Source organism: Nocardioides marmoriginsengisoli (genome assembly GCF_003725695.1).
In the GTDB taxonomy this organism is placed as follows: Bacteria; Actinomycetota; Actinomycetes; order Propionibacteriales; family Nocardioidaceae; genus Marmoricola; species Marmoricola marmoriginsengisoli.
The window spans coordinates 55,543-167,538 of sequence record NZ_RJSE01000001.1; the positions used below are offsets into that span (position 1 = coordinate 55,543).

Sequence of the window (111,996 nt, forward strand, 5' to 3'; positions counted from 1 at the left end):
GTCTGAGTGGATCGCGTGGCGTACGACGGTGAGCCCCTGCTGGGGCATGTCGCCGTGGCCGAGGCGTCCCCGCTTCGCCGGCTCGCGATGATCAGCCTGCACACCTCCCCGCTCGACCAGCCCGGCACCGGTGACGCCGGCGGGATGAACGTCTACGTGACCGAGGTTGCCCAGCGGCTCGCCCAGCGCGGCATCGAGGTCGACATCTTCACCCGGGCGACGAACTCGCAGCTGCCGGCTCTGGTGCCGCTGTCCCCGGGGGTCAACGTCCGGCACATCGTGTCCGGCCCGTTCGAGGGCCTGGCCAAGGACGAGCTCCCCGGCCAGCTCTGCGTCTTCGCCCGCGAGGTGCTCCGCACCGAGGCCCAGTTCGACGTCGGCCACTACGACGTGGTGCACAGCCACTACTGGCTCTCCGGGCAGGTCGGCGCGCTCGCCCGCGACCGCTGGGGGGTGCCGCTGGTGCACTCGATGCACACGATGGCCAAGGTGAAGAACGACCTGCTGGCCGAGGGTGACACCCCCGAGCCGCACGCGCGGGTGATCGGCGAGGAGCAGGTGGTCGCCGCGGCCGACATGCTGATCGCGAACACCGTCGACGAGGCCAAGGACCTGATCAACGCGTACGACGCCGACCCCGGCCGGGTCGAGGTGGTGCACCCCGGCGTCGACCTGCACGCGTTCCGGCCGACCTCGCAGGCGGCTGCCCGGGCCCGCCTCGGACTGCGCCAGGACGCCGAGGTGCTCCTCTTCGTCGGCCGGATCCAGCCGCTCAAGGCACCCGACGTGCTGCTCCGCGCGGCCGCCGAGCTGCTGCGTACCGACCCCGCGCTGCGGGACCGCCTGGTCGTCGCCGTCGTCGGCGGTCCTTCGGGCTCCGGTCTCGAGCACCCGACCGCCCTGGCCGACCTGGCCGGCTCGCTCGGGATCGACGACGTGGTCCGGTTCGTCCCGCCGGTGCGCCGCGACGAGCTCGTCGACTGGTACGCCGCCGCGACGCTGGTCTGCGTGCCGTCGTACAACGAGAGCTTCGGACTGGTGGCCGTCGAGGCCCAGGCCGTCGGGACGCCGGTGGTCGCTGCTGCTGTCGGCGGCCTCACCACGGCGGTCGCCGACGGGCGGTCCGGCTTCCTGGTGGACGGTCACGACCCGGCCGACTACGCCCGCGTGTTCGCCTCGATCATCGAGGCCCCCCAGCTGCGGGCGGCCCTCTCGGTCGGCGCGGTCGCCCAGGCCGCCGACTTCAGCTGGGACCGCACCGCCGACGCGACCCTGGCGGTCTACCGCCGGGCGGTCGCGCTGATGGCCTCCGAGACCGTGCGATGACCGATCCGGGCGCGGTGCTCCGCCAGGTCCTGACCGACGGCGAGCTCGACTGGCAGGAGCTGACCGAGGGCACCTTCGACGTGGTCCTGCCCGGGGAGCGGAAGCTCAAGACGCCGGTGCGGATCGAGGTCGGCCCGCACGCGCTCAGCGTGCACGCCTTCGTCTGCCGGAAGCCCGACGAGAACTTCGAGGGCGTCTACCGCTGGATGCTGGAGCGGAACATGAAGATGTTCGGCGTCGCGTTCGCGCTCGACGCGCTCGGCGACATCTTCCTGGACGCGCGACTGCCGCTCTCGGTGGTCACGCCCGAGGAGATCGACCGGCTGCTCGGCTCGGTGCTGACCTACGCCGACGAGTCGTTCAACGTCCTGCTCGAGCTCGGCTTCGCCTCCGCGATCCGCAAGGAGTGGTCGTGGCGGATCGCGAACGGGGAGTCGACTGCCAACCTGGACGCGTTCCGGGGGTGGCTCGAGGTCGAGCCCGCGGAGACGGGCACGCCGTCGCAGGAACCGTCGGCCCGCGACTGACGAGGTTGTCCGGATACCGCGGGAGGACGTCCGAAATCCGCGTGCGCCGGCCGCCGCTGCTCGCCTAGGTTCGTGACGTGACCACGCTGCCGCGCGCCGACGAACCCACCACCGCCCCGCCGACGTGGCAGCCGCCGGCGGCCATCGGGGTGACGCTGGTGCTCTGGGCTTCGGCGTTCGTGGCGATCCGGCACCTCGGCCACGACGTCAGCCCGGGAGCGCTCTCGCTCGGCCGGTTGCTGATCGCCGCGCTGGCCCTGTCGGTGCTGCTGGTGCGGGCGCCCCGGCACCGGTTCACCCGCCACGAGCTGCTGCTCCTGCTCGGCTGCGGGATCGCCTGGTTCGGGATCTACAACCTGGCGCTCAACGCCAGCGAGCAGCGGATCGATGCCGCGACCGCCGCGATGGTGGTCCAGGTCGGCCCGATCCTGATCGCCTTCCTGGCCGCGCTCTTCCTGGGCGAGCGGCTGACCGGGTGGCTGCTGCTCGGGATGGCGATCGCCTTCGGCGGCGTGGTGATCATCGGCAGCGCGATGCGCGGCGACGGCGGGTCCGACCTGGACGGCGTCCTGCTCGCGCTGCTGGCCGCCGCCACGTACGCGATCGGCGTGGTCTGCCAGAAGGTGCTGCTGCGCCGGCTCTCCGGGCTCGAGGTCACCTGCTACGCCTGCTGGATCGGAGTCGTCGTCTGCCTGCCCTGGACCGGCGACTTCATCGACGTGGTCCGGCACGGGGACGCCGGCACCCTGCTCTGGATCGGCTACCTCGGTCTGTTCCCGACGGCCCTGGCGTTCAGCACCTGGGCCTTCGCGCTCCGCTACACCGATGCCGGCAAGCAGGCGCTGACCACGTTCCTGGTGCCGGCCATCGCGGCCGTGATGGCGTGGGTGCTGCTCGACGAGGTGCCGCCGGCGCTGGCCTTCGTCGGCGGGGTCGTCTGCGTCGTCGGCGTCCTGGTCACGCGCCGGAAGCCGCGTCCGGTTCAGGCCTGACGCTAGCCGGCCAGGACGTCCGCGCAGCCGGCGTCGAGCTTCAGGGTCGCCAGGTCGTCGCCGCGGGTCTCGCCGCGGTTGACGATGACGATCGGGATCCCGCGCTGGTACGCCTGCTTCACGAACCGGCGGCCGCTGAACACGTGCAGCGACGAGCCGAGCACGACCAGTGCCTCGGCGTCGGCGACCAGGGCGGTGCAAGCGTGCACCCGGGCCGGCGGGACGTTCTCGCCGAAGAAGACCACGTCCGGCTTCAGCGGGCCGCCGCAGCGCGCGCAGTCGGCGAGCACGAAGCTGGCGGTGGCGTCGAGCGCGACGTCCCCGTCGGGGAGGATCTCGAGGCCGTCTGCGGTGAAGTCCGGGTTCAGCGCGCCGAGCCGCTGCTGGAGGTCGGCCCGCGCGGTGACGTCCTCGCAGTCCAGGCAGATCACCCGGTCCAGCCGGCCGTGCAGGTCGACGACGTCGCGGCTGCCGGCGGTGGTGTGCAGGCCGTCGACGTTCTGGGTGATCAGCCCGCTCAGCCGGCCGGCGGACTCCAGGTCGGCCAGCGCGGTGTGGGTGAGGTTCGGGGCCGCGGCGCCCATCGTCGACCAGCCGAGGAAGGCCCGCGCCCAGTACCGCCGACGAGCCGGTACGCCGGACCGGAACTGCTGCCCGGTCATCGGTGCCCGGACGGGAGCGCCGGGGCCGCGGTAGTCCGGGATCCCGGAGTCGGTGGAGACGCCGGCTCCGGTGAGGACCAGCCAGCGGCGATCGCCGAGGACGTCGTCCAGCGCGGTCGGCGCCGAGGTGGAGAGGGTCACGCGGTCAAGTATCGCCGGGGGAGCAACCCGATCCGAGGGACCGGGCTAGAGGTCCAACTTGTAGCCCCACCCCCGGCAGGGACCGGAGCTACAGGTCCAGCTTGTAGCCCAACCCGCGCACCGTGGTCAGGTACTTCGGCTCGGCGGGGCTGGGCTCGATCTTCGCGCGCAGCCGCTTGACGTGCACGTCGAGCGTCTTGGTGTCGCCGACGTAGTCCGAGCCCCAGACCCGGTCGATCAGCTGGCCGCGGGTCAGCACCCGGCCGGGGTTGCGCAGGAACATCTCCAGGAGCTCGAACTCCTTGAGCGGAAGGCGGACGTCCTCGCCCTCGATGGTGACGACGTGCCGCTCGGTGTCCATCCGGACCGGGCCGGCCTCCAGCGTCTGCGGCGCCAGGTCGGGCTCGGCACCGCGGCGCAGCACCGCCCGGATCCGGGCGACGAGCTCGCGCGGCGAGTACGGCTTGGTGATGTAGTCGTCGGCGCCGAGCTCGAGCCCGACGACCTTGTCGACCTCGTCGTCCTTGGCGCTGACCATGATCACCGGGACGTTCGAGGTCTGCCGGATCTGCCGGCACACCTCGGTGCCGGGGATGCCGGGGAGCATCAGGTCGAGCAGCACGATGTCCGCGCCGGCCCGGTCGAACTCGGCCAGGGCCGTCGGCCCGTCGGCCGCGATCGCGACCTCGAAGCCCTCCTTGCGGAGCATGTAGGCGAGCGCGTCGCTGTAGCTCTCCTCGTCCTCGACGACGAGTACTCGGGTCATGACGTTGCCTCCGCTGTGGTTGTCCCCGGGCTGGGGTCGATGCTGGTCGTGGGGGTCTTGCGCGGCAGGGTCAGGGTGAACGTCGATCCCTGGCCCTCGACGGACCAGACCCGCACGTCGCCGCCGTGCGAGGCCGCGACGTGCTTGACGATCGACAGCCCCAGGCCGGTGCCGCCGGTGGAACGGTGCCGGGCCGGGTCGACCCGGTAGAACCGCTCGAAGATGCGGTCGATCTCGTTGGCCGGGATCCCGATGCCCTGATCGGTGACGGTGAGGTCGACGGTGGTCTCGCCGGGTCGCGCGCTGACCACGACGGACGAGCCCTCGGGGGAGTACGCCACGGCATTGGCGACGAGGTTGCCGATCGCGACCGCCACCTGCTCGCGGTTGCCGAGCAGCGTGAGGCCGCGCTCGCCGTTGTGCACCAGCGAGATGCCCTTGGCGCCGGCGTCGGTCGAGTTCTCGTCGATGGCGCGGCTGATGATCGCGTCCACCTCGACCGCGACCGGCTCGTCCAGCGGGTCGTCGCCCTGGAGCCGGGAGAGCTCGATGATCTGCTGCACCAGCCGGGCCAGTCGCTCGCTCTCGGTGTGCATCCGGGCGGCGAAGCGCTGCACCGCCTCCGGGTCGTCCTTGGCGTCGACGACGGCGTCGGAGAGCAGCCGGATCGCGCCGACCGGGGTCTTCAGCTCGTGGCTGACGTTGGCGACGAAGTCGCGGCGGATCGACTCGACCCGGCGCTCGCGGGTCCGGTCCTCGACCAGCGCCAGCACCAGCGTGGAGCTGAGCGGGGCCACCCGGGCGGTCACGTGCCGCGGCGGAATCCCCGGTGCGCGCTGCATCACGACCTCGGTCTCGCGGATCTGGCCGTCCCGTCGTACCTGCTGGACGAGCTCCTCGAGCTCCCGTACGGCGATCCGGCGCTCGCGCACCAGTCCCATCGCGATCGCCGGCGCCGACGCCTTGAGCACCTCGTCGCTCGCGTCGACCACGAGCGCGCTGCTGCGGAGGACCGACAGCACGGCCGCGACCCCTGGCGGAAGGGTCGGGTGGGTCGTCACCTTCGGGCGCGTCTGCGCCTCGCTGATCCGCCAGGCGAGGCCGACGCCGAGGCCGAGAGCCGCACCCAGGAGGGCGAACAGCAAGGCCTGGCTGGTGGGGTTCACACAGCCGATCGTACGCAGGGTTTCACCCAGTGTTTGGCCGTGCGCTGTGGCTTTCAGGGACTGTTCGCCCCCCGTTCACACATCGTCTCCCGTTGTTCACCAACCCGCTTTAGGCTCTGATTCATGCGCGATGCCTATGCAGACCAGCTCGACTCGATTCGGGACGACCTGCTCACGATGACCCGCCTGGTCGGGAACGCCGTCTCCCACGCCACCCGAGCCCTGCTCGACGGTGACGCCGGGGTGGCCGAGCAGGTGATCTCCGAGGACGCCGCGATCGATGCCCTCCGGGTGACGATCGAGAACCGCAGCTTCGAGCTGCTGTCGCTGCAGAACCCCGTGGCCGGTGACCTGCGGATGCTGGTCGCCTCGCTGCGGATGGTCAGCGAGTTCGAGCGGATGGGTGACCTCGCGGTGCACGTCGCGAAGATCGCCCGGCTGCGGATCCCCGACGTCGCGGTCCCTGACGAGGTGGTCCCGACGATCGCCCGGATGGCGGCCGTCGCCGAGGTGATGATCGCCAAGGTCGGTCACGTGATCGCGGACTCCGACGTCGCCGCGGCCGAGGAGCTCGAGCAGGTCGACGAGGAGATGGACAAGCTCCGCCGGTCCTCGTTCCGCGAGCTGCTCGGCTCGGACTGGAAGCACGGCGTCGAGCCGGCCGTCGACATCGCCCTGCTCGGCCGCTACTACGAGCGAATCGCGGACCACGCGGTCTCGATCGCCCGCCGCGTGGTCTTCCTCGTCACCGGCGAGCAGCCGACGTACATCGACTGAGCGAGGCCAACACGAGCTTGCTCGTGGTTGTGCCGAGCGAGGGAGTTTGTTGAGCGTAGCGATCACATCGACTGAGCGAGGCCAACGCGAGCTTGCTCGTGGTTGTGCCGAGCGAGGGAGTTGTTGAGCGCAGCGAGGCGTGCTGAGTCCTACTTGCCCTGGTTCGCCACCGCGGCAGCAGCAGCGGCCGCCGCCTCCGGGTCCAGGTAGCGCCCACCGGGGACGGTCGGGTGCATCGCGTCGTCGAGCTCGTAGACCAGCGGCATCCCGGTCGGGATGTTCAGTCCGGCGATGTCCTCGTCCGAGATCCCGTCCAGGTGCTTCACGATCGCGCGCAGGCTGTTGCCGTGCGCGGCGATCAGGACGACCTTGCCCGCCTGCAGGTCCGGAACGACCTCGCCGTCCCAGTACGGCAGCAGGCGCGCGATGACGTCCTTGAGGCACTCGGTGCGCGGCAGGTCGTCGCCGAGGTCGGCGTACCGGGGGTCGTCGACCTGGGAGAACTCGTCGGCGTCGTCGAGCGGCGGCGGCGGGACGTCGAAGGACCGGCGCCAGAGCATGAACTGCTCCTCGCCGTACTGGTCCTTGACCTGCTTCTTGTCCTTGCCCTGCAGCGCGCCGTAGTGGCGCTCGTTGAGGCGCCAGGAGCGGCGTACCGGGATCCAGTGCCGGTCGGCGGCGTCCAGCGCCAGGTGGGCGGTGGTGATCGCCCGGCGTTGCAGCGAGGTGTGCAGCACGTCGGGCAGCAGCCCCGCCTCGACGAGCAGCTCGCCGCCGCGGACGGCCTCGGCGCGACCCTTCTCGGTCAGCGCCACGTCGACCCAGCCGGTGAAGAGGTTCTTCGCGTTCCAGTCGCTCTCGCCGTGGCGGAGCAGGATCAGCGTCGCCATCACTCGGCGTCGGTCGAGGCGTCCGACTCGGCGGACTCCGACGTCTTGTCGTCCTTGGCCGGCGCCGGCAGCGGTACGTCGGCGTAGTCGCCCGAGGCGTCGACCACCGGGACGGTGAGCGTGACGGACGGGCCGGCGGAGAACGTGAAGACCAGCTTGACGTACTTGCCGGGCGTGATCGCGTCCGCGGCACCGGCGATGGTCAGCTTCGCCGGCGGCACCGTCTCGCCGGGCGCGCCCAGGTTGTTGTGGCCGTTGGCCGGGACCTCGAGGGTCTCGCCGCCGCCGGTCTCGCTGGTGATGCCCTCACCGGTGACCGGTCCGACCTGGACGACGTCGTCGGTCTTGTTGACCAGGGTGCCGGCGAAGGTGCCGGAGCCGTCGGTGCCGCTGACGATCACGGCGTTCAGGACGAAGACGTCCCCGGAGTGGTCGTTCACCCCGACCGCTGCCTGGTACACCTGGTCGGTCTGCGCACCGAAGCCGCACGCTCCGAGCAGGGGGACGAGCAGCACGGCGCCGATCGCGAGACGACGCCGGGTGGTGCTCTTCAGGACGGGGGGCTTCACGAGAACTCGGTCCTCTCGGAGGGCGTGCAAAACAAGGGGTGATGCGCGCAGCAGCCTACCGTCTCACTGACGCAGCCCGACGGTGAGCCCGGCCACGACGAGACCGGCGACCGCGGCGGCCGTGATGACGATCGTGACCAGCAGCAACCGGGGTGCGCCGATCCGCAGCGCGATCCGCAGCGGCAGGGTGCGGGCTCCGGACTTGTTGTCCGCGACCAGGTCTCCCAGCGTGGTCACGAAATGCACGCAGAACCCGACGGCGGCAGCCGCCCCGGTCACCGCCCAGGTGGGTGCCTGGTCGCTGCCGCTGCCCGACCAGGTGCCGTAGGACAGGAACGCCGGGATCAGCGCGAAGGTCAGCGTCCAGCCGACGAACGAGAACGCCGTCCGGTGCAGCCAGCGGTTGTGGATCCAGCCGATCGGGAGCGTCGCCAGCAGGGCGATCGCACTCTCGACGCCGTTGTACGCCGACAGCGGTACGGCGAGCAGCACCAGCACGATCATCCAGTAGCCCGCGCTGGCCGCCGGGACCTGACCTCCGGCGATCGGCTTGCCGGGAGTCTGGGCCCGGTAGTCGTGCTGCTGGTCGCAGAGGTCGTTGGAGATCCCCAGCGAGAGCTGGACGACGAGGACGGCCGCGGCCGCCATCAGGAGCTCCCGGGCCGGGCGCCCGTCGGCGGCGGCGAGGATCCCGACCACGGCAGCTGCGCACACCGCCTGCTTCGGGTGGGTCGTGCGCACCGCGTTCCTCAGTCGCTGTCCCGGGCCCGCCGAGGAAACCGCGTCATTCATGGGACGAAAACTATCCATACCGACCGGCTCGCGGGGAGCCCGACGCGGCGCGAACGGCTTCGGTCCTGTTCCGCGGACGCATACGTTCGAGGTCCCTGTCAAGCCCTCATTAGCGCTCTGACCTGCACAAACGCGAAATCGACTCGCGGTTCGGCGTGTTAGACTGGTCACCTTGAAAGGGGTTAACTGCAGATGACTTTCACCGTCGGCGAAACGGTTGTTTATCCAAATCACGGGGCCGCCATCATCGAGGACATCGAGATGCGCACCATCAAGGGCGAGGAGCGGGAGTACCTGGTACTCCGGATCGTGGCCCAGCAGGACCTGGTGGTCCGGGTCCCCGCCTGCAACCTCGACCTGGTCGGGGTTCGGGACGTGGTCGACAAGGAAGGACTGGACCGGGTCTTCGACGTGCTGCGCGCGATCGTCCCGGATGAGCCGACCAACTGGTCTCGGCGCTACAAGGCCAACTTGGAGAAGTTGCACTCCGGTGACGTGATGAAGGTGTCGGAGGTCGTCCGCGACCTGTGGCGTCGTGAGCGTGACCGCGGGCTGTCGGCCGGCGAGAAGCGGATGCTCGCCAAGGCTCGTCAGATCCTGGTCTCCGAGCTCGCCCTGGCTGAGCACACCAACGAGGACAAGGCGGAAGCCATCCTCGACGAGGTGCTCGCTTCCTAGAGGTCTCACCAGAACGCCCCCGGTCCAGCGACCGGGGGCGTTCTGCTTTCCGGCGGGCGCCGCCGGCACGCTCACGACGCTCGGCCTAGGGTGGGCGGGTGGACGAGGACGACGTGCCGGCCCTGGGCTGGGTTCCGCTCGAGGGGCGGGGGTCGCTGCCGTTCCTGCTGGTGCACGGGGAGTCGCTGGTCGCGGCAGCCTCGTGGGCTGTCGGCGAGGCGGGGGTCCAGCTCTTCGACGCCTCGGTCGACTTCGCGACGGTGCGCGCCTCCGGGCGACCGCTGCTGCTGCACGACCCCCTCTGCCCGCTGCTGCCGGCCGACTTCCTGGCCCGGGCCGTCGAGCTCGGCGCCGAGACCGGGCGGACGGTGGTCGGCTACCGGCCGGTCACCGACACCGTGAAGCGCCGGGACGGCGACCTGCTCGGCGCCACCGTCGACCGGGACGGGCTGCGGGCGGTGACGTCCCCGGTGGTGATCCCGCCGGCGGTGCTGGCCGAGCTCGACTCCCTCGATGCCGCGGACCTGCCGGAGCTGGTCGCGCGGCTGGCGTCGTACGGGGAGCTGGAGTGGCTCGAGGCTCCGGCGATCGGACGGCGGATCGGCTCGAAGGACGACCTGCTCGTGCTGGAGGGGCTCAGCCGCTCGCTGGCGTGAGCAGCTGACCGGCGAGCGCGAGGTCCTCGGCGAAGGTCACCTTCAGGTTGGTCGTCTCGCCGTCGACCGCGCGCACCGCGATCGTCGAGTAGCGCTCCAGGCAGGCGGCCGTGTCGGTGCCGCCGAACCCTTCCTCGGCAGCGGCGTCGTACGCGGCGAGCAGGGCCGGCGCGTCGAAGGCCTGCGGGGTCTGCACGGCGACCAGGTTCGCGGGCGCGAGGGCGCCGTCGCGGGTGCTGAGCCGGCCGGTCCCGACGGCGGGCACCGCAGCGCCGTGCTCGGCCGCGACGCCGATCACCGACCGGAACAGGTCGGCCGACGCCAGCGGCCGGGCGGCGTCGTGGATCGCCACCACGGCGACCTCGCCGGCCTGGATCCCGGGTCGCAGGGCGTGCAGCGCGCGGGCCTCGGAGTCGTGCCGCTCGGCGCCGCCGTCGACCAGCCAGACCTCCGGCTGGGACGCCTGTCCCGGCGATGCTCCGAGGTACGGGGCGAGGGCGGCGGTGACGTCGTCCCGGTCCTCGGGGCGCACCACCACGACGATCCGGTGGACGTTCTCCAGGGTGAGCGCAGTGCGCAGGCTGTGCGCGAGGACGGGCACCCCGTCCAGGGGGAGCAGGACCTTGTTGACCTCGGCACCGACCCGCCTTCCCGACCCGGCGGCGAGCAGCACGATCGCGATGCGCGGGCTCACAGGTGCGGGCGGATCAGCCTGATCAGCACGCCCGAGACCAGCTCGTCGCGCTCGAGCGGCAGCATGTGCCCCGCCTCCGGTACGACGGTCAGGACGGCTCCGTCGACGGCGTCGGCGATCCGCTGGCCGTGCGACGGCGGGGTCAGCACGTCGCGGGTGCCGACCAGCACGTGGGTGGGCACGCCGTCGAGCACCTTCAGGGCGTCGGTGCGCTCGTGCAGCATGCAGTTCTCGTAGAAGCCGACCATCGTCGCGGCGGGCGAGTTGATGATTCCCTCGACGGTCAGGGCGGCGTCGACCAGGCGCATCGGCTTGCCGAACAGGAACCGCCGGACGATCTGGCGCTCGATGATCGGCGCCCGGCGGCGGGCCTTCTGGGTCAGGGTGCGCGACCGGAAGGCGAGGATCCGCGGGATCTGCGCCTTGGCGAACGGCCCCATCTCCGGCAGGCCGAGGGTGACGGTGTCGAGCCGGCCGGACGAGGTGGCCACGAAGGCGGCGCCGACGACGCGCTGGTACACCTCGGGGCGCTGCTCGGCCAGCGCCATCATCGTCATGCCGCCGATCGAGTGCCCGGCGAGGACCAGGGCGCCCGGGCCGGCGTACGCGTCGATCACGTCGCCCATGTCGCGGCCGAGGTTCTCGATGGTGCAGTCGGCCTTCGGGGCGGCGTCGGACTGGCCGTGGCCGCGGTGGTCCCAGGTGACGATCCGGATCCGGTGCCCGAACTCCCGCTGCAGGTCGCGCACCTGGTAGTGCCAGTCGGCCTGGTTGAGCGTCCAGCAGTGCGCCAGGAGCACCGTGAGCGGCGCGTCCTCGGGCCCGTAGGTGCGCACGTCCAGGCGCAAGCCGTCGAAAGTCCTCATAGGATCCGAGTCTGCCTGCTCCGGCGCCTTTCGGGGAGCATTGTGAAGTATCTGACACACCGTGTCTCGGATACTTCTGGCCGTCCCTCGGGCCGCGCGGCGGCTACCGGGTGATCAGCGCGGTGGCGACGGCGGCGATCCCCTCGCCGCGGCCGGTGAGACCCAGGCCGTCGGTCGTGGTCGCCGACAGCGAGACCGAGATCCCGTGGGCCTCCGCGAGCGCCGCCTCGGCCTCGGCCCGGCGCGAACCCATCCGGGGACGGTTGCCGATCAGCTGCACCGCGACGTTCGAGACCTGCCACCCCGCCGCCCGGACCCGGACCAGGGTCTCGGCGAGGAGCGCGTTCCCCGCGGCGCCGGCCCACTCCGGCTCGGAGGTCCCGAAGTTGCTGCCGAGGTCGCCGAGGCCGGCCGCGGAGAGAAGTGCGTCGCAGACGGCGTGCAGGACCACGTCGCCGTCGGAGTGGCCTTCGGGACCCGAGGTCTCCGCCGGCCAATCCAGTCCGGCGATCCGCATCGAACGCCCTTCGACGAGGCGGTGTACGTCGGTGCCGATACCAATCCGGAGGTCCACGGAGATGATCATGCCCGGTCCTTGCGTCGATGGGCGACGATAGAGCCGTGAAGAGCACGCGACGGTCCCTGGCGCTGGCCGGGATCCTGACCGGAATCGCGGGCCTGGTGACCAGCCAGGCCACGGTCTGGATCGTCCAGGCGCGCAACGGGCCGGTCGAGGCGGTGGCGGCCCTGGTGCGGGACTACACCCCGGACGACCTGGCCCACTGGCTGATCGAGCGGGTCGGTCATGCCGACAAGCCGCTCCTGCTCAGCGGCACCGCGGCGATCCTGCTCGCGCTCTGCGCGTGGGCCGGCGTCGAGGCGCGGACCCGGCCGCTGCTCCCCGACCTGCTCTACTTCGTCCTCGCCGCACTGGGGCTGGGGGCGGTGCTCCGTCTCGACGACTCCACCGTCGGGTCGAGCTTCGCCGTGATGGTCGGCCTGGTGACCTGGATCGTGGTGCACCGGGTCCTTACGGCTCCGCTGGTCGCCGATGGCGAGCCGTCGCTGAGCGACGAGGCCAGGCGGACCTTCCTGCGGCGGGTGGGCGGCACCGCCGCGGCCGTCGCCGCGGCCGGGGTGGTCGGCGGCTTCAGCAGCCGGAGCCGGCGCCGGGTCGAGCAGGCGCGAGACCTCCTCCGGCTGCCGGTCCATCGGGGGGCCGTGCCGGCCGGTGCCGGCGTCGGGGTCTCCGGGGTCGCGTCCTGGCGGACCTCCAACGACCGCTTCTACCTGATCGACACGGCGTTCTCGAAGCCGACGATCACGCCGAGCGAGTGGCGGTTGCGGATCCACGGCATGGTCGAGCGGGAGCTGAACCTCACCTACAACGACCTGGTCGACCGGATGCTGCCGCCGGACCGGGGCGGCCGCGGCAAGCTCCTTGAGGACTGGATCACCCTGTGCTGCGTCTCCAACGAGGTCGGCGGCGACCTGATCGGCAACGCCTTCTGGTCCGGCGTGAAGATCAGCGACGTCCTCGCCGAGGCCGGGGTGAAGCCCGGCGCGAACGCGGTGCTGCAGACCTCCGACGACGGCTGGACCTGCGGCACTCCGCTGGAGGCGCTGACCGGCGACCGGAACGCGATGCTCGCCCTGGCGATGAACGGCAAGCCGCTGCCGATCGAGCACGGCTTTCCGGTGCGGATGGTCGTCCCGGGGCTGTACGGCTTCGTGTCCGCCACCAAGTGGCTGGTCGACCTGGAGGTCACCACGTTCGACGAGGTCGACGCCTACTGGACCCAGCGCGGCTGGGCGGAGAAGGGCCCGGTGCTGGCCCAGTCCCGGATAGACGTCCCGCGGGAGGGCGCGAAGACCGCCACCGGCCGGGTGTCGATCGGCGGGAGCGCCTGGGCCCAGCACCTCGGGATCCGCGAGGTCGAGTACCAGCTGGACGGCGGCGCCTGGCAGCGCGCCCGCCTCGGGGCCGCCCCGGACACCGATACCTGGGTGCAGTGGGCCGGCGACATCGACGTCGACGAGGGCCGGCACACCCTGGTGGTGCGGGCCACCGACAAGTCCGGCTACACCCAGACCTCGGTGCGCACCGACGTCATCCCGAGCGGCGCCACCGGGTGGCACACGATCGAGTTCGAGTCACGCTGACGCGTGGCGTCACCAGTTGCGGACGCCGCGCGGGCGCGTCGGCAGCGGGTGCGCCGCGTCGTGCACCACATAGGCCATCCCGTCGGACCCGCGCAGCCAGGCCCGCTCGAACTGGGCCCTGTCGTAGGTGCGCCGGACGCTTGCGTTCGTGGGCGCGGCCGGGTCGTTGACGATCGGGTTGCCGGCCGCGGTGAAGCCGGTGAGCACCAGCAGGTGGCCGGGGGTCGAGGAGATCGGAGCGCCGGCCAGACCGCCGCGGGCGAACCTGATCGAGAGCGTCAGCGGGATGCCGGCCCGGACGAACCGCTCGGCCATCCGCAGGTTCGCCAACCTGGTCACGAAGGCGTTGCCGGTCCGGGTCGCCGCGTACGCGGTGTTGAACGGCCAGTTGCCGGTGCCCTCGTAGGCGTGGTCGTAGGTCAGCCGAGCCAGGTGGTTGACGAACCGGTCGGCGTACCGGCGCGGCACCCAGGTGTACGTCGAGGCCGCCGGCAACCGCTTGAAGTAGCCGAGCACCATCGCCAGCGAGGTCGGTGAGCACCAGGCCTCGCCCCCGCCGCCGTACTGCGGCGCCTGGCCGCGGTGGGTCATCTGCGAGTAGCGCGGCACCGCCAGGCTGATCGCGGTCCGGCGCAGCGGCAGCGAGGTCGGCGGGACCGAGGTCGCCGGAGTCGAGGTCACCGCGCCGACCGCGGTGAGTACCGGACCGGACCTGCCCGGGGTGCGCATCAGCCGCACGGTCAGCCGGTACGACGACAGCGCCCGGCCGGTCGCGACCACGGTGTCGGTGGCGACCCGGGCCACCTTGTCGGACTGGCTGCCGGCGCTCGACCGCTTCAGGATCGCGTCGCCGGTGCTCCACCGGCCGAGGTCCTTGGCCGTGCTGACCTTGCCGGCGCCGTCGCGCACCTGCACCAGCACCTGGACCCAGGAGCCCGGCGGCGTGGTCGCGGTCCAGGACGGCACCAGCCGGGTGAAGGTGCGCGCCGGCGTCGTCCAGGCCGAGGACCAGGAGCCGTACTCGTAGGTCCGGCCGGCCCAGGTGCGGGTGGCCGTGCCGTTGCCGAGGCGGACCGCGCCGGAGCCGATGGCGGTGCCGGTCCGGGTGCCGCGCGCGAAGTCGGCGTCGCTGGTGGTCGCGGCGAAGCTGCTCGGGACGGGTGCCGTCGCCGTCAGCCGGGCGGTGTCCGCCGGTTGCGGCGCGAGCCGGTGCACGGCCACGCCGAGCGGGACGAGCACGAGGGCGGTCGTGACCAGGAGGACGACGACGCGCGGATGGCTGATCGCCCGAGCGAGCCGGGCGCGTGGATCGGGGAAGCGCACCTAGGAACCGTAACCCCATCTGTCACATAAGTGATCAATTTTCACATCGCCTTCGAGACAATAGACTCCTCCGGTGACCCTCAGGCTCTATGACACCGCCACTGGCGCGGTCCGCGACTTCGTGCCCCTGCACGCGGGCAAGGCCGGTATCTACGTCTGCGGTCTGACCGTGCAGAGCGAGCCGCACGTCGGGCACGTCCGCTCGGCGGTGAACTTCGACGTGCTGCGCCGCTGGCTCGGTGCCTCCGGGTACGACGTCACCTTCATCCGGAACATCACCGACATCGACGACAAGATCCTCACCAAGGCGGCCGAGCAGGGCCGGCCCTGGTACAACCTCGCCTACGACATGAAGCGCGAGCTCGACCGGGCCTACGACGACCTGCACGTGCTGCCGCCGACGTACGAGCCGGCCGCGACCGGGCACGTGCCCGAGATGATCGAGCTGATCGAGAAGCTGATCGGGCTCGGCCACGCCTACCCGGCGCCGGACGGTTCCGGCGACGTCTACTTCGACGTCCGGTCGTGGGCCGCGTACGGCGAGCTGACCCACCAGGGCATCGACGACATGGAGGCCGCCGAGGACGCCGACCCGCGCGGCAAGCGCGACCCCCGGGACTTCGCGCTCTGGAAGGGCTGGAAGCAGGCCACCGAGCCGGAGACCGCGTCCTGGCCGGCGCCGTGGGGCCGGGGCCGCCCGGGCTGGCACATCGAGTGCTCGGCGATGGCCGGCAAGTACCTCGGCAGCGCCTTCGACATCCACGGCGGCGGCGTCGACCTGCGGTTCCCGCACCACGAGAACGAGCAGGCCCAGTCCCGGGCCGCCGGTGGCGACTTCGCGTCGTACTGGCTGCACAACGCCTGGATCACCACGTCCGGCGAGAAGATGAGCAAGTCGCTCGGCAACTCGCTGCTGGTGCCCGAGGTGCTCAAGAAGGTCCGCGGCATCGAGCTGCGCTACTACATGGTGGCGGCGCACTACCGCTCGCACGTGGAGTTCTCCTTCGAGGCGCTGGAGGACGCGGCGATCGCGTTCCGACGCATCGAGAACTTCCTTGAGCGCGCGGAGCTGGCCGGGGTCGAGGCGGTCGACGCCGAGCTGCCGGAGGTGTTCCGGAACGCGATGGACGACGACCTCGGCACCCCGGCCGCGGTCGGGGCGATCTTCGACACCGTCCGGCTGGGGAACCGCCTCCTCGGGGCCGACGACCTCGAGGATCCGCAGGACGTCGCCGACCTCGCCGGGGCCGTCGGCGCGGTGCGCGGGATGCTCGCGGTTTTGGGTCTGGACCCGGCTGATCCACACTGGACGCAGGACGGGGGCGGTTCCTCGGAGCGGTTGACCCACGCCGTCGACGTCCTGGTACGCGGGCTGCTCGACCAGCGACAGACCGCACGCGCGGCGAAGGACTTCGCCGCCGCCGACCTGATCCGCGACCAGATCGCGGCGGCCGGCATCGAGATCGAGGACACCCCGGCAGGCCCGCGGTGGACCATGGAGAGTAGTAGCTGATGGCAGGGAACAGCTCCCGCAAGGGCGCGATCAAGAAGACCGGCAAGGGCAACCCGACGGCCGGTTCCGGCGGCCGGGTCAAGCGCGGCCTCGAGGGCCGCGGGCCGACCCCGAAGGCGAAGGACCGCCCCAACCACAAGGTCTACAAGGCGAACGAGCGCGCCGCCCGCGCCGACGCCAAGCGTCCCAAGCGGCGGGCGAAGCCGGGCGAGGCCGAGTGGATCGCCGGCCGGAACTCGGTCGTCGAGGCGCTCCGCGCCAAGATGCCGGTGGTGGCGGTGTACGTCGCCGAGGGCGCCGAGCGCGACGCCCGGCTGCGGGAGACCTTCCAGCTCACCTCGGACCTCGGGGTCTCGCTGATGGAGGTGCCCCGGGTCGAGCTCGACCGGATGACCGGCGGCGCGGTGCACCAGGGTCTGGCCGCCCGGGTGCCGGCGTACGAGTACGCGCACCCCGACGACTTCCTGGAGATCGCCGCCGAGCGCGGCGAGAAGCCGCTGATCGTCGCGCTCGACTCGGTGACCGACCCGCGCAACCTGGGTGCCGTGGTGCGGTCCGCCTCGGGCTTCGGCGCGCACGGCGTGCTGATCCCCGAGCGTCGCGCGGCCGGGATGACCCCGTCCGCGTGGAAGACCTCGGCCGGTGCCGCCGCCCGGATCCCGGTCGCCCAGGCGGTCAACCTGGTCCGGCAGCTGAAGGCCTACCAGGACGCCGGCTGCATGGTGATCGGTCTGGCCGCGGACGGCGAGGTGGCTCTTCCCGATCTCGACCTGGCCGACGGTCCGCTGGTGATCGTGGTCGGCTCCGAGGGCGACGGGCTCGGCCGGCTGGTCTCGGAGACCTGCGACCAGCTGGTCTCGGTGCCGATGAGCTCCTCGCTGGAGTCGCTGAACGCCGGCGTCGCCGCCTCGATCGCCTTGTACGACGTCGCCCAGAAGCGCCTCGGCTGAACGACTCCCGGAGCGGTAGAACCCATTGACTCGACTGATCTGAGAGACTTGGTCCATGCGAGTCACCGCCAAGTCCGACTATGCCCTCCGTGCGCTGATCGAGATCGCCCGTCGTGACGACGGTGCGCCGGTCAGCGCCGAGGAGCTCGGGCGACTGCAGGACATCCCGCACGGGTTCCTGCAGGCGATTCTCGCCGACCTTCGGCGCTCCGGCCTGGTGATCGCCCAGCGCGGCCAGTCGGGCGGCTGGCGGTTGAACAAGGACGCGGGGGACATCTCGGTCGCCGACGTGATCCGGGCGGTCGACGGCCCGCTGGTCTCGGTCTACGGGCTCCGTCCCGAGGCGGTGAACTACAACGAGTCGGCGGCCGTCCTGCAGCACGTCTGGATCGCCGGCCGGCATGCCCTGCGCGATGTCTTCGAGCAGGTCTCGGTGCGCCAGCTGGCGGACGGCAAGCTGCCCAAGGTGGTCACCAACCGGACCGCGGACGAGGACGCCTGGACCTCGCACTAGGGCACCGCTAGACCCGGACCTCCCAGATCCGGGCGCGGGGAGCGACGCCGCCCTCGCCGACGACGAGCAGCGGTTCGCCGCGCTCGATCTCGGGCAGCTCGGGGAGCTCCGACCCGTCCCGGGAGAGGCTGATCAGCAAGGTCTCGTCGGGGTGCTCGCGGAGGAACGCGACCCGGTCGGCGTCGACGTGCACCCAGCGGAGGCCGCCGCGCCGGAGCGCCGGGTGCTCCCGGCGCAGGTGCGCGAGCTCGGCGTAGACCTCGCGGGTGCGGGTCCTGAACGCCAGCGGCTCGTCCCAGGGCATCGTCCGCCGGGAGTCCTCGCCGTCGACGCCCTCCAGGCCGAGCTCGTCGCCGGCGAAGATCATCGGCACGCCGGGCAGGGCGAACTGCAGCACCGCGGCCAGGTGGTGCAGTGCGGCCGAGCCGGTCGTCGTACGGATCCGGGGGGAGTCGTGCGAGCCGAGGATGTTCCAGCTGGTCGCGGTGGCGCCCCAGCCGAAGCTCGCGGTGAAGGAGCTCATCGCGGTCACCATCGCGGTGCCGTCGCGGCGGGGCACGTCCACCGGGAGCCCGAAGCTGGGCACCGGACGCCGCGGGTCGCGCAGCCACTCCCAGATCGGGAACGAGAACCCGTAGTAGTTCATCGTGCCGTGCCAGCCGTCGCCGTCCAGGTCGCCGGTCGCGTCGTGTCCGTGCTCGGCGAGGACCAGGGCGTCCGGCCGTGCCGCCTCGGCGGTCCGGCGGATCTCCCGGGCGACGTCGTGGGCGATGTCGACGGCGCCGTGCCGGCCGGTCATGTTCGCCACGTCGATGCGCCAGCCGTCCAGGCCGAAGTCGAGCCACCGGGCGACCACCGCCCGGAACCGCTCGCCGAGCTCGGCGCAGGTGTGGTCGAGCTTGGGCAGGGTGCCGTGCCCCTTCCAGCCTTCGTGGCTGCCGTCGGCGGCGAAGTAGTAGAAGCCGCGCTCGGTGCTCGCCGGGTCGGTGACGGCTCGGCGGAACCACTCGTGGGTGTCGCCGGTGTGGTTGCTGGTCAGGTCGCCGAGCACCCGCAGCCCGCGGTCGTGGGCCGCGTCGATCAGGCGCCGGTACGCCGCGTCCCCGCCGAGCAGCGGGTCGACGCTGTCGAAGGTGCTGGCGTTGTAGCGGTGGTTGCTCTCGCCGGGGAAGACCGGGGTCAGGTAGATCGTGTCCACGCCCAGGGCGAGCACGTGGTCCAGGTGCTCGACGATGCCGTCGAGGTCACCGCCGTAGAACTGCAGCGGCGTGTGCGGCCCCTGGTGGATCGGGGGGTCTCCCCACTGCGCGGGCACCGCCCACTCCGGGATCGGGTGCTGGTCGGCCTGCGCGGAGCGCGCGAACCGGTCCGGGAAGATCTGGTAGACGACGGCCTCGCGACCCCAGGCCGGCGGGCGGTCGTACGCGCTGAGGGTGAAGTCGTGCGCGTCGGTGACGTCGTGGTCGAAGATCCCCGCCTGGTTGAGCCAGCGGAACGAGTCCTCGGCCACCAGCATGAAGCGGTACCGCTGCACCGGCTGGTGGATCCGTACGTCGGCCGTCCACCAGATCGTGTCGCCCTCGGCGGCCGCGGGCGTGCACGCGGTGAAGAACGGTTCGCCGTCCTCGACCGTGCGCAGCCAGACCGCCGTCAGCGGGCGGTGGACGCTGGAGCGGACCCGGACCCGCACGGGGCTGCCGAGCGGCGCGGACTCGGCGACGTACAGCTCGGAGCCGTCGTGGTGCGGTTCGTGCAGCAGCGGGTCCACGTGACCATCCTTCCTGATGCCGCCGGAGTTCTCCCGGCAACAACGGGACGGGCCGGCGTCGGTACGATGACGCCGTCGGCTTCTCGGTCGGCGCGCCGATGTAGCTCAGTTGGTAGAGCGCCTCTCTTGTAAAGAGGATGTCGCGGGTTCGACTCCTGTCATCGGCTCGGTCCTCGGGTTCCTGAGCCGGTACGCCGGTCCCGGCGTGCACAGGCGCGCCGAGTTGCCGCTTGTTCCACAGTCGGCTGCCTATTTGAGCCGATCTGCGCCGGTTGTCGTCCGCCACCCAGGGATGTTCGCAGGGTCTATCACGGCAGAACGATGCGCATCTAGGAACTCTGGACGGTCATTGTGCGCCGAATCCGGGTCGAAAGGGACCAAATTTCCTGGGAAACGCCCTGGTGTACAACGCTGCGACGGTTGATGTTCCCTCGGTTCTTCAGGCAACGGCGGCAACTGGAGTGCGGAGCGGATGGCTCAGACCAAGAACCAGCAGCGGGCGGCGGACGCCGTCGCCGCATGGATGGCGCACCTGGAGTGGAACAACACCCAGCTGGTGGCCGCGACCAACGCCGATCCCGGCACGATCGGCGACTTCCTGAACGGGAAGCGCTGGCCGAAGATCGGCACGCAGGGCCGGATCGAGCGAGCTCTCGGCTGGCCCGCGGGCACCCTCCGGACGATCGCGGCCGGAGGCCCGGCGCCGGATCCGGCAGCGACTGTCGGTGGTCAGGGCAAGGATCAAGATCCGTACGACGATGCCGTGCGGTTCCGCCGGCCCGACGGGCTCACGGACCTGCAGTGGCAGCGGATCAAGTCCGAGGCGCAGGGATTCATCGAATGGCAGATCGAGAAGACGGTTCGCGGCAGCTGAGCTACGACCCGCGCGCGGACATCGCGCGCCGGCACCCGGACTGGATCGTGGGCACCGGTGACCTCGGCGGGCTGATCCCCGAGGTCCTCTGCCCGGTCCGGCGGGTGATCCTGCTGGAGCGGTCGCTCAGCCCGGTGGTCCGCCGCTGCTCGCTGGCGCACGCGATCGCGCACATCGACCTCGACCACACCCACCCGGTGACGGGGCACTACGAGAACCGCGAGGAGGCGGCCGCCAACGTCCTGGCGGCCCGCCGGCTGATCCCGTTGCGGGACTATGCCGCCGCGCTGACCTGGACCCGGGAGCCGGCGGAGGTCGCCGCCGAGCTGGTCGTCGACGCGGCGACCCTGCGGGTCCGGGAGTCCGGGCTGACCACGGCCGACCGCCGGACCATCCGCGGCCTGCTCCGGCGCTGCGTTCGCGAACCCGCCTGAGGTCGCCGTCGAGGTCAGCGGATCCGCTCGACCTCGAACTGCAGCCGCGGGTGCGCGTAGGTCTCCTGGGACTCCACCAGCAGCAGCTCGCGGGACTCGGCGCGGAGGGTGTTCTCGAGCAGGTCGAAGACGCTCGACGCCGTCCGGGCGAGCGCCGTCGCCGGGTCGCTGGTCAGCAGCTGCGCGGCGAACAGCGCGGCCGTCACGTCGCCGGACCCGTTGGCCTTCATCGGCAGGCGCGGGGTCCGCAGTTGCCAGGCTCCGGTGCCGTCGACGACGAGCAGGCCGATCGTGTCGGCCGCGGCGGTGTCGGTGCTGACGCTGGTGACCAGGACGGTCTCCGGGCCGAGGGAGCGGGCCGCGTCCGCGGCGCTCAGCACCTGCTCCAGGCTCGGGGCGTCGTCGCCGGCGAGACCGGGGCGGCCGGTGAGCTCGCCGAGCTCGAACTGGTTCGGCGTGATCAGGTCGGCGACCGGCACCACCTGGTCGCGGATCAGCGGCGGGATCGCCGGGTCGACGAAGCAGCCGCTGGTGGCGTTGCCCATCACCGGGTCGCAGGCGTACCGGGCCGAGGGGTTGGCCCGCTTCACCTTCTGCACCGCCTCCAGGATCACCCCGGCGATCTCCGGGCTGCCCTGGTAGCCGGAGAGCACCAGGTCGACGTCGGCCAGCACGCCGCGGTCCTCGATGCCGGCGATCACCGCGGCCACGTCGGTCCCGGCCAGGACCGGCCCGCGCCAGGCGCCGTACCCGGTGTGGTTGGAGAACTGGACGGTGAAGACCGGCATCACCTCGTGGCCGAGGCGTTGCAGCGGGAAGACCGCGGCGCTGTTGCCGACGTGGCCGAAGGCGACCGCGGACTGGATCGAGAGGATGCGCATCCCCCGATCCTCCCACCGGGACCTTCGGGCACATTTGCGAGACCCCGTGGTCCGCTCTCGACGGCCAAACTAGAACTTGTTACATTTATGCGGCCCGGGGTGACCGGGCTCACCGTCGCGGATGAATGAGGGAACCATGGCTAAGAAGCGGTCCAGCGAAGCCGACTACGTCGTCGTCGGATCCGGCAGCTCGGGCAGTGCACTCGCCGGCCGGCTGGCCGAGGCGGGCCACAGCGTGATCCTCCTCGAGGCGGGCAAGAGCGACGAGAAGTTCCTGGTGAAGAAGCCCGGGATGATCGGCCCGATGCACGCCGTGCCGCAGATCAAGAAGACCGTCGACTGGGGCTTCTACTCGGTGCCGCAGAAGCACATCCTCGACCGCAAGATGCCGGTCCCGCGCGGCAAGGTCGTCGGTGGCTCCAGCTCGGTCAACGGCATGGTCTACGTGCGCGGCAACCGCGCCAACTACGACTCCTGGGCCGCCGAGGGCAACGAGGGCTGGGACGCCGACTCGGTCAACGACGCCTACAAGCGGATGGAGAGCTACGACGGCGGCGAGGACGCGTACCGCGGTCGCACCGGCCCGATCCGCATCTCCAAGAACAAGGCCCCGCAGGAGGGCACGCACCAGTTCATCAACGCGGTCTCGAACGCGCTCGACGTCCCGATCAACGACGACTACAACGGAGCGTCGCAGGAGGGCATCTCCTACATGCAGCAGAACGCCGTGGACGGTCTGCGCTACAGCGCGTCCCGCGGCTACGTGCACAACCTCGCGCCGGCCACGCTGGAGCTGCAGTCCGAGGTGATGGTCGACAAGGTCGTCATCGAGAACGGTCGCGCCACCGGCGTGAACGTGACGGACAAGAACGGCTCCAAGCGGACCATCCGTGCCGGCAAGGAGGTCATCCTCTCGGCCGGGTTCGTGGGCTCGGCCCAGATCCTGATGCTCTCGGGCGTCGGCCACGCGCAGCACCTCAAGGACCACGGCATCCAGGTCGTCTCCGACCTCCCGGTCGGCGACAACCTCCACGACCACATGTTCCACGCGATGACGTTCCACACCACGTCGACCAAGATGAAGGGCAGCCCGGCGTTCTTCGCCAAGGGCATCGCCAAGGAGGTCCTGCGCCCGGGGACGACGTTCCTGGCGAACTCGGTCTTCGAGTCCGTCGGCTTCGTGAAGACCTCGCACTCGGTCAACGGCGTGCCGGACCTGCAGCTGCACATGCTGCCGTGGTCCTACGTCTCGCCGAACCAGGACGAGCCGATCATGCACGACGTCGACCCGCGGACGGCGATGACCGTGCTGGTCTCGCTGATCTACCCGCGCAGCCGCGGCACGCTCCGGCTGGCGAACACCGACCCGACGTCGACGCCGCTGATCGACTACAACTACCTCGCCGAGACCAGTGACCTGGACACCCTCCTCGAGGGTTCGGAGATGACCCGCGCGATCATGGCCGACCCGGCCTTCGGCGGGCACGTCAAGGAGGAGATCCACCCGGGCATCGCGCTCCAGGGCAGCGACCTGCGCAACGAGATCCTCAACCGGGCGACCTCGATCTACCACGGCGTCGGCACCTGCCGGATGGGCGTGGACGAGCTCTCCGTCGTCTCCCCGGACCTCAAGGTCCGCGGTGTCGAGGGGCTGCGCGTCGCGGATGCCTCGATCATGCCGAGCATCACCGGCGGCAACACCAACGCCCCCGCGATCATGATCGGCGAGAAGGCCGCGAGCATCATCCTGGGTCGTTAGGCGACCAGCAGGGAGCGCTTGCTCAACCCCATCCAGTAGCCGTCGATCACCTGGTCGCCGGGGGCCTCGGGGTCGAGGGCGGCACCGAGGGTGACGAAGAGCGGCGTGTAGTGCTCGACGGTGGGGTGCGCGTAAGGCATCCCCGGAGCCTTGGTCCGGTACGACGCCAGCTCGTTCACGTCCCCGCGGGACAGCGCCTCGGCGGCCCAGTGGTCGAAGTCGACCGACCAGCCGGGCGCGGCAGCGTCGATGCTGAAGTCGCGCAGGAATGGCAGCCCGTGGGTCAGGAAGCCGGAGCCGATCACGAGCACGCCCTCGTCGCGGAGCTCGCGCAGCCGGCTGCCGAGGGTCAGCAGCTTGTAGGGGTCGTGGGTCGGCAACGACATCTGCAGCACCGGGATGTCGGCCTCGGGGTACATGATCGTCAGCGGCACCCAGGCGCCGTGGTCGAGCCCGCGGCTGGCGTGCTGGTGGACCGGCTCGGTGTCGGGCATCATCGCGGCGATCCGCTGGGCGAGGGCGCTCGCGTCCGGGGTGTCGTAGCGCATCCGGTAGTACTTCGCGTCGAAGCCGCCGAAGTCGTAGACCAGCTCGGTGCCGGGACCGGAGGCGCTCAGCGAGAGCGGCGCCGACTCCCAGTGCGCGCTGACGATCAGGATCGCCTTCGGGCGCGCCATCGTCGAGGCCAGGTCGCGCAGCTGCCCGGACCACACCGGGTCGTCGAGCAGCGGCGGTGCACCGTGGCCGATGTAGAGGGCAGGCATCCGGGTACTGGTCTCGCTCATGCGATCCAGAGTAGTTCAGGATTCAACTAAAATCAAGAGGCAGGTCCTGCGTCAGGGCAGGCTCCAGTCGACCGGTTCGCCGCCCTGGGCGACGAGCAGGTCGTTGACCGTGCTGAACGGCCGCGACCCGAAGAAGCCGTTGCGGGCCGACAGCGGGCTCGGGTGCACGGACTCGACGCACGGCACCTCGCCCAGCCGGGGGCGGAGCTTGCGGGCGTCGGCTCCCCAGAGGATCGCGGCGAGCGGACCGCCACGGGCGGCCAGCACGTCGATGGCACGCTCGGTCAGCGGCTCCCAGCCCTTGCCGCGATGGGCGTTCGAGACGTTCGGCGCCGTGGTCAGGGTCCTGTTCAGCAGCATCACGCCGGCGTCGGCCCAGGCGGACAGGTCGCCGTTGGTCGGCGGCGCGACACCCAGGTCGGAGATCAGCTCCTTGTAGATGTTGACCAGGCTCGGCGGCAACGGCCGGACCTCGGGCGCCACCGAGAAGCTCAACCCGACCGGGTGGCCCGGGTTCGGGTACGGGTCCTGGCCGACGATCAGCACCTTCACCTCGGCGAGCGGCCGCTGGAACGCCCGCAGGATCAGGTCGCCGGCCGGCTGATAGCCCCGGCCCGCGGCGACCTCCGCGCGCAGGAAGGTCCCCATCCGGGTGAGGTCCTCCTCGACCGGTGCCAGCGCCTCGGCCCAGTCGGCGGCCATCAGCCCGCGGGCGGCCAGGTCGGCGAGCGCGCTCATCGCCAGGGCTACTTCTTCTCGAGCAGGAACGCGAGCTTGTCGGCGACCGCGGCGTGGTACTCGTCGTACGGGTGGAAGGCGAGGGCCTTGCCCGGGATGTTGGCCTGGCCGTTGACCCAGGGCGAGTCCGAGCAGACGTCGTGGCCCTTCGACGCCGTGTACATGTCGACGTAGTCGACCCGGGTACGGCGGGCAGCACGCTCCATCGCGTCGTTGACGTCCTTGAGCGCCTTCCGGATCCGGTCGAGCGCCTCGTCGGGCAGCGGCATCTGCTCGGGGCAGCCGCCGGTGTCGGGCATCATCCGCGGGTAGCCGATCAGCACGATCCGCGCGTCCGGCGCCTTCTTGCGGATCTTGGTCAGGTCGCCGGCGACCTCGCTACCGATCGTCCTGACGGCACCGTCGATGAAGCCGTCGGGCTTGGAGAGGTACTTGGTGCAGGCCGCGGTGATCTTCCCCTGGTACGGCAGGCAGGTGTAGAGCAGGTAGAAGGAGAGGCCGGTGTCGTTGAGCCCGATGCCGAGGGTCACCAGCTTGGTGTCCTCGTTGACCGCGTCGAGCTGCGGCGGGTTCGAGCCGCGCTTGTTCGCCGGGTACTGGGTCGTCTCGAGCGCGGCCGAGGTCGCGCCGGCGCAGGCGACGTTCTTGAAGTCGGCGATCGAGAGCCGCTCGGCCAGCAGGTTCGGGTAGTCGTCGTTCGAGCGCAGGCAGGCGGCGTGGGTGACCGGGCTGTCGCCGGCGACCGCCGTGTAGGAGTCGCCCAGGGCGACGTAGCTGTCGATGTCGCCCGGCCGGGTGTCCGGGTTCTTCTTCGCGCAGCCGGAGGCGACCAGCGCCAGGACGACGAGCAGGGCGGCGCCGGCGCGGACGGTGGTGCGGCGCGTCCGGTGGCGTGGGAGGTCAGTCATCGGATCCATGGCACCTCATTATTGCCGGGGGGTGGTCAGCGGGAGCGGACCTGGTCCGCGATCGCGGCCGCGACGGCCGCCTGCTCCGCGGCGCGCGGGTGGTAGGCCTTCGACTTGCCCTTGACCGACTTGAACCCGTTGACCCAGGGGTCGTCCGAGCAGGCGGAGTGGTTCGCGGAGATCGCGGCGACGTTGACGTACGCCGAGCCGGTCTGCTGCGCGGCCGACCGGAGGGTGTCGTTGACGGCCTTGAGGACCAGGGTCGCGGCGTCCAGCTGGGCCGCGGAGACCTTCGGGAGCTTGGCGCAGCTGTCCCCGGTCGCGACGATCTGCGGGTAGCCGACCAGCACGATGTAGGCCTTGGGCGCCTTGTCCTGCAACGTGCGGACCGCTGAGGTGAGGTCCTCGCCGTACAGCTTGAGCTGGGTCTGCACCGGCTTCGGCAGCACCTCGTCGGGCCCGCACGGCAGCTCCAGGCACATCCGGAACATCACGTTGATCAGGTCGCGGTCGGTGATGCCGATGCCGAGGGTCACCAGGTCGGTGTCGCTGGTGACCGCGTCGATCTGGGCCGGCAGCTCCTTCTTGGTGGCGGCCGCCTTGTACTTGTGCGCCAGCGCGCGGGTGCCGGCGCCGGTGCAGGAGACGTCGGTGACGGTGTTCGCGCCGATCGCCTTCGCCACCTGGACGGGGTAGTTGTTCGCGGTCCGCAGGCAGTTCGCGTCGGTGACCTTGCCCAGGTACGGCCCGGCGGCGAAACCGTCGCCCAGGGCGACGTAGTTGCTGATCGAGGTCTTGGGCTCCTCCCGGTCACCGCCGCCGCCGAAACCGCCGGCACCGCAGCCGGAGAGGATCAGCAGGGCAACCAGGAGCGGCAGGCCGGCGGCCCGGCGGACGCGGCGGCTCATCGCTTCTGGGCCAGGTCGCGCGAGGAGCTCGAGGAGAACCGGCGCTCGCGGTTGGAACCGATCGCCGAACGATCCGGAGCGACGTCGGAGGCCTTCTTCGCTGCTGCCTTCTTCACGGGTGCCTTTCGGGGAGCGGCCTTCTTGGCGGGGGACTTCTTGGCGGTCGCCTTCTTGGCGGCCTTCTTCGCGGGCTTCGTCGCCTTGGCGCCGGGGGTCCGCTGGGCCGGGACCCGGTCGTCCGGCGTGGAGTACTGGGTGATCCACTCGTCCATCACCACCCAGGTGGTGTGCCGGGCGGCACGGCCGGTCAGCATGCCGAGGTGGCCGCCGGGGACGATCTCGAAACGGACCTCGTGGGCGTTCGCCAGCAGCGGCACGATCGCCTTCACGGCGGGGATCGGCGCGATCCCGTCCGTGTTGCCGGCGAACACCAGCACCGGTGCCTTGACGGCGGCCAGGTCGATCTGGTGCCCGGACAGGTTCACCTTCCCGGTGTTCAGCTGGTTGTGCTTGAGCATCCGGTGGTAGAGCTGCCCGAACGTCCGGCCCGGGTAGGCGATCATGTTCGCGGTGAAGCGGTCGACGGCCTCGATCTGGGCCAGCCACTCGGCGTCGTCGAGGTGCTGGAGCGTGGCGATCGGCTTGGTCAGGATCTTGGTGCCGCTGCTGAGCTGGAAGGCGCGGCGGACCAGCGGCTTCGGCGCGCCGCCCATCGCCCGGTAGACCCGGGTGACGATGCCGCCGTCGGTCAGCTTGAGGATCGGGCGCAACGGCGCCACCAGGGGCACCTCGCGGACGTCGAACGGGGAGCCGACGATCGTGAGCGAGGCGATCGGCAGCTTGTTGTCCGACGCGGCGGCGAGCGCGGCGAAGATGCCGCCGAGGGACCAGCCGATCACGTGCACCGGACGGCCGCCCGCGTGCGCGCTGACCTCCTTGATCGCCTCCGGAACGACCTCGTCGACCCAGTGCTCCATGCCGAGGTTGCGGTCCTTGAACGAGATCTCGCCGTACTCGACCAGGTACGTCGGCCGGCCGGCCTTGACGAAGTGCTCCACCAGCGAGCAGTCCCGGCGCAGGTCGAAGCAGATCGCCGGTGCCGCGAGCGGGGTGACCAGGAGGATCGGGTCCCCGGTCGACTTGACCTGCTTCTGCGGCCGGTAGTGGTAGACCTCGCGCAGCGGCCCGTCGTCGATCAGCGTTCGGGGCATCGGACGCAAGTCGGCCAGCCCGCCGTAGAACACCTTGTGGGCGACGTTGCTGGCGGCGGAGGCGACCTGGTCCGGCTTCGGGATCAGATCCATGGACGAAAATTACCAACAATGCCCTCATTCCGAGGTACGTCCGGTGAATGGGACTCGGAAGGAGGCGTCGTACGGACCATGGACACGGTGCCGTCGGGAGCGATAGGACGAACCCATGAAACTGAGCCGGCTCGTCGGTGGGGCGGTGGTGGCGGTCGGCGTCGTCGCGGCGCGGGACCTCACCCAGAAGAAGCACGCCCTGACCCGCAACTTCCCCGTGATCGCCCACGCGCGCTACCTGCTGGAGACGATCGGGCCGGAGCTGCGCCAGTACATCGTGACCAGCAACGAGGAGGAGCGGCCCTTCACCCGCGACCAGCGCACCTGGATCTACGCCTCCTCCAAGGAGGAGAACAACTACTTCGGCTTCGGCACCGACGTCGACGTCGAGCACACCCAGGGGCACGCGTACATCAAGCACCGCACCTTCGCCAGCCAGCTGCCCGACGACCACGACAAGACCGGACGGCTACCGAGCGCGAAGATCCTCGGCGGGCCGCGCGGGCGGGCCAAGGCGTTCCGGCCCGAGTCGGTCGTGAACATCTCGGCGATGAGCTTCGGCTCGATGTCGAGCGCGGCGATCACCGCGCTCAACAAGGGCGCGGCGGCGGCCGGGTGCATGCACAACACCGGCGAGGGCGGGCTGTCGCCGTACCACCGCAACGGCGGCGACATCGTGCTGCAGATCGGTACGGCGTACTTCGGCTGCCGGGACGAGCACGGCAACTTCGACCTGGCCCGGCTCCAGGACGTGGTCGCCTCGGCACCGGTCAAGGCGATCGAGATCAAGCTCAGCCAGGGCGCCAAGCCCGGTCTGGGCGGCCTGCTGCCGGCGGCGAAGGTGACCCGCGAGATCGCCGAGATCCGCGGGATCCCCGAGGGCAAGGACTGCGCCAGCCCGTCGCGGCACACAGCGTTCGGCGACGTCGACAGCATGCTGGACTTCGTCGAGCGGATCGCGGACGCGACCGGGCTGCCGGTCGGGATCAAGTCCGCGGTCGGCGAGATGGCGTTCTGGCACGAGCTGGCCAGGCTGATGTCGCCGGGGGACCGCGGCGTCGACTTCGTCACCGTCGACGGCGGCGAGGGCGGCACCGGCGCGTCGCCGCTGATCTTCGCGGACTCGATCGCGGTGCCGTACCGGATGGGGTTCTCCCGGGTCTACGGCACCTTCGCCGAGCTCGGCCTCACCGACCGGCTGACCTTCATCGGATCGGCGAAGCTCGGCCTGCCCGACAACGCGGTGGTGGCGTTCGCGCTCGGCGCGGACCTGGTCAACGTGGCCCGCGAGGCGATGCTCGCGATCGGCTGCATCCAGTCCCAGAAGTGCCACACCGACAAGTGCCCGACCGGGGTGGCGACCCAGAACCCGTGGCTGGTGCACGGCCTCGACCCGACCCTGAAGTCGGAGCGGTGCGCGCACTACATCACCACGCTGCGCAAGGAGCTGATGAAGGTCTCGGCCGCCGTCGGTGTCGCGCACCCGGGGCTGATCACCGCCGACGACGTCGACATCTTCTGCGGCGACTACGAGGCCCGGTCGCTGGCGGCGGTCTACGGGTACAAGGACGGCTGGGGCGAGCTCGGCGCCGACCTGGCCGACGAGATCATCCGGGTGATGCACCCGCAGGCGACCTTCGACGAGCCGGTGCCCTAGCGGTCACAGGCCGAGCGCCTGCTCCAGCGCCTCGAGCTCCTCGCCGGCGTGCACGGCGATCTTCTGCAGCGACGGGATCGAGTCCCGGCAGCCGGTGAAGCCGATGTTGAACTCGCCGTCGTACGAGACCGCGGTGATGTTCAGGGCCTGCCCGTTGAAGAGCAGCGAGACCGGGTAGATCTCCTCGAGCCGGGACCCGTCCAGGTAGCGGGGCTCGTTCGGCCCGGGGACGTTCGAGATCACCACGTTCGAGGCCGGCCGCCCGCGCCCGCCGAAGCCGAGGATCGCCTGGCTGAGGAACGGTCCCATCAGCATCGCCGTGTAGGCGTCCATCGCGAGCCCGCCGACCTGGGGCAGCCGCTCCTTGCCGAGCCGGGTGGACTCCTGGATCGCCTTGATCCGCACCACCGGGTCGTAGATGTCGGTGCCGAGGCTGGAGTAGAGGAAGGTGATCGCGTTGCCGACGCCGGGGGCGTCGCCCGGCCGCACCGAGACCGGGACGTTGGCGATCAGCGGGTCGTCGGGCAGCCGGCCGGCGTCGACCAGGTAGCGGCGCAGCGCTCCGCCGCAGATCCCCAGGAAGACGTCGTTGAGGCTGCCGTCGATCGCGGCCGAGACCGCCTTGAGCCGGTCGACCGCGTAGTGCTGGGTCGCGAACCGGCGCGGGGTGTGGATCCGTCCGTTGAAGATCGTCTTCGGCGCGCGGAACGGTACGGCGCGGCCGACCTCGTTGCTGCCGACCAGGCTCTCGCCGTACGTACGTCCGAGCGAGCCGACGACCGCGGAACCGGCGCTCGCGATCGACCGGACCGACACCGACTCCCGGGGCGCCGGCTCGGCCGCGGGCTCCCGGGCGGGCAGGCCGGACTGGTCCGGGCCGTGGGTGCCGACCGCCCACGGCGGCAGCATGTCGCGGGCCGCCGGATCGGCCGAGAGGATCCGCTTGAGCAGCCGGATGCCGCCGACGCCGTCGATCTGGGAGTGGTGCACCTTCATGTACATCGACCACTGGTCTCCGGGCTGGTCGGGATCCTTGATGCCCTCGATGATGTGGCACTCCCAGAGCGGGTAGCGGCGGTCCATCTTCCAGGAGTGCAGCCGCGAGACCAGGACGCCGAGCTCGCGCTGGGAGCCCGGGCGCGGGAGGGCGGAGTGCCGGAAGTGGTAGTCGAGGTCGATCTCCTCGGGCGCCAGCTCCTTCCAGCTGGGCACCGGGGCCGACTTGAGCAGGTAGTTGAACGGCGGCTGGTACTCGCGGACCTCGCGCCACCGGGCCACCAGGTCGCGGACGAAGTCGGGCCGGTCCTCGGGGACGGCGAAGGTGGCCAGCATTGCGACCTGCATCGGGGTGCGGTGCGACTCGGCGTACAACCAGGCCGAGTCGTTGACCTTCAGCACTCTGCGGCTCATTTCCGCAGACTAGGGCCGGCGACGTCCCGGCGACCAGGTTTCGGCGGGTCGAGGCTCAGGAGCGCTTGGCGGGCTTGACCTGCTTCTCGTGCCCGGGGCGCGCAGCGGCCAGGTCGGCGAGGAAGTTGTTCGCCCAGTTGGCGACGTCGTTCTCGACGATCGTCTTGCGCATCGCCCGCATCCGCTTGGCGAGCTCCTTCTCCTCGGCGCGGTACGCCTCGAGCATCTGGGCCTTCATGCCGTTGATGTCGTAGGGGTTGACCAGGTAGGCCTGCTTCAGCTCGGCCGCGGCGCCGGCGAACTCGGAGAGCACCAGGGCGCCGTCGTCGTCGTACCGGCAGGCGACGTACTCCTTGGCGACCAGGTTCATCCCGTCCCGGAACGGGGTGACCACCATGATGTCGCTGGCGACGTACAGGGCTGCCATCTCCTCCCGCGGGAAGGAGGCGTTCAGGTAGGAGATCGCCGGGCGCCCGAGCCGTCCGAGGTCGCCGTTGATGTGGCCGACCAGCCGGTCGATGTCGTCGCGCAGGATCCGGTACTGGTCCACGCGCTCGCGCGACGGGCTGGCCACCTGGACGAAGGTGGCGTCCTCGACGGTGAAGTGGCCGTCGTGGATCAGCTCGCTGAAGGCGCGGAGGCGGGCGTAGATGCCCTTGGTGTAGTCGAGCCGGTCGATGCCCAGGAAGATCCGGCGGGGGTTGCCCAGGTCCTCGCGGATCTGCTTCGCCCGCGCCTGCACCGGCTCGGACCGGGCCAGCTCGGTGAACCCGGCGGTGTCGATCGAGATCGGGAATGCCTTGGCGGTCACCATCCGGCCGTCGGGGAGGTAGACCGAGTCGCGGTGGGTCTTGTGGCCGACCCGTTCGCGGACCAGCCGGATGAAGTTCTGCGCGGCGCCGGGGAGCTGGAAGCCGACCAGGTCGGCGCCGAGCAGGCCCTGGAGCAGCTCGCGCCGCCAGGGCAGCTGGCTGAACAGCTCGGCCGGCGGGAACGGGATGTGCAGGAAGAACCCGATCCGCAGGTCGGGGCGGAGGTCGCGCAGCAGCGCGGGCACCAGCTGGAGCTGGTAGTCCTGGATCCAGACCATCGCGTGCTCCGCGGCGACCGCCGCCGCGGCCTCGGCGAAGCGGCGGTTGACCGCGACGTACGAGTCCCACCACTCCCGGTGGAACTCGGGCTTGGCGACCAGGTCGTGGTACAGCGGCCAGAGGGTGGCGTTGGAGAAGCCCTCGTAGTACTCCTCGTACTCCTCGGCGGACATGCTGACCGGGACCAGCGTCATCCCCTCGTTCTCGAACGGCGCGAGGTCCTCGCCGACGTCGCCGGGCCAGCCGATCCAGGCGCCCTCCTGGGTGTTCATCACCGGGCTGAGCGCGCTGACCAGGCCGCCGGGGGAGCGGCGCCAGGTCGTGGAACCGTCCGCCTCGACCACCCGGTCGACGGGCAGGCGGTTGGCGACGATCACCAGATCGGCGCGCTGGACCGCGTTTCCGCGGCGGCGACCGGATCCCATCACGCCTCCACCCTAGGGGCCGCGCACGCGTTCTCAGCAGGTGGGACTCGCCCGGAGCGATCGAATGACATCCGTGTCGTTTGTCGCCTAGGATGAGGAACGTCCACCTGCAGCATCCCGAGGAGTCACCCACGATGGTCGCGAGTGAAGCGCTCAGCTCCGGGCAGCCCGCCGATTCCGGCAGCCTGTCCGAGCGCGATCAGGGGATCCTCGACTTCGAGCGCCAGTGGTGGAAGTTCGCCGGTGCGAAGGAAGCCGCCGTCCGGGAGAAGTTCGACATGAGCTCGACGCGGTACTACCAGGTGCTCAACGCCCTGATCGACCGTCCCGAGGCCCTCGCGCACGACCCGCTGCTGGTACGCCGCCTCCGTCGGCTCCGCGCGGCCCGACAGCGTCAGCGCTCGGCCCGTCGCCTCGGCTTCGAGCTGTAGGTCGTGTTCGGGAACCGTCGGCTCCGCGATCAGGGCGGCTTCGTGCTGCCGACGCGGCTGATGGTCTTCAGCGTCTCGGTGATCGCCCTTGCGGGACTGGTCTTCGTGGCGACCCAGGGCGACGACGACTCCCCGGCCAAGGCGAACCCGGCCGCGAACACCTCGAGCGCGCCGCTGGAGCCGGGCGGGACCGACCCGTCCACCCCGGTGATCACCCCGACCACGACACCGAAGCCGCCGCCGGTGGTCAAGCGCGGCAGGACGAACGTCGTGATCTTCAACAACACCAACGTCAAGGGGCTCGCCGGCAAGACCGCGACCCGCGCGTCGAAGGTCGGCTGGAACATCCTGACGACCGACAACTGGCAGGGGAACGTCGACACCAGCACGGTCTACTACGGGCCGAAGCTGAAGGCGGCCGCGCAGCTGCTCGCCGACGACCTGGGGATCAACCGGATCAAGGCATCCTTCGCCCCGATGAACCCGAAGAACCTGACGGTCATCCTCACCGACGACTACCGCTGAACCTCTGATTGAGTAGTCCCCATGGAGTTCAGCTCCGCTGACGGTGCCGAGCAGTACGCCGCCGTGGTCCGCGCGGGCCGGCGGCTGCTGGTCGCGCTCGACTTCGACGGGACCCTCTCGCCGATCGTCGACGACCCCGCGGTCGCGCACATCCACCCGGATGCCGGCGAGGTGCTGGACCGGCTCGCTGCCGAGGTCCGGTCGATCGCGGTGGTGACCGGGCGCCCGGCCCGGCAGGTGCTCGCGCTGGGCGGCCTGGACGAGGTCGGCGACGCGATCGCGGAGCACGGCCGGGAGCTGGTCGTCCTCGGTCAGTACGGCAACGAGCGGTGGACCTCGGCGCACCGCCGGGTGGTCTCGCCGAAGCCTCCGCCGGCGATCTCCGGCCTGATCCTCGCCCTGCCGCACCTGCTCCGCCGGGCCGGGGCGCCCGAGGCCTGGATCGAGGAGAAGGGCCTCGCGGTCGCGGTGCACACCCGGCGGCTGGCCGATCCCGCCGCTGCGTTCGAGCGGCTGCTCCCGGTGCTCACCGAGGCTGCTCGGGAACGCGGACTGAGCGTGGAGCCGGGCCGGCTGGTCGTCGAGATCCGCGCCTCCGGCATGGACAAGGGCCGGGCCCTGCACGCGCTGGTGTCGGAGTTCGAGGCCGGAGCGGTGGTCTTCGTCGGCGACGACCTCGGTGACGTCCCCGCATTCGAGGCGGTGCTGGAGCTGCGCGCGACCGGTCTGCCGACGCTGCTGGTCTGCTCGGGCTCGGACGAGGAGTCGGCGCTGAGGGCGCTGGCCGACGTCGAGGTGGCCGGCCCGGACGGGGTGATGGCGTTCCTCGCCGAGCTCGCGGAGGACGTCCGGATCCGGCACGCGTGACCAACATCTGAGACAGGTGTCTCAGAGTTCGGAATCGATGTGCGCTCGACGAAGCGGCTGCCTACGCTGGTGCACAGCTCATCGAGAGGGACTGAGGGAACGGCCCGTTGAAGTCCCGGCAACCGCCGCGCAAGCCTCCGATCGCCCGCCAGGGTTTCGGATCTGCGCGGTGCGGTGCCAAATCCGTCCTTGGTCGAGATCCGGCCTCGGGAAGATGAGAAGGAGGCCTCCTTTGAGCAACGTAACCGAGACGTCTGCCGGCACCGTCCTTCGCGACGGCGCGTTCGGCAACGCCACCGGCCTGATCTGTCGCGAGTGCGGCACCACCCAGGAGCTCGGGCCGCACTACGCGTGTCTGGAGTGCTTCGGTCCGCTCGAGATCGCCTACGACTTCCCGGCGGTCACCCGCGAGCAGATCGAGGCCGGTCCCGCGAACATCTGGCGCTACAAGGCGCTGCTCCCGGTCCCCGACGACATCGAGTCCTCGCCGAACACCGAGCCCGGCTTCACCCGGCTGCTCGAGGCGCACAACCTGGGGCGCGAGCTCGGTGTCGACAAGCTCTGGGTCAAGGACGACTCGACCAACCCGACCAACTCCTTCAAGGACCGGGTGGTCGCCTGTGCGCTGAGCGCCGCGGTCGAGTTCGGCTCGAAGGTCTTCGCCTGTCCCTCCACCGGCAACCTGGCCAACGCGGTCGCCGCGGCCGGCGCCCGGGCCGGGATCAAGACCGTGGTCTTCATCCCCAGCAACCTGGAGACCCCGAAGCAGGTCAACTCCGCGATCTTCACCGAGTCGCTGGTCGCCGTCGAGGGCAACTACGACGACGTCAACAAGCTCGCCTCCGAGATCGCCGGCGAGGAGGACGGCTGGGCGTTCGTCAACGTGAACGTCCGCCCCTTCTACGCCGAGGGTTCCAAGACGCTGGGCTACGAGATCGCCGAGCAGCTCGGCTGGCGGCTGCCCGACCAGGTCGTCATCCCGGTCGCGTCCGGCTCGCAGCTGACCAAGGTCGACAAGTCTTTCCAGGAGCTGATCAAGCTCGGCCTGGTCGAGGACAAGCCCTACAAGATCTACGGTGCCCAGGCCGAGGGCTGCGGTCCGGTCGCGACCGCCTTCAAGGCCGGCGTCGACGCGATCCGCCCGGTCAAGCCGGACACCATCGCGAAGTCGCTGGCGATCGGCAACCCGGCCGACGGGATCTACGTGCTCGACATCGCCCGCCGTACCGGGGGAGCGGTCGAGGAGGTCACCGACGACCAGATCCGCGACGGGATCGTGCTGCTCGCCCGGACCGAGGGCATCTTCACCGAGACCGCCGGCGGCACCACCGTCGCCGTGCTGAAGAAGCTCGTCGAGACCGGCCAGCTCGACACCTCGCTCGAGACCGTCGTGATCAACACCGGCCACGGCCTCAAGACCCTGGACGCGATCTCCGACCGGGTCGGTCCGGTCGCCACCATCGCCCCGACGTACGACGCGTTCGCCGCGGCGGACATCGTCTGACAGCCCGACCCAGCACCGAGGAGAACCATGAGCGTGTCCGTCCGCATCCCCACCATCCTGCGCACCTACACCGGTGGCGACTCCGAGGTCACTGCCGAGGGCGGTGACCTGAGCGCGGTCCTGGACAACCTTGAGGCCAACTACCCCGGCATCAAGGCGCGGATCCTGGACGACGGCGGCGACATCCGCCGCTTCGTGAACGTGTACGTCGGCAACGAGGACGTCCGCTTCCTCGACAGCCTCGGCACCGCGACGCCGGCCGGTGTCCAGGTCTCGATCATCCCGGCCGTCGCCGGAGGCTGACGTGAAGCCCGTCGCCCTCCTCGCCGGAGCGGCCCTCGGGCTGCTCTCCGCGGAGCCGGTACGACGGCTCGGCGGCCGGCGCGGCGTGATCGGCGCCGGTGCCGGGCTGGTGACGGCAGCGGTGATCTATCCGGCCGCCCGCCGGGACCGGGGGCCGTCGGGTGCGCTCGCCGTCGAGGCGGGCGTGGTGCTGGCCACGACGGCGCTGGCCGCGGTCGCTGCCGGTGGTTCGCCGGCGACCGGGCGGCGGCTGCTGGCCCTGGGCTGGGCGACGCACGCGATCTTCGACTACGCCCAGGGGCCGAGCGCGGACTCGCGGCTGCCGGCCTGGTACCCGGACCTGTGCGCCGGCTACGACGTCGCGTTCGCGGCGCGGATCGCCGGTTGACGCGACGACAGGCCCGACCCGCACTGGCCGGACCTGTCGACGACCGTCTGCCTCAGCAGACAACGATCAGGTGGAACCCGCGGTCGGCCTGTGCGCTGCCGTCCGCCGTCCTGGTGGTCAGGAAGACCGCGTTGGCGTTGCCGGACCGGTCGGCGACGTTGGCCTGCCCGGTCGTCGAGCTGGCTCCCGGCGTACCCACCGTGGCGCTGAAGGCGCACGCCCGGATGTCCCGGTGGAAGTCGACGTAGTAGGTGCCGGTTCCGCCCTTGCTCACCGTGACGCCACCGCTCTGGTCGACGACGGCGGCGTTGCTCTCCACGGTGGCGAAGTAGACGCCGACGTCGTCGTGGGAGAGCGAGCCGTTCTTGACGTCCGCGCCGGTCAGCGACCCGTCCTTGACGTCCGCGCTCCCCAGCGATCCGTCCCTGACGTCGGTACCGGTCAGCGCGTTGTTGCGCACGTCGATGCTCTGGATGGTGTTGTTCTTGATCTTCGCGCTGGTGATCAGCCCGCCGGCGACGGCGGTGCCGCCACCGAACAGGATCAGCGCGACGGTGGCGACCACCACGGTCATGACCGTCGAGCGCGGCTTGAGTGACTTCTTCATGGTGCTTCCTCCTCGTGGGGGCGTCGCGAGAGGCCCGAGACGCGTTTGCCGAGTAGAGGGAGTCCGGCGTCGGGTTGATACGTCATTGCCGGGATTCGGTTCGAGGTGGGTCTAGGGTCCGACCATGAGTCGGGACCGGGTCTTCCACCTGGCGACCTTCTGCGTCGCCGCCTTCGCGATCGTGCTCCAGCTGGCGCTCGTCATCGACGGGTACGCCGTCATCGACGACACCACCCGGCCGGACACCGGCACCGCGCTGATCAGGTTCTGCTCCTACCTGACGATCTGGAGCAACGTGCTGGTCGCCTGGTCGACGCTGACCCTGGCGCTGGGTCGCGACCGCGACACGGTCTGGTGGCGGGCGCTCCGGCTCGACGCCGTGGTGATCTGCTTCGGCGGCGGGATCGTGCACTTCTTCCTGCTCCGGCCGCACCTGGACCACCTCTTCGGCTGGAGCATCGTCGCCGACCGGCTGCTGCACCTGGTGGTGCCGATCCTGGTCCTGATCGGGTGGCTGCTGTTCGGGCCCCGCGGGCGCGCCCGCACCCGGGACATCGGCCCGTTCCTGGTGGTCCCGGTCTTCTGGCTGGTCTACACGCTGATCCGCGGCGAGATCGTCGACTGGTACCCGTACCCGTTCATCGACGTGATCAAGCACGGCTACGCCCAGGTGCTCGCGACCTGCGTCGGGATCTCGGTGCTGATGCTCGGGCTGGCGTGGCTCGCCGTACGGGCGGACGCGGCGCTCACCAAGAAGGCGGCGCTCACCAAGAAGTGAGTCGTGCGGCCAGGTACCGCCGCTCGGCCTCGTTGTCGACCAGCGCGAGGGCCTGCGCCAGCTGGTCCTTCGCCTCCTCGGTCCGGCCGGCGCGGTGCAGCAGCTCCGCCCGTACGCCGGGCAGCCGGTGCCCGGGCAGCTCCAGCCCGTCGAGCAGCGCCAGCGCCGCCAGCGGGCCATCGGTCTCGGCCACGGCGACGGCCCGGTTCAGCCGGACGACGGGGGAGCCGGTCAGGTCCTCGAGCTCCCGGTAGTAGCCGGCGATGCGCAGCCAGGCCGTTCCCTCGGAGGTGACGGCGACCGTGTGCTCGGAGGCGATCAGGGCCTCCAGCAGCCACCGGGTCGGGGTGGCGTCGACCAGCGGGGTGAGCAGGTCCAGCGCCTCGCCGCTCTCGTCGAAGTGCCAGCGACCGCGATCCTGGTCGGGCAGCAGGACCAGGTCCTCGCCCACCACCCGGGCGTCGCGGCGGGCGTGCTGGAGCAGCATCAGCGCCAGCAGGGCGTCGAGGTCCGCATGGCCCGGGGCGACGTCGCGCAGCACCCGGACCAGCCGGATCGCCTCGCCGGCGAGCTCGGGCCGGTGCACGTCGGCGCCGCTACCGGGGGCGTAGCCGGCGGTGAAGGCCAGGTAGGCGATCGACGCGGCCGAGGAGATCCGCTGGTCGAGCTCGCGGTGCCCCGGGACCGTGAAGGTCTCGCCGGCCACCCGGTGGCGCGCTCTGGTCAGCCGGGCCGCCATCGTCGGCGTACTGACCAGGAAGAGCCGGGCGATGTCGGCGGTCGAGACGCCGAGGACCATCCGCAGGGTCAGTGCCGCGGCTGCCTCGGGCGCCAGGCTCGGGTGCGCGCAGAGCAGCACCAGCCGCAACCGCTCGTCGAGGAGCTCCTCACCGGTGTCGGCCATCACTCGCTGGGCCTCCTCGGTGAGCTCGGCCTCGACGCCGAGCAGCGGCATCCGCCGGGCGAGGACGGCGTCCGAGCGCAGCCGGTCCACGATCCGCCGGCGCGCAGCGGTCAGCAGCCAGGCGGGCGGATTGCCGGGGACGCCGTCGTTCGGCCAGGTCCGGCTGGCCGCCTCGAAGGCGTCCGCGAGCCCGTCCTCGGCGAGGTCCAGGCGCCGGTACTGGGCGACCAGCAGCGCCAGCAGCCGCCCCCACTCCGCCCGCCACACCTCTTCCACCTCGTTGAGTAGGCCGTTCTTGTCGGTCGAGTGGGCCGCTTCTGTCATCGGAGTACCCCGGCCGAGCGACGGAAAGGGACCACTCGACGGGCAGGAAGGGCCCACTCGACGGACATGGGTCAGCTGTGGTCGACGGTGGGGCGGACCTCGACGCTCGCGCCACCGTCGGCGAGGACACCGCAGACCTTCAGGAGGTCGTCGAGGTTGTCGGTGATCACGGTGTAGTAGCCGCCGAGCTGCTCCGCCGACTCGGCGTACGGGCCGTCGGTCACGGAGACGTTGTCGAGGGAGCCGGTGACGGTCTTGGCGGCGCTGCTCGGCTGGAGCTCGTTGCCTCCGGTCACCTGGTGTCCGCGCGCCTCGAGCAGCTCGGTGAACTTGCGGTGCCGCTCGAACATCTCCGCCTGCTGCTCGGCGCTGGCGTTGGCCCAGACGCTCTCGTCGCCGGGCAGGAGAACGATGTACTCGGTCATGGTGGTTCCTCTCGGTTGTTCGGAGTCTGACACCGGGATGACGGGCGGGACAGATCGGAATCGACAGCTGCCGGGGAATTTCCGGGAATACGGGCTCCGGGCGCCGTACCGGCGCGTTAGTTTCGACCATGCCCTCCCCGCAGCAGGCTCACCGACGACCGACCTGGCGGCGCGCCGCGGGACGGGTCGGGGTCGCCGCCCTCGGGCTCCTGGTCTGCTCGCCGGTCCTGGTCTCCGTCGCGGCGCCGCCGAGCAGCCACCTGGTGATCGGCACGCCGCGTGCGGACGTGCTGGACCGCAGCGCCGCGAAGCGCTGGGTGGACATGCGGGGTCTCGCCGGAGGGGACTCGCTCACCGGCAGCAGGTTCGCCGACATCCTCCGGGGTGGCGCCGGGGCCGACCGGATCATCGGCGGACCCGGGGCCGACGTCGCGATCGGCGGGACCGGCAACGACCTCTTCGTGCTGCGTCCCGGGGATCTGCGGATGGTGCCCGGACGATCCGGTCGGGGCATCGACCGGATCACCGACTTCGCCGGCGCCGGTACCGCCAGGGGTTCGCAGGACAGGATCGTGCTGCACGGCTTCGGCCGCGGTGCTCGGCTGGTCTACGCCCCGGCGAACCGTGGCCGTGCACCGCGCAAGCAGCTCTACCTGGTGGTCGACCGTTCGGGCGTGATCCGAGGGCGGGTCAGCGTGACCGTGAAGGGCAAGCCGGTACGACGCCTCAACGCCGCCGACGTGGTGGTGCGCGACGTACCGCCGACGAACCGGCCACCGGCGTTCGGGACCGGAGACCGGACAGGGAGCGTCACCCAGGCGGTGCCGGCCGGCGGCAAGCGCACCAGCACCGGGTCGATCCCGTTCAGCGACCCGGACTCCGGCCAGGCGCACACCGTTGCGGTGGCGCCGCGGACGAACGGAGCGGTCGGTTCGCTCACCGCGCAGATCAGCGCAGGTGCTGCAGGCTGGTCCTACCAGGTCGACAACGAAGCGGTCCGTCACCTCGGCTCCGGTGCGACGGCGACCGAGGTGTTCCGGCTGACGCTCGCCGACAGCGGCGCCCCGGCACGGAGCACCACCGCGGACGTGACCATCACCCAGCACGGGGTGAACGACGCCCCGGTGCCGTCGGGGGCCCTCGCCGACCAGGGCGCGGCGGCGCGCGGTACGACGACGTGGGCACTGCCCGCCGGCACCTTCACCGATCCCGACGACGGGGACACGGTGACGTTGTCCGCGACCGGTCCGGGCGGCGCGGCGCTGCCCTCCTGGCTCACCTTCACTCCGGGCACCCGGACGTTCAGCGCGCAGCCGAAGGACGGTGACGTGGGCGACCGCGCGGTCGTGGTGACCGCGACCGACGGGCACGGCGGAACGACGTCGTCGTCGTTCGAGCTGACCGTCACGGCAGCCGCCAACGAGGCTCCGGTGCTCTCGGGCGCCGGCCTGACCGGTTCGGTCACCCAGGTCACCGCGACCGGCCAGACCCGGACCGACAGCGGGACCGTCGGATTCACCGATGCCGACACCCTGCAGACGCACACGGTGTCGGTGACCCCGGTGGGCTCGCCGGTCGGCGACCTCCTCGCCCAGGTCGACACCGATGTCGCGGGCACCGGAACGATCGGATGGTCGTACTCGGTCGACAACGAGGAGCTCCGCCACCTCGGCAAGGACGCGGACGCCACGGAATCGTTCATCCTCACCCTGTCCGACGGTACGACGACGGCGCAGAAGACCGTCGTGGTCACCCAGCACGGGATCAACGACGCACCGACCTCGACGTACCCGATCGCGACGAAGACGACCGTCGCCGCGACCACCGGAACCTGGACGCTTCCCTTCGACCAGTTCGAGGACGTCGACGACGGAGACGTGCTCACCTGGTCGGCGGTGAAGGCCGGGACGAGTGCGCTCCCGACCTGGCTGGCGTACGACGCAGCCACCAGGACGTTCACCGCGACGGCTGCCGAGGAGCACGAGGGGACGTACTCGATCACGGTGTCGGCCGCCGACACCGCTGGCGCGACGGCGAGCGAGGCGTACGACGTCGAGGTGGTCGTCGTGCCGGCACCGGTCGCGAACGACGACACCGGGACCTGGACCATTCCGCTCGTCGCGCCGCTCGGCCATACCTTCAGCACCAACGTGCTCGCCAACGACACCGATCCTGGCGGCGAGACGTTGACCGCCTCGGGGGGTGGCACCTGGAAGCTCGACGGTGACCCGATCGTGGCCGGTACCTTCACCGTCGCCGCCGACGGCACCCTCACGATGGACAACGGCACCGACCCGCTCGGACCGGTGCAGCAGCTGGCCGAGGACGAGCCGTGGCCGGCCACGCTCACCTACACCGTCAGCAACGGCGCCCGGAGCAGCACCGGCACCCTGAGGGTCAAGGTCATCGGGGGCGCGGACAACGTCGTCAAGCTGGGCGACTGGTCGGGCCCGGACAACCAGGTCATCGACTACAACGACCCGAACCCGACCGTCTTCGACGCGCGCGGCTGCTTCGCCAATCCGGACGGGGAGTTCGTGCAGTACTCCTGGTCCGCGCAGTCGACCGGCACCATCCCGGCGGACACCGCGTTCACCAGCAACACCAACGTCGACTCGGTGTCGGTCCTCAACAACGAGTGGGGCTTCGACTCCCAGGCCTCGGTCACCCTGACCATGCTCCCGTCCAACGGGTTCCCGTCGCAGTCGCGCACGATCAACTTCGTCGTCACCGACTCGCCGAGCGGTCCGTCCGGCCCGACGTGCGGCGAGCAGAGCCACCGGCCCTACGCGCCGCTCCTGTTCAGCTTGACCGACCCGCAGGTGGTCGATCTCGGGGGCACGTCGACCGGTACCGGCGGCAACGTCCTGACCAGGGTCATCGAGCCGGACGGGCAGGCGGTCGTGGGTGGCGGGTACGGCTACGTCGGTTCCCCGGCGAACCCGCACGGAACCTGGAAGGTCAACCCGAACGGCTCCGTCACCGTCACCGAGAACCCGGCCAACCCGCTGGCGACCGGTCAGGTGGTCGACTTCTACGCGAAGTACCGGGCGATCGACACCGACGGCAAGTTCGGGATCGCCCAGTTCTACCTCAAGGTCGTCGGCTGACGTCGGCTACGGTCCGGGTATGACCGACCTGCTGCTGGTGACCTGTGCCGCGTTCGCCGACGGTGAGCCCGGCCACGAGGCTCTCGACCGTGCGCTCGCCGACCGCGGGATCTCGGCCCGGTGGGTGCTGTGGGACGACCCGGAGGTGGACTGGTCCTCCGCGCTGGTGGCGGTCCGCGCGACCTGGGACTACGACACCCGGCTCGAGGAGTTCCTCGGCTGGGCCCGGTCGGTCCCGCGGATCCTGAACGGCGCCGACGTCTTCGCCTGGAACACTGACAAGGCCTACCTGGTCGAGCTCGCCGCGGCCGGGCTGCCCGTCGTACCGACGATCTCGGTCGACGGCGAGGAGGAGCTGCCCGCGGCTCTCGCGGAGTTCGACGAGGCAGTCGTGAAGCCGCGCGTGGGCGCCGGCGGTCGCGGTGTCGTCGTCTTCGACGGCGTGGACGGGGGGCCCGCCGGCCTCGACGAGTCCGAGCTCTCGCCGGGCCCCTGGATCGTGCAGCCGCTGGTGGCCTCGGTCCGGACCGAGGGGGAGTACTCGGTCTACGTCCTGGGCGGCGAGCCGCGCTCGATGGTGCGCAAGCGTCCGGTCGGGGACGAGATCCGGGTGCACGAGCAGTACGGCGGCAGCACCGACGCAGTACCGCGCACCGCCGAGGCGGCGGGCCTGGCCCGGTCCGCCGTGATCGCCGCCGAGCAGGTCCTGGGAGCCCGGCTCGACTACGCCCGGGTGGACCTGCTGCGCCTGGCCGACGGCACCCTGGCAGTCAGCGAGCTCGAGGTCACCGAGCCCGGGCTGTACCTGGACATCGTCCCGGAGAACGGACCGGCCTTCGCCGCGCTGGTCGCCGGGATTCTTGCCGCGGGCTGACTGTTTGCACTCTCAGGTGTCGAGTGCTAACAATTGAGGCTGGCACTCTCCCTGCGAGAGTGACAGCAGCACCACTCAGGGCCGAGGAACTCGAGGTCCGAAGGCGCCGCCGGGAAGGGTCTGGCGGGTCAGCCCGGATCGTCCGTCGCGGGCGACGAATCGGCCGTCCAACTCATCTGCGTGAGGAATCGCAAGAGTTATGTCGAAGCTGATTGCTTTCAACGAGGAGGCCCGGCGCGGTCTCGAGCGTGGCATGAACACGCTCGCCGACGCCGTCAAGGTCACCCTCGGTCCCAAGGGCCGCAACGTCGTGCTCGAGAAGAAGTGGGGCGCGCCCACCATCACCAACGATGGTGTGAGCATCGCCAAGGAGATCGAGCTGGAGGACCCGTACGAGAAGATCGGGGCCGAGCTCGTCAAGGAAGTTGCCAAGAAGACCGACGACGTCGCCGGTGACGGTACGACGACCGCCACGGTCCTCGCCCAGGCGATGGTTCGCGAGGGTCTGCGCAACGTCGCGGCCGGCGCCAACCCGATGGCCCTCAAGCGCGGTATCGAGAAGGCCGTCAAGGCCGTCTCGGACGAGCTGCTCGCGATGAGCAAGGACGTCGAGACCAAGGAGCAGATCGCTGCCACCGCGTCGATCTCCGCTGCTGACACCACCGTCGGCGACGCCATCGCCGAGGCGATGGACAAGGTCGGCAAGGAAGGCGTCATCACCGTCGAGGAGTCGAACACCTTCGGTCTCGACCTCGAGCTCACCGAGGGCATGCGGTTCGACAAGGGATTCATCTCCCAGTACTTCATGACCGACCCGGAGCGTATGGAGGCCGTCCTCGACGACCCGTACATCCTGATCGCGAACTCGAAGGTCTCGACCGTCAAGGACCTGCTGCCGCTGCTCGAGAAGGTCATGCAGTCCGGCAAGCCGCTGCTGATCATCGCCGAGGACGTCGACGGCGAGGCGCTGTCGACCCTGGTGGTCAACAAGATCCGCGGCACCTTCAAGTCGGTTGCCGTCAAGGCCCCCGGCTTCGGTGACCGTCGCAAGGCGATGATGCAGGACATCGCGATCCTCACCGGTGGCCAGGTCATCTCCGAGGACGTGGGTCTCAAGCTCGAGTCGACCGGCATCGAGCTGCTCGGCCAGGCGCGCAAGGTCGTCATCTCCAAGGACGAGACCACCGTCGTCGAGGGTGCCGGTGACGCCGACCAGATCCAGGGTCGCGTCAACCAGATCCGTGCCGAGATCGAGAAGTCGGACTCCGACTACGACCGCGAGAAGCTGCAGGAGCGCCTGGCCAAGCTGGCCGGCGGTGTTGCGGTGATCAAGGTCGGCGCGGCCACCGAGGTCGAGCTCAAGGAGCGCAAGCACCGCATCGAGGACGCCGTTCGCAACGCGAAGGCTGCTGTCGAGGAGGGCATCGTCGCCGGCGGCGGCGTGGCCCTGGTGCAGGCGGCCGACAAGGCGTTCGAGAAGCTCGACGTCGACGGTGACGAGGCGACCGGCGCGAACATCGTGCGCGTCGCCTCCGACGCCCCGCTCAAGCAGATCGCGGTCAACGCCGGCCTCGAGGGCGGCGTCGTGGCGGAGAAGGTGCGCAACCTCCCCGCCGGCGAGGGCCTGAACGCGGCCACCGGCGACTACGTCGACATGATCGCCAGCGGCATCATCGACCCGGCGAAGGTGACCCGGTCCGCGCTGCAGAACGCAGCGTCGATCGCGGCCCTCTTCCTCACCACCGAGGTCGTCGTCGCCGACAAGCCGGAGAAGGCCGCCCCGATGGGCGACCCGACCGGTGGCATGGGCGGCATGGACTTCTGATCCGCCCGTAGTACCTCGGCACGGCCCGGACCCCCTGCGGGGTCCGGGCCGTGCTGCGTCCCGGCATCGCTTTCGACCCTTTTGGCCGGTTCCTCTGCGTTCTCCGGGCGGAGAACGTAATCTCGTACCCGGCGGCGCGCGTGGGGCGTGCACTCGGAGACAAGCAGGGGTTGAGCACACGATGGGCACTGTCCGGAGCCGTCAGCTGTCATGGGTCGCGTTGCTCGCCGCAGCGCTGCTGGTCGTCTCGGGTCTGCTCGCGCCGGCCCAGGCGGCCACGAAGCGCTCGATCAGCATCGCCGTGAAGCCGACGACCGCGTACGCCGGGTCGGCCGTGACCGTCTCCGGCAAGATCACCCGGTCGCCCCGCGGCACGGTCGTCAAGATCCAGCGCAAGGTCGGCAAGAAGTGGGTGGCGGTCGGCTCGACGAAGACCACCACGGCCGCCGGTAACTACGCCCGCAAGGTGACGCTGCCGAGGGCCGGTGGCACGTACTCGTTCCGGGCGGTGTCGAGCAAGACCAAGAAGCTGCGGGCCGCGACCTCGCGGACCGTGAGGGTGGTCGCGCTGCGCAAGGTGACGGCGACGATCAAGGTGTCCAGGACGCCGATCCAGCTGGGCACCCAGGTGACGATCTCGGGCACCATCACGCCCTCGGTGCCGGGCAAGATCGCCTTCATCCAGCGCTTCAACGGCGCGAAGTGGACCGACCTGATGACGGCGACGATCAGCAAGAAGGGCACCTTCAGCCGTACCTACACGCCGCCGGCGTCCACCCGGTACCGGGTCTACGTGCCGCGCATCGGCGTGTACGCCGCCGCGGCGTCGGCCCCGGTCGACCTGACCATCTCGAACGGCCCGGTCAAGCCGGAGATCACCACGACCTCGGTGCCGTTCGGCCGCGTCGGTTCCGGCTACTCGACCACCCTGACCAAGACCGGCAACGCCGGCACCTGGGCCGTCACCGGCGGAGCACTGCCGGCGAACCTGACGCTGAACCCGACCACGGGCGTCATCTCGGGTACGCCGACCACTGCCGGCACCTACCCGTTCACGGTGACCTTCAGCGAGACGGCGACCGCTCTGAACGACAGCCAGGCGTTGTCGCTGAAGGTGTACGCCCAGCCGGCGATCACGACCGGCACGCTGGCCGACGGGGTCAAGGGGGCGGCGTACAGCCAGCAGCTCGCGCGCTCGGGCGGGTCCGGGGCCGGCACCTGGGCGGTCACCGCGGGCACGCTGCCCGCCGGCGTCACGCTGACCCCGGGAGGCCTGCTCGCCGGTACGCCGTCCGCGGTGGGGACCTCCGCGTTCACGGTCCAGTTCACCGACACCGTCAACGGGCTGAACGCGCCGACCAAGCCGCTCACGATCAAGGTGTTCGACCACCCGGTCGTCACCACGGCCTCGCTGCCGTTCGGGACCAAGGGCCAGGCCTACAGCCAGCCGCTCGCGGTCAGCAACGGGAGCGGCTCGGGCACCTGGACGGTCTCCGCCGGATCCCTTCCGGCGGGTCTGACGATCTCCGCCGGCGGCGTGATCTCCGGTACCCCGACCGCTGAGGTCGACGCCGCGTTCACGGTCCGGTACGCCGACGCCGTCGCCGGTCTGACCCCGGCGACCAAGGCGCTGTCGATCAAGGTCTACGCCCAGCCGGCGATCACGACCAGCGCGCTGCCGGGCACCGTGCTGAACGCGCCGTACAACCAGCAGCTCTCGTTGAGCGGCGGCTCCGGGGCAGGCACCTGGACGCTGGACTCGGGCGCCCTGCCGACCGGTCTCACCCTCTCCCCGGCCGGCCTGATCTCCGGGACGCCCACGGCCCTCGGATTCTCGACCTTCACGGTCCGGTTCACCGACACGGTCGTCGGGCTGGCCTCGCCGACGAAGGCTCTGGAGATCAAGGTCTTCGGCGACCCGAGCATCGTCACCGACACGCTGGCCTTCGGGATCAAGGGCGCCGCGTACAACAAGCAGCTCGTGGTCGCCGGCGGATCGGGTGCCGGCACCTGGTCGATCACGTCGGGCACGCTTCCCGCCGGACTGACGCTCTCCGCCTCGGGTGTCCTCTCCGGCACGCCGACCGCCGACGGGGACAGCACCTTCACGGTCACGTTCACCGACAGCGTCGCCGGGCTCACCCCGGCCACCCAGGAGCTCGAGCTCACGGTCTACGCGCAGCCGACGATCAGCACCGGCTTGCTGCCGAACGGGGTCCCCGGGTCGCCGTACAGCCACCAGCTGGTCGCGGCCGGCGGGTCGGGTGCAGGCACCTGGTCGCTGAGCTCCGGGAGCCTCCCGGCGGGGGTGACCCTCTCCGGCGGCGGCCTCATCTCCGGTACGCCGAGCGTCTCGGGCAGCTTCCCGATCACGGTCCAGTTCACCGACAGCGTCAACGGACTGAACGCACCGACCCGGGCGCTGACCCTCAACGTCTACCAGCCGGTCGTCATCACGAACGCGTCGCTCCCAGACGGGACCAAGGGGCAGAGCTACAGCCAGCAGCTCGCCAAGACCGGCGGCTCCGGCACCGGCACCTGGTCGAAGATCGGCAACCTGCCCGCAGGGCTGACGCTCTCGGCGGCCGGCCTGATCTCCGGCACCCCGTCCGCGGTCACCGACGCGGCGAACGAGAACTTCACGGTCAGGTTCACCGACAGCACCACCGGCACGATCACCTCGAAGGTGCTCTCCATCCACATCGCGATGGTCGGGGCGCCGGCGATCAACACGCCGCGGGTCCTTCCGGACGCCACGGTCGGGGCGTCGTACAGCAAGACGCTGAGCGGGTCGACCGTCGTCGGAGCGAAGTGGACCGTCGACGCGGGCAGCCTGCCGCCGGGCCTGAACCTGAACGCCATCAGCGGCGAGATCTCCGGCACGCCCACCACCGCGGGTGACTACGCGTTCGTCATCAAGTACTCGGCGTTGCTACCGCTCGCGAACAACACCCGGCAGTTCACGATCCACGTGAACCCCGCCGGTTAGGCGCACCGCCCGGACCGTTCTGCCCTAACCTCGGGCGATGACTCGAGTAGAGCGCTGGGAGCGGCGCACCGAAGTACCGTTGATCCTGCTCGCTCTCGCCTTCCTGGTGGCGTACGCGTGGCCCGTGCTCGACCAGTCACTGCCTTCTGACCTTCGAACGCAGCTCACGATCTGCAGCTGGACGGTCTGGGTTGCTTTCGCCGCGGACTTCTCCGTGCGGGTCGCCCTGGCGGACGAACGCGTCGCGTATGTCAGGAGGCACTGGTACGACGCGGTATTGATCCTTGTCCCGATGCTTCGTCCGCTGAGGTTGCTGCGCCTTCTCGCCTTCGCGAGGATCCTGAGCCGGTCCGCTGTTGGATCGCTCGTGGGCAGGGTCACGGCGTACGTATTCGGAACGGCGGTCGTAGCAGTCGGGCTGGCCGCCATCGCCGTGCTCGATGTCGAGCAGGACGCTCCCGATGCGACGATCCGTACCTTCGGTGACGCGTTGTGGTGGGCAGCGACCACCGTGACGACGGTTGGGTACGGCGACTTCTACCCGGTTACCGTCCAAGGTCGAGTCATCGCTGTCGGGCTCATGATCATCGGTATCGGAACGGTCGGTGCGGTGACGGCTGCGGTGGCGGCATGGTTCGTCGGACACGTCGGGACACCGCCGGTCGCGACGGACGGGGCTGAGCCGCCAGCGACGGCCGGGGCTCGCTCTTCGACGGACCGGGGGCTGGGCGGCTAGAAGACGTTCAGCGGCCGGAACTGCACGCTGACCCTCGGTCCGACCGGGCGGGAGGTCTTGGGCACGGCGTGCTCCCAGGTGCGCTGGCAGGATCCGCCCATGACCAGCAGGTCGCCGTGGCCCAGGGCGTGGGTGACCGCGACGCTGCCGCCGCGCGGTCGGAGCAGCAGCTTCCGGGGGCTGCCGAACGAGACGATCGCGACCATCGTGTCCCGGGTGCGGCCGCGCCCCAGGTTGTCGCCGTGCCAGGCGACCGAGTCCTGCCCGTCGCGGTAGTAGCAGCAGCCGGCCGTTACGAAGGGCTCGCCGAGCTCGTCCGCGTAGTGCGCGGTCAGGGCGTCGCGCGCCTCGGTCAGCACCGGGTCCGGGAGCTCGGCGCCGACGCCGTACGTGTGCACCAAGCGGGGGACGTCGACGATCCGGTCGTACATCTCCCGGCTCTCGGAGCGCCACGGGACCTCGCGGACCAGCCGGGCGAAGAGCTCGTCCGCGCCGTGCAGCCAGCCGGGGAGGACGTCGACCCAGGCACCGTCGCCGAGCGTCGTACGGCGGAGGTCGGCCAGGTCGCCGAGTGCGGTCCGGTCCTCGTCGAACAACGAGGGCTGGAAGGCGACCGGCATGGGAGCAGGCTAGCAAGAATCGAACAAATGTTCGAGGGTCAGGTCTGGTGCTGCTCGCTCGGCGCGGGTGCTCGGGCGACTCCGTTGGCGACGTCGTCGAGCTGCAGCTCCAGGCGTACGACGGAGAGCCAGGCGGTGAGCCCGCAGCCGACGACCAGGAGGCCGATGAACTCGAGGTGCAGGCCGTTCCCGATCAGCAGGCCGGCCACGATCGGGCCGAGGATGGCCGCGGACTGGAACGCGCCCGCGGTGAGCGCGTTGTACCGCCCGCGCAGGTGGTCGGGGGCGAGGTCGTTGAGGATCACCGGCATCGTCGGCTGCAGCAGGGTCTCGCCGAGCGCGAACACCGAGGCGCAGGCGGCGACGAACAGGGTCGCCGCCACGGTCCCGGGCGCGATCCCGCTCGCCGCGAGCAGGAGCCAGCTGCCGGCCCACAGTGCCGACATCACGGCGATCACCCGGGTGCGACGGCGCCCTTCGATGCGTTGCAGCACGACCAGCTGGAGCAGCACGATCACGAAGGTGTTGGCGGCGAAGGCGAACCCGAGACCCCGGGTGGAGACCTCGCCGATCGCTCGGGCGTACGCCGGCATCCCCGCGTTCAGTTGGGAGTAGCCGACGAACCCGGAGACGAACATCAGCGTCGTCATCGTCCCCATCGCCGGCGCCCGGAGGATCTTCAGGTAGCTGGGCTTCTCGCCGTCCTCGACTCCGTCGGGGCTCGGCACCGGTCCGCCGACGTGGCGCAGCGGGATCAGCAGGATCAGCAGGCTCGGCACGTAGCTGAAAGCGTCGGCGACGTACATCGCCTGGAACGACGCGAGGCTGTCCACGTCGACGACGAGGCCGCCGATGATCCCGCCGATGCCGATCCCCAGGTTGAGCAGCGTGAAGTTCACGCCGAAGTAGCGCGCCCGGATCGGCGACGGCACGATCGACGCGACCAGGGCCTGCGCCGTCGGCCAGCCCATCCCGAACCCGACGCCGATCAGTGCGATGCCGATCGTGGTGCCCGGCAGGGTGGAGGTGAACGCGACAACCACCTGGCCGAGCGCGGTGAAGAGGATGACGCCGATCATCGCGATCCGCGGCCCGACCCGGTCGATCAGCATCCCGCCCGGCGCCGCCACGACCACGCCGGCGGCGGCCATCACCGCCAGCAGCACGCCGACCACGTCGAGCGAGTAGCCGCGCATCTCGTGGAGGTAGACGACCCAGAACGGCAGCACCAACCCGGTGCCGATGAACTCGAACGCGATCACCGACAGCATCAGCTTGCCCTCGCGCGGCAGGTCGTGCCAGAACGCGGACAGTGCGGGTCGGGTGGTCGAGGTGCTCATTGCGTTCGAGTCTGGCACCACGCGCCGACAGGGCGCACCCGGTTATCCGGCCGTCGGCGCCGCCGGTATGAAATGCCCCGAACCGGGGTACGACGGGCGATGATCCCAAAACGCCGTCGAGGTGGGCCGGGCCTCGCTATCGTGGCGCACGGAGGGGGTTGACGTGGCTGAGCAAGGTATTCCGGCGACACAGCGGGGGCGCAAGCACCTGTTGGTGCGCGAGTACGTGCGCTCGCTGATCGTCGACGCCGAACCCGGCAGCCCGGCGCCGTCCGAGCGCGACCTCGTCGAGCAGTTCGGTGTCGCCCGGATGACCGTCCGGCACGCCCTCGACGGGCTGGTCGCGCAGGGGCTCCTGGAGCGGATCCCTGGTCGCGGCACCTTCGTCACCAAGCCGCTGATCGACATGCAGATGCGGCTCTCGTCGTTCTCCGAGGAGATGGAGCGGCGCGGCAAGGTCCCCGAGTCCAAGACCCTGCTCGCACGCCGGGAGACCGCCGGTCCCGGGCTCGCGCGCGCGCTCGAGGCCGAGGTCGGTGCCCCGATCGTGCACTGGGAGCGGCTCCGGCTCGCGGACGGTCAGCCGATCGCCATCCAGCACGTCTACCTGTCCCTGGACACCTTCCCGCAGTTCCTCGACGACGCGCTGCCGTCGAGCCTGTACTACCTCTTCGCCGACCGCGACCTGATGCCGACCTGGGGCGAGGACTCCGTGGTGGCGGCGGTCGCGACCGAGGAGGAGGCGGAGGCTCTCGAGGTGGAGCCGGGTGCGCCGGTCCTGCACATCTCCCGGCGCTCGTTCTGCCGGGAGGTCGCGGTGGAGGTCACCCGGAGCATCTACCGGGCGGACCGCTACACCCTCTGGGTGCCGGTTTTACGCCCCGAGCACCTGCGCTGACCCCTGAGCGTCGCCATGCGCGGCACATGCCCGCGTTGTCGTCGGTCGACGTCCGCTCCGCTGCGCTCCGCCGAAGGACGCCTTCCCTCCTCCGCCTTGGCCTGCACCACGCCTGGCGACGCTCAGAGCCCAGTCTCTAGAGCGAACCGATCCGGCTGACCACCACGCCGGCCTCCTCGCACACCCAGGTCGGGTCCGGGCCGCCGAGGTCCGGGTCGACGTACAGGGAGTGGGTCGCGTCCTCGCAGGTCGTGCAGACCGGCCAGCGACCGGCGCGCTCCAGCAGCCCGTCCTGGACGTCCTGGGCGACCAGGCCGACGACGAACTCGCGACCGGCCGGCCACTGGTCCAGCCACCAGGCCCGTTGGGAGACGGCGTCCTCCAGCAACGAGACCGCGTCGGCGTCCGCGACGCCGGTCGCTTCCAGATCGTGCAACACCAGCGCGCGCGCCGCCATCATCGCCTCTTCGAGTGTCACGATGACCATTGTGTCCCCTGCCTGTGAATCGGCCCCGCTCCTCGAGGTCGTCGTGCTCCATGCTCGTGATGCCGCAGCCGCCACCGCGGGCGAGGCCGACCGGCTGCTGCTCGTCGCCCAACCCGAGCTCGGCGGGCGCGCACCGGAGCCGTCGGTGGTCTCCGCGGTGCTGCGCGAGACCGACCTCCCGGTCCGGGTGACGCTGCGGATCGCCGACTCGCTGCTGCTCGAGGACAGCCCGTACGACCGGCTGGTCACCCTCGCCCGGACCTTCGTCGAGCTCGGTGCCGAGGGGGTCTCGTTCGGCTTCCTGGACGGGCAGAACGACGTCGACCACCGGACCTGTACCGCCCTCGCCAACGACCTGGCCGGCGTGCCCTGGTCGTTCCACCAGGCCTTCGACGCTGCCTTCGACGCACGCCGTGCGTGGCGCGACGTCCTCGGTCTGCCGGGCCTGGACGCGGTGGTCTCGGCCGGATCCACCCGCGGCCTGGCGCGCGGCGCCGAGGAGCTGATCGGGCACGCCGCGACGAACCCGCGGATCGCCGCGCTCGCGCTCGCCTCCGGCGGCCTGGACGGTGCCCAGGTGCCCTGGCTGGTGCGCGCCGGAATCCGCCAGTTCGGGCTCTCCGACGAGGTCCGCCAGGACGGCTCCTGGACCAAGTCGTACGTCGACCCGGCCGCCGTGCGCGCCTGGCGGCTGCTCCTGGACGACGCCCACCAGCTCGCCCTCGGCATCCCGGTCGACTGACGATTCCGAATCGGTAACGCCGTCCACCGGTGTTCGCGAGAGGGTGGACAGCGAGCACCGTCCCGGGTGAGGGTGTGGGAGGTCTCGGAAAGGACTCTCATCTTGAAGCGTGTGATCGCCCTCGTCAGTGCCGCAGCAGTGGCAGCCAGCATCGCCGGATTCTCCGGAGCACAGGCGGCACCGGCCGCGCCCGCGGTCGGCGGGTTCACACCGACGCTGAGCGCCTGGGGAGAGTGCGCGGAGGACATCGAGTGCTCGACGCTCACCGTGCCGCTCGACTACGCCAACCCGGACAACGGCAAGACGGTGAAGCTCGCGCTCGCGCGCGCCGCCGCCACCGGACCGGCGTCGTCGTACCAGGGGATCCTGGTCGCCAACCCGGGAGGACCGGGCGGCGAGGGCCGAGGACTGGCCGGCTTCCTGAAGGGCAGCATCGCCGGAGCGAGCACGTACGACGTCATCGGCTTCGACCCGCGCGGCGTCGGTGCCAGCGTGCCGGCACTGCGGTGCAACTCCAAGTACTTCGGCGTCAACCGCCCGAACTACGTCCCGAAGACCAAGAAGCTGCTGACCTACTGGCTCACCAAGACGAAGCGGTACGCCCAGCAGTGCGGCCGGAGCAGCGCCGCCGTCCAGGGCCTGCTGCCGTTCATGACGACCCGGGACGTGGCCAAGGACGTGGAGAGCCTGCGCGTCGCGTACCAGGCGCAGCTGGCCTCGAACGTCCTCACCGCCTCGAAGGCGCCGAAGCTGGATGCGCTGAACTTCTACGGCTTCTCCTACGGCACCTACATCGCGCAGGTCTACGCGACGCTCTACCCGACCCGGGTCGGCCGGTTCGTCCTCGACGGCGTCGTCGACCCGACCCGTTGGTGGTACGGCGGCAACATCGAGCAGGAGATCGGTTTCGACCGGAACATCAACATCTACTTCAAGTGGCTGGCAGCCCACAACAAGACCTTCCACCTGGGCACCAGCGCGAAGAAGATCCGCAAGGGCTACTACGCGATGCTGAAGAAGCTCGACCGTCGCCCGGCCGCGAAGAAGCGCCTCGGCCCGGACGAGCTCAACGACGCCCTGGTCAGCGCCGGCTACTACATCTACGACTGGGTCGCGATCGGGCACGCCTACTCCGCGCTGGTTCGCCGGGGCAACGGCAACCCGCTCTTCCGGATGTACCGGGACGGCAACATGGGTGACGACAACGGCTACGCGGTCTACCTGGGTGTGCAGTGCTCCGACGTCAAGCGGCCGACCTGGGCGAAGCAGAAGGCGGACGCCGTCCGGCTGCACAAGAAGCACCCGTTCCTGACCTGGAACAACACCTGGTACAACGCGCCGTGCCTGAAGTGGCCGGCGCCGTCGCGGGCGAGGGTCAACGTCACCGGCTCGGGAGTCTCCGGGAAGATCCTGCTGGTCAGCGAGACCAAGGATGCGGCCACGTCCTACTCCGGAGCGCTGCGGGTGCGCGGTCTGTTCGCGAACTCGCGCCTGATCGCCGGTATCGGTGGAACCACGCACTCCAGCTCGCTCTCCGGCGTCGCCTGCGTGGACAACCGGATCGACGCCTTCTTCAAGACCGGCGCGCTCCCGGCCCGCCAGTCGGGGCGGCGTGCCGACGTCAACTGCCCGAAGCTGGCGCCGCCCTCGGTCTCCGGATCGTCGCGGGTCTCGGCCGGTGCCTGGACGCAGCCGTTGCACCGGCTGCTGATGCAGGCGCAGCGCCCGTCGGTTCGCTAGGCAGTGCCGGGATCGTCGATGCGGTCGAGGTCGCCTGCATCGACGATCCGGTAGGCGTAGCCCTGCTCCGCCAGGAAGCGCTGCCGGTTCTGGGCGAAGTCGGCGTCGACGGTGTCGCGCACCACGATCGTGTAGAACCGCGCGGTCTTCCCGTCCGCCTTCGGGCGGAGCAGCCGGCCGAGCCGCTGAGCCTCCTCCTGGCGTGAGCCGAAGGAGCCGCTGACCTGGATCGCGACGGCGGCCTCGGGCAGGTCGACGGAGAAGTTCGCGACCTTGGAAACCACCAGCAGGTTGATCTCGCCGGTGCGGAACGCGGCGAAGAGCTCCTCGCGCTCCTTCACGCTGGTCTCGCCCTTGATCACCGGGGCGCCGAGGTGCTCGCCGAGCTCGTCGAGCTGGTCCAGGTACTGCCCGATCACCAGGGTCTGCTCGCCGGCGTGCAGCGCGACCAGCTGCTCGGCGACCTGGGTCTTGCTGAAGGTGGTGCTGGCCAGCCGGTACCGCTCGTCCGGCTCGGCAGTGGCGTAGGCGAGCCGCTCGCCCTCCGGCAGGGTCACCCGGACCTCGACGCAGTCGGCCGGTGCGATCCATCCCTGCGCCTCGATGTCCTTCCACGGGGCGTCGAAACGCTTCGGCCCGATCAGGCTGAACACGTCGCCCTCGCGGCCGTCCTCGCGGATCAGGGTCGCGGTCAGGCCGATCCGGCGGCGGGCCTGCAGGTCGGCCGTCATCCGGAAGATCGGGGCCGGCAGCAGGTGCACCTCGTCGTACACGACCAGGCCCCAGTCCCGGGCGTCGAGCAGCTCGAGGTGCGGGTAGACGCCCTTCCGGCGCAGCGTCAGCACCTGGTACGTCGCGATGGTGACCGGGCGGATCTCCTTGCGGGCACCGGAGTACTCGCCGATCTCGTCCTCGGTGAGGCTGGTCCGCTTGAGCAGCTCGGCCTTCCACTGCCGGGCGCTGACCGTGTTCGTCACCAGGATCAGCGTCGTGGCCTGCGCGTGCGCCATCGCGGCCGCGCCGACGATCGTCTTGCCGGCGCCGCAGGGCAGCACCACCACGCCGGAGCCGCCGTGCCAGAACGAGTCGGCCGCCTGCTTCTGGTAGTCGCGCAGCGCCCAGCCGTCCTCGGTCAGCGCGATCGCGTGCGCCTCCCCGTCGACGTACCCGGCGAAGTCCTCGGCCGGCCAGCCGAGCTTCAGCAGCGCCTGCTTCAGGTTGCCGCGCTGCGACGGGTGCACGGCGATCGCGGCCTCGGCGTCCGGGAAGTCCTCGATGGGCTCGCCGAGCATCCCGGCGACCTTCTTGCTGCGGATCACCTCGGTGAAGACCGCCCGGTCGGTGCTGGCCAGGACCAGCCCGTGGGTCGGGTGCTTGTCCAGGCGCAGCCGGCCGTAGCGGTCCATCGTCTCGGCGATGTCGACGAGCAGCGAGTGCGGGACGGCGTACCGGCTGTACTTCAGCAGGGCGTCGATGACCTGCTCGGCGTCGTGGCCGGCGGCGCGCGCGTTCCAGAGCCCGAGCGGGGTCAGCCGGTAGGTGTGGATGTGCTCCGGCGAGCGCTCCAGCTCGGCGAACGGGGCGATCGCGCGGCGCGCCTCGACGGCCAGCTCGTGGTCGACCTCGAGGAGGACCGTCTTGTCGGACTGGACGATCAGGGGGCCGTCGTTCATGGCGTCATCACTTCCTGAGCCTAGTTCGCGTCCGCGGGCCGGCGGACCTCGGTGATCCGGTGCACGGCGAAGGTGCGGACCTCGTCGCTGCGCTCGTCGTACGCCGACACCTGGCCGCCGCCGACCTCCAGCGGCCGGACGACCCGCTCGGTCGCGGTGCCGTGGTTGTCGAGGTAGCCGATCCAGACCTCGGTCCTGGCCTCGACCGCCTCGCGGAGCACGGTCATCACGTCGGCCGGGGTCCGGGCGGGACCGCGGGACGGGCGCTCGGCGGCGGCCCGGTCGCCGGCGCGGACGGCGGCGACCACCGCGGACGTCCGGGCCGCGAGCCGGGCCTCGCCGACTCCGGCGCGGGTCGCCTTCGGGGTCCGGGAGCGGCGCTCGTCCGGCCGGGCCACCCGGACGGTGCCGTCGGCGGCCTCGACCACCGGAGCGGTGCCGAGCTCGCGCAGCCGGGGGAGGAGCACCTGCAGCGGGACGTCGGAGATCACCACCGTCGGCGCGATCCGGCGCAGCCGTAGCGAGGCTGCGGCGCTGTGGTGCATCAGCTCGGTCAGGGCGGTCTCGTCGTCACTGCGCAGGAACGACTCGGCCACGCCGACCCGCACCGTGCCGAACCGGCGGGCGACGTCGTCGACGAGGACGTCGAGCGCCTGCGGGACCGGGGTCCGCGACGACGCTCGGAGGAAGTCCTTGACCTCGATCGCGGACCAGCCGGAGTCGAAACCGCGGCGTACCGAGTCGACGCTGAAGCGGTAGACGGTCGCGCCGCCGCGGGACTCGACGTTGGCGAGCAGTGCCAGCCGGCGGCCGAACTCCTGCTCGAGCGGACCGGGGGCCACCGCGGTGAGGTCGGCCTGGATGAGCACGTGGTCGATCGGCGTCGGGAGCAGGTCGCTCAGCAGCGGGATCGGATCGGCGCCCTCGACGAGGGCCCGGCCGAAGCCGCTGACGCCGTTGAGCCCGACGATGCCGATGGCGGACGCCTCGTCCAGCACGGTGCCGGTCAGCTCGAGCCGGGTACGGGTCCGTCGCGGGTGCTGGTGCCCCAGGCGCGCCACCAGGGACGCGGCCCCGGTGCCGGCGGCGAGCGCCCGTCCGGGGGCGAGGTCCAGCAGGGCGCGCAGGATGCTGCGGCGGTCGCCCGGCAGCCAGGCCCGTTCCAGCCCTCCGGACAGCGCGTTGACCGGGCGGTCCCCGTCGCGGCCGCCGACCAGGGAGACCAGCCGGGGGTTGTCCAGCCAGGCCTGTGCCAGGCCCAGCCAGCGGTCGGCCGCCGGGCCGGCGATCCAGGCGTCGTACGCGTCGGTCGGCAGCCAGGCGGAGTCGAGGTCGTCGTCCATCCCGAGGGCGATCAGCCGGGCTGCCGACAGCGTCTCCACGATCAGTGCGGCGGTCGGCAGGTCCGCGTGGATCAGGTCGGCGGCCGCACGCAGGTCGCGCACCCCGAGCCCGCCCGAGCGCAGCCCCGCTGGCGGGTGGCTGCTCCACGCGTCGAGGATCATCTCGGCACGCCGGACCAGCTCGTACGCCGCCCCGGCCGCCGCGCGATCGACCAGGCCGGCGTCCCGTGCCCCGTCCGCCAGCTCCGGCGGTACGTCGATCCGGTCCCGGGTCGAGACGCCGTCGCGCAGCGCCAGCCGGACCGTCCACGGCACCACCACGTGCCGGTCGTCGCGGGCCATCAGCAACCGGCGGGCGAGGAGGTGCTCGGTCGGCGTCGTCGCGTCGGCGACCTTGATCGACCGCCGGGCGTCGGCGACGGTGCCGGCGGCATCGGTCTCGTCCAGGTGGTCGAGGATCGCGCGGGCCCGGTCGTCGATCCCGGCCAGCGCGGTGGCGACCTCCTCGGGCGGCGGTCCGCCGGGGAGTCCGATCAGCTCGGCCAGGATCGTGATCGGCCGCCAGGCCGACGAGGAACCCCAGATCAGGGCCAGCGCCGCCAGCCGGTCCAGGGCCTTGGCCACGTTCTCGGGGTCGGCGTTGAGGAGGCGCGCCAGGTCGTCGGTCGCGACCGGGGCGACCTGGACCAGGGCGGTCAGAGTCTCCAGCTCGAGCCGGTCGAGCAGGTCGAGTGCGCGGACCACCGAGACCCTGACGACCGAGCGCGACGCGAGCTGCGCGGAGTCCACCGGAGCCGGGACGGCGAGGTCCGGGCGAGCCTCCAGCAGCGCGGCCAGCTGCTCGTCGGACCAGGCGCGGAGCTGGTCGGCGAGCGTGCGCGGCGCTGCGGAGGTGGACATCCGACCAATTCTACCGGCCGGCCGAATCGCTGGCCGGGTCCGGAACCAGCTAGGTGGCAGGATCGGCGCATGGCAACGATCTCGGCTCGCGGTCTGAGCAAGTCCTATGCGGGCAAGCCCGCCGTCGTCGACCTCTCCTTCGACGTCGAGCCCGGCAGCGTGACCGGCTTCCTCGGTCCCAACGGCGCCGGCAAGTCCACCACGATGCGGCTGATGCTCGGCCTGGACCGGGGAGCCGGCAGCACCCGTTTCGACGGGAAGGCCTTCACCGACCTCGACCAGCCGATGCGGCACGTCGGGGCGCTGCTGGAGGCCAAGCCCTTCCACCCGACCCGGACCGCGCGGAACCACCTGCGGATGCTCGCGGCCGCGAACGGCCTCGGCAGCAAGCGGGTCGACGAGGTGCTCGCGATGGTCGGCCTGGTCGAGGTCGCCCGCGCCAAGCCGAAGGGCTTCTCGCTCGGGATGGGTCAGCGGCTCGGCCTGGCCGGCGCCCTGCTCGGAGACCCGCACACGCTGATCCTCGACGAGCCCGCCAACGGGCTGGACCCGCAGGGCATCCAGTGGATGCGGCTGTTCCTGAAGTCCCTGGCCGCCGAGGGCCGCAGCGTCTTCGTCTCCAGCCACCTGCTCTCGGAGATGGCGCTGATGGCCGATCACCTGGTCGTGATCGGCAAGGGCGCGATGATCGCCTCCGGCCCGATCGCGGAGTTCGTCCGCAGCTCCCAGCAGAACGCCGTGATCGTGCGGACCCCCGACGTCGAGGCGCTGGCCCGGCTCGCCCAGGAGCACGGTGGCGCCGTGGCCCGGGAGGACTCGGGCGCGCTCTCGATCACCGGGCTCGCCGTCGAGACGCTGGGCGACCTCGCCTTCGAGAACCGGATCCGGCTGCACGAGCTGACCGCGAAGGTGGCGACGCTCGAGGAGGCGTTCCTGGAACGCACCGCCGGGGCGGAGGAGTTCCAGGCGCAGGGACTTCCGCCGGTGACCGAGGGAGGTGCCGGATGAGGGACGCGCTCGCCTACGAGTGGACCCGGATCCGCACGCTCCGCTCGACCTGGTGGCTGACCGGTCTGGCGATGGTCCTCGGGGTCGGCATCTCGGGCCTGTTCTCGTGGGGGATCCACCACGAGTTCAGCACGACCGGGGTCTCCTCGGGCGACCTCGACGGCCTCGGCGGGATCCTGGTCACCCAGCTCGCCGCGACCGGCCAGATCCCCAGCGTGATCTGCTTCGTGCTGGCGATCCTCGGCATCTTCTCCTGGGGGCACGAGTACCGGCACGGGATGATCCGGGCCTCCCTCACCGCCCTGAACTCGCGACGCGACCTGTGGCTGGCCAAGTACCTCGTCGTCGGCGCCTGGGTCGCGGTGGTCGCGCTCACGACCCTGCTGCTCGCCGGGCTGCTGGGCCAGCTGGTGCTGCACGCGTATGCAGACGTGCTGACCGCCGAGACGTTCGGGGTGATCGGCCGGCAGGTCGTGTACGGCGTGCTGCTGACCTGGCTCGGGATGGCCTTCACCTCGATCACCCGCTCGCAGGCGTTCGCGCTGGTCTCGCTGTTCCTCTGGCCGTTGCTGATCGAGAGCCTGGTCTTCGTGTTCTTCTCGTTCATCCCCGGCCTGAAGGACCACACCGACCTGCTCCGGTTCCTGCCGTTCCAGGCCGGCGGCAAGATCGTCAACGTGCTGGAGAACTCGAGCAGCACCTTCGGCGACCCGCTGTCCCCGGTGGGCGGGTTCGTGGTCTTCGGCGGCCTGGCCGCGGTCCTGATGGCGGCGTCGTACGTGCTGTTCCGCGAGCGCGACGCCTGACGCCGTCGTGTCCGACCGGCCACGTACGCTGGCCGCATGGGTGCTGAGCTGGTCGTCGGGTTCGACCTCGACATGACCCTGATCGACACCGTGCCCGGCTTCATCGCCACCCTGGAGGCGCTCGGTGCCGAGCTGGGGGTCGACTTCCCGGCGGCCGAGATGAGCAGCAAGCTGGGCCCGCCGCTGGAGCAGATGATGGCGCCGTACCTGCACGCCGACGCGATCGATGCCGCCGGGGACCGTTTCCGGGCGCTGTACCCGACCCACGCCGTGCCGCCCACTCCGGCGCTCCCCGGCGTCGCCGAGGCACTCGCCGCGGTCCGCTCCGAGCACGGCAGGATCGTGCTGGTCACCGGCAAGTACGCACCGAACGCGCAGCTGCACGTCGACCACCTGGGGCTCGACGTGGACGCGGTCGAGGGCTGGGTCTGGGGTGCGGCGAAGGGGACGGCGCTCGTCGAGCACGGTGCCAGCGTGTACGTCGGCGACCACGTCCACGACGTCGAGGGAGCCCGGGCCGCGGGAGTGCTCAGCGTCTCGGTGCTGACCGGCGGGTGCTCCCGCGAGGAGCTGGAGGCGGCCGGGACCGACGTCGTTCTCAACGACCTCACCGAGTTCCCCGCCTGGTTCGGCGAGCACCTCCTCGACCAACGGCTGGCGGCACTGAAGGAGCACCTCGGCCGGCTCGGCTCGGTCCTGGTCGCGTTCAGCGGCGGGGCGGACTCGGCCTTCCTGCTCGCCGCCGCCGTCCGCGCGCTCGGGCCGGACCGGGTGGTCGCGGCGACGGCGTACTCGGACGCGCTTCCGCTCGCGGAACGGCAGCCCGCACTCGACTTCGCGGCCGGGCTCGGGGTCCGGGTGCTCACCCCCGCGACCGACGAGCTGGCCCGGCACGGCTACGTCGCCAACGCCGGCGACCGGTGCGCGTTCTGCAAGTCCGAGCTGCTCGACGTCCTGGCGCCGCTCGCGGCCGGAGCCGGGCTGGCGGCCGTCCTCACCGGCACCAACGCCGACGACGCCCGGGCAGGGTTCCGGCCCGGGATTGCGGCGGCCGCCGAGCGCGGCGCGGTGACACCGCTGCTCGACGCCGGGCTGACCAAGGCGCAGATCCGGACCGCCTCGCGCCGGTGGGGCCTGGTGACCTGGGACAAGCCGGCGGCGGCCTGCCTGAGCTCACGGATCGCGTACGGCATCGAGATCACCCCGGCCCGGCTGGCCCGGGTGGAGCGGGCCGAGGCGGCGGCCCGGGCGGCGTTCGCTGCTGCCGGCCTCCAGGTCCTCGATCTCCGGGTCCGCGACCTCGGCGAGAACGCGCGGCTGGAGGTGGACCGGGTGCTCGCCGGCTCGGTCCCCGAGAACGTGCTGGTCGCGGTCCGGGACGCCGGATTCGCCGCGGTCGAGGTCGATCCGCTCGGGTTCCGCTCCGGGTCGATGAACGAGCTGCTCGAGGATCCGGAGCGCTACCGCTGAGGGGTGCCGGGTTCAACCCGTTCGCCTGATCCGGCGCTGGCCCCGTACGCTGTGCCTTCGCAATCGTGTTGGAGAGAAAGGCTGAACTGGTGCCCACCGGGAAGGTCAAGTGGTACGACGCCGAGAAGGGTTTCGGCTTCCTGTCGCGCGAGGACGGTGACGACGTCTACGTCCGGTCGTCGTCCCTGCCCGAAGGAGTCGACACGCTCAAGGCGGGAACCCGCGTCGAGTTCGGCGTTCTCTCCGGCCGCAAGGGCGAGCAGGCCCACCAGGTGCGGGTGCTCGACGCCCCGCCGTCGGTGGCGGCTGCCCAGCGGCACGCCCAGCGCAAGAACCCCGAGGACATGGTCGGCATCGTCGAGGACCTGATCCGGCTGCTCGAGAACGTCGAGGAGGGGTACCGGCACGGCCGGCACCCCGACGGCAAGACGGCCAAGCCGACGGCGAAGCTGCTGCGCGGGCTGGCGGACCAGCTCGACCTCTAGGCTCCGGCAGGAGCGGGCAGGTCCCTGCGGCGGCCGATCAGGACGAAGACCGTCCAGCCAATGATCAGCGCCGCCAGCAGCATCAGCCCGACGACCGGGTGCCCGCTCGGCAGCGCCACGCCCAGGAAGCCGCCGATCACCCAGGACAGCTGCAGCACCGTCTCCGAGCGCGCGAACGCCGAGGTGCGGTGCGTCTCGGGGACGTCGCGCTGGATGGTCGCGTCCAGGGCGAGCTTGCCCATCGCCTGGGCGATGCCGATGGTCAGTCCCAGCGCCACGCACGCCACCAGGCCGTAGAACAGCGCGGCGCAGACCGCGGCGATCGCGTCGGCGATCAGGCCGACGACCACCACCACGGCCGGGTTGATCTTGCGCAGCACCGACGTCAACCCGATGCCGATGGTGTTGCCGAGGCCCGCCGCGCCGATCACCAGGCCCAGCAACCAGGTGGTGTCGTGGTTCCAGTTCTCGAACGGGTTCTGGGTCAGCACGAACGCCATGAACATGGTCAGGAAGCCGGAGAGCAACCGCAGCCCGACGTTGCACCGGAGCGCGAAGACGATCGTGTTCGGCAGGTGGAACCGCTCACGCCGTCCCACCGGCTGCTCGCCGGCGGTCGCGTCGGCCTGGGCCGGCAGCAGGATCGCCAGGATCGTCGCGCCGGCGAAGACCACGAACGCGTAGCGCAGCGACCACTGCCCGCCGGCCGTCGCGGCGAGGGCGGCCAGCGGGGCGGACAGGGCACCGCCGATGACACCGGCCAGCGAGATCCGGCTGTTCGCCTTCACCAGGGTCTGGTCGCTCGGCAGCAGCCGGGGCACCGTGGCCGCGCGGGCGACGCCGTACGCCTTGGACGCGATCAGGCAGCCCAGGGCGGTCGGGTACAGCGCGACCGAGTTGCTGGCGACGGCGTCCGCCATCATCCAGCACATGAAGGCCCGGAAGGCCATCGTGAACCCGATCGCCCAGCGGCGGCCGTGGCTGAACCGGTCCAGGAACGGCCCGAGCAGCGGCGCCACCACCGCGAACGGCAGCATCGTCAGGCCGAGGAACAGCAGCACCGGGCCCCGGGCGCCGCCCGGGTCGGCGAAGAAGATCGTGCCGGCCAGCGAGATCGCCACGGCGGCGTCGCCGGCGGCGTTGAACGCGTGCAACTCGATCAAGCGGGACAGCCCCGAGTCGCCGGCGCCCTCGGCCCGGGCGGCCCGGCGGGCGGCCCGGAACGCGGTGGTCATCCCGCGCCCGGTGACCCGGCCGGCGGCGATCACGCCGCGCGCACCCGCGGCGACACCGCGCCCGGTCGCGTCGGCGACCTTGTCCCCGCGGCGGACGTCGGCACCGGCGGGCACGGACAGGTCGTCCGGGAGCTCGCGGGTGACGTCGTCCTCGGGTTGCATGCGCCCATCCTGCCAAGTCCGGGGTGGGAACGCGGGGCCGGGGAGACACGACGTGCCCGGATGGGGGAGAATCCCTGGGTGATGATGACCGAGGACCTTGCCGTGGGCGCCGTCGAGGCTGCCCGCGCCGCCCTGCTCGAGCAGGTCGGCGATGCCGTCGTCGGCGAGCACGTCGAGGCCGTGGCCGAGGACGAGGGCGTCGTCACCCACTACTTCGCGTCGGTGCAGGCCGGCTACCCGGGCTGGCGCTGGGCGGTCACGGTCGCGCACGCGCCCGGCCAGGACGCGGTCACCATCGACGAGGTGGTGCTGCTCCCCGGGCAGGACTCGATCATCGCGCCGCCGTGGATCCCGTGGCGCGAGCGGATCAAGCCCGGCGACCTCGGTCCCGGCGACCTGCTCCCGGTGGACGAGGACGACCCGCGCCTGGTGCCGACGTACCTGACCGGTGACCCGGGTGACGACCCGGACTTCGTCGAGGCGAACCGTCAGCAGGCCAAGGCCGTCGCCGACGAGCTGGGCCTCGGCCGGGTCCGGGTGCTCTCGGTCGAGGGCCGCGACCTCGCGGCCCAGCGCTGGTACGACGGCGAGAACGGCCCCGACGTACCGCTCGCCCAGTCCGCTCCGGCGCTCTGCGGCTCCTGCGGCTTCCTGATCAGCCTCGCCGGACCGCTGTCGGTCGGGTTCGGGGTGTGCGCGAACGAGTTCGCGAACGACGACGGCCGGGTGGTGGCGATGCGGCACGGCTGCGGCGCCCACTCGGAGGCGCAGCTGCGCAAGAAGCAGCTCCCGCCGCCGCTGCCGGATCCGGCGTTCGACACGATCAGTCGCGGGGACCTCGAGAACTTCTGATTCCCCCGGACGTCGAGACGCCGTGACGTACGTGCAGTCTCAGTCGTCGACCGCAGCAGACCGCGCGGCCCGGCGGCGCCTGCAGAAGTCCCAGCCGACGAGCCCCAGCCCGAAGCCGGCGACGCACGTCCACAACCACCACAGGTGACCGTCCTCCTTGAGGCTTCCGGAGAACGGCAACAGCATCAGGAAGGCGATCCCCCAGAGCAGCGTGCCGACGGCGAGGGTGCGGACACCGTCGACGTCGAGCGGGTCGACGTCGGCGACGATGTACGTCCGGTTGCCGATTTCGTGGACGACGGGCTGCTCTTCTGACACCCCTTCAATGTAACGGTTCCGAGATCTCCTGGCTCGGGGGAGTAGGCAGCGGGCCCGGTCTCTGCCACGATGCGGTCCCGTGGACACCTTCTTCAAGATCACAGAGCGCGGTTCGACCGTAGGTCGGGAAATCCGCGGCGGCATCGTCACGTTCTTCACGATGAGCTACATCATCGTGCTGAACCCGATCATCCTCAGCCAGGTGCAGGACGGCGAGGGCGGTTTCCTGGGCGGCACGAAGGACAACTTCACCATGATCGCCGCGGGCACCGCCCTGGTGGCGGGCGTGCTGACCATCCTGATGGGCGTGGTCGCCAACTATCCGCTGGCGCTGGCGACCGGCCTGGGTCTCAACGCCTTCGTGGCGTTCTCGGTCGCGAGCCAGATGACCTGGGCGGACGCGATGGGCCTCGTCGTCCTCGAGGGCCTGATCATCCTGGTGCTCGTGCTGACCGGGTTCCGCCAAGCGGTCTTCCAGGCGGTGCCGTCGGAGCTGAAGGTCGCGATCTCGGTCGGGATCGGCCTCTTCATCACCCTGATCGGATTCGTCGACGCCGGCTTCGTGCGCAAGGCGGTCGGGACGCCGCTGCAGCTGGGCCAGGACGGCAACCTCGCCGGATGGCCCGTCCTCGTCTTCGTGATCGGCCTGATCGTGGTGATCGGCCTCTGGGTGAAGAAGGTCAAGGGCGCGATCCTGATCACGATCGTCGCGACCACGGTCCTCGCGATCGTGGTGGAGAAGATCGGCGAGTTCGGCAGTGCGCAGGGCAACCCGAAGGGCTGGATGCTCAACGTGCCCGCGTGGCCCGACAAGATCATCGAGAAGCCGGACTTCGGCACGCTGGGCGAGTTCAGCCTGTTCGGGTCGTTCCAGGAGGTCAGCGCGGTCACGGCGATCCTGCTGGTCTTCACGCTGCTGCTGGCGGACTTCTTCGACACCATGGGCACGATGACCGCGATCGGTGCGGAGGCGGACCTGCTCGACGAGGAGGGCATGCCGCCCAACACCCAGCGGATCCTGATCGTGGACTCGATCGCCGCGGCCGCCGGTGGTGCTGCCGGTGTCTCGTCCAACACGTCGTACATCGAGTCGGCCTCGGGCGTGGGCGAAGGCGCTCGGACCGGTCTGGCATCCGTCGTCACCGGACTGCTCTTCCTGGTGGCGATCCCGTTCGCGCCGCTGGTCGACGTGATCCCCAGCGAGGCGGCCGTTCCCGCGTTGGTGCTCGTCGGCTTCCTGATGATGCAGCAGGTCAAGGGCATCGACTGGGACGACGTCGACGTCGCGATCCCGGCGTTCCTGACGATCGTGCTGATGCCGTTCACGTACTCGATCTCGGCCGGTATCGGCGCCGGCTTCCTGGCGTACGTGCTGATCAAGGTGGTCCGCGGCAAGGCGAGCCTGGTGCACCCGCTGCTCTGGGTGATCTCGGTGCTCTTCGTCGTCTACTTCGCGATCGACCCCCTCACCCGCTGGCTCACCTAGTTCGTTGAACGGGCCCTAGTGGTCCATCGAGTGGGCCCTTTCTGTTCGTACGTCGAACGGGGAGGGCCCACTCGTCTGCAGGAGCGGCCCGTTCGTCGGATATTCGGGCCGGTTCAACGGGAATGCTTAGCCTAGGTAATGAGTTATGCTAACGATATGACTCCGACCGTCGAGACTGTGGCCCGCACGGATGCCGGCCTGGCCAGCGAGCTCCGGCTCAGCGTGGCGAGGCTGGCCCGGCGGCTGCGCAACGAGCGCGACCCGCAGAACCCGCTGAGCGTCGGCGCGATGAGCGTCCTCGGTGTCCTGATCCGCTGCGGCGAGAGCACCATCGGGCAGCTCGCGGCCCACGAACGGGTGCAGCCGCCGTCGATGACCCGCACGGTGACCTGGCTGGCCGACGAGGGCTACGTCGTACGGCGTGCGTCGGACTCCGACGGCCGGGTCGTCCTGATCGACCTGACCGAGAAGGGCCGGCAGACCCTGTACGCCGACCGCCGGCAGCGCGACGCCTTCCTGGTGCGCCAGCTGGCCCACCTGACCCCCGAGGAGCGCGCCCTGGTCCGCCAGGCGGCGCCCCTGATCGAAAGACTGGCAACGATTTGAGCGACCTGACTTGAGCCCCACCTTCCGCGCCCTCCGCATCCGCAACTACCGCCTGTACGCCCTCGGCGGCGTCGTGTCGAACACCGGCACCTGGATGCAGCGGGTCGCGCAGGACTGGCTCGTCCTGACCCTGCACCACGGCAGTGCCGCCGAGGCCAGTACGGCGCTCGGCATCACCACCGCGCTGCAGTTCCTCCCGATCCTGCTGCTCTCGCCGTACGCCGGCCTGGTCGCGGACCGGATGCCGAAGCGGCTGCTGCTCCAGCTGACCCAGGCCTGGATGGGGGCGACCGCCCTGGTGCTCGGCGTGCTGGCCCTGACCGGCGTGGTCGAGCCGTGGATGGTCTTCGTGCTCGCGTTCCTGTTCGGCTCCGGTGCCGCCTTCGACGCACCGGCCCGGCAGTCCTTCGTCAGCGAGATGGTCGGCGCGGACGACCTCTCCAACGCGGTCGGCCTGAACTCGGCCTCCTTCAACCTGGCCCGGCTGATCGGCCCGGCGCTCTCCGGCCTGCTGATCGCGGCGCTCGGCGCCGGGGTGGCCGCGAGCGGCGCGGTGATCCTGTTCAACGGCCTCAGCTACCTGGCGGTGATCGGCGCGCTGCGGTCGATGCGGACCAGCGAGCTCACTCCCGTCGACCGGGCGCCCCGCGGCAAGGGGATGATTCGCGACGGGGTCCGGTACGTCCGCAACCGGCCCGACCTCAGCATGATCATGGTGGCCGCGTTCTTCGCCGGCACCTTCGGGATGAACTTCCAGATGACCTCGGCGCTGATGGCGACCCAGGTCTTCGACAAGGGGCCGGGCGAGTACGGCGTCCTCGGCTCGACGCTCGCGCTCGGCTCGCTGACGGCGGCCCTGCTCGGCGCGCGACGGGTCGGCAAGCCGCGCCCCCACTGGGTGATCTTCGCCGGCCTCGGGTTCGGTGCCGTCGAGGTCGGACTCGGCCTGATGCCGTCGTACCTCGCCTTCGCGGTGGCCACGCCGCTGCTCGGCTTCTTCCTGCTGACGATGCTCAACTCTGCCAACACCAGCGTGCAGCTCAGCGTCGCCCCGGCGATGCGCGGCCGGGTGATGGCGCTGTACATGATGGTGGTGATGGGCGGGACCCCGATCGGCGCGCCGATCGTCGGCTGGGTCGGCGCCGAGTTCGGTGCCCGCTGGACGCTGATCGGCGGGGGCGCGATGTCGATCCTCGGGGTGCTGATCGCGGCGGTGGTCTTCGGCGGCAGCTCGAACCCGTTGCGCCGGCGCCGCTCGGTCGCCTCCGAGGCCGAGGTCGAGGCGGCGCTCGCCTAGACTCGCCGCATGAATCCCCGGTACCGACGCCTGGTGATCACGGGCGCCCTGGTGGGGCTGATCGTCATCGTCGTGGTCTCGAAGCTCGTCAGGTGATCGAGCCCCTCGCCCCCGCGCTGGACCGGGTCCGGGACCGGCTGCTCGACCCGGACTCGCTGATCCGGGCGCTGGCCGGCGGTCGCCGCAAGGGCCAGCGGCCGTCCTGGACCCGGGTCGAGCTGCGCTACGTCGACCTGAAGGCCGGACGCCGCCTCCAGATCACCCGGTACGACGACACCCAGGCCCACGTCGCCAACCACGGGCCGGAGGACGCTCCGCGTGCGGTGGACGAGCTGCTGGCCGAGCCGTTCGGCAACTGGCACGTCGAGACGGCCGCCGAGACGCTCCAGCTGCGGGTGACCAAGGGCGGTGAGGCTGCGGTCGGGACCACCGCCGGACCCGGGTCGGTCCCGGAGCGCAGCCACGACCGCAGCAAGGCCCGGATGCTCCCCGAGGACGACCCGGTCCTGGTCGCGCTCGGGATCAGTGACGCGGACGGCCGGGTCAAGCCGTCGCGGCGGGCCAAGTACCGCCAGGTGGAGGAGTTCCTCCGCGAGCTCGGGGCGAGCATCGACGACGCCCTGGCGGCGGTCCGGCTCCGGCCCACCGCCGAGTCCCCGCTGCAGGTCGTCGACCTCGGGTGCGGCAACGCCTACCTCACGTTCGCGGCGCACGCCTGGCTGACGCGGGTGCGCGGCCTGCCGGTGCGCCTGGTCGGCGTGGACGTCAAGGAGCAGTCCCGGGCGCACAACACCGGGGTCGCCGAACGGCTCGGCGTCGCCGACCAGGTCACCTTCGTGGTGGCCGGGATCGACGACGTCGTGCTGGAGACCGCGCCGGACGTGGTGCTGGCGCTGCACGCCTGCGACACCGCCACCGATGACGCGCTGGCCCGCGGGATCGGCTGGGAGGCGACGCTCATCCTGGCCGCGCCGTGCTGTCACAAGGACATCTCCCGGCAGCTGCGGGAACGGCCGGCCCCGGCGCCGTACACGTTGCTGACCCGGGACGGGATCCTGCGCGAGCGGCTGGCGGACACGCTCACCGACGCCCTGCGCGCCGCCCTCCTGCGGACGCGCGGCTACCGGACCGACGTGGTCGAGTTCGTCGACAGCGAGCACACGCCGCGCAACACCCTGATCCGGGCCGTGGCGACCGGGTCGAGCGCCCCTGACGACGAGTACGTCGCGCTGACCAGCGCCTGGCAGGTCCGGCCCCGGCTGGCGGAGCTGCTCGGATGACCGTTGCCGGCGGCCTGCTCGGCGCCGTCCTGGTGGCTGCCGTCGCGGGAACACCGGTCTTCGCGTTCGACGACCCGGAGATCTCCGAGTCCAGCGGCCTGGTCGACCTCGGCGCGCTGATGGTCACCACCAACGACTCCGGCGGCGGTCCGCTGGTCTACGTGGTCGACAAGGCCGGGCGGACGGTCGGGCGGACCACGTACACCGACGAGGTCGTCGACGTCGAGGCGTTGGCGCCGGCCGGTCCGGACGAGGTCTGGGTCGGCGACATCGGCGACAACCGGGAGGCCCGGTCGCGGGTGCAGGTCTACCGGGTGCCGGTCGGGCGCGGCGACCGCACGGTCGCGGCGCCGTCGTACGACCTGGTCTATCCGGACGGTCCGCACGACGCCGAGTCGCTGCTGTACGGCCCCGACGGCCGGCTCCGGATCGTGACCAAGGGCATCATCGGCGGCCAGGTCTACGTGGCGCCGAAGAAGCTCGACCCGGACCGGCCGAACCGGCTCCGGGCCGGCCCGGACGTGTCGCTCTGGGCTACCGACGCGGCCCTGTTCCCCGACGGGAAGCACGTGATCGTGCGCGGCTACGGCAGCGCGATGGTCGCGAGGTTCCCGTCGTTCGAGCCGCTCGGGATGTTCGGCCTGCCGAACCAGGAGCAGGGCGAGGGGATCTCGGTCGGGAGTTCCGGCCGGATCCGGGTGAGCTCGGAGGGCGTGCACAGCCGGGTGCTCCAGGTCCGGTTGCCGGCGGAGATCCGGGCGAAGCTGGCGGACCGCCCCGAGTCGTCGCCCGGCCAGGACGCCACCCCGGCCACGGGGCACGACGACGCGGTGAGCCTGACCGAACGCTGGGCGCTCCCGGTGGTCGGCGGAGTCCTGCTCGGAGGGGCGATCCTGACCGGGGTCCTCGGCTGGCTGATCCGGCGGCGCCACTAGGGCGGGATCGGCGTACCTGTCGGTAGTCGCAGGCTCCGTTAAGGTGCGATCCGTGGACGCGAGTATGCAGCCCAAGCCGCCGAAGGGCCTCCGCGCGAGGCTCAACGCGAAGCTGAAGGCCAGGGTGCGCTACTGGGTGGACGGCGCGGAGATCGTGCACTGGGACGATCCACGGCAGCGGATCACCTGGGACGCCCCGTCGTACCCGACGGTCAAGCTGCTCGAGTCCTTCCGGGGCAAGGGGTCGGCCGTCCACCTCGGCGCGTACTCGGGCATGCACTACACCGCCGTGGTGATCACCGGGGGCCAGCACCACCTCGACTGGGTGAGCATCATGCACGCCCACGAGGAGGACGGCCAGTGGTCGGTCCAGGAGGAGAACCTCATCGAACGCGGCCCGGTGCAGGTCGGCTCCGACGTCTGGGTCGGGTTCGAGGCGCTGATCATGTCCGGCGTCACCATCGGGCACGGTGCGGTCGTCGGAGCACGGGCCGTGGTGGCGAGCGACGTCGAGCCGTACTCGGTCGTCGTCGGCAACCCGGCCCGGCACGTGAAGTACCGCTTCGACGAGCCGACCCGCGAGGCCCTGCTCCGGATCTGCTGGTGGGACTGGGACAAGCGGAAGGTCGCCGCGCACAAGGACCAGATCCACGGCCCCGAGGTGGCGGCGTTCGTCGCCGCCCACGACCCGGCCCTCGGCACGCCGTCGTGCCCGGTCTGCGCCGCCGGCTGGTAGTCCCCGGGCATCGAGCTGTCCCCGGACAACGAGCAGGCCCCCGGGCATCGAGCAGTCCCCGGACATCGAGCTTGTCGAGATGCCTGAACGTCGGGCAGGAACTCAGCCCCCGGCAGCCGGCTTCGGCGCCTTCGGCGGCGGCTCGGCCAGCACCTCCATCGACCCCGGGATGATTCCCCGGCGCTCGGCCACCTTGCGGGCCGGGACGCCGAAGACGCAGGCGAAGTCGGCGACGTCGGAGAGCACCACCGAGTTCGCGCCCACCTGGGCGTAGTTGCCGATCGTCACCGGGCCGACCAGGACCGCGTTCGCGAGCACGATCGCGCCGTCGCCGACGACCGGGTAGTCGTCCTCGCCGGCGGGGGTGTCCGGCTGCTTCACGCCGGCGGTGACCGCGCCCCCGAAGGTGACGTTCGCCCCCATCCGCAGACCGTTGCCGATCACGGTGCCGCTCGGGTGCGGCAGGAAGAAGCCGGGGCCGATGTCCATCCCGGGGACGAAGTCCGCGCTGAACAGGTACATCCCGACCGAGCGCCACAGGAACGGTCGCCGGACCTTGCCCTTGCGGAAGCCGACCTGCTGGGCGCGTAGCACGACGCAGGCGAAGAGGCCCGGGTTGGAGATGCCGCGCAGGATGACCCGCAACCAGCCGCGCTCACCGGGGCGGTACCGGCCGAGGTCGGAGAAGACGAGATCTCGGAAGCTGAGGCCCTCGGAAGAGGTCACGATCGCCATGGCGGACACCGTAGTCGAGTAGGCCCTTCTGGTCAGTCGAGTGGGCCCGTTCTGGTCGCAGGGGCGGACAGAACGGGCCCACTCAACGGGTATTAGGGCCTACTCGACGTTGCTCAGAGTGCGTTGACGACGTAGTCGATCGAGGCGGTGAGGGCCTCGATGTCGGCGGGGTCGATCGCCGGGTACATCGCGATCCGGAGCTGGTTGCGACCGAGCTTGCGGTACGGCTCGGTGTCCACGATCCCGTTGGCGCGCAGCGTCTTGGCCACGTCGTCGGCGTTGATCGACTGGTCGAAGTCGATGGTGCCGATCACCAGCGAGCGGTTGGCCGGGTCCGCGACGTACGGGGTCGTGTACGACGTCTTCTCGGCCCACCCGTAGAGGGCGTCCGAGCTCGCCGTGGTCCGCTCGACCATGCCCTTCAGTCCGCCCTGGCTGTTCATCCAGTCGAGCTGCTCGGCCATCAGGAACAGGGTGGCGACCGAGGGGGTGTTGTAGGTCTGGTTGAGCCGGCTGTTGTCGATCGCGGTCTTCAGGTCGAAGAACGGCGGGATGTACCGGTCCGAGGCCTGGATCCGCTCGGCGCGCTCGATCGCGGCGGGCGAGAAGAGCCCGAACCAGATGCCGCCGTCCGAGGCGAAGCACTTCTGGGGCGCGAAGTAGTACACGTCGGTCTCGGCGACGTCGACCGGCAGGCCGCCGGCGCCCGAGGTGGCGTCGATCAGCACCAGCGAGCCCTGGTCCGCTCCGGCGGGCCGGGCGATCGGCGCCATCACGGCCGTCGAGGTCTCGTTGTGCGCCCACGCGTAGACGTCGACGCCCGCCTCGGCGACCGCGTCCGGGCGCGAGCCCGGGTCGGTGGCGATCACCGACGGGGCGTCCAGCCACGGGGCGGCCTTCACCGAGCTGGCGAACTTGCTCGAGAACTCACCGAAGGTCAGGTGCTGCGACTTCTTCTCGATCAGGCCGAACGCGGCGATGTCCCAGAACGCGGTGGCGCCGCCGTTGCCGAGGACGACCTCGTAGCCGTCGGGAAGGCTGAACAGCGCGGCGAGGCCGTCGCGGACCCGGCCGACGGTCTGCTTCACCGGAGCCTGCCGGTGCGAGGTGCCCATCAGCGAGGTGCCGGTCGCGGCGAGCGCGTCCAGGTGGGAGGTCTGGATCTTCGAGGGGCCGGCGCCGAAACGTCCGTCGGCGGGCTTGAGGCTGTCGGGGATCTGGATCGCGTCGGTCACTTCTGGTCCTTGGAGTCGAAGGGTGAGGCCTGACGACGCTGTCAGCAGGTCTCTATTGTGACAGCACCGACCACCCTAGGCATAACGGATAGGACCCGATGGACGCGCACGACGCCGGCTGGCGCATCGAGCAGTGCCTGATCACCGACCCGGACGCCGCTCGCCTGGTCGAGGAGGTCCAGCTCGAGTACGTCGCCCGCTACGGCAGCCGGGACGACACCCCGCTGCTTCCCGGTTATTTCGAGCCGCCCTCGGGGGCGTTCTTCGTCGGCTACCTCGCGGACGTCCCGATCGCCACCGGTGCCTGGCGGCAGCGCGACGACGTCGACGCGCTCGGCAGCTCCCGGTCCGCCGAGGTCAAGCGGATGTACGTCGCCCCGGCCGGTCGCGGGCGCGGCCTCGCTCGGGCGGTGCTCGCCCACCTGGAAGCGACCGCGCGGGCGGCCGGTGCGGAGGTGATGGTCCTGGAGACCGGGACCGGGCAGCCGGAGGCGCTGGCGCTCTACGCGTCCTCGGGGTACCAGCCGATCCCGGGCTTCGGCTACTACCGGAACTCGCCGCTGAACCGCTGCCTGGCACGGCGCCTGGACTGACGGCCCGGACGGACGGCCCGGGTCTACCAGCGGTCCGGCACACTGGCCCGGTGCCCGGCCTCCCCGACGTGAACAGCCTCGACCCCTACCTGGTCGTCGGCATCGCGGTCGCGCTGGTGCTGGTGCAGACGGCGCTGGTGATCGGCTTCCTGGTGCCGGGCGGCAAGGCGGCGGTGCTGACCGGTGTCCTCGCCGGCCTCGGTCACGTCCCGGTGCTGGCGGCGCTCGCCGGCATCGTCGGCGCGGCGATCCTCGGGGCGGCCGTCGGCTACCTCCTCGGGCGGCGGTACGGCGACCGGATCTTCGAGCACCGCTGGCTCACCGGCCAGCGCCCGCGGATCGACGCGGCCCGGGACCTGCTCCGGCAGCGGGCCGGGTTCGCCCTGATGGCGGGCCGTTCGGTGGCGGTGCTGCGGGCCACCTCACCGGCACTGGCCGGCGCGTCCGGGGTGCCGGCGCGGCAGTTCCTGCTCTGGAACGTCGCCGGTGCGCTGGTCTGGGGGAGCGCCATGGTGGGGCTCGGCTACCTCGGCGGCTCGTCGCTCGCGGGTGTCGTCGGCGATCTCCCGCCGGCCGTGCTGGCCGGGCTGGTGGTCGCGCTGCTCCTCGGCTCGCTGCTGGCCGTACGTCGTCGCGCCGGCCGTCGCGGCGCCTCGGGTCCCGACCGGGCGGCTCCGGCCGGGACCTCGGCCACGTCCTAGACGACGTCGCGCCGTCGAACCAGCCAGAGGGCGATCAGCGGCAGCAGCACCAGGTAGCCGATCGTCGTCCAGAGCGCCTGCCCGGAGCCGACGGTGTCGAGCAGGCCCGGTGTGGTGTCCGGCCCGTCGACGCCGACCAGCTGGCCGACCAGCGAACCCATGACGGTCCCCGGCAGCACGTGGGTGAAGGCCTCCACCCAGGAGAGCGAGCTGCCGACGCCGCGGAGCAGGTTCTCGATCACCAGACCCCAGACCAGGCCGAGGCCGACCGAGACCGCCGGGCCGCGGGCCAGCGTGCCGAGCAGGTAGCCGGCCATCGCCCAGGTCTCCATCACGAGCAGAGCGATGCCGTAGGAGTGCAGCATCTCGCCGAGCCCGGGCAGCGCCGTCGAGCCCGACTCGGCAAGGGCGACCGCGAGCGACATCGCGTAGTCGGTGACCAGCGTCGCGGTCACCACGCCCGCCACCAGGGTGCCCAGCGCGGCCAGCGATCCGATCGCGGTGCTGGTCCGGGAAGGTCCCTGGGTCAGCACGGTCTTCCACGAGCCCCAGCCGTAGCCGTTGCCGGCGACGATGGCGCCGAGCACCATCATGATCGCGCCGCCGAACATCGGCATCCCCTGCGGCAGGCTGGTCGGCAGGGCCGCCGGCAGCATGTCCGCCAGCAGGTCGGCACGGCTCTGGCCCTCGGTGGAGAAGTTGCTCTCGCCGCTGCTGTAGGTGAGGTAGTTGAAGAGGTAGGCGAACATCGCGTTCATCGCCAGCCAGGACCCGATGGTCACCCAGACTGCCGGCCACTTGCGTAGCCGGAGCAGCTCGGCCCGGGTGCTGCGGGCGATCTCGACGGGAGTGTCTGCCGCCGCGGTGGCGGCGCGGGGTGCGGTGGTCGTGCTCATCGGACGTTCTCCAGGGTCGGGGCCTGCGCGTGCAGGCGGTCGGTGGGGGAGCTGTCGGTCATCTCGAAGAAGACCTCCTCGAGGGTGCGTTCGCTGATCACGACCTCGTGCAGGTCGGCGCCGTCGGCGACCAGGGCGCGGACCACCTCCGGCGTCCGGTCCGCCGGTACGTCGAGCAGGACCGACTGGCCCTCGAGGTGCACCGCCTCCTCGCCGGCGATCCGCATCGCGGTCGCCAGCACCCGGTCCACCGGCGACCCGGTGACCCGCAGCCGTCGGCCACCGCGGAGCTCGGCGACGGTCGACTCGACGAGCAGGCGGCCGCCGGCGATGACGCCGACCCGGTCGCAGATCTCCTCGACCTCGGCCAGCAGGTGGCTGGAGAGCAGCACCGTCTGGCCGCCGCGGGCGAGGTCGACGATCAGCGCCCGCATGTCGGCCATCCCGGCCGGGTCGAGGCCGTTGGTCGGCTCGTCGAGCACGATCACGTCGGGGTCGCCCATCAGGGCGCTCGCGACGCCGAGCCGCTGCTTCATGCCGAGCGAGTAGGCCTTGAACCGGTCGTCGCCGCGATCGGCGAGGTCGACCCGTTCGAGGGCGGCGTCCACGACCGAGTCCGGGAGCCCGCGGTAGCGCGCCATCGTGCGGAGGTTGTCGCGGCCGGAGAGGTAGGGGTAGAAGCCGGGGCCCTCGATCAGGGCGCCGACCCGGGCGGTCACCTCGGGCCGCCCGGCCGGGAGCCCGAGCACGGTCGCGCTCCCGGAGGTCGGCCGGATCAGACCGAGCGCCATCCGCAGGGTCGTGGTCTTGCCGGCGCCGTTGGGGCCGAGGAAGCCGTACACCTCGCCGCGCCGTACGGACATCGAGACGCGGTCGACGGCGAGCCGCCCGGTCTCGGCCTTGCCGTACCGCTTCACCAGGTCCTGGGTCTGCATCACGAATTCACTCATGGCACCACCCTGGCTCCGGCGCGGCCGGCCGGCGTCCGCCCGCAAGCGGGTCCGGCGTACGCAGGTTTGCGTACGCCGGGTACGCCGTTCAGGGGGCGCGGAGCCGGCCGGTCCGCCCTAGGGTCGAGGAGTGGACTTCCTGACGACCCGGTTGCGACGCGACTGGTGGCTGCTGCCGGTGCTGGCGATCTGCCTGATCGGCACCCTCAAGCGCGACGACGCCCACTTCACCCAGCCGACGAAGTACGCCGCGGTGCTGATCGTCGTCGCGGTGCTGGCGCTGCTGCTGCGCGAGGAGCTCCCCGAGGTGACCGTGCTGGTCAATGCCGGCGCCGTCGCTCTGTTCTTCGCGGCCAGCTTCGCCGACGGCCCGGTCTACCTGACCGTGCTGCTCAGCACCTTCGCACTCGCCTCCCGCAGGCCGCCCCGCTCCTGGCTCCCGTACGTCGGCGCCGCGCTCGTGCTGATCGTCGTCGGCCTGATCCACCGCGAGATCAGCATGAGCGTGAAGAGCACGCTCGGCAGCGTCGGCTGGATCAGCTGGTTCGTCACCATCGACCTGGCCGCGGCGGTGCTGGCGATGGCGATCCGCAACCGTCGCGAGACCAGCACCGAACGGGTCCGCCGGACCGAGACCGAGGAGCGGCTGCGGATGGCGCAGGACCTGCACGACGGGGTCGGGCACGGGCTGGCGGTGATCGCCATGCAGGCCGGGGTGGCGCTGCACGTGCTCGACCGAGACCCGGCCGCGGCCCGGCGTTCGCTGGAGGCGATCCGGGACACCAGCCGGGAGTCGCTGGACGCGCTCCGCGACGAGCTGACTCGGCTGGCGCCGCGGACCGCGCCCGGCTTGGTGGCGGGACCGATGGCGGGGGCCGCGACCGGCCCTGCCGGCACCGAGCCGGCGCCCCGGACGCCCCGCAACGGGCTCGCCGAGCTGGAGACCCTCGCGTCGCGGATCCGAGCCGGCGGGCTGGAGGTCGAGCTCGACATCGACGGCAGGGGTGCTGGACCTGGCGCCGAGGCCGTCGCCTACACGGTCGTCCAGGAGGCGCTGACCAACGTCCTGCGGCACGCGGGCGCCGGCACGGCGCGGGTGCGGGTCCGAGCCGGCGCCTCCCTGGAGGTCACCGTCGAGGACGACGGCAGCGGTCCGACGCCCGAGGCGCTCGACAGCTCCGGACTGGGTATTTCCGGGCTGGGTATTTCTGGGATGCGGTCCCGGGTGCAGGCCCTCGGCGGCACCCTGGAGACCGGGCCGGCCCCGGGCGGCGGGTTCCGGGTGCACGCGGTGATCCCGGGGGAGGCGCCGTGATCAGGGTCGTGGTGGTCGACGACCAGGCCGTGGTCCGGATGGGTCTCGCGACGCTGATCGGGTCCGAGGACGGGGTCGAGTTGGTCGGCGAGGCGGCCGACGGCCGGGCCGGGCTCGCGATGATCCGGGCGCAGCGGCCCGACGTGGTGCTCAGCGACATCCGGATGCCGGTCCTGGACGGGCTCGGCCTGCTCCGCGACGTGGTCGCCGACCCGGAGCTGGGACACGTGCGGGTGGTGATGCTGACGACCTTCGAGCTCGACGAGTACGTCTTCGAGGCGCTCCGGCTCGGCGCCAGCGGGTTCCTGCTCAAGGACGCCGACCCGGTCAGCCTGCTGGACGCGATCCGGGTGGTCGCCGACGGCGGCTCGTTGCTGGCGCCGTCGGTGACCCGGCGGGTGATCGAGCAGTTCGGCGCGGTCACCGCGACCCCGGACGCGAACCCCGACCTGACCGCCCGGATCGCCGAGCTCACCGAGCGCGAGCGGGAGATCGTCGGCTGGGTCGCGACCGGGCGCTCCAACCAGGAGATCGCCGCCGAGCTGGTGCTGAGTCCGGACACCGTGCGGACCCACGTCAGCCGGGCGATGGTGAAGCTTCGGGCACGCGACCGCGCCCAGCTGGTGGTCTTCGCGATCCAGTCCGGCCTCAGCTGAGCCGGGCCTGCAGGTCGCCGTACGGGATCGCGCCGTCGACGAAGCCGAAGGTGCCCTCGAGCATCTCCCGGCCGGCACGCTCCACCAGGGTCAGGACCGCGCGGGTCAGGCTGCCGCCGATGCTGATCCGGGCCACCCCGGCGGCCCGGAGCGCGGCGGCGTCGTGGGTCGGGCCCGCCAGGCCGGCGACGACGTTGACCGGGGCTCCGATCTCCGCAGTCAGCCGGCCGATCTCGGCGAGGTCGGTGACGCCGGGCACGAAGACGCAGTCGGCCCCGGCCTCGACGTACCGGTGGGCTCGGCGCACGGTCTCGGCGAACGCGTCCGGGTGCCCGGTGAGGTAGGTGTCGGTGCGTGCATTCAGCACGAAGGCGCCGACAGGAGCGCAGCTGCGGGCGGCCGCGACCCGGTCGGCCGCGTCCTCGACGTCGCGCAGCGCGCCCGCGGCGTCCAGGTCCTCGAGGTTCGCACCGACGACGCCGACGGCGATCGCGGCGGCCACGGTGTCCGCCACGCCGGCCGGGTCCTCGGCGTAGTCGGACTCCAGGTCCGCGGTGACCGGGCAGTCCACCGCCGCGGTGATCCGGGTGATCGCGGCGAGCATCGCCGGCCAGCCCAGGGTGCTGTCCGCGACCCCGTGGCTGAAGGCGATCCCCGCACTGGTGGTCGCCAGCGCCGGGAAGCCGACCTGGGCGAGGATCCGCGCGGACCCGGCGTCCCACACGTTCGGCAGCACGAAGCTGGCACCCGGGCGGTGCAGCGCGAGGAAGGCAGCGGCCTGGTCTGGTGAAGGGCTCATGGCGTCAATCTAGGTGCCCGCGCCGACGACTCCCAGGGCCGGCGCGGGCCGGTCGGGCAGACTGGCGGCGTGACCGGCGTCCTGGACAACCTCCTCACCCTGAACCCGGTCTGGTTGCTGAGCGTCGCGGCGCTGCTGGTCTTCCTCGAGGACGCGATCTTCGTCGGCTTCGTGATCCCCGGCGAGACGGCCGCGGTCCTGGCCGGGGTCGGTTCCTCGCTGCAGCACCTCTCGCTCGCGGTCTCGATCGTGGTGATCGTCGTGGCCGCGGTCGTCGGCGACTCGGTCGGCTACGAGGTCGGCAAGAAGTTCTTCGGGCCGCGGGTGATGGCCAGCAAGCTGCTCGCCCAGCACCAGGTCCGGGTCGGACGGGCCCAGGAATTCCTCCGCCGACGCGGTGGCATCGCCGTCTTCCTCGGTCGGTTCACCGCGTTCTTCCGGGCGATGATGCCGGCGCTCGCCGGCGCCTCCGGGATGCCGTACCGGACGTTCCTGGCGTGGAACGCGATCGGCGGGATCGTCTGGGGCGCCGCGTTCGTGGTGCTCGGCTACGCCGCCGGCAGCTCCTACCACCGGGTCGAGCACCAGGTCGGCCGCGGGCTCGCGATCGGGTTGGTCGGGGTGGTGGTCGCCCTGCTCGTGGTCTGGCGGGTCCGTTCCGAGCGGGAGCCGAGGAACGCCGAAGGCCCGGACGTCTGAGCATCCGGGCCCTCGTCGTACGGGTCAGCAGGTCAGCTGAGCGCCCACTCCTCGTGGTAGCCCTCGACCTCGGACGCGCTGCGTGCGGCCGGGCCGGTGTAGATCGCCGAGGGGCGGATCAGCCGTCCGGTGCGCTTCTGCTCCAGGATGTGCGCCGACCAGCCGGCGGTACGGGCGCAGGTGAACATCGAGGTGAACATGTGCGGCGGGACCTGCGCGAAGTCCAGGACGATGGCCGCCCAGAACTCGACGTTGGTCTCCAGCACCCGGTCCGGCCGGCGCTCGCGCAGCTCGGCGAGGGCGGCCTTCTCGAGCGCCTCGGCGACCTCGTAGCGCGGCGCGTTCAGCTCGCGCGCCGTCCGCCGGAGCACCCGGGCGCGCGGGTCCTCGGCCCGGTAGACCCGGTGGCCGAAGCCCATCAGCCGCTCGCCGTCGTCGAGCAGCTTCTTGACGTAGGTCGAGGCGTCGCCGATCCGCTCGACGTCCTCGATCATGCTCAGCACCCGGGCCGGCGCGCCGCCGTGCAGCGGGCCGCTCATCGCCCCGACGGCACCGGAGAGCGCGGCGCAGGCGTCGGCTCCGGTCGAGGTGATCACCCGGGCGGTGAAGGTGGAGGCGTTCATGCCGTGCTCGGCGGCCGAGGACCAGTAGGCGTCGATCGCCTTGACGTGCAGCGGGTCGGGCTCGCCCTGCCAGCGGATCATGAACCGCTCGGCGATCGTCGAGGCCTTGTCGACCTCCTTCTGCGGGATCATCGGCTGGCCGACGCCGCGGGCCGCCTGGGCGACGTACGAGAGCACCATCACGGCCGCACGGCCGACGTCCTCGCGGACCTGGGCGTCGTCGATGTCGTAGGTCTGCTGGATGCCCCAGGCGGGGGCGAGCATCGCGATCGCGGACTGCACGTCGACCCGGATGTCGCCGGAGTGGACCGGGAGCGGATACGGCTCGGCGGGCGGCAGGCCCGGTTCGTAGGCGCCGTCGACCAGCAGGCCCCAGACCTTCTCGAACGGGATCCGTCCGACGATCTCCTCGATGTCGACACCGCGGTAGCGGAGCGCCGACCCTTCCTTGTCCGGCTCTGCGATCTGCGTCTCGAAGGCGATCACGCCTTCCAGTCCGTGGTGCACCTCGGTCATCTGGAACTCCTTCGTTCGGCTCAGGCGGAGCCGGGAGGGGATCGCCCTGGCCGGACCCAGCCAGATCTTAGGGTAGTGGGGTGACTCCTGATGACCTGGCCGCCCTGCGCGCCGAGTACGAGCTGGGCGGCCTCGACGAGGCCGACCTGGACGCCGACCCGTTGACGATGTTCTCGCGCTGGTTCGCGGAGGCGCGAGCAGCGGGACTGGTCGAGGCGAACGCGATGGTCCTCGCCACCAGCACCCCGACCGGTCCGAGCACGCGCACGGTGCTGCTCAAGGGCCTGGACCCGGGCGGCTTCGTCTTCTTCACCAACTACGAGTCCCGCAAGGCTGCTGAGCTCGCGGTCTCCCCGGCCTGCGCGCTGCTCTTCGGCTGGTACCCGCTGCAGCGCCAGGTCCGGATCGAGGGCGTCGCCGAGAAGGTCGCCCGGGCGGAGACCGAGGAGTACTTCGCGTCCCGCCCCCGCGACTCGCAGCTGGGGGCGTGGGCCTCGCGGCAGTCGGCGGAGGTCGGGTCCCGCGAGGACCTCGATGCCGCGTACGCCGAGGCGGAGCAGCGGTTCGCGGGCCAGGAGATCCCGGCGCCGCCGTTCTGGGGCGGCTACCGGGTCGTCCCCACCCGGATCGAGTTCTGGCAGGGCCGGCGCGGACGGATGCACGACCGGCTCGTCTATCTCGACGGCCCGGAGGGGTGGCGCAGCGCCCGGCTCGCACCTTAGGTTCGAGAGGAGCGGACGGCATCGGGTCGCCCGCTCTTCTCGGAGGTATTCGCCATGCGCAGAAGTCACACCTCGGCAGCCGTCACCTCGGCCGCCGTTCTGCTCGCCGCGACGGTCGCAGGAACAGCCTCGACCTCGTCCGCGAGCCCGTCCCAGGTCCGGCAGCAGGCAGCGACGTCGTACGTCGTCCTCGCCGACCAGGGCGCGTCCGTCGACCAGCTCGCCGGCCGGCTCCGTGCCGCCGGGGCGAAGGTCACCTCGGTCAACCGGGCGATCGGGATGGTCTCGGTCGAGTCCGCCGATGCCGGGTTCCGGGCATCGGCCGCGAAGGTCAGCGGAGTCGACGGCGTCGCCGCCGACCGGAGGATCGGGTACTCCCCGAGCAGGCGCCCGCTGGGCGTCGAGCGCGAGAACCTCGGCACCGCCCGGCAGGGGAAGGCGGCGCGGGCCAAGCACGCGAAGGCGCCGAAGACCGATCCGTTCGACTCCCAGCTGTGGGGGATGAAGATGATCGGCGCCGACCGGGCGCACCGGATCACGCTCGGCTCCAAGAAGGTCCGGGTCGGCATCATGGACACCGGTGTCCAGGGCGACCACCCGGACATCCACGTCAACTTCGACACCAAGCGCTCGCGCAACTTCGTCACCGACATCCCGGCGATCGACGGTCCCTGCGAGAACGCGAGCTGCGTCGACCCGGTCGGTGAGGACGACAACGGCCACGGCACCCACGTCGCCGGCACGATCGGTGCCGCGATGAACGGCCTCGGGGTCAGCGGGGTCGCGCCGAAGGTGGACCTCGTCGAGGTGCGCGCCGGCCAGGACAGCGGCTACTTCTTCCTGCAGCCGACCGTGGACGCGCTCACCTACTCCGCGGACGCGGGGCTGGACGTCGTCAACATGAGCTTCTACGTCGACCCGTGGCTCTACAACTGCGCTGGCGGTGCGCCGGAGGACACCCCGGAGCAGGCGGCCGAGCAGGGCGTCATCATCGAGGCGATGAACCGGGCGCTGGCCTACGCGCACCGGAAGAACGTCACCCTGGTGGCCGCGACCGGCAACAACCACGAGGACCTGGCGAACCCGCGTACCGACATCAGCAGCCCGGACTACGGCGCCGACCCGCACGACCGGACGATCGACAACGCCAAGTGCCTCGACCTGCCGGTCGAGGGCCGCAACGTGATCGGCGTGAACGCGCTCGGGCCGTCGGGCACGAAGTCGGACTACTCCAACTACACGACCGACCTGCGGTCCGGCGAGGTCGAGGTCTCGGCGCCGGGCGGGTACTTCCGGGACGGGCTCGGGACGCCGTCGTACCGGGTCAACGGGAACATGATCCTGTCGACGGTGCCGCTGGTCTCGCTGCAGGACACCGGGGAGGTCGACGCCGACGGCAACATCACGCCGGACGGGGTGGCCACCGGGGTGCAGAAGGTCTGCCCGGCGAAGCCGGCCAAGGGCACCTCCGCCTGCGGTTACTACGCCTTCTACCAGGGCACCTCGATGGCGACGCCGCACGCTGCCGGTGTGGCCGCGCTCGCCGTCGGCGCGCACGGCCGCAACCTCGGGCACGGTGACTTCGGGCTGCGACCGGACGTGGTCCGGGCGCTGCTGCTCGGCACTGCCACCGACCACGCCTGCCCGGCGGGCGGGTTCCAGAGCTACGTCGACGTCGGCCGGTCGGCGGAGTTCGACGCGACCTGCGTCGGGACCGCTCGGCACAACGGGTTCTACGGTCACGGCATCGTGAACGCCTACCGCGTCGTGCGGTAGGCGCCCGGAAGCACGCAGCGACCCTCGCCGACTGCCCGGCGAGGGTCGCTGTGCGTCCGAGGTCGTCGCTCAGACCCGGCTCGGCCGCCGTACCCAGAGCGTGGCGAGCGAGGCCAGCACTCCGACCGCGGTGATCGCGACGATCACGCGCAGCCCCGGCAGCATCCCCGGGATCAGCTGGTCGGTCAGCGCCGGGCCCTCGCTGGCCGCAGAGCTGGCCAGGATCGCGGAGACCACGGCGAGCACGACGGCACCGCCGAGCTGGACCGAGGTGTTGACCAGTCCCGAGGCGAGCCCCTGCTCGTGGTCGGCGACGCCGGCGGTGGCCTGGGCGTTGATCGACGGGAACGCGGTCGCGAACCCGACGCCGAGCAGCAGCATCGTCGGGAGCAGCAGCACCGTGTAGCCGAGGCCGGGGTCGACCCGCAGGAACAGCGCGTACGCCGCCAGGAAGGACACCAGGCCGATCGCGATCAGCGCCTGGGTGCTGACCCGCTCGAGCACCCGGTCCATCCGGGTCGAGCTGGCGATCACCAGGACGCCCGCCGGCAGGAAGCCGAGCGCCATCGCCATCGGCGACCAGCCCAGCGAGTCCTGCAGGTAGAGCGTCACCAGGAACTGGAAGGAGAAGTACCCGCCGGCCATGATCGCGCCGGCCGCGTTGGCGTGCACCAGGTGCCACGACCGGAGGATCCCGAGCCGCACCAGCGGGGCCGGGTGCCGGAGCTCGACCGCGACGAACACCGCGGCCAGCGCCAGCGAGACCGCGAAGAGGCCGAGCACCAGGCCGCTGGTCCAGCCGTGGTCCGGCGCCTCGACGACCGCGACCACCAGGGTGAGCAGCGAGGCGGTGCTGGTCAGCGCGCCGACGAGGTCGAACTCGGCGATCGAGCGCAGCGTCCGGGCCGCCGTCGGGATCACCTTGGCGCCGACCAGGACGAGCAGCAGCGACACCGGGCCGGGGAGCAGGAAGGTGGCCCGCCAGCCGATCTCGGTCAGGATGCCGCCGAAGACCAGGCCCAGCGAGAAGCCGCTCGCCCCGACCACGGTGTAGATGCTCAGCGCCTTGTTGCGCGCCGGTCCCTCGGCGAAGGTCGTGGTGATGATCGAGAGGCCGGCCGGCACGGTGAAGGCCGCGGCAACGCCCTTGACGAAGCGCAGCGCGATGATCGCCTCCGGGCTGCTCAGCGTCGCGCTGACCACCGAGGCGATGCCGAAGACGGCGACCGCGGTGAGGAAGACCTGGCGCCGGCCGAGCAGGTCGGCCGCGCGGCCGCCGAGCAGCAGCAGGCCGCCGTACCCGAGGACGTAGCCGCTGACGATCCATTGCAGCGCGGACGGCGACATCGCCAGCTCGGAGCCGATCGACGGGAGCGCGACGCCGACCATCGAGATGTCGAGGCCGTCGAGGAACAGGGCGCCGCAGAGGACGACGAGCAGGAGCCAGGTGCGGGAGGACCAGTCGTGGGCGTCGGAGACGGTGGCCGTGGTCTCGCGGCGCGTGGGGAGGGCGGTGGTTGTCATGCTCGCCATACTTATGCACATGCATAAGATGCGCAAGCAAATAATGCAGAAACATATTATGCGCCAGAATGTGTTACCCTCCGAGCATGTCCGCGCGTACCGATGACGCCCTCGCGGCCGAGTGGCACCGCCTGATGGGGCGCTACCAGCGGCTGATGTGCGTCCTCGACCGCGAGCTCGGCGCCGAGCACGGCCTGAGTGCCAGTGAGTTCGAGGTGCTCCAGCAGCTGGAGCAGGCCGAGGAGTGCAGCCTGCGGATGTCGGTGCTCGCCGACGGCGTCCACCTCTCGCAGAGCGCGCTGTCCCGCCTGGTCACCCGGCTCGAGCGCGACGGCCTGATCGAGCGCAAGTCCTGCTCCCAGGACCGCCGGTCGCTGTTCGTCGCGCTGACCGACGCCGGTCGCACTCGGTACGCCGACGCCCGCCCGACCCAGCGCCGGGTGCTGCGCGAGGAGGGCTCGGACTGCCTGGAGCAGCCGGCCTGACCGCGGGCAGCGGAAAATGCAGTTGTGAGTGAGTGCTCACTCATCTAGCCTGGCGCGGTGACCCCTCGTGCCCCCGCCCTGCCTCCCCGTGAGCGGCGCCTCGCCCTGATCGAAGCGACCCTGCCGCTGCTGCACGAGCACGGCCGCGCGGTCACCACCCGCCAGATCGCCGATGCCGCCGGGGTCGCGGAGGGCACCATCTTCCGGGTCTTCACCAGCAAGGACGAGCTGGTCGACGAGGCCGTCATCCATGCGTTCCGGTCGGGGACCTTCGTCACCGAGCTCGAGACCGTCGACCGGGACCTGCCGCTGCGGGAGCGGCTGATCGAGATCGCCCGGCTGCTCCAGGAGCGCTTCATCTCCTCGTTCGGGTTGATCCGGGCGCTCGGCATGATGGGCCCGCCGGATGCCGTCAAGGCCGACCACGACCGCCGCCGCGACTGGCGCGCGCACGTCGCGTACGCCATCACCGCTCTGATCGAACCGGACGCCGAGCTGCTCCGGGTCCCGCCCGCCGAGGTCACCCGGGTGCTGCGGCTGCTGGTGTTCGCCGGCAGCCACGCCGAGATAACCGATGGCGAGCTGCTGTCTCCGACGGAGATAGTCGACATCGTCCTGGTCGGACTGCTCGCCGACCCCGTCGCCGAGAACCCGACCGTCCTGAAGGAGAAGTCCTGATGCTGTTCCGCCTGATCAAGGAGCATCTCCGCCCCTACCGCCGACCGCTCGCGATCGTGGTCGCGCTGCAGTTCGTCGGCACCGGGGCGATGCTCTACCTGCCCAGCATCAACGCCGACATCATCGACTTCGGCGTCGTCCCCGGCGACACCGGCTACATCCTGCGGCACGGTGGGTTGATGCTGGCGATCTCGTTGTTGCAGATCGCCTGCTCGGTGGTGGCGGTCTGGTTCTCGGCCCGGACGGCGATGGCCTTCGGGCGTGACGTCCGCGCCGCGCTCTTCCACCGGGTCGGCGGGTTCTCGGCGCGCGAGGTCCAGCACTTCGGTGCGCCGTCGCTGATCACCCGCGAGACCAACGACGTCCAGCAGGTCCAGATGCTGGTGCTGATGGGCGGCACCCTGATGGTCTCCGCGCCGATCATGATGGTCGGCGGCATCGCGATGGCGATCCACGTCAACGTCGGCCTCTCCTGGCTGGTGGCCCTGGTGGTCCCGGTGCTGGCCGGGTCGATCGGCTTCATCGTGACCCGGATGATTCCCAGCTTCCGGGTGATGCAGGAGCGCATCGACGAGGTCAACCGGCTGCTGCGCGAGCAGATCACCGGGGTCCGGGTGGTGCGCGCGTTCGTCCGGGAGGACCGCGAGACCAAGCGCTTCGCCGCGGCGAACAAGGACCTGACCGAGGTCTCGATCAGTGCCGGCCGCTGGCAGGCGGGGATGTTCCCGACGGTGATGCTGGTCGCGAACGTCGCGTCGGTGGCGGTGCTCTGGTTCGGCGGCCACCGGGTCGAGTCCGGGCAGATGCAGGTCGGCGACCTGACGGCCTACCTGTCCTACCTGATGCAGATCGTGATGAGCGTGATGATGGCGACCTTCATGATGATGATGATCCCGCGCTCCGCGGTCTGCGCGGACCGGATCGTGGAGGTGCTCGACACCGAGTCCTCGGTGGTCCCGCCCGCGCACGGCGTCACCGTCGAGACCGAGCCGGGGGTGCTCCGGTTCGAGGACGTCGGCTTCACCTACCCGGGCGCCGACGTCGGCGTCGTCCGGGACGTCTCCTTCGAGGCGCGTCCCGGCCAGACGGTGGCGATCATCGGCTCCACCGGCGCCGGCAAGTCCACGATGGTGAACCTGGTGCCGCGGCTCTTCGACGCCACCGAGGGCCGGGTGCTGGTCGGCGGGGTCGACGTCCGGGACCTGGATCCGGAGACCCTCTGGGCCCGGCTCGGCCTGATCCCGCAGAAGGGCTTCCTGTTCAGCGGCACCATCGCCAGCAACCTGCGGTACGGCAAGGCGGACGCGACCGACGAGGAGATGTGGGCGGCCCTCGAGGTGGCCCAGGGCCGGGACTTCGTCGCGGCGATGCCCGAAGGCCTGGAGGCGCCGATCGCGCAGGGCGGTACCAACGTCAGCGGCGGCCAGCGGCAACGGCTGGCGATCGCCCGGGCGCTGATCCGCAGACCGGACATCTACCTCTTCGACGACTCGTTCTCGGCGCTCGACCTGGCCACCGATGCCCGGCTGCGCGCCGCGCTCAAGCCGGTGACCGCCGAGGCGACCGTGGTGATCGTCGCGCAGCGGGTCTCCACCATCCGCGACGCCGACCTGATTCTGGTCGTCGAGGACGGCGAGATCGTCGGCCGCGGCACGCACGCCTCGCTGATCGAGGAGTGCCAGACCTACCAGGAGATCGTCGCGTCCCAGATGAGTGCGGAGGAGGCAGCATGAGCGACACCAAGCCCGCCGGCCAGCTCAAGGAGACCGAGCGCGTTCAGGCCGGACCGGGCGGTCCCGGTCGCGGTCCGTTCGGCGGCGGCATGGTCGGCCAGAAGGCCTCCACCTTCAAGCCTTCGGCGAAGCGGCTGCTCGCCCGGATGCGCCCCTACCGGATCAAGGCGGGGGCGGTGGTGGCGCTCACCGTGGTCAGCGTGGTGCTCAGTGCCGTGGGCCCGCGGATCCTCGGCAAGGCCACCGACCTGATCTTCGCCGGCCTGCTCGGCGGCAACCTCGGCCGCAGCCCGGAGTTCCGTCCGGGGGAGACCCGGGCCGAGGTCGTCGAACGCCTCCGAGCCGCCGGGGAGGACAAGCAGGCGGACCTGATCGCCTCGATGAAGGACCTGGTCCCCGGCCAGGGCGTCGACTTCGACAAGGTCGGCCAGGTGCTCCTGGTGGTGCTCGCCATCTACGTGCTCGGCTCCGCGCTGGCCTGGCTGGCCGGCTACCTGCTCAACGACGTCGTCCAGGGCACCGTCCTGACGATGCGCTCGGACGTCGAGGACAAGGTCAACCGGCTGCCGCTGAGCTACTTCGACTCGCAGCCGCGCGGCGAGCTGCTCAGTCGGGTCACCAACGACATCGACAACATCAGCCAGTCGTTGCAGCAGACGATGAGCCAGCTGCTCACCTCGGTGCTCACCGTCTTCGCGGTGCTCGGCATGATGATCTGGATCTCGCCGCTGCTGGCGATCGTCGCGGTCGTCACGGTGCCGGTCTCGATGGTGGTCACCGGGCGGGTGATGAAGCGCTCGCAGGGCATGTTCGTGCAGCAGTGGCGTCGTACCGGACGGTTGAACGCGCACATCGAGGAGACCTTCTCCGGCCACTCGCTGGTCAAGGTCTTCGGCCGGCAGGCGGACTCGGAGCGAGTCTTCGCCGAGGAGAACGAGGAGCTCTACAAGGCCTCCTTCTCGGCGCAGTTCGTCAGCGGCCTGATCATGCCGATCATGATGTTCATCGGGAACCTCAACTACGTGATCGTGGCCGTGCTCGGCGGGTTGCGGGTCGCCAGCGGCTCGCTGTCGCTGGGCGAGGTGCAGGCCTTCATCCAGTACACCCGGCAGTTCACCCAGCCGCTCTCCCAGGTCGCCTCGATGGCCAACCTGATGCAGTCCGGGGTGGCCTCGGCGGAGCGGGTCTTCGAGCTGCTGGATGCGCCGGAGGAGCCGCTCGAGGGCAGCACCGCGCCGGTGGACCCGAGCCTGCGCCGCGGGGAGGTCCGCTTCGAGAACGTGACCTTCAGCTACCACCCGGACAAGCCGCTGATCGGCGACCTCTCGCTGGTCGCCGACCCCGGGCACACCGTCGCGATCGTCGGACCGACCGGCGCCGGCAAGACCACCCTGGTCAACCTGGTGATGCGGTTCTACGACGTGCAGAGCGGCCGGATCACGCTGGACGGCGTGGACATCTCCTCGATGCCGCGCGCCGCCCTCCGGTCGCAGACCGGGATGGTGCTGCAGGACACCTGGCTCTTCGAGGGCACCATCCGCGACAACATCGCGTACGGCGCCCCGGACGCCTCCGAGGAGCAGATCCTGGAGGCTGCCCGGGCGACCTTCGTGGACCGGTTCGTGCACTCGCTGCCGGACGGGTACGACACCGTGATCGACGAGGAGGGGTCGAACCTGTCGGCCGGCGAGCGCCAGCTCGTCACGATCGCGCGGGCGTTCCTCTCCGATCCGGCGCTGCTGATCCTGGACGAGGCCACCAGCTCGGTCGACACCCGCACCGAGCTGCTCCTGCAGAAGGCGATGGCGGCGCTGCGCACCGACCGGACCTCGTTCGTGATCGCGCACCGGCTCTCCACGATCCGGGACGCCGACCTGATCCTGGTGATGGAGGACGGTGCCATCGTCGAGCAGGGCACCCACGACGAGCTGCTGCTCGCGGACGGCGCCTACGCCCGGCTCTACAACGCCCAGTTCGCGGCTGCGGTGGCGGGTTGATAAACCCGTTGTCCGGGCCCGGCGGCCGACGTACCGTGGTCGCACACGGAAAGGAGGTGGTCCCAGAAATGCATTCTTCTAGGACGAGTGAGGTGGCTGCTAGCTAGCAGCACCCGAGCCCCTTCCGCTCCTTGAGCCGACCGGGGCGATCGCTGGCGGCTGCCGGCGAATCCACAGCAGCCACCCGACCCGCAGGCGCGCCGGTAGTCCACCGGCCCGGGCCCTTCGGCCCACGCCTGCGGGTCGCTGCGTTCCCGGACGTCGAGCCTGTCGAGACGAGGTGAGCCGCCTCGACTCCCGGACGTCGAGCCTGTCGAGACGAGGTGAGCCGCCTCACAGACGGTTGCGCAACGCAACTAAATAGTTGCAGAATACAACTATGACTTCCACCCTTCCGTCTGAAGTGCGGGCACCGGCCGGCGATCCCGGCCCGATGTCGCACCGCGAGATCCTCGAGGCCCTCTCCGGCCTCCTCCTGGCGATGTTCGTCGCGATGCTCTCGAGCACCGTCGTCTCCAACGCCCTGCCCAGCATCGTCAGCGACCTGAACGGCAGCCAGTCCGGCTACACCTGGGTCGTCGTGGCCACCCTGCTGACCATGACCGCGTCGACCCCGATCTGGGGCAAGCTGGCCGACCTCTTCGACAAGAAGCTGCTCGTCCAGTCCGCCCTCGTCATCTACGTGATCGGGTCGCTGATCGCGGCACTGGCCCCGTCGATGGGCGTCCTCATCGGCGCCCGCGCCTTCCAGGGCCTCGGCGTCGGCGGTCTCACCGCCCTGGTCCAGGTCGTGATCGCCTCGATGGTCGCGCCCCGCGAGCGCGGCCGGTACTCCGGCTACATCGGTGCCGTGTTCGCGATCGCCACCGTCAGCGGGCCGCTGATCGGCGGCCTCCTCGTCGACGTGCCCGGCCTCGGCTGGCGCTCCTGCTTCTACGTCGGCATCCCGATCGCGGCGATCGCCTTCGTGGTGCTGCAGAAGACCCTGCACCTGCCCGTCGTACGGCGCCAGGTCAGCATCGACTACCTCGGCGCCGGCCTGATCGCCGGTGGCGTCTCGACCCTGCTGATCTGGGTGTCGCTGGCCGGCAACGACTTCGGCTGGACCTCGGGCACCAGCTACCTGCTGGTCGCGCTCGGCGTGCTGCTGCTCGCAGCCGCCGTGTACGTCGAGGCCAAGGTCGCCGTCGAGCCGATCATCCCGGTGCACCTGTTCGCCGACCGGACCACGTCGCTGGCGGTGACCGCGAGCATCTTCGTCGGTGTCGCGATGTTCGGCGCCACCGTCTACCTGTCGCAGTACTTCCAGATCGCCCGCGGGATGACCCCGACGCACGCCGGGCTGATGTCGATCGCGATGGTCGGCGGCCTGCTGGTCTCCAGCATCGTCAGCGGCCGGGTGATCACCGCGACCGGTCGCTGGAAGGGCTTCCTGGTCGGCGGCATGGTCCTGGTGATCGCCGGCCTGGTCCTGCTCAGCACCATCGACGAGCGGACGCCGCTGGTGGTCGTCGGGCTCTTCATGGCCGTGGTCGGCGTCGGCCTCGGGTCGACGATGCAGAACCTGGTGCTGGCCGTCCAGAACAACGCGGCCGAGTCGGACATCGGCTCGGCGAGCGCCGTGGTGACCTTCTTCCGGTCGATGGGCGGCTCGATCGGCGTGTCCGCCCTCGGCGCGCTGCTCAGTGCCCAGGTCGCCGACAAGGTGAGCACCGGCTTGGCCCACCTGGGCATCCGCGACACCGGCCACCAGAGCCACGAGATCCCGGACCTGTCGTCGCTGCCGGCGCCCGTTCGCGAGGTCTTCGAGCACGCCTTCGGGTCGGCCACCGGCGAGCTGTTCCTGGTCGCCACCCCGTTCGCGGTGCTCGCGCTGGTCGCGGTGCTGTTCATCAAGGAGGTGCCGCTGCGGACCACGGTGTCCGTACCGGAGCCGCTGCTGGAGCCGGTGGTCGACGAGGTCGTCGAGGCCGAGGTCGTCAGGGTCGCCCGATGAGCACCGCCGACCGCGACGAGGCGACCGCCTCGCTGGAGCACCAGATCGCGATGCTGCTGCGCCGGGTACGCCGGGGGACGGCCGAGCGGGCCGCGCTGGTGCACCCGGACCTGCACCCGACGTCGTACTCGCTGCTCTTCACGCTGGTCGACTTCGGGCCGCGGCGGGCCCGCGAGCTGGCGGAGATGTTCGCGCTCGACAAGGGCGCCGTCAGCCGGGTGGTGCACCAGCTGGTCGAGCTCGGGTTCGTCGAGCGGACGCCGGACCCGGACGACGGCCGGGCCCAGATCCTGGCCGCCACCCCGGCCGCGCTGACCCGGTTCGAGGAGGCCCGGGCCGGTCGCCGCAAGCACCTCGACCAGCGGCTCTCGGACTGGGGGACCGACGAGATCGCCGAGCTCGCCGCCGGCCTGGCCCGGTTCAACGACGTCAGCCCGGAGTGACCCGCGGCGACGGACCGGTTTCGGCTGCGAAACGGACGGAACGGACATAGAGTCGTCCGGTGGACGACGACTCTGGACTCGCCGGGCGACGCGAGACCTCCAGCCTGCTGGACGCGGTCCTGCTGATCAGCTCCGACCTGGACCTGCGAGGCGCCCTGGAGCGGCTGGTCCGCGCCTCGTGCACGCTGACCGGCGCGCGGTACGGCTTCCTGGGCCTGTTGGACGAGAACGGTGAGATCGCGGACTTCGTGATCCACGGCCTGGCCGACGAGGAGATCGCGGCGATCTCCTCGCTGCCGACCGGCAAGGGCATCCTCGGGGTGCTGATCGAGGACCCGCAGCCGCTGCGCCTCGACGTCCTCTCCGACCACGAGCGGTCGGTCGGCTTCCCGGCCAACCACCCGCCGATGACGACCTTCCTCGGGGTGCCGGTCCGGGTCGACGGCCGCGTCTACGGCAACCTCTACCTGACCGAGAAGGCCGGCGGCGCGTCGTTCACCGAGTCCGACGAGGGGCTCCTCGAGGTGCTCGCCCAGGTCGCCGGCTTCGTGATCGGCAACGCCCGGACCCATGCGGCCGCGCAGCAGCGGCACCGCTGGCTCGAGGCCAGCGTCGCGATGTCGGACCAGCTGCAGGACGCGGCCCGGTCCGCGCACGCGCTCGCCGGGGTGGCCGCGCACCTGCGCGCGGTCGCGGACGCGCTGCTGGTCGTCGTGGTCCGCGACGCCGACGACGGTCCGGTCGTGGTCGGCGTCGACCGCGCCGCGTCCGAGGCCGCTACCGGGATCTCCGTGGGCGAGCTCGTCGACGGGATGCGCGCGGCCCTGGCCACGGCGAGCACGACCTCGGAGGCGGCGATCGTCGGGAGGGTCGGCGGGACTACCCGGCTGGTCGTCCCGGTGCTCTCCCAGGTCGCCCCCGACCACCTGCTCGTCGTCGTCCTCGACGATGCCGCGCTCGGGGTAGAGGGCCCCGACCTCGACCTGTTCGTGGCCTTCGCCGGCCAGGCCTCGCTCGCGCTGGACCGGACCCAGGCGCTCGCCGACCGCCAGGACCACGTGCTGATCGCCGACCGCGACCGGATCGCCCGCGACCTCCACGACACCGTGATCCAGCGGCTCTTCGCGACCGCGCTCCAGCTCCAGGGCCTCCGTCGTACGGTGCTGCTGGACGAGGCGAAGGTCCGGCTCGGCGAGGCGGTCAGCGAGCTCAACGCGACCATCCGGGACATCCGCTCGACCATCTTCGAGCTGCGCCACGACGACGGCGGGTCGCTGAAGACCGAGATCAGGACCCTGGCCAAGGAGTACGTCCAGATCCTCGGCTTCACGCCCTTCGTCCGGATCCGCGGCCCGGTCGACGTCGCCGTACCGGTGGAGGTCGCCGAGAACCTGATCGCCACGATGCGCGAGGCGCTCTCCAACGTGGCGCGTCACGCCGAGGCGGACGCCTGCGTCGTGGAGGTGGAGGTCTCCCAGGGGAGGTTGCTCCTCCGGATCACCGACAACGGGCGCGGGATCGACGGCGAGGTCGCCGAGAGCGGGTTGCGCAACATGCGGGACCGGGCCGTCGAGGCCGGCGGAGGGTTCCGGATCGGGCTCGAGGAACCGCACGGGACACTGCTGGAGTGGCACGTCCCCTTGGAAGCCTGAGCGAGCTCAGGCTTCGGGGAGCCAGACCTTCTTGGCCAGCAGGAGCCCGTCGCCCACGGGGAGCAGGGCGGGGACGAGGGATTCGTGCTCGTTGACGACCCGGCAGAGCTCGCGGATCGCGATCGTCTCGGGGTCGCGCTGGGCGGGGTCGGCGACCCGGTCGTGCCAGAGCGCGTTGTCGAACGCCACCACACCGCCGGGGCGGAGCAGGCGGAGCGCCTCGCCGAGGTATTCCGGGTACTCCTGCTTGTCGCCGTCGGCGAACACGATGTCGTAGTGCCCGTCGGTCAGCCGGGGCAGGACCTCCAGGGCCGCGCCGGGGATGAGCCGGGCGCGCTGGGACGGGATGCCGGCCTCGGTGAAGGTCTCCTTCGCGAGCCGCTGGTGCTCGGCCTCGGTGTCGACCGAGGTCAGGACCCCGTCGGGACGCATCCCGCGCAGCATCCACAACCCGGAGACGCCGGTGCCGGTGCCGATCTCGACGACGGCCCGGGCATCGAGGACCGAGGCGAGGAAGCGCAGGGCTGCGCCGCTGCCGGCACCGATCGGGTCGACCCCGACCTCCTCCGCACGCGCCCGAGCATTCGCCAGGACGGTGTCCTCGGCGACGTACTCCTCGGAGTAGCTCCAGCTCGCGGGCTTCGGTGCGGTGACGATGACGTCCTCCTGGTCGGATGTGCGTTGGGTGGACTGTACCGCCGCCACCGGGTCGGATCGCGGGAACACTTCGGCGTTCCCAGCCGTTCTTCTTCCGACGTGACCGTGGTCGCACGAGGTGAGACGATTGATTGTCGACCCTCAGGGCGGTCTCAGGTCGCTCTCAACTTCAGTTCCTAGCGTGGAGGTCCCAGCAGTCGATGGTCCGTCGTCTCGACACGAACCGAACCAAGGAGCCCGCCATGAGCCAGTCCTCGAGTGAGCACCTGGGCACGGACGCGCCCGCCGTTCCGTCCTGGGACCAGATCGTCGAGGACCACTCGGCCCGGGTGTACCGGCTCGCCTACCGGCTGACCGGCAACCCGTACGACGCCGAGGACCTGACCCAGGAGGTCTTCGTCCGGGTCTTCCGCTCGCTGCATACCTACACCCCGGGGACCTTCGAGGGCTGGATCCACCGGATCACCACCAACCTCTTCCTCGACCAGGCCCGGCGCAAGAGCCGGATCCGCTTCGACGCGCTGCCCGAGGACGCCGACAACCGGCTGCCGAGCCCGGTCGCGACCCCGGACGCGGCCTACCTGAACCAGATGTTCGACGCCGACGTCGAGGCCGCCCTCGCCGCGCTGGCCCCGGACTTCCGCGCGGCCGTCGTGCTCTGCGACGTCGAGGGCCTTTCCTACGAGGAGATCGCCGACGTCCTCGGCGTCAAGATGGGCACCGTCCGCTCGCGCATCCACCGCGGTCGTTCGATGCTGCGCAAGGCGCTGGCGCACCGGGCCCCGACCCCTGGCCGGGTGCGCGTCTCCGGCCCGCAGCTGGTGGGCCGAGCGCAGTGATCCTCGCTTCGCTCGTCAACGCCACGTCGCCGCACCCCGGTGACCGCACCGCAGTGCCGCTGGCGGGGCCTCGAGCAAGCTCGGGCGCTCGGAGGCTCGCGCCGTGATCCTCAAGCTCCACGGCCACATCGGGTCGAGCGCTTCGGCGCTCGTCGACGGTCAGCTCTCCGCGGCGGAGGAGGAGCGGGCCTGGAGCCACATCCTCGGCTGCCCCGGCTGCCGTCGCCTGGTCGAGCGCGAGGGCTGGATCAAGCAGCGCCTCGCCGGCCTCGGTGCCGGTCCCAGTCAGGTGGCCGCGCCGGCCGGACTGCTCGGCACCCTGTACGACGTGGACGCCTGGGCGGCCGTCGACGAGATCGAGCGCCGCTCCACCCGCCGCCGGGCCGCGGTCGCCGTGGCCGGCGCCAGCTCGGTCGGGATCGCCGTGATCGCGCTGATGACGGTGACCGCTCCGCCGGTCAGCCGCGGCGAGGTTCCCGGCCAGCCGAGCCCCGCGATGATCGGCAACGGCGTCCCCCGGAACGCCCCCGGCACCGGGTTGAGCGCGGACATCGAGAACGCCGCCTTCGGCGGTAGGTCAAGATAGGCGTGTGAGCGACACCGACAACACCGGGCCGGCCTCCGACGACGCGCCGGCCGGGTTCCCGTACGAGGCCCCGATCGAGTACGAGCCGACCACGCCGTACGAGCTGCCGGAGGAGATGACGCCTCCCGGCGGGGACGAGACCCGTGCGGACACGCAGCCGCCGCCGTACGAGAGCCCGTACGGCGTGCAGCCGGCGGTCGCTCCGTACCCCGAGCAGACGCCCCCGCAGCCCTACGCCGAGCAGCCCACCTACGCCGGCCAGCCGCAGTACCAGCAGCAGTACCCGCCGCAGCAGGCCTGGGGCGCGCCGGTGCCGCCGCCGTACCTGTCGGTCCCGGCCCCGCCGAAGCCCGAGCGCGCCCGCGTCCCCGGGTGGACCTGGCCGCTGGTGAGCGTCCTGGCGCTGCTGCTCGGCATCGGCGGCGGTTTCCTCGGCGGCACCCTGGCCAACGACGACAACAACTCCTCCGGCGGGGTGCTGAAGGTCGAGCGGCGTACCGCGCAGCCGCTCCCGGACGACAACGCCAGTGTCGCCACCGTCGCCCAGAAGCTGCTGCCGAGCACCGTGCAGATCGTCGCCGAGTTCGGCGGTCGCGCCCAGGGGGCGACCGGTTCCGGGTTCGTCTTCGACAAGCAGGGCCACGTGATCACCAACAACCACGTCGTCGCCGAGGCCGCCGAGGACGACGGCCCGATCGACGTGATCGACCAGGACGGCGTGCACCACAAGGCGACCGTGGTCGGGCGCAGCCCCGTCTACGACCTGGCCGTGCTCAAGGTGGACGACTCCGCGAACCTGCAGCCCGCCGCGATCGGCTCGGCCGACCAGATGCGCGTCGGCGAGACCGTGATCGCCTTCGGGTCGCCGCTCTCGCTGTCCGCTTCGGTGACCAGCGGCATCATCAGCGCCGTGCACCGCCCGGTCAGCACCGGCGACGGGGACGACGCCTCGTTCATCAACGCGATCCAGACCGACGCCGCGATCAACCCCGGCAACTCCGGCGGGCCGCTCGCGAACCTCCAGGGCGAGGTGATCGGGGTGAACTCGGCCATCGCCACCCTGGGCGCCAGCGCCGGTCAGGAGGGGTCCAACATCGGCATCGGCTTCGCCATCCCGATCGAGCAGGTCCAGGTCACCGCCGACCAGATCCTGCGCACCGGGAAGGCCCAGTACCCGGTCATCGGCGTCAGCGTCCGCGGGACCGAGGGCGGCGGCGGTGCCGAGGTCAAGGAGATCACCGCCGGTACGCCGGCCGCGAGCTCGGACCTCAAGGTCGGCGACGTGATCACCGCGGTCGACGGGGATCGGGTCACCAACCAGACCGACGTGGTGGTCGCGATCCGCTCGCACCTGGTCACCGACACGGTGGAGCTGACGGTGAAGCGGGGGAGCAAGACCCTCAAGATCAAGGTCGGTCTGGTCGCGAAGACCGGGTGAGCCCGGACTGACGCGGTGACCTCTGCGCGTTCGTCACCGCATCTCGACAGGCTCGATGTCCGGGACGGCGATGTCCGGGACGCGGGCCCGTTCGGCGACTAGGTCGCGTCGACGTCGTAGGGAGGGCGCTCGCCGGGCTCCAGGGCGGGACCGCCGTTCCCGGGCGACGCCATCGCCGCCTGGGCGGTGGCGAGGTCGTCCTCGTCCATCGCCTCGAGGATGTGCTTGCGGATCGCCACCCGCGGGTCGAGGTCGGTCAGCTTGAGGTCGGCGAACTCCGGACCGAGCTCGTTGCGCAGGTCGGACTGGGCCGACTGGGCGAAGGTGCGCAGCTGCCGCACCATCCGGCCGGCCTGGCGGGCGTAGTCCGGGAGCTTGTCTGGACCGAAAACGATGATCCCGATCACCATGATGACCGCCAGCTCCGGCAGTCCTACTCCGAACATGCAGCGAGTCTAGAGCGTGGCCCCTGGGCCGTCCCTCAGAACCGGGACGACGGCGTCAGCCCGAGCTGCAGGCCGGCGAGCCCGCGCCCGCGACCGGAGAGGTCGGCGGCGATCTTGTGCAGCACCCGCGCGGCCGGTGAGGTCGGGTCGGCCTCGACGACCGGCTTGCCGGCGTCGCCGCCCTCGCGCAGCGAGATGTCCAGGGGGATCTCGCCGAGCACCGGGACGTCGTACCCGAAGCGCTCGCTCAGGGTCTTCGCGACCCGGGCGCCGCCGCCGGAGCCGAACAGGTCGATCCGGTGGTCCTTGCCCTCGGACAGGCAGTGCGGGCAGGCCAGGTAGCTCATGTTCTCGATCACGCCGATGACGCGCTGGTGCATCATCGACGCCATCGTGCCGGCGCGCTCGGCGACCTCGGCGGCGGCCTCCTGCGGCGTGGTCACCACGATGACCTCGGCACTGGGCAGGTGCTGGCCGAGCGAGATCGCGACGTCGCCGGTGCCCGGCGGGAGGTCCAGGACCAGCGCGTCCAGGTCGCCCCAGTACACGTCGGCGAGCATCTGCACGAGGGCCCGGTCGAGCATCGGGCCGCGCCAGGCGACGACCTGGTCGCGGCGGGGCTTGAGCATCCCGATCGAGATCACCGAGACGCCGCTGGCGGTCGGGACCGGCATGATCAGGTCCTCGACCTGGGTCGGCTGGGAGTCGGCGATGCCGAACATCGCCGGGATCGAGTGGCCGTAGATGTCGGCGTCGAGCACGCCGACCTTGAGCCCCTGGGCGGCGAGGCCGAGAGCCAGGTTCACGGTGACCGAGGACTTGCCGACGCCGCCCTTGCCGGAGGCGATCGCGTAGACCTTGGTCAGCGAGTCCGGCTTGCCGAACGGGATCTCGCGCTGGGCCTGGCCGGCCTGGCCGCCGGACAGGATGTCCTTGAGGCCCGAGCGCTGCTCGGCCGTCATCACGCCGAGCTCGAGGTCCACGGCGGTGACGCTGGCGACCTTCGAGACCGCGGCCGTCACGTCCCTGGTGATGGTGTCCTTCAGCGGGCAGCCGGCGACCGTCAGCAGCACCTTGACGGACACCTTGCCGGTGTCGTCGATGTCGACGGACTCGACCATCCCGAGATCGGTGATCGGACGCTTGATCTCGGGGTCGTTCACGGTCGCCAGGGCGGCCTGGATCTGCTCGAGGACAGGGGAAGTCATGGCCCCCAGTCTACGTCCGTCAGCCGGAGGCCCTGTCCGGATCCTGGTCCGCGGGGGCATGAACCTGGTCACCCTCGGGTTCCGGGCCAGGATCGGGCTCCGGATCGGGCTCCGGTTCGGGCTCGCGCTGGTCCAGGTCGGCGAGCAGGCCGCGCAGCTCGGAGCGGAGGAAGTCCCGGGTCGCGACCTCGCCGAGCGCCATCCGCAGGGAGGCGACCTCGCGGGCCAGGAACTCCATGTCGGCGTGCGCTCGGGTGTTGGCCTGCCGGTCCTGCTCGGTCATCACCCGGTCGCGCAGCTCCTGGCGGTTCTGCGCGAGCAGGATCAGCGGGGCGGCGTACGACGCCTGCAGGCTGAGCATCAGGGTCAGGAAGATGAACGGGTAGTCGTCGAACCGGATGTCCTGGGGCGCCGCCAGGTTCCAGACGATCCAGATCAGCACGAACATCGTCATGTAGATCAGGAAGCGCGCGGTGCCCATGAACCGGGCGAACTGCTCGGCGAACGAGCCGAACCGGTCCTGGTCGCCCGCGGGGCGTCGTGCCAGGGAACGGCCGACCAACGAGCGCCGGACCTCCTGGGGCTGGTCCAGGCGTGCCCGCAGCCGGTCGTCGACCTTCTTGTCGACGACCTTCTTCTCGGTCGCGCGGCGCTCCGGCTTCCGCGGCTCCGGCGTCATCACGCGGACCCCGCTTGCTCGATCCGGCGGTCGCGCCAGCCGTCCGGGAGCAGGTGGTCGAGCAGGTCGTCGACGGTGACGGTGCCGAGCAGCCGGCCCTCGTCGTCGACCACCGGCGCCGCGACCAGGTTGTAGGTGGCCAGGAAGGTGGCCACGTCCTCCAGGCTGGCGTCGGCGTGCAGGTAGGTCAGGCCGGTGTCCAGGACGCCGGCGACCAGCTCGGAGGGCGGCTCGCGGAGCAGCCGCTGGATGTGCGCGACGCCGATCAGCTTGCCGGTGGGGGTCTCCAGCGGCGGCCGGCAGACGTGCACCAGGGCGGCCAGCGACGGGGTCAGCTCCTCGCTGCGGACGCGGGCCAGCGCCTCGGCGACGGTGGCGTCGGGGGAGAGGATCACCGGCTCCGGCGTCATCATGCCGCCGGCGGTCTCCTCGCCGTACTCGAGCAGCCGGCGGACGTCCTCGGCCTCGTCCGGCTCCATCAGCTCCAGCAGCCGGGCAGCGGTCTCCGGCGGCAGGTCCGCGATCAGGTCGGCGGCGTCGTCCGGGGACATCTCCTCGAGCACGTCCGCCGCACGCTCCTGGGAGAGCGCGGCGAAGATCTCGACCTGGTCCTCCTCGGGCAGCTCCTCGATGACCTCGGCCAGCCGCTCGTCGTCGAGGGCCGCGACCAGCTCGGCGCGACGCTCCGGCGGCAGCTCGTGGATCACGTTGGCGGCGTCGGCCGGCTTCAGGTCGGAGAGCGCCGCGATCAGGTGGGTGGTGCCCTGGTTGGCCTCGCGCCGGTGCAGGCCGTCGATGTCGCTCCACTCGACGACGTGGGTCTGGCCGCGGCGTCGGAAGCCCTTGCTGGTCTCCTGCAGCGCCACCCGGGAGAGCACCCAGTCACGCGTCCGGGCCTGCTCCATCGCGACGTCGAAGACCATCCCCTCGACGCCGGTGCTCTTCACCTTGACCTTGCGGTCGAGCATCTGGCCGATCACCAGGGTCTCGGCGGCGCGGAGCTCGAAGCGGCGCATGTTCAGCAGGCCGGTGGTGATCACCTGGCCGGAGTCGATGTTGGTGACCCGGGTCATCGGCGCGAAGATCCGCCGGCGCCCGAAGACCTCCACCACCAGGCCGACCACCCGGGGCTGGCGGACGTCGGCACGGAGCACCACCACGACGTCGCGGACCTTGCCGACCTGGTCGCCCTGGGGGTCGAACACCGGCAGCCCGGCGAGCCGGGCTGCGAAGACGCGGGTCGGTGTCGTGCTCACACGCGGAGCCTACCGAGCGCCCGAGCTGGCTCGAGCGGTCGACAGCGCGTGGACGAACGAAGTGAGGATCACGAGAGACCAGCCTATCGGTGGTGACGCCTTGTGACGGGTCGCCACGTCGGCCCGGCTCCGGGCAGGACAGACCGGTGCCCGGCGGGCAGGATGGGCCCATGACGGACACCGTGCTCTCCTACGACGTCGTCGACGTCTTCGCCGAGACCCCCTTCGCCGGCAACCAGCTGGCCGTGGTGCACGGCGCGGCCGGGCTGACCGACGCGCAGCTGCTGGCGATCACCCGGGAGTTCAACTACTCCGAGACGACCTTCCCGACCCCGGTCGGGCCGGACCGGTACCGGGTCCGGATCTTCACCCCGGGCGGCGAGATCCCGTTCGCCGGGCACCCGACCCTGGGCACCGCCTGGGTGCTGCGCGCCCAAGGCGCGCTGGCCGGCGGTACGGCGACCCAGGAGTGCGCAGCCGGCGAGGTCGGGATCCGGTTCCTCGACGACCTGGTCGAGCTGACCGCCGCCCCGCGCGACCTGGTCGGCCCGCTGGAGGACGCCGCCGTCGAGGCGCTGCTCGCCGAGATCGGCCTGACTTCGGCGGACCAGGCCGGTGAGGCGTGGGTGGCCGGGACCGGGCTCTCCTTCGTGCACCTCCCGGTCTCCGAGGACGCGGTCACCCGGGCCCGGCTCGGGTCCCGGCGGCTGCGCGAGGTGGTGGCGCTGCCGGAGACCCTCGACCCGCTGGAGGGGATCAACCTGCACGCGGTCGGCGACGGCGCGCCGCTGCCGGTGCACAGCCGGGTGTTCGTGCCCGGGCTGGCCGGCGCCGAGGACCCGGCCACCGGGTCGGCGGCGGCCGGACTCGGGATGGCGCTCGTCGCCCGCGGGATCCCGCTGCCGGCGGGGTACCGGATCCGCCAGGGCCTGGAGATCGGCCGGCCGTCGGTCCTGACCGGCGCGGTGGAGGTGGCCGACGGGACCGCCGCGAGGGTCCGGGTCGCCGGCCAGGTGCACCCGGTGGCGCACGGCGAGATCCGGCGACCGACGGCGCGCACGCCGTGAGCGGCGCCCTCGCTCGGGGCGGGTTCGGCGGGGCTGGATTCGGCGGGGTCGGATTCGGCGGGGCCGGGTTCGGCCGGGGCGCCCGGTGACGCTGACCCCGCGCACCCTCGCCCTGCTCGCCGTCGGGGTCGCCGCGGTCTCGCTGGCCGCACCGCTGATGGCCCAGCTGGCAGTGCCGGCGCTGGCGATCGCGTTCTGGCGCAACGCGCTCTCGACGGGCGTCCTCGTCCCGGTGGTCGTGGCCCGCCGGCGCGCCGAGGTCGCCGGGCTCGCCCGCCGCGACCTGGTGCTGATCGTCGTGGCCGGAGCCTGCCTGGCGGCGCACTTCGGGTTCTGGATCACCTCGCTGGGGATGACCTCGGTCGCGTCGAGCACCGCGATCGTCTCGCTCCAGGTGATCTGGGTGGTCGGCTGGGACCTGGTCACCGGGCGGCCGGTCCCGGCCCGGGTCGTGCTCGGGGTCCTGGTCGCCACCGTCGGCGCGATCGTGGTCTCCGGCGTCGACCTCTCGGTGTCCTCGCGGGCGCTCGCCGGCGACGGGCTCGCCCTGGTCGGCTCGGCCGCGGTGGCGGCGTACGCGATCCTCGGCGGGCGGCTGCGGCAGCGGGTCAGCACGACGACCTACACCGCCGGCGTGTACGGGGTCGCGGCGCTCGTCCTGCTGGTGGCCGCGCTCGTCGCCGGTCAGCGCCTTGGTGGCTACGGCGCCGAGCAGTGGGCCTGGCTGGCGCTGCTGGCCGCGACGGCGCAGCTGCTCGGCCACTCGGTCTTCAACCACCTGCTGGCCACGGTGACCCCGACGGTGGTGTCGCTGGCGCTGCTGCTGGAGATCCCGGGCGCGGCGCTGATCGCCGGCGTCTGGCTCGACCAGGTGCCCGGCTGGGGCGCCGTCGCCGGGCTGCTGCTGATCCTCGGCGGGATGGCTGCGGTGGTGCTCAGCGAGCCTGCTGGGCGGTCCATTCCTCCCGGGTGAGCCGGTAGTGCTGGGACGGGTCGTCGTACCACTTGTCGGTGGTGCCGAGGTGCACCATCCCGATCTTCCGGCAGACCGTCATCGACTTGTCGTTGGTCAGGTGGGTGACGGCGTGGATCTCGGGCAGGCCGCCGGCGAATCCGCGTGCCAGGACCGCCCGGGCGGCCTCCGGGGCGTAGCCGTGCCCCCAGGCGTCCGGGTGCAGGTGCCAGCCGATCTCCACCTCGCCGTCGCTGTTCGGCAGCGTCAGCAGCAGCACCGTGCCGATCACCCGGCCGTGCAGCGGTCCGCCGTCGGTGACCTCGCAGGCCCAGTGCCCCAGCGGCGGGTCGTCGCGACCGCGCCAGCGCTCGATCTTCTCGGTCGCCTCGGCGAGGTCCTTGGTCAGCACCGGCTCGCCGTCGCCGAGCCACTTGACCACCTCGACGCGGCTGAGGATGTCGAGGGCGACGGGCGCCTCCTCGAGCGCCCAGTCGCGGATCGTCAGCCGGTCGGTCTGCAGCAGCATCGAGCCACTCTGACACGGCCCGGAGCCAGGCGACACCTGGTTTTCCGGGCTCTCGTCCTAGGATGTCTCGGATCGCTCGCAGCCGGGCGACGCAACTCCGAAAGGGAGGGCCGCGTGGCCATCCAGGTAGTCATCCTCGCCGCCGGTCTGGGCACCCGCCTCGGCAAGCCGCACCCCAAGCCGCTCACGCCGCTGACCTCCGGCGAGAGCATCATGCGCCGAGCCGTGAACTCGCTGCGGGACGCGTACGGCGAGGAAGTCTTCGTGACCGCGGTCGTCGGCTTCAAGCTCGACCTGGTGATCGAGGCGATGCCGGACATCTCCTTCGTCTACAACGAGGTCTACGACTCCACCAACACCTCCAAGAGCCTGCTCAAGGCGCTCCGGCTCAGCCAGCCCGGGGGCGTCCTGTGGCTCAACGGCGACGTCGTCTTCGACCCGCGGGTCCTCGGCCTGATCCACGAGAAGATCGAGGCCGGGCACTCCTTCGTCGCGGTGAACACCGAGTCGGTCGCTGAGGAGGAGGTCAAGTACACCCTCGACGCGGACGGCTACATCGCCGAGCTCTCCAAGACCGTCGTCGGCGGCCTCGGCGAGGCGGTCGGCATCAACTACATCTCGGCGGACCAGAAGGCGGCGCTGATCGCGCGGCTGGAGGAGGCCGGCGAGCAGGACTACTTCGAGCGCGGTCTGGAGCTGGCGATCGAGAAGGACGGCATCCGGATCGAGGCCGTCGACATCTCCCAGTACCAGGTGGTCGAGGTCGACTTCGACGACGACCTCACCCGCGCCAACGCCTTCGTTCAGGGCTGAGACGCCGTTGTCCGCCGTGGCGCCCAAGGTCGAGGCGATCCGGGTCGACGACCGCGGGATCACCTTTCGGGCGACCGAGGACGACGTCGTCGACGTCCGCCTCGACGGCCGCCGGGTGTGGTCGTTCTGGTTGCAGCGCGATAGCGTGCCCGAGGCCGGCGGCCGGTACGTCGCTTGGCCGAACGCGCTGCGCCGCTTCCTGGACGGCGTCACCCGGCTGAGCCTGGTCGCGCACGTCACCGAGACCACGCTCTTCGACGAGGAGCTCACCTTCGGCACCGGCGGCGACCGGATCGCGGTGGTCAACGAGAAGGGCCAGCCGCTCGGCCTCGACAAGACCAACAAGCTGATGCTGACCTTCGACACCCGCAGCGCCGAGCACGTCGCGCCGCTGCTGGACTCCCTCGAGGAGGTCCTCGGGGTCATCAAGGAAGCCGGGATCGAGGCGTTCCCGGCGTACGGGACCCTGCTCGGCGCGGTCCGCGCCGGCAAGCTGATCGGCCACGACAGCGACGCCGACCTCGGCTACGTCAGCAAGCACAGCCACCCGGTGGACGTGATCCGGGAGTCGTTCCAGGTCCAGCGCCGGATCACCGAGCGCGGCTACGACACCTACCGCTACTCCGGGATCGCGTTCCGGATCGACGTGCTCGAGGGCGACGGCTCCAAGCGCGGCCTGGACGTCTTCGGCGGCTTCATCGCGGCCCCGTACGGCGACAACCCGGCGATGCTGTACCTGATGGGCGAGGTGGGCGCGCCGTTCGAGCTGGAGTGGATCTACCCGCTCGGAACCACCGTCCTCGAAGGGCGCACGCTGCCGGCGCCGGCCCGGCCGGAGAAGCTGCTCGAGGCGATGTACGGCCCGGGCTGGAAGGTGCCCGACCCGGCGTACCACTTCACCACGCCGCGGACGACGTACCGGCGCCTGAACGGCTGGTTCCGCGGCATCCGGGTGCTGCGCAACGAGTGGGAGCGCCGGTTCAGCACCACCCGGAACAAGCTGCCCGAGGACGGCCCGAGCGCGCTGGCCCAGCTGCTGGTCGAGCGCGAGGGGATGCCCGAGCTGCTGGTCGACCTCGGCGCCGGTCGCGGCGGGGACAGCCTCTGGTTCGCCCGGCAGGGTGCCCGGGTGCGGGCGCTGGACTTCGTCAAGCAGGCCTCGCTGGCGGTGCAGAAGGTCGCCGGGGACGAGCAGCTCGACCTGGTCGTCAAGGACGTCAACCTGAACTCGCTGCGGAGCTGGATGAGCGAGGCCATCCGACTGGCGCACACGCCCGGGCCCAAGGTGATCCTGGCCCGGAACCTGATCGACGCCCAGTCCGAGGTGTCGCGCGAGGCGACCTGGCGGCTCTGCGAGCTGGCGCTGCGCGACGGCGGCCGGCTCTACCTGGAGTTCCTGCGCGGGCAGCGTCGTGAGCGCACCGAGAAGGCGCTGCTCACCCCGCTTCCGGTGGCGGAGATCGTCGCGGAGCTGGAGCGGCACGGAGCCGTTATCGTTCATCAGGAGAACACCCACGAGGTGAAGCCGTCCGGAGCTCCCGGCCGGCCGTTGGCACGATTGGTGGCGGAGTGGCAAAGGTGACCGACAAGACAGGCCTGCGGAAGCGGGTGGCCCGCAAGGTCGCGAACGCGGCCGGCGGCGGCATCGTCGACGAGCTGTTCCAGCGGATCACCGAGCTCGAGGCCGAAGTCCAGGAGAACCGCAACCTCAACGTCCGGGTGGGCGAGCTCGTCGACCTGGTCTCCGAGCTGATGGCGCCGGTGGCCTCGCAGGACCCGGCCCGGATCGAGGCGGCGCTGGCGAAGTTCGAGCGCTCGCTCTGACTGAGGCCTGAGCCATGGCTGCGAAGGTCTTCCTGCACCTCGGGTTGCCGAAGACGGCGACCACCTACCTCCAGACGCTGATGTGGGCCGATCGCGACCTGATGCGCTCCCAGGGGGTGCTGCTCCCCGGGCGCGAGCGTCGTGACCACCTCTGGTCGTCGCGGATCGTGCGCGAGGACCCGAACCTCGCCGGGTACGACGAGCGCCGGCGGACGGCGTGGGACCGGCTTCGCGCCGAGATCGCCGCCTGGGACGGCAATGCCGTGATCAGCCACGAGTTCTTCGCCGGCGCCTCCGCCGAGCAGGCGGTCGCGATGATCGACGCGCTCGCCCCGGCCGAGGTGCACCTCGTGGTGACGGCCCGGGAGCCGGTCGGGCTCTTCGCCAGCAGCTGGCAGGAGAGCCTGAAGAACCGCGAGACGGCGACGATGGCGGAGTACGCGACCGCACCCGTCTCGGAGAGCTCGCAGGCGATCTGGAACTGGCGCACCCTCGACGTCCGGCTGGTCCTGGAGCGGTGGGCACCGGCGCTGCCGCCGGCGCAGGTGCACGTGCTGCCGCTGCCCGGGGCGGAGTCGCCGCGATCGCTGATCTGGGAGCGGTTCGCCGCGCTGATCGGGCTCGACCCGGCCGCGTTCGACCTGTCGGCGAGCTTCCCGAACGAGTCGATGGGCGTCGTCGAGGCCGAGACGCTGCGCCGGATCAACCTGCACCTGCAGGACGACGACTTCGACAAGCCGTTCGACAAGGGCGTCTACATCCGGACCTTCCTGGCCGACCAGCGGCTGGTGCCGCGCGGCGGCGACCGGTTCTGGCCGGACCCGGACGCGATCGCCGACTGCCGGGCGCGCGGCGAGGCGGCGGTGGCGCACATCCGGGAGGCCGGGTACGACGTGGTCGGCGACCTGGAGAGCCTGCGGGTCCCCGCCGAGCTGCCGGAGCGCCGTACCGTCGGCACGGTGACCGAGGCCGAGGTGGCCGCGACGGCGACCGCCCTCGCCGGCCGGATGCTGCACGACGTCCGGGACCTGACCAAGGAGCGGAACCGGCTCCAGCGGCAGCTGGCCAAGGCTCAGGCCGAGCCGCCGCTGCGGGCTGCGCTGGTGCACCGCTGGCCGTGGCTGGGCCGGGTGCTGTCCCGCTCGGACACGCCCTCGCCGTGACCTGTGTCATGGTCGGCGAGGCTCCACACACCGGTACCGACGGGTAATATCGGGCGGTGCCTGCGCGGCACCAACCGTCACCGGAAGGACGTCATCACCATGGCTCGACTGGCCCAGACCGAGGGACTCAACGACATCCAGGAGGAGATCCTCAAGGCTGTCCAGGCGTTCACGAACGAGAAGATCATCCCGGTCGCCCAGGAGCTCGAGCACGCCGACGAGTACCCGGCCGAGATCATCGAGGGCCTCAAGGAGCTCGGCGTCTTCGGCCTGATGATCCCCGAGGAGTACGGCGGTCTCGGCGAGTCGCTGCTGACCTACGCGCTCTGCGTCGAGGAGATCGCCCGCGGCTGGATGAGCGTCTCCGGTGTCATCAACACCCACTTCATCGTGGCGTACATGGTGATGCAGCACGGCACCGAGGAGCAGAAGCAGAAGTACCTGCCCCAGATGGCGACCGGCGAGATGCGTGGAGCGTTCTCGATGTCCGAGCCGGGACTCGGCTCCGACGTCGCGGCGGTCTCGACCAAGGCGGTCAAGCAGGCCGACGGCAGCTACTCGATCACCGGCTCGAAGATGTGGCTGACCAACGGCGCCCAGTCGCGCCTGGTCGCCACCCTGTGCAAGACCGACGAGGGTGCCGACTCGGTCTACAAGAACATGACCACCTTCCTGATCGAGAAGGAAGCCGGCTTCGGCGAGACCGCTCCCGGCCTGACCATCCCGGGCAAGATCGACAAGATGGGCTACAAGGGCGTCGAGACCACCGAGATGGTGCTCGAGAACCATGTCGTCCGGGAGGACCAGATCCTCGGCGGGGAGACCGGCAAGGGCTTCTACCAGATGATGGACGGCGTCGAGGTCGGCCGCGTCAACGTCGCCGCCCGCGCCTGCGGCCTGGCGATCCGCGGCTTCGAGCTCGGCGTCGAGTACGCCCAGCAGCGCCAGACCATGGGCAAGCCGATCGCCAAGCACCAGGCGATCCTCTTCCGGATCGCGGAGATGGCCACCAAGGTCGAGGTCGCGCACACCATGATGGTGAAGGCGGCCCGGATGAAGGACACCGGTCAGCGGATGGACGTCGAGGCCGGGATGGCGAAGATGGTCGCCTCCGAGTACGCCCACGAGGTCGTCGAGGACTCGTTCCGGATCCACGGCGGGTACGGCTACTCCAAGGAGTACGAGATCGAGCGGCTCTACCGCGAGGTCGCGTTCATGCTGATCGGCGAGGGCACCTCGGACATCCAGAAGATGATCATCGGCAACGCGATGCTCAAGGACTACAAGAGCAAGAACTGACCTTGACGGGCAGCGCGTCACCGACCTAGTCGGTGGCGCGCTGCTTGCCTTTTCCGAGCGCGTCCAGCGCCGCCTTCAGCCGTTCGTCGTCGCGGTCGACCGCCGGCACCAGCAGCTCGGTCATCACGTCGAGGACGTCGGAGAGGCGCTCGTTGAGGCGGCGGTTCTCCTCGACCGCCCCCATCAGCTCGGTGACCCGCGCCTCCAGCTTGGCGATCCGGTTGTCCCTGCTCAGCGGGTTCTTCACCGACCCACTCCTTCCTTGGTCCAGCTCACGACGAGACGACAGATGACCGGGTTCTCCTTGCCGAGCGGCGCCAGGCCGCGACCGGTCGTCTGCTCGACGACCCGGCCCCCGTGCCGCTCGATCTCGGCGACGATCGCCGCCGGACGGGCGAAGGTGCGGGCGTGCTTGCCGAAGTGCTTGCGCGCGCCCCGCTCGGCGTCGGTGCGGAACTCCAGGAAGGTCAGCCCGCCGCGGCGCCCGGCGATCGCGCAGAACCGCCACAGGCCGATCCGGCCGGAGGGTGCCAGCGCGTCGATCAGGCCGCGCGCGTAGATGTGCCGGGGGTGCGGGTCGTGGGCGAACTTGGTGGCGGTGGTCAGCACCGAGTGCAGCGACTCCGGGTTGATCGGTCGGTACCGGATTTTCAGGCCGGCCTTCGCGGTGGCCTGCTTGGCCGCCGTCCGGGCGGAGCCGCAGTAGTCCGACCCGACGGTCCCGTGACCCTCCTGGGTGAACCAGATCGCGTCCCGGCCGGTGCCGGAGCCGAGCTCGATGATCCGGTCCTTCGGCTCCATCCGCTCGGCGGCCCAGCGGGCGAACAGCGACGGCTCGGAGGGGACCTCGCGGTGGGGGCCCTTGTAGAACTCCTGCCAGTGCGGCAGCCGGCTCCGGGTGCCGCGGAACCAGTGCGACATCCGGCGTACGTTCGCCGGCGGGTGGCCGAAGTGGAAGGCCGGGTCGGGGACCTTCCAGCCGGGTCCGTAGGTGAACTCGAGGAAGCGGGGTACGTCGGCCGGGGCCGGGAAGCTGACGCCTTCGAGGTCGATCTCGCCGAACGGCAGGATCGCGTCCCGGTCCAGCGTCCCGGTCAGCGAGCCGGTGATGTTGAAGGTGTCGCCGATGTGGAAGGACCCGAAGACGTCGACGCCGGCGCGCTTGCCGCTGGGCAGCGGCACCCAGATCTTGAAGTTCGCCGAGGACATCCGGATCACCTGCCAGCCGAGCCGGGCCATCGTCTTCTCGGCCCTGCGGGACTCCTGGATGATGTCGAACGGGTGCGTGTAGGCGCTCAGGAAGGCCAGGTCGAGGTCCGAGTCGTGGCCGATCATCGCCCCGGACCGGGCCGCGCCGAGCAGGCCGCCGTAGCAGAGGTAGGCGTCCAGGCCGCACGCGTCGCGCAGGTCGACGAGGACCCGCTTCGCCGCCGAGATCAGCTCGGCCCGGGCGTCGCCGGCGTAGTCCTCGAAGGTGCGCTGGAGCCGGCCGCCCTTGTCCAGCGACAGCGGGTTGCCGAGGTCGTCGACCAGGACCAGCGGGTCGCCGGAGCGGCCGAACTTGACCGCACCCTCGAAGACGACGCTGCCGCCGTTGTGCGGGACCAGCTCGACCTGGGCGATCCCGTCGAGCCGGGACGCGATCGGCTTCGGCCAGGTGACGAGGATCGCCGGACCGAGGCGGTGGCCGTCCCGTTCCGGGGTGAAGGACCAGATCCGGTGGCCGCCGAACTTCAGGTCGAGCGGGACGTCGGCGATGCCGTCGAGGGAGCCGGTCAGGCGGATGCCCCGGCTGTCGATGTGAACGCCCACTGTGCCCCTTCCGGCTGTCGTCTGCCTGACAGGCCACCCTACCGGCGCGGACGGGTGCGGGAACGCAGCCGGCCCGGACCCGTCGTACGACGTGGTCCGGGCCGGAGCGTGCGGTCAGCGCAGGGTGCGGTTGACCTTCGGCGCTTCGCCGAGGTTGAAGCCGTTGTCGAAAGCAGCGGCCTCGACGTGCAGCTTGCCCTTGCGCAGGCCCCTGATCGCCGGGGTCTGCCAGGCGCCGGCCGCGTTCACCCGCATGCTGGCCGGGCGGGCCTTGCTCTTGCGGAGGGTCTTGGTGAGGCCGGAGTAGCCCTTGAGCCACTTCCGCTTGTGGAAGTCGTAGGCGTACCAGACGCCGCCGCGCTTCTGGACGACGAAGGCCATCGCGCCGCTGACTCCGGTCTCGGCATCGGTGGCGGTGCCCTTGATCCGGCGCCAGGAGGCGACCTTGGTCGGGTTGGCCGGGGTGGTGATCCGGACCCGGGGGTTCGTCACGTCGCGCTTCACCGTCAGCGCCGGCAGGTTGACGGTCGTGACGTTGCCGAACTGGTCGGTCAGGCGCACCTTCGGGGTGAAGGTGCCGGGCCGGTGGTACTTCAGCTTGTAGGTGGGCTTGGTCCAGGTGGTCGGGGGCGAGCCGTCGCCGGCCTGGATGGTCCGGGTGATGGAACCGCCCGGGGTGTTGTCCGACAGGCTGGTCTGGGTGACGGTGAAGGCCGCCGCCTCGATCTCGTCGAAGCTCTGCGCGTCGAAGTCGATCGTCATGAAGGCCGACGTCCGGTTCACCGTGT

The 111,996-nt window shown here is 71.1% G+C and carries 109 protein-coding genes, 1 tRNA gene and 1 riboswitch (1 of these 111 only partly in view); of the genes, 65 read left to right on the forward strand and 45 right to left on the reverse strand.

The window, feature by feature from the left end; genetic code table 11:
* Positions 1 to 6: 6 nt before the first annotated feature.
* The 3 genes from mshA to EFK50_RS00305 all read left to right on the forward strand — a co-directional run bounded on the left by mshA (position 7) and on the right by EFK50_RS00305 (position 2,845).
* Positions 7 to 1,326: a D-inositol-3-phosphate glycosyltransferase gene (gene mshA, locus EFK50_RS00295; protein WP_425454361.1), complete on the forward strand. Its 1,320-nt coding sequence runs from the start codon at positions 7 to 9 to the stop codon at positions 1,324 to 1,326.
* Entirely contained in the window at positions 1,323 to 1,853 is a 531-nt protein-coding gene (locus EFK50_RS00300; protein ID WP_123225554.1) for a type III secretion system chaperone family protein, read from the forward strand. The genes mshA and EFK50_RS00300 overlap by 4 nt, the downstream gene beginning before the upstream one ends.
* A gap of 77 nt (positions 1,854 to 1,930) precedes the next feature.
* Positions 1,931 to 2,845 (forward strand): DMT family transporter, encoded by a 915-nt coding sequence (locus EFK50_RS00305; RefSeq protein ID WP_246003959.1) that lies wholly within the window; start codon positions 1,931 to 1,933, stop codon positions 2,843 to 2,845.
* 2 nt (positions 2,846 to 2,847) lie between these two features.
* On the opposite strand, the gene EFK50_RS00310 is transcribed toward EFK50_RS00305, so the two are convergent.
* The 3 genes from EFK50_RS00310 to EFK50_RS00320 all read right to left on the reverse strand — a co-directional run bounded on the left by EFK50_RS00310 (position 2,848) and on the right by EFK50_RS00320 (position 5,580).
* Positions 2,848 to 3,648 (reverse strand): NAD-dependent protein deacetylase, encoded by an 801-nt coding sequence (locus EFK50_RS00310; RefSeq protein WP_221177220.1) that lies wholly within the window; start codon positions 3,646 to 3,648, stop codon positions 2,848 to 2,850.
* 88 nt (positions 3,649 to 3,736) lie between these two features.
* Complete coding sequence (locus EFK50_RS00315) at positions 3,737 to 4,414, reverse strand: response regulator transcription factor (RefSeq protein ID WP_123225556.1); 678 nt, start codon at positions 4,412 to 4,414, stop codon at positions 3,737 to 3,739.
* Positions 4,411 to 5,580, reverse strand: coding sequence for a sensor histidine kinase (locus EFK50_RS00320; RefSeq protein WP_123225557.1), 1,170 nt, complete (start codon positions 5,578 to 5,580; stop codon positions 4,411 to 4,413). The genes EFK50_RS00315 and EFK50_RS00320 overlap by 4 nt, the downstream gene beginning before the upstream one ends.
* Positions 5,581 to 5,703: 123 nt before the next feature.
* Between EFK50_RS00320 and phoU the strand changes: the two genes are divergently transcribed.
* On the forward strand, positions 5,704 to 6,357 hold the full coding sequence (gene phoU, locus EFK50_RS00325) for a phosphate signaling complex protein PhoU (protein ID WP_123225558.1): 654 nt from the start codon (positions 5,704 to 5,706) through the stop codon (positions 6,355 to 6,357).
* A 149-nt stretch (positions 6,358 to 6,506) separates the two neighbouring features.
* Here the strand turns inward: phoU and EFK50_RS00330 are convergent, their stop codons facing one another.
* From EFK50_RS00330 to EFK50_RS00340, 3 genes are all read right to left on the reverse strand, one after another.
* The gene (locus EFK50_RS00330; RefSeq protein ID WP_221177221.1) at positions 6,507 to 7,250 is read right to left on the reverse strand and encodes a phosphoglyceromutase; all 744 of its coding nucleotides are present in this window, start codon (positions 7,248 to 7,250) and stop codon (positions 6,507 to 6,509) included.
* Positions 7,247 to 7,816 (reverse strand): hypothetical protein, encoded by a 570-nt coding sequence (locus EFK50_RS00335; RefSeq protein ID WP_123225560.1) that lies wholly within the window; start codon positions 7,814 to 7,816, stop codon positions 7,247 to 7,249. Before EFK50_RS00335 ends, EFK50_RS00330 begins: the two co-directional genes overlap by 4 nt.
* A 63-nt stretch (positions 7,817 to 7,879) precedes the next feature.
* A complete protein-coding gene (locus EFK50_RS00340; protein ID WP_183407626.1) occupies positions 7,880 to 8,557 on the reverse strand; it encodes a UbiA family prenyltransferase in 678 nt (225 codons plus the stop codon).
* Between the two features lie 243 nt (positions 8,558 to 8,800).
* Here EFK50_RS00340 and EFK50_RS00345 point away from each other — a divergent pair, with 243 nt between their 5' ends.
* Positions 8,801 to 9,286, forward strand: coding sequence for a CarD family transcriptional regulator (locus EFK50_RS00345; protein WP_123225562.1), 486 nt, complete (start codon positions 8,801 to 8,803; stop codon positions 9,284 to 9,286).
* 98 nt (positions 9,287 to 9,384) lie between these two features.
* On the forward strand, positions 9,385 to 9,942 hold the full coding sequence (locus EFK50_RS00350; protein ID WP_123225563.1) for a 2-C-methyl-D-erythritol 4-phosphate cytidylyltransferase: 558 nt from the start codon (positions 9,385 to 9,387) through the stop codon (positions 9,940 to 9,942).
* On the opposite strand, the gene EFK50_RS00355 is transcribed toward EFK50_RS00350, so the two are convergent.
* From EFK50_RS00355 to ispF, 3 genes are all read right to left on the reverse strand, one after another.
* Positions 9,923 to 10,636: an IspD/TarI family cytidylyltransferase gene (locus EFK50_RS00355; protein WP_123225564.1), complete on the reverse strand. Its 714-nt coding sequence runs from the start codon at positions 10,634 to 10,636 to the stop codon at positions 9,923 to 9,925. The genes EFK50_RS00350 and EFK50_RS00355 overlap by 20 nt on opposite strands.
* Entirely contained in the window at positions 10,633 to 11,502 is an 870-nt protein-coding gene (locus EFK50_RS00360) for an alpha/beta fold hydrolase (protein ID WP_123225565.1), read from the reverse strand. The genes EFK50_RS00355 and EFK50_RS00360 overlap by 4 nt, the downstream gene beginning before the upstream one ends.
* Positions 11,503 to 11,605: 103 nt before the next feature.
* Complete coding sequence (gene ispF, locus EFK50_RS00365) at positions 11,606 to 12,076, reverse strand: 2-C-methyl-D-erythritol 2,4-cyclodiphosphate synthase (RefSeq protein ID WP_221177229.1); 471 nt, start codon at positions 12,074 to 12,076, stop codon at positions 11,606 to 11,608.
* Between the two features lie 47 nt (positions 12,077 to 12,123).
* On the opposite strand from ispF, the gene EFK50_RS00370 reads away from it, so the two are divergent.
* On the forward strand, positions 12,124 to 13,665 hold the full coding sequence (locus tag EFK50_RS00370) for a molybdopterin-dependent oxidoreductase (protein ID WP_246003960.1): 1,542 nt from the start codon (positions 12,124 to 12,126) through the stop codon (positions 13,663 to 13,665).
* Between the two features lie 9 nt (positions 13,666 to 13,674).
* On the opposite strand, the gene EFK50_RS00375 is transcribed toward EFK50_RS00370, so the two are convergent.
* The gene (locus tag EFK50_RS00375) at positions 13,675 to 14,988 is read right to left on the reverse strand and encodes a C39 family peptidase (RefSeq protein WP_123225568.1); all 1,314 of its coding nucleotides are present in this window, start codon (positions 14,986 to 14,988) and stop codon (positions 13,675 to 13,677) included.
* 73 nt (positions 14,989 to 15,061) lie between these two features.
* Between EFK50_RS00375 and cysS the strand changes: the two genes are divergently transcribed.
* From cysS to EFK50_RS00390, 3 genes are read left to right on the forward strand one after another with little or no spacing between them, the layout of a single operon-like run.
* The gene (gene cysS / locus EFK50_RS00380; protein WP_123225569.1) at positions 15,062 to 16,501 is read left to right on the forward strand and encodes a cysteine--tRNA ligase; all 1,440 of its coding nucleotides are present in this window, start codon (positions 15,062 to 15,064) and stop codon (positions 16,499 to 16,501) included.
* Positions 16,501 to 17,451, forward strand: a complete 951-nt coding sequence (rlmB, locus tag EFK50_RS00385) for a 23S rRNA (guanosine(2251)-2'-O)-methyltransferase RlmB (RefSeq protein WP_123225570.1) — start codon at positions 16,501 to 16,503, stop codon at positions 17,449 to 17,451. The genes cysS and rlmB overlap by 1 nt, the downstream gene beginning before the upstream one ends.
* A 55-nt stretch (positions 17,452 to 17,506) precedes the next feature.
* On the forward strand, positions 17,507 to 17,965 hold the full coding sequence (locus EFK50_RS00390; protein ID WP_123225571.1) for an RrF2 family transcriptional regulator: 459 nt from the start codon (positions 17,507 to 17,509) through the stop codon (positions 17,963 to 17,965).
* Positions 17,966 to 17,972: 7 nt separating this feature from the next.
* Here the strand turns inward: EFK50_RS00390 and EFK50_RS00395 are convergent, their stop codons facing one another.
* Entirely contained in the window at positions 17,973 to 19,733 is a 1,761-nt protein-coding gene (locus EFK50_RS00395) for a glycoside hydrolase family 13 protein (protein WP_221177222.1), read from the reverse strand.
* Positions 19,734 to 19,827: 94 nt separating this feature from the next.
* On the opposite strand from EFK50_RS00395, the gene EFK50_RS00400 reads away from it, so the two are divergent.
* From EFK50_RS00400 to EFK50_RS21970, 3 genes are all read left to right on the forward strand, one after another.
* Positions 19,828 to 19,900, forward strand: a tRNA-Thr gene (locus EFK50_RS00400).
* A 305-nt stretch (positions 19,901 to 20,205) separates the two neighbouring features.
* A complete protein-coding gene (locus tag EFK50_RS21965) occupies positions 20,206 to 20,607 on the forward strand; it encodes a hypothetical protein (protein ID WP_183407627.1) in 402 nt (133 codons plus the stop codon).
* A complete protein-coding gene (locus tag EFK50_RS21970; RefSeq protein ID WP_183407628.1) occupies positions 20,574 to 21,041 on the forward strand; it encodes an ImmA/IrrE family metallo-endopeptidase in 468 nt (155 codons plus the stop codon). The genes EFK50_RS21965 and EFK50_RS21970 overlap by 34 nt, the downstream gene beginning before the upstream one ends.
* 14 nt (positions 21,042 to 21,055) lie before the next feature.
* On the opposite strand, the gene pdxY is transcribed toward EFK50_RS21970, so the two are convergent.
* Positions 21,056 to 21,922 (reverse strand): pyridoxal kinase PdxY, encoded by an 867-nt coding sequence (pdxY, locus tag EFK50_RS00410; RefSeq protein WP_123225573.1) that lies wholly within the window; start codon positions 21,920 to 21,922, stop codon positions 21,056 to 21,058.
* Between the two features lie 136 nt (positions 21,923 to 22,058).
* Here pdxY and EFK50_RS00415 point away from each other — a divergent pair, with 136 nt between their 5' ends.
* Positions 22,059 to 23,681: a GMC family oxidoreductase gene (locus EFK50_RS00415; RefSeq protein ID WP_123225574.1), complete on the forward strand. Its 1,623-nt coding sequence runs from the start codon at positions 22,059 to 22,061 to the stop codon at positions 23,679 to 23,681.
* Here EFK50_RS00415 and EFK50_RS00420 read toward each other — a convergent pair.
* From EFK50_RS00420 to EFK50_RS00440, 5 genes are read right to left on the reverse strand one after another with little or no spacing between them, the layout of a single operon-like run.
* A complete protein-coding gene (locus EFK50_RS00420) occupies positions 23,678 to 24,466 on the reverse strand; it encodes a dioxygenase family protein (RefSeq protein ID WP_123225575.1) in 789 nt (262 codons plus the stop codon). The genes EFK50_RS00415 and EFK50_RS00420 overlap by 4 nt on opposite strands.
* A gap of 51 nt (positions 24,467 to 24,517) precedes the next feature.
* The gene (locus EFK50_RS00425; protein WP_123225576.1) at positions 24,518 to 25,204 is read right to left on the reverse strand and encodes a uracil-DNA glycosylase; all 687 of its coding nucleotides are present in this window, start codon (positions 25,202 to 25,204) and stop codon (positions 24,518 to 24,520) included.
* Positions 25,205 to 25,212: 8 nt separating this feature from the next.
* Positions 25,213 to 26,112 carry an SGNH/GDSL hydrolase family protein gene (locus tag EFK50_RS00430; protein WP_183407629.1) on the reverse strand — a complete coding sequence of 300 codons (900 nt, stop codon included), beginning with the start codon at positions 26,110 to 26,112 and terminating at the stop codon, positions 25,213 to 25,215.
* A gap of 35 nt (positions 26,113 to 26,147) precedes the next feature.
* The gene (locus EFK50_RS00435; RefSeq protein WP_123225578.1) at positions 26,148 to 27,020 is read right to left on the reverse strand and encodes an SGNH/GDSL hydrolase family protein; all 873 of its coding nucleotides are present in this window, start codon (positions 27,018 to 27,020) and stop codon (positions 26,148 to 26,150) included.
* Complete coding sequence (locus tag EFK50_RS00440; RefSeq protein WP_123225579.1) at positions 27,017 to 28,324, reverse strand: alpha/beta fold hydrolase; 1,308 nt, start codon at positions 28,322 to 28,324, stop codon at positions 27,017 to 27,019. The genes EFK50_RS00435 and EFK50_RS00440 overlap by 4 nt, the downstream gene beginning before the upstream one ends.
* Positions 28,325 to 28,439: 115 nt before the next feature.
* On the opposite strand from EFK50_RS00440, the gene EFK50_RS00445 reads away from it, so the two are divergent.
* The gene (locus EFK50_RS00445; protein WP_123225580.1) at positions 28,440 to 29,981 is read left to right on the forward strand and encodes an FMN-binding glutamate synthase family protein; all 1,542 of its coding nucleotides are present in this window, start codon (positions 28,440 to 28,442) and stop codon (positions 29,979 to 29,981) included.
* A gap of 3 nt (positions 29,982 to 29,984) precedes the next feature.
* On the opposite strand, the gene EFK50_RS00450 is transcribed toward EFK50_RS00445, so the two are convergent.
* Positions 29,985 to 31,391, reverse strand: coding sequence for a WS/DGAT/MGAT family O-acyltransferase (locus EFK50_RS00450; protein ID WP_123225581.1), 1,407 nt, complete (start codon positions 31,389 to 31,391; stop codon positions 29,985 to 29,987).
* Between the two features lie 55 nt (positions 31,392 to 31,446).
* A complete protein-coding gene (locus tag EFK50_RS00455; protein WP_123225582.1) occupies positions 31,447 to 32,907 on the reverse strand; it encodes an alpha,alpha-trehalose-phosphate synthase (UDP-forming) in 1,461 nt (486 codons plus the stop codon).
* 134 nt (positions 32,908 to 33,041) lie between these two features.
* On the opposite strand from EFK50_RS00455, the gene EFK50_RS00460 reads away from it, so the two are divergent.
* The 6 genes from EFK50_RS00460 (at position 33,042) to EFK50_RS00485 (ending at position 36,925) form a co-directional block, all read left to right on the forward strand.
* Complete coding sequence (locus EFK50_RS00460; protein ID WP_123225583.1) at positions 33,042 to 33,338, forward strand: DUF3263 domain-containing protein; 297 nt, start codon at positions 33,042 to 33,044, stop codon at positions 33,336 to 33,338.
* Positions 33,339 to 33,341: 3 nt separating this feature from the next.
* Positions 33,342 to 33,863, forward strand: coding sequence for a LytR C-terminal domain-containing protein (locus EFK50_RS00465; protein ID WP_123225584.1), 522 nt, complete (start codon positions 33,342 to 33,344; stop codon positions 33,861 to 33,863).
* Between the two features lie 21 nt (positions 33,864 to 33,884).
* Positions 33,885 to 34,730: a trehalose-phosphatase gene (otsB, locus tag EFK50_RS00470; protein ID WP_123225585.1), complete on the forward strand. Its 846-nt coding sequence runs from the start codon at positions 33,885 to 33,887 to the stop codon at positions 34,728 to 34,730.
* Between the two features lie 75 nt (positions 34,731 to 34,805).
* Positions 34,806 to 34,951, forward strand: a riboswitch (SAM riboswitch).
* 11 nt (positions 34,952 to 34,962) lie between these two features.
* A complete protein-coding gene (gene thrC / locus EFK50_RS00475; RefSeq protein ID WP_246003961.1) occupies positions 34,963 to 36,234 on the forward strand; it encodes a threonine synthase in 1,272 nt (423 codons plus the stop codon).
* Positions 36,235 to 36,261: 27 nt separating this feature from the next.
* Positions 36,262 to 36,537 (forward strand): MoaD/ThiS family protein, encoded by a 276-nt coding sequence (locus EFK50_RS00480; protein WP_123225586.1) that lies wholly within the window; start codon positions 36,262 to 36,264, stop codon positions 36,535 to 36,537.
* A 1-nt stretch (position 36,538) separates the two neighbouring features.
* Complete coding sequence (locus EFK50_RS00485) at positions 36,539 to 36,925, forward strand: hypothetical protein (protein ID WP_123225587.1); 387 nt, start codon at positions 36,539 to 36,541, stop codon at positions 36,923 to 36,925.
* Between the two features lie 52 nt (positions 36,926 to 36,977).
* On the opposite strand, the gene EFK50_RS00490 is transcribed toward EFK50_RS00485, so the two are convergent.
* On the reverse strand, positions 36,978 to 37,532 hold the full coding sequence (locus EFK50_RS00490; protein WP_123225588.1) for a hypothetical protein: 555 nt from the start codon (positions 37,530 to 37,532) through the stop codon (positions 36,978 to 36,980).
* Positions 37,533 to 37,656: 124 nt separating this feature from the next.
* On the opposite strand from EFK50_RS00490, the gene EFK50_RS00495 reads away from it, so the two are divergent.
* The gene (locus EFK50_RS00495) at positions 37,657 to 38,310 is read left to right on the forward strand and encodes a Pr6Pr family membrane protein (protein ID WP_123225589.1); all 654 of its coding nucleotides are present in this window, start codon (positions 37,657 to 37,659) and stop codon (positions 38,308 to 38,310) included.
* Here EFK50_RS00495 and EFK50_RS00500 read toward each other — a convergent pair.
* Together EFK50_RS00500 and EFK50_RS00505 are read right to left on the reverse strand one after the other, a co-directional pair.
* The gene (locus EFK50_RS00500) at positions 38,297 to 39,538 is read right to left on the reverse strand and encodes an RNA polymerase sigma factor (protein WP_123225590.1); all 1,242 of its coding nucleotides are present in this window, start codon (positions 39,536 to 39,538) and stop codon (positions 38,297 to 38,299) included. The genes EFK50_RS00495 and EFK50_RS00500 overlap by 14 nt on opposite strands.
* 71 nt (positions 39,539 to 39,609) lie before the next feature.
* Positions 39,610 to 39,963, reverse strand: a complete 354-nt coding sequence (locus EFK50_RS00505) for a YciI family protein (protein ID WP_123225591.1) — start codon at positions 39,961 to 39,963, stop codon at positions 39,610 to 39,612.
* A gap of 128 nt (positions 39,964 to 40,091) precedes the next feature.
* Between EFK50_RS00505 and EFK50_RS00510 the strand changes: the two genes are divergently transcribed.
* The 5 genes from EFK50_RS00510 to EFK50_RS00530 all read left to right on the forward strand — a co-directional run bounded on the left by EFK50_RS00510 (position 40,092) and on the right by EFK50_RS00530 (position 49,497).
* Positions 40,092 to 43,073 carry a putative Ig domain-containing protein gene (locus tag EFK50_RS00510; protein WP_123225592.1) on the forward strand — a complete coding sequence of 994 codons (2,982 nt, stop codon included), beginning with the start codon at positions 40,092 to 40,094 and terminating at the stop codon, positions 43,071 to 43,073.
* Between the two features lie 19 nt (positions 43,074 to 43,092).
* Entirely contained in the window at positions 43,093 to 43,947 is an 855-nt protein-coding gene (locus EFK50_RS00515; protein WP_123225593.1) for an ATP-grasp domain-containing protein, read from the forward strand.
* 199 nt (positions 43,948 to 44,146) lie between these two features.
* On the forward strand, positions 44,147 to 45,772 hold the full coding sequence (gene groL / locus EFK50_RS00520) for a chaperonin GroEL (protein ID WP_123225594.1): 1,626 nt from the start codon (positions 44,147 to 44,149) through the stop codon (positions 45,770 to 45,772).
* A gap of 181 nt (positions 45,773 to 45,953) precedes the next feature.
* The gene (locus tag EFK50_RS00525) at positions 45,954 to 48,761 is read left to right on the forward strand and encodes a beta strand repeat-containing protein (RefSeq protein WP_123225595.1); all 2,808 of its coding nucleotides are present in this window, start codon (positions 45,954 to 45,956) and stop codon (positions 48,759 to 48,761) included.
* Positions 48,762 to 48,798: 37 nt separating this feature from the next.
* A complete protein-coding gene (locus EFK50_RS00530) occupies positions 48,799 to 49,497 on the forward strand; it encodes a potassium channel family protein (RefSeq protein WP_123225596.1) in 699 nt (232 codons plus the stop codon).
* On the opposite strand, the gene EFK50_RS00535 is transcribed toward EFK50_RS00530, so the two are convergent.
* Entirely contained in the window at positions 49,494 to 50,117 is a 624-nt protein-coding gene (locus EFK50_RS00535; protein ID WP_123225597.1) for an alpha-ketoglutarate-dependent dioxygenase AlkB, read from the reverse strand. The genes EFK50_RS00530 and EFK50_RS00535 overlap by 4 nt on opposite strands.
* Positions 50,118 to 50,155: 38 nt before the next feature.
* On the reverse strand, positions 50,156 to 51,457 hold the full coding sequence (locus tag EFK50_RS00540) for an MFS transporter (RefSeq protein ID WP_123225598.1): 1,302 nt from the start codon (positions 51,455 to 51,457) through the stop codon (positions 50,156 to 50,158).
* A gap of 163 nt (positions 51,458 to 51,620) precedes the next feature.
* Between EFK50_RS00540 and EFK50_RS00545 the strand changes: the two genes are divergently transcribed.
* Positions 51,621 to 52,355 (forward strand): GntR family transcriptional regulator, encoded by a 735-nt coding sequence (locus EFK50_RS00545; RefSeq protein ID WP_246003962.1) that lies wholly within the window; start codon positions 51,621 to 51,623, stop codon positions 52,353 to 52,355.
* Between the two features lie 136 nt (positions 52,356 to 52,491).
* On the opposite strand, the gene EFK50_RS00550 is transcribed toward EFK50_RS00545, so the two are convergent.
* A complete protein-coding gene (locus EFK50_RS00550; protein WP_425454362.1) occupies positions 52,492 to 52,833 on the reverse strand; it encodes a hypothetical protein in 342 nt (113 codons plus the stop codon).
* A 1-nt stretch (position 52,834) separates the two neighbouring features.
* Here EFK50_RS00550 and EFK50_RS00555 point away from each other — a divergent pair, with 1 nt between their 5' ends.
* The gene (locus EFK50_RS00555; RefSeq protein WP_123225600.1) at positions 52,835 to 53,584 is read left to right on the forward strand and encodes a copper homeostasis protein CutC; all 750 of its coding nucleotides are present in this window, start codon (positions 52,835 to 52,837) and stop codon (positions 53,582 to 53,584) included.
* A gap of 111 nt (positions 53,585 to 53,695) precedes the next feature.
* Positions 53,696 to 55,324 (forward strand): alpha/beta hydrolase, encoded by a 1,629-nt coding sequence (locus tag EFK50_RS00560; protein WP_123225601.1) that lies wholly within the window; start codon positions 53,696 to 53,698, stop codon positions 55,322 to 55,324.
* On the opposite strand, the gene EFK50_RS00565 is transcribed toward EFK50_RS00560, so the two are convergent.
* Together EFK50_RS00565 and EFK50_RS00570 are read right to left on the reverse strand one after the other, a co-directional pair.
* On the reverse strand, positions 55,321 to 56,997 hold the full coding sequence (locus EFK50_RS00565; protein ID WP_123225602.1) for a DNA repair helicase XPB: 1,677 nt from the start codon (positions 56,995 to 56,997) through the stop codon (positions 55,321 to 55,323). The two genes, EFK50_RS00560 and EFK50_RS00565, sit on opposite strands and share 4 nt — an antisense overlap.
* Before the next feature lie 20 nt (positions 56,998 to 57,017).
* Positions 57,018 to 59,240: a helicase C-terminal domain-containing protein gene (locus tag EFK50_RS00570; protein ID WP_123225603.1), complete on the reverse strand. Its 2,223-nt coding sequence runs from the start codon at positions 59,238 to 59,240 to the stop codon at positions 57,018 to 57,020.
* Positions 59,241 to 59,309: 69 nt separating this feature from the next.
* On the opposite strand from EFK50_RS00570, the gene EFK50_RS00575 reads away from it, so the two are divergent.
* The 4 genes from EFK50_RS00575 to EFK50_RS00590 all read left to right on the forward strand — a co-directional run bounded on the left by EFK50_RS00575 (position 59,310) and on the right by EFK50_RS00590 (position 63,009).
* Positions 59,310 to 60,248 (forward strand): ATP-binding cassette domain-containing protein, encoded by a 939-nt coding sequence (locus tag EFK50_RS00575; protein WP_123225604.1) that lies wholly within the window; start codon positions 59,310 to 59,312, stop codon positions 60,246 to 60,248.
* On the forward strand, positions 60,245 to 61,054 hold the full coding sequence (locus EFK50_RS00580; RefSeq protein WP_123225605.1) for an ABC-2 transporter permease: 810 nt from the start codon (positions 60,245 to 60,247) through the stop codon (positions 61,052 to 61,054). The genes EFK50_RS00575 and EFK50_RS00580 overlap by 4 nt, the downstream gene beginning before the upstream one ends.
* Positions 61,055 to 61,090: 36 nt before the next feature.
* Positions 61,091 to 62,524 (forward strand): ATP-dependent sacrificial sulfur transferase LarE, encoded by a 1,434-nt coding sequence (gene larE, locus EFK50_RS00585; RefSeq protein ID WP_221177223.1) that lies wholly within the window; start codon positions 61,091 to 61,093, stop codon positions 62,522 to 62,524.
* 89 nt (positions 62,525 to 62,613) lie between these two features.
* Entirely contained in the window at positions 62,614 to 63,009 is a 396-nt protein-coding gene (locus tag EFK50_RS00590) for a cold-shock protein (protein ID WP_123225606.1), read from the forward strand.
* Here EFK50_RS00590 and EFK50_RS00595 read toward each other — a convergent pair.
* The gene (locus tag EFK50_RS00595) at positions 63,006 to 64,406 is read right to left on the reverse strand and encodes an MFS transporter (RefSeq protein ID WP_246003963.1); all 1,401 of its coding nucleotides are present in this window, start codon (positions 64,404 to 64,406) and stop codon (positions 63,006 to 63,008) included. The two genes, EFK50_RS00590 and EFK50_RS00595, sit on opposite strands and share 4 nt — an antisense overlap.
* Positions 64,407 to 64,487: 81 nt before the next feature.
* Here EFK50_RS00595 and EFK50_RS00600 point away from each other — a divergent pair, with 81 nt between their 5' ends.
* Complete coding sequence (locus tag EFK50_RS00600) at positions 64,488 to 65,258, forward strand: DUF3027 domain-containing protein (RefSeq protein ID WP_221177231.1); 771 nt, start codon at positions 64,488 to 64,490, stop codon at positions 65,256 to 65,258.
* 39 nt (positions 65,259 to 65,297) lie between these two features.
* On the opposite strand, the gene EFK50_RS22405 is transcribed toward EFK50_RS00600, so the two are convergent.
* Positions 65,298 to 65,576 (reverse strand): DUF2530 domain-containing protein, encoded by a 279-nt coding sequence (locus tag EFK50_RS22405; RefSeq protein WP_246003964.1) that lies wholly within the window; start codon positions 65,574 to 65,576, stop codon positions 65,298 to 65,300.
* Positions 65,577 to 65,637: 61 nt separating this feature from the next.
* Between EFK50_RS22405 and EFK50_RS00610 the strand changes: the two genes are divergently transcribed.
* The 6 genes from EFK50_RS00610 to EFK50_RS00635 all read left to right on the forward strand — a co-directional run bounded on the left by EFK50_RS00610 (position 65,638) and on the right by EFK50_RS00635 (position 71,916).
* A complete protein-coding gene (locus tag EFK50_RS00610; protein ID WP_246003971.1) occupies positions 65,638 to 67,062 on the forward strand; it encodes an NCS2 family permease in 1,425 nt (474 codons plus the stop codon).
* Between the two features lie 156 nt (positions 67,063 to 67,218).
* Positions 67,219 to 67,668 carry a MarR family winged helix-turn-helix transcriptional regulator gene (locus EFK50_RS00615; protein ID WP_246003965.1) on the forward strand — a complete coding sequence of 150 codons (450 nt, stop codon included), beginning with the start codon at positions 67,219 to 67,221 and terminating at the stop codon, positions 67,666 to 67,668.
* Between the two features lie 10 nt (positions 67,669 to 67,678).
* On the forward strand, positions 67,679 to 68,965 hold the full coding sequence (locus EFK50_RS00620; protein WP_123225611.1) for an MFS transporter: 1,287 nt from the start codon (positions 67,679 to 67,681) through the stop codon (positions 68,963 to 68,965).
* 92 nt (positions 68,966 to 69,057) lie between these two features.
* The gene (locus EFK50_RS00625; RefSeq protein WP_123225612.1) at positions 69,058 to 70,245 is read left to right on the forward strand and encodes a class I SAM-dependent methyltransferase; all 1,188 of its coding nucleotides are present in this window, start codon (positions 69,058 to 69,060) and stop codon (positions 70,243 to 70,245) included.
* Positions 70,242 to 71,180 carry a hypothetical protein gene (locus tag EFK50_RS00630; RefSeq protein ID WP_123225613.1) on the forward strand — a complete coding sequence of 313 codons (939 nt, stop codon included), beginning with the start codon at positions 70,242 to 70,244 and terminating at the stop codon, positions 71,178 to 71,180. Before EFK50_RS00625 ends, EFK50_RS00630 begins: the two co-directional genes overlap by 4 nt.
* A gap of 52 nt (positions 71,181 to 71,232) precedes the next feature.
* Entirely contained in the window at positions 71,233 to 71,916 is a 684-nt protein-coding gene (locus EFK50_RS00635; RefSeq protein WP_148046006.1) for an LbetaH domain-containing protein, read from the forward strand.
* A gap of 102 nt (positions 71,917 to 72,018) precedes the next feature.
* On the opposite strand, the gene EFK50_RS00640 is transcribed toward EFK50_RS00635, so the two are convergent.
* Both EFK50_RS00640 and serC read right to left on the reverse strand, forming a co-directional pair.
* Positions 72,019 to 72,651: a serine O-acetyltransferase gene (locus EFK50_RS00640; RefSeq protein ID WP_123225615.1), complete on the reverse strand. Its 633-nt coding sequence runs from the start codon at positions 72,649 to 72,651 to the stop codon at positions 72,019 to 72,021.
* A gap of 113 nt (positions 72,652 to 72,764) precedes the next feature.
* Positions 72,765 to 73,886, reverse strand: coding sequence for a phosphoserine transaminase (serC, locus tag EFK50_RS00645; RefSeq protein WP_123225616.1), 1,122 nt, complete (start codon positions 73,884 to 73,886; stop codon positions 72,765 to 72,767).
* Between the two features lie 98 nt (positions 73,887 to 73,984).
* Here serC and EFK50_RS21975 point away from each other — a divergent pair, with 98 nt between their 5' ends.
* Positions 73,985 to 74,479: a GNAT family N-acetyltransferase gene (locus EFK50_RS21975; protein WP_123225617.1), complete on the forward strand. Its 495-nt coding sequence runs from the start codon at positions 73,985 to 73,987 to the stop codon at positions 74,477 to 74,479.
* A 50-nt stretch (positions 74,480 to 74,529) separates the two neighbouring features.
* On the forward strand, positions 74,530 to 75,180 hold the full coding sequence (locus EFK50_RS21980; protein WP_183407630.1) for a DedA family protein: 651 nt from the start codon (positions 74,530 to 74,532) through the stop codon (positions 75,178 to 75,180).
* Here the strand turns inward: EFK50_RS21980 and EFK50_RS00660 are convergent.
* On the reverse strand, positions 75,177 to 76,076 hold the full coding sequence (locus EFK50_RS00660) for an ABC transporter permease (RefSeq protein WP_246003966.1): 900 nt from the start codon (positions 76,074 to 76,076) through the stop codon (positions 75,177 to 75,179). The two genes, EFK50_RS21980 and EFK50_RS00660, sit on opposite strands and share 4 nt — an antisense overlap.
* Positions 76,073 to 77,026, reverse strand: a complete 954-nt coding sequence (locus tag EFK50_RS00665) for an ATP-binding cassette domain-containing protein (protein WP_123225618.1) — start codon at positions 77,024 to 77,026, stop codon at positions 76,073 to 76,075. Before EFK50_RS00665 ends, EFK50_RS00660 begins: the two co-directional genes overlap by 4 nt.
* Positions 77,027 to 77,156: 130 nt before the next feature.
* On the opposite strand from EFK50_RS00665, the gene EFK50_RS00670 reads away from it, so the two are divergent.
* Positions 77,157 to 78,341, forward strand: a complete 1,185-nt coding sequence (locus EFK50_RS00670) for a sensor histidine kinase (RefSeq protein WP_123225619.1) — start codon at positions 77,157 to 77,159, stop codon at positions 78,339 to 78,341.
* Entirely contained in the window at positions 78,338 to 78,997 is a 660-nt protein-coding gene (locus tag EFK50_RS00675) for a response regulator (RefSeq protein ID WP_123225620.1), read from the forward strand. Before EFK50_RS00670 ends, EFK50_RS00675 begins: the two co-directional genes overlap by 4 nt.
* Here EFK50_RS00675 and EFK50_RS00680 read toward each other — a convergent pair.
* The gene (locus tag EFK50_RS00680) at positions 78,990 to 79,796 is read right to left on the reverse strand and encodes an isocitrate lyase/PEP mutase family protein (protein ID WP_123225621.1); all 807 of its coding nucleotides are present in this window, start codon (positions 79,794 to 79,796) and stop codon (positions 78,990 to 78,992) included. The two genes, EFK50_RS00675 and EFK50_RS00680, sit on opposite strands and share 8 nt — an antisense overlap.
* Before the next feature lie 69 nt (positions 79,797 to 79,865).
* Between EFK50_RS00680 and EFK50_RS00685 the strand changes: the two genes are divergently transcribed.
* Positions 79,866 to 80,495 carry a DedA family protein gene (locus EFK50_RS00685; protein ID WP_123225622.1) on the forward strand — a complete coding sequence of 210 codons (630 nt, stop codon included), beginning with the start codon at positions 79,866 to 79,868 and terminating at the stop codon, positions 80,493 to 80,495.
* 32 nt (positions 80,496 to 80,527) lie between these two features.
* Here the strand turns inward: EFK50_RS00685 and EFK50_RS00690 are convergent, their stop codons facing one another.
* Complete coding sequence (locus tag EFK50_RS00690; protein WP_123225623.1) at positions 80,528 to 81,634, reverse strand: citrate synthase 2; 1,107 nt, start codon at positions 81,632 to 81,634, stop codon at positions 80,528 to 80,530.
* An 80-nt stretch (positions 81,635 to 81,714) separates the two neighbouring features.
* Between EFK50_RS00690 and pdxH the strand changes: the two genes are divergently transcribed.
* Both pdxH and EFK50_RS00700 read left to right on the forward strand, forming a co-directional pair.
* The gene (pdxH, locus tag EFK50_RS00695; protein ID WP_123225624.1) at positions 81,715 to 82,356 is read left to right on the forward strand and encodes a pyridoxamine 5'-phosphate oxidase; all 642 of its coding nucleotides are present in this window, start codon (positions 81,715 to 81,717) and stop codon (positions 82,354 to 82,356) included.
* 54 nt (positions 82,357 to 82,410) lie between these two features.
* Positions 82,411 to 84,132, forward strand: coding sequence for a S8 family serine peptidase (locus EFK50_RS00700; protein ID WP_123225625.1), 1,722 nt, complete (start codon positions 82,411 to 82,413; stop codon positions 84,130 to 84,132).
* A gap of 69 nt (positions 84,133 to 84,201) precedes the next feature.
* Here EFK50_RS00700 and EFK50_RS00705 read toward each other — a convergent pair whose 3' ends face one another.
* Positions 84,202 to 85,656, reverse strand: coding sequence for an MFS transporter (locus tag EFK50_RS00705; protein WP_221177224.1), 1,455 nt, complete (start codon positions 85,654 to 85,656; stop codon positions 84,202 to 84,204).
* Between the two features lie 86 nt (positions 85,657 to 85,742).
* Here EFK50_RS00705 and EFK50_RS00710 point away from each other — a divergent pair, with 86 nt between their 5' ends.
* From EFK50_RS00710 to EFK50_RS00740, 7 genes are all read left to right on the forward strand, one after another.
* Entirely contained in the window at positions 85,743 to 86,141 is a 399-nt protein-coding gene (locus EFK50_RS00710) for a MarR family winged helix-turn-helix transcriptional regulator (RefSeq protein ID WP_183407631.1), read from the forward strand.
* Between the two features lie 57 nt (positions 86,142 to 86,198).
* Positions 86,199 to 86,819, forward strand: a complete 621-nt coding sequence (locus EFK50_RS00715; protein WP_123225628.1) for a TetR/AcrR family transcriptional regulator — start codon at positions 86,199 to 86,201, stop codon at positions 86,817 to 86,819.
* A complete protein-coding gene (locus EFK50_RS00720) occupies positions 86,819 to 88,552 on the forward strand; it encodes an ABC transporter ATP-binding protein (RefSeq protein WP_123225629.1) in 1,734 nt (577 codons plus the stop codon). Before EFK50_RS00715 ends, EFK50_RS00720 begins: the two co-directional genes overlap by 1 nt.
* Complete coding sequence (locus EFK50_RS00725; protein WP_123225630.1) at positions 88,549 to 90,549, forward strand: ABC transporter ATP-binding protein; 2,001 nt, start codon at positions 88,549 to 88,551, stop codon at positions 90,547 to 90,549. Before EFK50_RS00720 ends, EFK50_RS00725 begins: the two co-directional genes overlap by 4 nt.
* A gap of 379 nt (positions 90,550 to 90,928) precedes the next feature.
* Positions 90,929 to 92,545: an MDR family MFS transporter gene (locus EFK50_RS00730; protein ID WP_123225631.1), complete on the forward strand. Its 1,617-nt coding sequence runs from the start codon at positions 90,929 to 90,931 to the stop codon at positions 92,543 to 92,545.
* Positions 92,542 to 92,988 carry a MarR family winged helix-turn-helix transcriptional regulator gene (locus EFK50_RS00735; protein ID WP_123225632.1) on the forward strand — a complete coding sequence of 149 codons (447 nt, stop codon included), beginning with the start codon at positions 92,542 to 92,544 and terminating at the stop codon, positions 92,986 to 92,988. The genes EFK50_RS00730 and EFK50_RS00735 overlap by 4 nt, the downstream gene beginning before the upstream one ends.
* 59 nt (positions 92,989 to 93,047) lie before the next feature.
* Positions 93,048 to 94,640, forward strand: a complete 1,593-nt coding sequence (locus EFK50_RS00740; RefSeq protein WP_123225633.1) for a GAF domain-containing sensor histidine kinase — start codon at positions 93,048 to 93,050, stop codon at positions 94,638 to 94,640.
* Positions 94,641 to 94,646: 6 nt separating this feature from the next.
* Here EFK50_RS00740 and EFK50_RS00745 read toward each other — a convergent pair whose 3' ends face one another.
* Complete coding sequence (locus EFK50_RS00745; RefSeq protein WP_123225739.1) at positions 94,647 to 95,297, reverse strand: O-methyltransferase; 651 nt, start codon at positions 95,295 to 95,297, stop codon at positions 94,647 to 94,649.
* Between the two features lie 200 nt (positions 95,298 to 95,497).
* On the opposite strand from EFK50_RS00745, the gene sigE reads away from it, so the two are divergent.
* From sigE to EFK50_RS22785, 3 genes are all read left to right on the forward strand, one after another.
* Positions 95,498 to 96,136: an RNA polymerase sigma factor SigE gene (gene sigE, locus EFK50_RS00750; RefSeq protein ID WP_123225634.1), complete on the forward strand. Its 639-nt coding sequence runs from the start codon at positions 95,498 to 95,500 to the stop codon at positions 96,134 to 96,136.
* Positions 96,137 to 96,239: 103 nt separating this feature from the next.
* A complete protein-coding gene (locus tag EFK50_RS00755; protein ID WP_123225635.1) occupies positions 96,240 to 96,722 on the forward strand; it encodes an anti-sigma factor family protein in 483 nt (160 codons plus the stop codon).
* A gap of 4 nt (positions 96,723 to 96,726) precedes the next feature.
* Positions 96,727 to 98,160 (forward strand): S1C family serine protease, encoded by a 1,434-nt coding sequence (locus EFK50_RS22785; protein WP_123225636.1) that lies wholly within the window; start codon positions 96,727 to 96,729, stop codon positions 98,158 to 98,160.
* A gap of 98 nt (positions 98,161 to 98,258) precedes the next feature.
* Here EFK50_RS22785 and EFK50_RS00765 read toward each other — a convergent pair whose 3' ends face one another.
* The 4 genes from EFK50_RS00765 to EFK50_RS00780 are packed head-to-tail and all read right to left on the reverse strand — an operon-like array spanning position 98,259 to position 101,749.
* Positions 98,259 to 98,606, reverse strand: coding sequence for a sec-independent translocase (locus EFK50_RS00765; protein WP_123225637.1), 348 nt, complete (start codon positions 98,604 to 98,606; stop codon positions 98,259 to 98,261).
* 35 nt (positions 98,607 to 98,641) lie between these two features.
* The gene (locus EFK50_RS00770; RefSeq protein ID WP_123225638.1) at positions 98,642 to 99,814 is read right to left on the reverse strand and encodes an Mrp/NBP35 family ATP-binding protein; all 1,173 of its coding nucleotides are present in this window, start codon (positions 99,812 to 99,814) and stop codon (positions 98,642 to 98,644) included.
* A 19-nt stretch (positions 99,815 to 99,833) separates the two neighbouring features.
* Positions 99,834 to 100,493: a DUF1003 domain-containing protein gene (locus tag EFK50_RS00775; RefSeq protein ID WP_123225639.1), complete on the reverse strand. Its 660-nt coding sequence runs from the start codon at positions 100,491 to 100,493 to the stop codon at positions 99,834 to 99,836.
* A complete protein-coding gene (locus EFK50_RS00780) occupies positions 100,493 to 101,749 on the reverse strand; it encodes a magnesium transporter MgtE N-terminal domain-containing protein (RefSeq protein ID WP_123225640.1) in 1,257 nt (418 codons plus the stop codon). Before EFK50_RS00780 ends, EFK50_RS00775 begins: the two co-directional genes overlap by 1 nt.
* A gap of 170 nt (positions 101,750 to 101,919) precedes the next feature.
* On the opposite strand from EFK50_RS00780, the gene EFK50_RS00785 reads away from it, so the two are divergent.
* A complete protein-coding gene (locus EFK50_RS00785; protein WP_123225641.1) occupies positions 101,920 to 102,816 on the forward strand; it encodes a PhzF family phenazine biosynthesis protein in 897 nt (298 codons plus the stop codon).
* An 85-nt stretch (positions 102,817 to 102,901) separates the two neighbouring features.
* A complete protein-coding gene (locus tag EFK50_RS00790) occupies positions 102,902 to 103,789 on the forward strand; it encodes a DMT family transporter (protein WP_221177225.1) in 888 nt (295 codons plus the stop codon).
* On the opposite strand, the gene EFK50_RS00795 is transcribed toward EFK50_RS00790, so the two are convergent.
* Positions 103,752 to 104,297, reverse strand: coding sequence for a GNAT family N-acetyltransferase (locus EFK50_RS00795; RefSeq protein ID WP_123225642.1), 546 nt, complete (start codon positions 104,295 to 104,297; stop codon positions 103,752 to 103,754). The two genes, EFK50_RS00790 and EFK50_RS00795, sit on opposite strands and share 38 nt — an antisense overlap.
* Positions 104,298 to 104,411: 114 nt before the next feature.
* Between EFK50_RS00795 and EFK50_RS00800 the strand changes: the two genes are divergently transcribed.
* The 5 genes from EFK50_RS00800 to EFK50_RS00820 all read left to right on the forward strand — a co-directional run bounded on the left by EFK50_RS00800 (position 104,412) and on the right by EFK50_RS00820 (position 109,396).
* Entirely contained in the window at positions 104,412 to 105,110 is a 699-nt protein-coding gene (locus EFK50_RS00800) for a phosphocholine cytidylyltransferase family protein (protein ID WP_123225643.1), read from the forward strand.
* A gap of 16 nt (positions 105,111 to 105,126) precedes the next feature.
* Positions 105,127 to 106,692, forward strand: coding sequence for a class I SAM-dependent methyltransferase (locus EFK50_RS00805; protein ID WP_148046008.1), 1,566 nt, complete (start codon positions 105,127 to 105,129; stop codon positions 106,690 to 106,692).
* Complete coding sequence (locus EFK50_RS00810) at positions 106,689 to 106,934, forward strand: DUF6752 domain-containing protein (protein ID WP_246003968.1); 246 nt, start codon at positions 106,689 to 106,691, stop codon at positions 106,932 to 106,934. Before EFK50_RS00805 ends, EFK50_RS00810 begins: the two co-directional genes overlap by 4 nt.
* Before the next feature lie 14 nt (positions 106,935 to 106,948).
* On the forward strand, positions 106,949 to 108,097 hold the full coding sequence (locus tag EFK50_RS00815; RefSeq protein WP_123225645.1) for a hypothetical protein: 1,149 nt from the start codon (positions 106,949 to 106,951) through the stop codon (positions 108,095 to 108,097).
* Positions 108,098 to 108,196: 99 nt separating this feature from the next.
* Positions 108,197 to 109,396 (forward strand): acyl-CoA dehydrogenase family protein, encoded by a 1,200-nt coding sequence (locus tag EFK50_RS00820; protein WP_123225646.1) that lies wholly within the window; start codon positions 108,197 to 108,199, stop codon positions 109,394 to 109,396.
* A gap of 25 nt (positions 109,397 to 109,421) precedes the next feature.
* Here EFK50_RS00820 and EFK50_RS00825 read toward each other — a convergent pair whose 3' ends face one another.
* The 3 genes from EFK50_RS00825 to EFK50_RS00835 all read right to left on the reverse strand — a co-directional run.
* Complete coding sequence (locus EFK50_RS00825) at positions 109,422 to 109,643, reverse strand: DUF6752 domain-containing protein (RefSeq protein WP_123225647.1); 222 nt, start codon at positions 109,641 to 109,643, stop codon at positions 109,422 to 109,424.
* Positions 109,640 to 111,208: a class I SAM-dependent methyltransferase gene (locus EFK50_RS00830; protein WP_123225648.1), complete on the reverse strand. Its 1,569-nt coding sequence runs from the start codon at positions 111,206 to 111,208 to the stop codon at positions 109,640 to 109,642. Before EFK50_RS00830 ends, EFK50_RS00825 begins: the two co-directional genes overlap by 4 nt.
* 114 nt (positions 111,209 to 111,322) lie before the next feature.
* Positions 111,323 to 111,996 carry the 3' portion of a PKD domain-containing protein gene (locus EFK50_RS00835; protein ID WP_123225649.1) on the reverse strand. The gene runs 415 nt beyond the window's last position, so only the last 674 of its 1,089 coding nucleotides appear in the window; the start codon falls outside the window, past its right edge — the gene reads right to left on this strand; it ends in the stop codon at positions 111,323 to 111,325.

What these genes read in the sequence shown, in the direction of transcription:
- EFK50_RS00300 (WP_123225554.1), top strand. Translation starts at nt 1,323, where the DNA reads ATGACCGATCCGGGCGCGGTGCTCCGCCAGGTCCTGACCGACGGCGAG.
- EFK50_RS00315 (WP_123225556.1), bottom strand. Translation starts at nt 4,414, where the DNA reads ATGACCCGAGTACTCGTCGTCGAGGACGAGGAGAGCTACAGCGACGCG.
- phoU (WP_123225558.1), top strand. Translation starts at nt 5,704, where the DNA reads ATGCGCGATGCCTATGCAGACCAGCTCGACTCGATTCGGGACGACCTG.
- EFK50_RS00345 (WP_123225562.1), top strand. Translation starts at nt 8,801, where the DNA reads ATGACTTTCACCGTCGGCGAAACGGTTGTTTATCCAAATCACGGGGCC.
- EFK50_RS00360 (WP_123225565.1), bottom strand. Translation starts at nt 11,502, where the DNA reads ATGAGGACTTTCGACGGCTTGCGCCTGGACGTGCGCACCTACGGGCCC.
- rlmB (WP_123225570.1), top strand. Translation starts at nt 16,501, where the DNA reads ATGGCAGGGAACAGCTCCCGCAAGGGCGCGATCAAGAAGACCGGCAAG.
- EFK50_RS00390 (WP_123225571.1), top strand. Translation starts at nt 17,507, where the DNA reads ATGCGAGTCACCGCCAAGTCCGACTATGCCCTCCGTGCGCTGATCGAG.
- EFK50_RS21965 (WP_183407627.1), top strand. Translation starts at nt 20,206, where the DNA reads ATGGCTCAGACCAAGAACCAGCAGCGGGCGGCGGACGCCGTCGCCGCA.
- EFK50_RS21970 (WP_183407628.1), top strand. Translation starts at nt 20,574, where the DNA reads ATGGCAGATCGAGAAGACGGTTCGCGGCAGCTGAGCTACGACCCGCGC.
- pdxY (WP_123225573.1), bottom strand. Translation starts at nt 21,922, where the DNA reads ATGCGCATCCTCTCGATCCAGTCCGCGGTCGCCTTCGGCCACGTCGGC.
- EFK50_RS00415 (WP_123225574.1), top strand. Translation starts at nt 22,059, where the DNA reads ATGGCTAAGAAGCGGTCCAGCGAAGCCGACTACGTCGTCGTCGGATCC.
- EFK50_RS00420 (WP_123225575.1), bottom strand. Translation starts at nt 24,466, where the DNA reads ATGAGCGAGACCAGTACCCGGATGCCTGCCCTCTACATCGGCCACGGT.
- EFK50_RS00425 (WP_123225576.1), bottom strand. Translation starts at nt 25,204, where the DNA reads ATGAGCGCGCTCGCCGACCTGGCCGCCCGCGGGCTGATGGCCGCCGAC.
- EFK50_RS00430 (WP_183407629.1), bottom strand. Translation starts at nt 26,112, where the DNA reads ATGACTGACCTCCCACGCCACCGGACGCGCCGCACCACCGTCCGCGCC.
- EFK50_RS00435 (WP_123225578.1), bottom strand. Translation starts at nt 27,020, where the DNA reads ATGAGCCGCCGCGTCCGCCGGGCCGCCGGCCTGCCGCTCCTGGTTGCC.
- EFK50_RS00440 (WP_123225579.1), bottom strand. Translation starts at nt 28,324, where the DNA reads ATGGATCTGATCCCGAAGCCGGACCAGGTCGCCTCCGCCGCCAGCAAC.
- EFK50_RS00445 (WP_123225580.1), top strand. Translation starts at nt 28,440, where the DNA reads ATGAAACTGAGCCGGCTCGTCGGTGGGGCGGTGGTGGCGGTCGGCGTC.
- EFK50_RS00450 (WP_123225581.1), bottom strand. Translation starts at nt 31,391, where the DNA reads ATGAGCCGCAGAGTGCTGAAGGTCAACGACTCGGCCTGGTTGTACGCC.
- EFK50_RS00455 (WP_123225582.1), bottom strand. Translation starts at nt 32,907, where the DNA reads ATGGGATCCGGTCGCCGCCGCGGAAACGCGGTCCAGCGCGCCGATCTG.
- EFK50_RS00460 (WP_123225583.1), top strand. Translation starts at nt 33,042, where the DNA reads ATGGTCGCGAGTGAAGCGCTCAGCTCCGGGCAGCCCGCCGATTCCGGC.
- otsB (WP_123225585.1), top strand. Translation starts at nt 33,885, where the DNA reads ATGGAGTTCAGCTCCGCTGACGGTGCCGAGCAGTACGCCGCCGTGGTC.
- EFK50_RS00480 (WP_123225586.1), top strand. Translation starts at nt 36,262, where the DNA reads ATGAGCGTGTCCGTCCGCATCCCCACCATCCTGCGCACCTACACCGGT.
- EFK50_RS00490 (WP_123225588.1), bottom strand. Translation starts at nt 37,532, where the DNA reads ATGAAGAAGTCACTCAAGCCGCGCTCGACGGTCATGACCGTGGTGGTC.
- EFK50_RS00495 (WP_123225589.1), top strand. Translation starts at nt 37,657, where the DNA reads ATGAGTCGGGACCGGGTCTTCCACCTGGCGACCTTCTGCGTCGCCGCC.
- EFK50_RS00500 (WP_123225590.1), bottom strand. Translation starts at nt 39,538, where the DNA reads ATGACAGAAGCGGCCCACTCGACCGACAAGAACGGCCTACTCAACGAG.
- EFK50_RS00505 (WP_123225591.1), bottom strand. Translation starts at nt 39,963, where the DNA reads ATGACCGAGTACATCGTTCTCCTGCCCGGCGACGAGAGCGTCTGGGCC.
- EFK50_RS00510 (WP_123225592.1), top strand. Translation starts at nt 40,092, where the DNA reads ATGCCCTCCCCGCAGCAGGCTCACCGACGACCGACCTGGCGGCGCGCC.
- EFK50_RS00515 (WP_123225593.1), top strand. Translation starts at nt 43,093, where the DNA reads ATGACCGACCTGCTGCTGGTGACCTGTGCCGCGTTCGCCGACGGTGAG.
- groL (WP_123225594.1), top strand. Translation starts at nt 44,147, where the DNA reads ATGTCGAAGCTGATTGCTTTCAACGAGGAGGCCCGGCGCGGTCTCGAG.
- EFK50_RS00525 (WP_123225595.1), top strand. Translation starts at nt 45,954, where the DNA reads ATGGGCACTGTCCGGAGCCGTCAGCTGTCATGGGTCGCGTTGCTCGCC.
- EFK50_RS00530 (WP_123225596.1), top strand. Translation starts at nt 48,799, where the DNA reads ATGACTCGAGTAGAGCGCTGGGAGCGGCGCACCGAAGTACCGTTGATC.
- EFK50_RS00535 (WP_123225597.1), bottom strand. Translation starts at nt 50,117, where the DNA reads ATGCCGGTCGCCTTCCAGCCCTCGTTGTTCGACGAGGACCGGACCGCA.
- EFK50_RS00540 (WP_123225598.1), bottom strand. Translation starts at nt 51,457, where the DNA reads ATGAGCACCTCGACCACCCGACCCGCACTGTCCGCGTTCTGGCACGAC.
- EFK50_RS00555 (WP_123225600.1), top strand. Translation starts at nt 52,835, where the DNA reads ATGACCATTGTGTCCCCTGCCTGTGAATCGGCCCCGCTCCTCGAGGTC.
- EFK50_RS00565 (WP_123225602.1), bottom strand. Translation starts at nt 56,997, where the DNA reads ATGAACGACGGCCCCCTGATCGTCCAGTCCGACAAGACGGTCCTCCTC.
- EFK50_RS00570 (WP_123225603.1), bottom strand. Translation starts at nt 59,240, where the DNA reads ATGTCCACCTCCGCAGCGCCGCGCACGCTCGCCGACCAGCTCCGCGCC.
- EFK50_RS00575 (WP_123225604.1), top strand. Translation starts at nt 59,310, where the DNA reads ATGGCAACGATCTCGGCTCGCGGTCTGAGCAAGTCCTATGCGGGCAAG.
- EFK50_RS00580 (WP_123225605.1), top strand. Translation starts at nt 60,245, where the DNA reads ATGAGGGACGCGCTCGCCTACGAGTGGACCCGGATCCGCACGCTCCGC.
- larE (WP_221177223.1), top strand. Translation starts at nt 61,091, where the DNA reads ATGGGTGCTGAGCTGGTCGTCGGGTTCGACCTCGACATGACCCTGATC.
- EFK50_RS00595 (WP_246003963.1), bottom strand. Translation starts at nt 64,406, where the DNA reads ATGCAACCCGAGGACGACGTCACCCGCGAGCTCCCGGACGACCTGTCC.
- EFK50_RS00600 (WP_221177231.1), top strand. Translation starts at nt 64,488, where the DNA reads ATGATGACCGAGGACCTTGCCGTGGGCGCCGTCGAGGCTGCCCGCGCC.
- EFK50_RS00615 (WP_246003965.1), top strand. Translation starts at nt 67,219, where the DNA reads ATGACTCCGACCGTCGAGACTGTGGCCCGCACGGATGCCGGCCTGGCC.
- EFK50_RS00630 (WP_123225613.1), top strand. Translation starts at nt 70,242, where the DNA reads ATGACCGTTGCCGGCGGCCTGCTCGGCGCCGTCCTGGTGGCTGCCGTC.
- EFK50_RS00640 (WP_123225615.1), bottom strand. Translation starts at nt 72,651, where the DNA reads ATGGCGATCGTGACCTCTTCCGAGGGCCTCAGCTTCCGAGATCTCGTC.
- EFK50_RS21975 (WP_123225617.1), top strand. Translation starts at nt 73,985, where the DNA reads ATGGACGCGCACGACGCCGGCTGGCGCATCGAGCAGTGCCTGATCACC.
- EFK50_RS00660 (WP_246003966.1), bottom strand. Translation starts at nt 76,076, where the DNA reads ATGAGCACGACCACCGCACCCCGCGCCGCCACCGCGGCGGCAGACACT.
- EFK50_RS00665 (WP_123225618.1), bottom strand. Translation starts at nt 77,026, where the DNA reads ATGAGTGAATTCGTGATGCAGACCCAGGACCTGGTGAAGCGGTACGGC.
- EFK50_RS00680 (WP_123225621.1), bottom strand. Translation starts at nt 79,796, where the DNA reads ATGAGCCCTTCACCAGACCAGGCCGCTGCCTTCCTCGCGCTGCACCGC.
- EFK50_RS00690 (WP_123225623.1), bottom strand. Translation starts at nt 81,634, where the DNA reads ATGACCGAGGTGCACCACGGACTGGAAGGCGTGATCGCCTTCGAGACG.
- EFK50_RS00700 (WP_123225625.1), top strand. Translation starts at nt 82,411, where the DNA reads ATGCGCAGAAGTCACACCTCGGCAGCCGTCACCTCGGCCGCCGTTCTG.
- EFK50_RS00705 (WP_221177224.1), bottom strand. Translation starts at nt 85,656, where the DNA reads ATGACAACCACCGCCCTCCCCACGCGCCGCGAGACCACGGCCACCGTC.
- EFK50_RS00710 (WP_183407631.1), top strand. Translation starts at nt 85,743, where the DNA reads ATGTCCGCGCGTACCGATGACGCCCTCGCGGCCGAGTGGCACCGCCTG.
- EFK50_RS00720 (WP_123225629.1), top strand. Translation starts at nt 86,819, where the DNA reads ATGCTGTTCCGCCTGATCAAGGAGCATCTCCGCCCCTACCGCCGACCG.
- EFK50_RS00725 (WP_123225630.1), top strand. Translation starts at nt 88,549, where the DNA reads ATGAGCGACACCAAGCCCGCCGGCCAGCTCAAGGAGACCGAGCGCGTT.
- EFK50_RS00730 (WP_123225631.1), top strand. Translation starts at nt 90,929, where the DNA reads ATGACTTCCACCCTTCCGTCTGAAGTGCGGGCACCGGCCGGCGATCCC.
- EFK50_RS00735 (WP_123225632.1), top strand. Translation starts at nt 92,542, where the DNA reads ATGAGCACCGCCGACCGCGACGAGGCGACCGCCTCGCTGGAGCACCAG.
- sigE (WP_123225634.1), top strand. Translation starts at nt 95,498, where the DNA reads ATGGTCCGTCGTCTCGACACGAACCGAACCAAGGAGCCCGCCATGAGC.
- EFK50_RS00765 (WP_123225637.1), bottom strand. Translation starts at nt 98,606, where the DNA reads ATGTTCGGAGTAGGACTGCCGGAGCTGGCGGTCATCATGGTGATCGGG.
- EFK50_RS00770 (WP_123225638.1), bottom strand. Translation starts at nt 99,814, where the DNA reads ATGACTTCCCCTGTCCTCGAGCAGATCCAGGCCGCCCTGGCGACCGTG.
- EFK50_RS00775 (WP_123225639.1), bottom strand. Translation starts at nt 100,493, where the DNA reads ATGACGCCGGAGCCGCGGAAGCCGGAGCGCCGCGCGACCGAGAAGAAG.
- EFK50_RS00785 (WP_123225641.1), top strand. Translation starts at nt 101,920, where the DNA reads ATGACGGACACCGTGCTCTCCTACGACGTCGTCGACGTCTTCGCCGAG.
- EFK50_RS00795 (WP_123225642.1), bottom strand. Translation starts at nt 104,297, where the DNA reads ATGCTGCTGCAGACCGACCGGCTGACGATCCGCGACTGGGCGCTCGAG.
- EFK50_RS00815 (WP_123225645.1), top strand. Translation starts at nt 106,949, where the DNA reads ATGGCTGCGAAGGTCTTCCTGCACCTCGGGTTGCCGAAGACGGCGACC.
- EFK50_RS00820 (WP_123225646.1), top strand. Translation starts at nt 108,197, where the DNA reads ATGGCTCGACTGGCCCAGACCGAGGGACTCAACGACATCCAGGAGGAG.